Here is a 93,718-nt window from a genome sequence, read left to right on the forward strand (position 1 = left end):
CTTCTTCAGTGGAAACGCAACATCGTCGCGCGACATCGGCATCGATGTCGGCGGGACCGGCGTCACCGCTTCGCTGGAAGGCGGCTATCCCATCGCGCTGGGGCAAGGCTGGACGCTTGAACCGCAGGCGCAACTGGTCTGGCAGCAACTGTCGCTCGACGATGCGTTGGACCGCTTTGCTTCGGTTTCCTTTGATACGGACGGCAGCGTGACCGGCCGGCTCGGCGCACGGCTGCAAGGCGAAACAACGATCAATGGCATGGCGCTGCAGCCGTACCTCAAGGCCAACATCTGGCACGATTTCGGCGGCACGAGCCATGTCAATTTCGACACCACCGATATCTCCACCGAGGGCAGATCGACCTCGTTCGAATTCGGTGGCGGTGTGATCGCCAAAGTGACGGACAAGGTCAGCATCTTCGCCACCGGCGACTACACCACCAATCTCGGCGGCGACGAGCGTCGGATCCTCGAAGGCAATCTGGGGTTCAGCGTCAAATGGTAAGGCCGGTCATGACCCCGAAAAACAGTTTCGGGGTCATGGTCAGACAGAGAGCCTAATTGCTGGAACGCATCGCCACGGTGGCGATGCCGGCGCCGACCAGCAGTGTGCCGCCGGTGCGGTTGAAGATGCGGATCGCCTTGGGATTGCGCACCACGTTGCGTGCGCGTGAGGCGATCAGCGCATAGCCGAAAGCGTTGGCGAAGGCGAGCGCCAGGAAGGTCGTCTCGAAGATCAGCATCTGCGTCCAGAAATCGGCGTGCCGGTCGAGGAACTGCGGCAGGAAGGCGACGAAGAAGGTGATGCTTTTCGGGTTGAGCGCGGTGACCAGCCAGGCATGCGCCATCATCTTGGCCGAGGAGACCGCGTCGGTGCGCGGTTCGGCCTTCAGCGCGCCGCCGGCGCGAAACAGTTTCACGCCGAGATAGATCAGATAGCCGGCGCCGATCAGCTTCAGGATGGTGAAGACGGTCGCCGAAGCCGCCAGCAGCGCGCCGATGCCCAGCATCGACAAGGTCATCGCGGTGAAGTCGCCCAGCGCCACGCCGACGGCCATCGGCAGCGCGGTGCGCCAACCCTGGCCCAGCGCATAGGACACGACGAGAAGGATGGTCGGTCCCGGAATGATGAGAAGGATCGTCGATGCAGCGCCGAAGGCGGCCCAGTTTTCGAAGGACATGCTCGTCTCCTTTGAGCTTAAAGAAGAGGATAAATCCTTAGGCCCGGGAGAATGTAAAGAGGCGATTGACCTGACTGCGCCAGCGGCGGATCGGTGTCAGTTCGCGCCGCTCAGCGTGCTCACGATATCGGCCAGGCTGACATTGGCACCGAGAACAGTTGCCGCCGCGACAATGGCAGCGGCAAAAAGCTTGATGTCGGTTTTTAAGGTCTTGCACATGGAGGGCCCTCGCTGATGGTTCGAGGAGTAGGAAACGCCGGCGCCGGGAATATGACCCGGCCGAGGTCTTTTTGTGCAGCAGCCTTCGTTCAAGCTCAGGCAAGAAGGTCGAACATCGTCAAGGCCATGCGCAAATGCAGGCTGTGCAAGGTCTTCACGCTTTATCAACCATGAATGATGAAAATGCCCGCTATCCGGCCGGACCGTGCTTCCCGCCGACAGCGTAGGGTCTGGGTATATGCGTGAGTTGCCGGAAGGTCTGACGCCGCCGCGAAATGGCGACGCAATCGAAACCGATCATCATCTTTCCCGCCGTGCCATCCTGTCCGGGGCAGGGGCGCTCGCGCTGCTGAGCGCCGCCGGTTGCTCGACCTCGGGCTTGGGTCTGCCGGCGCTCGAGCTCGACGACGTCACCACGGGTTCCGTGCGGCCGATCCGGCCAAGCATCAGCGTCGACAAGAACATCACCAGCCCCGGCGTGATGTATGCCGCGATGACGGATGGTGGCTTCAACGTGCCGGAAGTGCCGTATCTGAAGGTCAAGCCGGAATTCCGCCGCCAGATTGTCGTCGACACGACAGGCGAGGCGCCCGGCACCATCGTCGTCCATCTCAAGGAGCGCATGCTCTATCTCGTCCAGCCGGGTGGCGACGCCATTCGCTACGGCGTCGGCATCGGCAAGGATGGTTTCCGCTGGTCGGGTCGCGCCAACATCCAGTACGGCAGGGAATGGCCGACCTGGACGCCGCCGCCGGAGATGATTGCCCGCAAGCCTGAACTGGTGAAATGGCAAGCCGGACAGCCCGGCGGCCTCACCAATCCGCTCGGCGCGCGTGCCCTCTACATCTACCAGGACGGCAAGGACACCGGCTATCGCATCCACGGCTCGCCCGAATGGTGGAGCATCGGCCAGGCGATGTCGTCGGGCTGCGTGCGCCTGATCAACCAGGACATCATCGACCTCTACAGCCGCGTCTCCAAGAAAAATCCGGTCGTCGTCGTCTGACGCTTATGCGGCGTGTTGGCGCCGCTCGAAACTCCCGTTGCGCGATGCGGCAAGACAGGCCAAGGTGCCTTGAAAACCATCGCGCCGGGAGAAATCAAGCATGGCTGGAACGTTTGTCATCGCGCAGGGCGGCGGCCCAACCGCCGTCATCAACCAGACGGTTGTCGGAGCGACGCTAGAGATCCGCAAGCGGCATCCCGGTGCCAAGGTGCTGGGCTCCATCCATGGTGTGCGCGGCATCCGTGACGGCAATTATGTCGACCTTTCCGCCATCCCCGAGGACCGGCTGCGGCTGATTGCCGGCACGCCGAGCGCCGCCCTCGGCTCGACCCGCGACAAGCCCGATGCCGCCTATTGCGACGTCATCCTCGACGGCCTGAAGAAGACCGGCGCAGACGCCTTCATCTATATCGGCGGCAACGACACGTCTGGTACGCAGCAGATCCTGACCGATGCCGCCGGCGGCAAGATCGCCTTCGTCCATGCGCCAAAAACCATCGACAATGATCTCGAGGAAAACGACCACACGCCGGGCTTCATTTCGGCGGCCGAGTTCGTCGCTGGCGCCTTCCTCTCCGTCGATCTCGATTTCCGTGCGCTGCCCGGCATCTATGTCGGCATCGTCATGGGCCGGCATGCCGGCTTCCTGACCGCGGCCGCCGCTGCCTGGCAACTCGACGCCGACAGCGGCCCGCACCTCGTCTACGTGCCCGAGCGCCCATTCTCAGCCGCCGGCTTCATCGACGACGTCCGTGCCACGCTCGATCGCCACAAGCGCTGCATCGTCGCCGTTTCGGAAGGGGTCAGCACCGCCGACGGCAAGGCCCTGGTCGAAAGCCTGGTGCCGCCGGACAAGCTTGAGCGCGACGCGCACGGCAACGTCAAGCTGTCGGGCAGCGACCTGCCGGCCGCACTCGAGCGCGCGTTGGCCGAAGGCCTGCCGGGCAAGCGGGCCCGCGTCGATGCGCTCGGCTACATGCCGCGCGGCTATATCGGCGCCATCAGCGCGGTCGACGCGCAGGAGGCTTTCGATGCCGGCGCTTTCGCCGTCACCGTCGCCGAACAGGGCGGCGGCTCGGTGGCGCTTCAATATGACGTCACCAGAACGGTGCTGAAAAAGGTGCCGCTCAAGAACGTCGCCGGCAAGACCCGCCACATGCCGGATGACTTCATGAAGCCCGACGTCAATCAGCTGTCGGATGCCGGCATGGCCTATCTCAAGCGGCTGGTGCCGGAAAAGTACAAGGTCGGGAAGCCCTTCGTCTGATGCCCGGCTCAAATTTGATGTCAGGCTCACGCTTGATGCCAGTGATGCCGGGCTGGTTCAGCAGGAGCGTCGTCGACGACAAGACGACGATGCTGACCGAGCCCTTCGTGCATGCCTATGTTCGGGCCAATATCTGGCATCTGCGCGGTCGCGATGCCGACCTGCTCGTCGACACCGGCATGGGCATCTGTCCGCTGGCGCCGCAGATCGAGCCGGCGGACGGCAAGCCGCTGCTGGTCGTCGGCACCCACATCCATCTCGACCATGTCGGCTCGCTGCATGAATTCCCGTTGCGGGCCGGGCCAAGGATGAGCGCGGAACAATTCGAGAGCATGGATGAGGCGGCGACCTACGCCTACATGTTTCATGACCTCGAGGGTGCCGTCTCGAAACTGCCGGCGCCCGGATGGAAGTCGGCCGACTACAGGATCCCGCCCGCGCCCTTGACGCGAACCCTGGACGAGGGCGATGTCGTCGATCTTGGCGACTGGCAATTTCGCGTGCTGCATTTGCCGGGCCATTCACCGGATTCGATCGCGCTGTTCGACGAGGTCGACGGCCTGTTCTTCAGCGGCGATGCCATCTACGACGCCATGCTGATCGACGACCTGCCGGATTCCGACCGAGCCGCCTATGTCAGCACGATGCAGCGCCTGCTCGACTTGCCGATCCGCATCGGTCACGGAGGACACGGACCGAGCTTCGACGGCAAGCGCATGCGCGAGATTGCCACGGCCTATCTCGAGCGAACCGCCGGTGGCTGAGGCTCCAGCGAGGCAGCAAGGCGGGGCCCGACGACTTTGCGACGCTGCCGCCGTGCGGATATTAAATCTTCGTAAGGTCGCCCTAAAACCCTAAATCGGGCGAATCCGCGCCCTAGATGCAAGGCCGTCGATCCGGTTGGCTGCCATGTAGGCGAGACGGGCAATTGCGACCTCGACACGCCGATGACCGATTTTCCCCGCACGGGAGAGGCCACGGCGCTGGATCAACTCTCGCCCGGACAAACGACCATGTCAGATATCCTTCGTAGGCATCGCGTCGCGGCCTTGCTGGGCGCTGCGCTGATCATATCCCCCTTCGTCATGTCTTTCGCCCAAGGCGAGGGCAACACTATTCCGACGACCCAGACGCCTGTCGCCGGCATCACCGCGCCCAATGGCTCGTTCGCACCCATCGTTGCCGCCGACAAGCCGGCGGTGGTGACGGTCACCACCGTCATGAAGGCACAGCCTGAAACGATGAGCGATGCCTCTCCTTTCGACGGCGGCTCGCCTTTCGATGACTATTTCCGCCAGTTCTTCGGTGACCAGGGCATGCCGACGCCCAAGACGCCGCCACAACAGCAACCGCAGCGCGCCGAGGCGCTGGGTTCCGGCTTCATCGTCGGCGCGGATGGTACCATCGTCACCAACAATCACGTCATCGATGGCGCCTCTTCGATCAAGGTTACGCTCGACGACGGCACCGAACTTCCGGCCAAGCTTGTCGGCCGCGATGCCAAGAACGATCTCGCCGTACTCAAGATCAAGTCGGACAAACCCCTGCCGACAGTCAAATGGGGCGATTCCGACAAGCTCATGCCAGGCGACCAGGTGCTGGCCTTCGGCAACCCGTTCGGCATCGGCACCACCGTCACGGCAGGCATCGTCTCGGCGCGCGGCCGTGACCTGCATAGTGGGCCTTTCGACGATTTCATCCAGATCGACGCGCCGATCAACCACGGCAATTCCGGCGGCCCGCTGGTGGATGTCGCCGGCAATGTCGTCGGCATCAACACGGCGATCTATTCACCCAATGGCGGCAGCGTCGGCGTCGGTTTTGCCATTCCGTCGGGCCAGGCCCAGAAGGTGGTCGCCAAGCTGATGAAGGGCGGCTCCATCCAGTACGGCTATATCGGCGTTCAGATCCAGGAGGTGACGCCGGATGTCGCGAGCGCCATCGGGCTCGACCATTCCGGCGGTGCGCTGGTTTCAGAGGTCAACGACGGTTCGCCGGCGGCCAAGGCCGGCATCGAGACGGGTGACGTCATCACCAGCTTTGCCGGGCAGGACGTGAAGGATCCCAAGGACCTGTCGCGGGCGGTCGCAGATGTCGCGCCGGGCGCCCGGGAAACGGTCGATGTCTGGCGCAAAGGCAAGCCGATTCGGATTTCCGTCGATGTCGGCCAAAACAGCGCCGATGCGAGGACCGCGTCGCTGGACGACGGGTCCGACGCGCCGAGCGCCGGGCGCGCTCCGGCGATAGGGCTCGGCTTGATGGATATAACACCCGACATTCGCCAGCAGATGAACCTTGCCGGCAAGCAGCACGGCGCGGTGGTTGCCAGCGTCAACCCCGACAAAGCGGCCGCCGCTTCCGGAATACAGGCCGGCGACATCATCGTTGCCGTCAATCAGGTGCCGGTCAAGAATGCCAGGCAGGTAACCCAGGCGATCGCCTTGGCCGGCAAGTCCGGCAGGAAATCGGTGCTGTTGCTGGTCGAGCGTGGCGACGCTCAAATGTACATCGCGGTGCCTTTCGCCAATGGCTGAGAAATGGCGTTGACGTGCACGCGGAGCGGCAGGTCCATCGGTGACGGTCCCGCCGGTCTCCGCCCGTCAAGATTTAGGTTGCCCGTCACGACATCTTCGAGAACATTGCGTCAGGCCGATAGTGGCCTGATCGCATGGGGATTGCCGCTATGGTCACCCGAGGTTTCTCTTCAGGACGGCGCCTGCCAACCGATGGCGATGCCCGCATCCCGCCAGGCCAGTATCTAGAACAGGGTTTCCCGGTGCTGTCGGCCGGTCCGACGCCGCGCGTGCGTACCGAGGATTGGTCTTTCACGCTGAAACACGGGCCACGCCCGATCAAGAAATGGAACTGGACCGAGTTCAACGCGCTGCCGATGACCAAAATGACACGCGATATCCATTGCGTGACAGCATGGACCAAATTCGACACGCCGTGGCAGGGTGTGCTGGTCGACGATATCCTTGCCGATGCGGGGGTCGAGCCGCCGACCGGCTTCACGTTGGCGCACGCGTTCGACGGCTACACCACCAACGTGCCGGTCACGGATCTCACCGCCGGCAAGGCCATGGTGGCGCTGCTCTACGAAGGCAAGCCGATCACACCGGACCATGGCGGCCCGGCAAGGCTGCTGGTGCCGCATCTTTATTTCTGGAAATCGGCCAAATGGTTGAACGGCCTGCAATTCACCACGCGCGACGAGCCCGGTTTCTGGGAATTGCGCGGCTACCACATCTATGGCGACCCATGGCGCGAGCAGCGCTACACGGATGATCCATGAGCGATGCGGCAGCAGTGCAGTCGCCCTGGCAAACAGCCAGCATCGTCCGCATCGAAAAGCGCACGCCGCGTGTCACCAGCTTCTTTTTCCAGCCGTCTCGGCCCTTCGCCTATCGCGCAGGGCAGCATGTCGACGTCAGGCTAACGGCGCCGGACGGCTATCAGGCGCGCCGCTCCTATTCCATCGCCTCCGCGCCCGAAACGCATGGCGTAATTGAACTGGCGATCGAAAAACTCGACGATGGCGAGGTCTCGCCCTTCTTTCACGAGGTCGCGGCAGTGGGCGATGAAATCGAACTGCGCGGGCCGCTTGGCGGGCATTTCGTCTGGCCGGAGGATGAGAGTGGGCCGCTTGTTCTGGTCGGCGGCGGTTCGGGCGTCGTGCCCTTGATGTCGATGCTCCGCCACCGCGCCGCACGTAATTCAGCGGTGCCCGTCGTCCTGGTCTTTTCGGTCCGGGTCTGGGACGAAGTGATCTTTCGTGACGAGCTGATCGTTCTCGACGAGCGCCAGGACGGCTTCGACCTGGTGCTGACACTGACCCGCGAAGCCGCACGCCGTCCAGCCGACTATGCGCGGCGGGTGGACGTTGCGATGATGGTTCAAGCATTGGCGCGGCTGCCGGAGCCGCCTGGCATCGCCTTCGTCTGCGGCTCCAATGCCTTCGTTTCCGCGGCCGCCCAGGCGCTGATCGATGCCGGCGTTGCAGCCGAAATCATTCGCACCGAACGCTACGGAGTGTGAACCGACGCCGCCTTTCGAGAAAGGTTCGTCGGATTCGCCTTTAGCCAACCGGCGAGAAATCCGCCGACAGCAGCTCGAAGGGCAAGGCGCCATAAGCAGCCACTGTGGCTTCGTCGTTCCATTCACGAAACTGCCGCGACGGTCGCGCCTCTAGCGTCCAGGCAGCTCGCGCGCCGTCGAGCGTCACCTTGCCGCGAAAATGCAGCACGCGTTCCCTGCCGGATCGGCTGATGGCCATGGCGCGCAGGCGGGCGACATGGTCGTCGCCGGCATTGATCTCCATTTCGATGCGGCGCCGGACCGGCGGAACGCCGATCCTGACGGTGATATCGAGCATCATGTCGCCGGTCGTTTGCGGACAGGCGATGGCCTGCGAAAACACCAATAGCGCCGGTACGGCCTGCGGCTTGCGCGCGGCCGGTTTGCCGCGCCAAGGTTTGGCGGGTGGCTCCTGTTGCAACCGGCCCTTCTTCCGCTTCAGGCGCAACTGCTTGGCAAGCCCGCGCGACAGCCAGACCAGGCCGCCGAAATCCGTGCGCGGCTTGGCTTGCAGAACCGACGACCAACGCGACAGGCCAGCTCCGTCGGCCATCTCCAAGATTCTGACCATTGTCGGTTCCGGCACCGGAATGCCGATCTCGAACGCCAGATAGGATAGCGCCACCGCCGCTGGAACCGCCAGGCCGCGTCTGCCGACGATGTCGAGGAACATGTCCCAATCGACGTCTTCGCCATGGATGGCGACCGCGCAGTCGACAAGCCAGTCGCTGTGGGTGTGGGCGTCGAGGCCGCCATGGGCGATGGCCAGGGCCATGCGATCGGCCGGCGACGGCACGAAGACCGCGACGCCGCTGAATTCGGCTGGGACCGCCCGTTGCCAGATCGCCAGGTCGTCTTCCGCGCTCGTCTGCGACCCGTCATAGCCGAGCTGGTGCAGGTCGATGTCACCGAAACGGCCCTTGAAGAAGTTCATCGACCGCAGCGACGCCAACCGGGTTCGCAGATATTGCGCGCTGACGCCCGAGGCGATCTGCCAGTCGCGATCGCGCAAGATGTCGAAGACGGCAGCCATGTCGCGCGGGCGCACCAGTATGTCGATGTCGTGCGCCACCCGGCCACGCTGCGCCGACGCGTTCAAGGCAATGCGGCTGGCGCCCTTTATCAGCATGATGTCGGCGCCGCCGTCTGCCATCGCCTTCAGCGCCGGTTCGGCCTCGCGCATCGCCATGCGCGACTTCGTCCACAGCATCTTCTGCAGGCCGACGAGGCGCGGGTGCGCGGTATGCCCGGCCAGCTTCCTGCCGAACCTGTCGGAGATGGCGGCGAGCAGGCGATGTTCTCGAAACGAGACGAGATCGATGTCGTTCTCGTCCAGCCAGCGCGCGGCGCAGCCGGCGGCTGCGTCCTCGTCGGAGAGCAGCGCCGCCTTTAGCAACAGGTCCAGCTGGCCGGTGGGCCACGACCAGCCATAGTCCGGGAAGCGGCGGCCGATGCGGCGAACGGGCCTGGCGTTCAATTGGAGCCTGCCTTGTTCCGGGCTCGCCGCTGCATGGCGAGCCTTGCGACCTGGAGATAGCCCCGGTCGCGTGCCGGATCGCGGCCGTAGGAAAGGCTGCCCGGACGGATGCGGCGCAATGCAAGCACGTCGTCGAGCATGGCAAGGGCAAGGCCTGCCTCACGAACCCGGGCGATCCAGTCGATCATCTCGCCGCGACCGCCTGGTGGGTCGATGATGGGACCGATGCGCGGCACCACCTCCTGGCGGATCATCATCGTCGTGCGCGACCAGCCAGCTCCACTGGTCGCATCGGGCAAATCGGGGCTGTCGCCGCGAAACGTCCGCCAATGCGTAAAGACGCCCGCTGTCCCGGGATGACGGTCGAGATAGGCCAGCTGCTTTTCGATCTTGTCCGCCAGCCACAAATCGTCGGCATCGAGCGTCGCGATGAGCGGCGTCGAGAGTGCCGCAATGCCACGGGTCGTTGCGCTGCCAGGTCCGGCATTGTCCTGTCGCAGCACCGTCACCGGCAGGTTCATCGCATCGATCACCGCAACCGTATCGTCGGTCGAACCGTCATCGACCACGACGATGGTCTCCGCCCTTGCCGTCTGGGCCAGAACGGAGTTCAGGGCGGCGCCGATGGTGGCGGCCGCGTTGAAAGCCGGAATGACGACGCCGTAGCCTGCCATCAAAGGAATCGCCACTGCGCGAGATCCTTGAAGTCGAAGATCCCCTCCACCCGGCGCAAGCTGGGGTCGGCCTTGCGACGCTTCATCGACTTGTGAATGGCGCGCATGAACTCGCGAAAGGGCACATCGGCTTCCTTGGTCATGTTGCCGGGATGACGCCTGTAATAGAGAGCCACCGTATCGGGCATAATGTATTTTGCCTGGCTCTCAAAGATACGCAACAGATAGTCGGTGTCCTCGGCCTGTTTGAAATCCTCGTCGAAACCACCGGTGCGCTCGATGAGGTCTCGCGCAAAGATCCCGGCGGACAGGTGGATCCCTCGCACGGTGATGGAGTGGCTGTCAGCGGCTGGTTCCAGCGTCTCGCCATCTATCTTGTCTATCAGCGTCATGCGCGAATAGGTCAGATCGAGGCCCGGATCCTCTTCGAAGCAGGCGAGATCCGCCTTGAAACGCCCTGTCGGGGAGATGTCGTCCGAATCGAGAAACGACACCAGACGAGTCTGCGGCAGCAACTGCCTCAGCCCGGCATTGCGCGCCTTGGTGACCCCGCCATTGACCTGCTGGAAAAGACGAATGCACGGGGCCTCGTCGATCAACGACCGTACGACGGCTGCCGAGCCATCGGTCGACCCATCGTCGATGACGATGATGTCAAGATCGATGTCTTCGCGCTGCCTGAGCAGCGAGCGTAGCGCCAGGCCAACGAATTGTTCGCGATTGTAAACCGGCATGATGACGCTCAGCCTCATCGGCGTCTCCAGCAGCGTTCCGGGCTTGGCTGATCCGACCCGATTGTGTCGAGCATCATAGCATCCGCCAATCGGTGGGACTCTTCAATTCGAAGATGCCCTGGACCTCACGCCGTGACGGATCGGCCTTGCGCCGCCGCATCGACTTGTGGATCGCGCGCAAGTGGTTGCGGACCCTGCCGCTATGTTCCTTGGTGACATTTCCGGCGTGGCGTCGGTAGTAGATCGCGACGGCGTCCAACAATTCGTAGTTCGGTCCCGCCTCGAAAACGCGCAGCAGATAGTCGGTATCCTCAGCCTGCTCGAAATCCTCATCGAACTCGCCCGTCCGGTCGACAAGCCCTCTGCTGAACACGGCGGCGCTCAGCGAAATTCCCCGAAGCGTCATCGTGCGGCTGTCGACTGCCGGTTTCAGCCGCTCATCGTCGATCCGGTCGACCAGCGTCATCAGCGAATAGGTCAGCTCAAGCCCGGGGGTAGCCTCGAAGCGGGCGAGATCGGCCTTGAACCGTCCGGCCAGCGAGATGTCGTCCGAATCCAGGAATGACACGAACTCCGCATCCGGCGGCAGTTGCCGCAGCCCGGCGTTGCGCGCCCTGGCTACGCCCATGTTGGATTGCTGGAACAGTCGGATGCAGGGGTTTTCGCGCATCATCGAGCGCACGGCCTCAGTAGAGCCGTCGGTCGAGCCGTCGTCGATGACGATGATGTCGAGATCGGCGGCGTCCCGCTGCCGCACCAGCGAGCGCAATGCCGAAACGACATAGCGCTCACGATTGTAGACGGGCATTATCACGCTCAGTTTCACGAATCGCCCCGCGCGAGAAAGTCGGCAATCGTGCCGGCTATCTCCTGTGGCTGCGTCCCCAGCGACAGACGATAGCACGGCAGCAGGCGGGTCAGGTCGCTGAAGAAGCGAAAGCCGCTCTCCCGCTCGCCCGGCATCTGCGCTATGCCCGACGGGGCCAAGGCGATCATGGCATCCCTGCGCGACACCGGCACGATCGAACTTGCCCCACGACCGCTGATATGTGGTGCCAACAGCGCGACGATGTCGAGAGTTTCAGGCACCGGCCGGGGAGCGATGTCATCAATGTGAAAGGCATGCTTGCCTTGCCAGTTGAGCGGACCATGCGCCTTCAGCCGGTGCTCCAGCCCAAGCCGCGCGAACCCCTGGGGATCCTGCTTGAGTGTTGAAAACAACGGGCGGGCAGTCACGCCGTTGGAGAGGTCGACCAGCACATAGTCGTCGCCGACGCTGTCCAGCCCGTGGAGAAGGCCGGCGGCGACGGTCCCGGATTTCCCGGCGCCGCCCGCGCCGGCCAGCAGCACGCCCTTGCCATTGGTGCCGAGCGTGCCGGCATGGGCAAGGCGCATGCCGCGCGCCGCATATTCCCAATGCAGGAAAGCCCGCAGCGGCGCTCCCGGCTCCCACGGCGGAAAGGCGTCGGCCGAAGCCATCAATTGCACGCCAACGCGACGTTGCGGATCATAGAACTGCCAGAAATCCAGGTCGTGGAAATGGTTGCCGCGCAATCCTGCTTCCGCCAGTTGGGTGGCGAAGCCATGCTGCGTGAAGGGTCCCTGGCCCCAACTGGCCGGTACCGCGATGCCGTCAATACCGGGATGTGCGACGAAGACGCGGCAGATGTCGGCAGGCGTTCGGCTGCCCGGAGCCGTGACAAAGCCATGAGCGAAGGCATCCGCCAACGCGCCGGCGCTGACATGCGCGGTCAGATCCAGATGCGGCAAGCTCGCCTTGCGGGTCAGTGGATAATGCGCGGCGCTGCTCTCTGCTTGCGCCAGGACATGACGTGCGTAGTCAGCCAGGTTTTCGAGAGTGATGTTCGGCATGGGTTTGCCTGTTCCGGAGCTGTCCGGCAACGAGAACCTGATGGGCGCTTCAGTTGGCTTGCTTCACCGCGGGCCAGCCGAGGGGCTCCTCGACCTCGTGGATGGGATCGACGACAATGAGATCGGCGAGATCGTCATGGATGTCGACCTTGAGGGGCTCTCTGGCAGCGGCGAGCTGAGCCAGCAATTCGCTTGGAACCGGTCTTGCCATGCCATCGGTTACGGCCGCCAGCAAACCGAATTCGAGCAATTGTGAAACAAAGCCGTCAATCGCGGCGGCATCGAGGGCGCCAATTCCGGTCGCGGCGCCGACCAGTTCGGAGGCAGGCACGCCGGACGACAGTGCATCCCAAAGTCTGCTGCCTGAATCAGAGAAGCCGAAATATTTGCCCGTGGTCAGGTCAAGAACGACGGCTTCGCCGTCGAAGGATTCAAAGACGATATCCTTGCTGGCAATGGCATAGATGCCGGATTGTCGCATGTTTGCTCCCCCGCCGAGCAGGCCGCGGAGATGATCTTCGGGCCTTACGGTCAACCCCACCGTTGCAGGCGTCTAACCATTTGCAGGGTTTTTGGCAAGATGGCGCAGACTCGGGCGAGCGCAGCCGGTCACGCTTCGATTTCAAGCGCAGAAAGCGGCTTCGAGCAACAGGCGAGGATAAAGCCGTCCTCGATTTCGTGATCGAGGATGCCGCCATTGTGACTCATCTCGACGTCGCCCGCGACCTTCCTCACCTTGCAGGTGCCGCACAGGCCGAACTCGCAGGCGGCGGGAATCCGCACCCCAGAGGCGCGTGCCGTCTGCAGCACGGTCTGGCCGGCGACGCATTCGGCATCGACATCGGAAAGCGAAAACCGGATCGGCGTCACGGCCTCGACGGCAACGGCGGCGCCGTCTTCCGGCAGTGGCGAGAACGGCGCCTGGATCTCCTCCACGGCAGGCGCCGCAAAGCTTTCCTGATGGTATTTCGCCATGTCGAAGCCGGCGGCGTTCAGCATGCCGCGCACGGCGCGCATGAAGGGATCGGGGCCGCAGCAGAAGATCTCGCGCTCACGGAAATCGGGCGCCAGCAATGGCAGCCGGATCGCGTCGATGCGGCCTATATGGCCGAACCAGCCCTCGCGGCTCGACCGCTCCTCGATCATGAAGCCGAGCGACAGGCCGGGCATGCGGCTGCCGAGCAGCTCGAGTTCCTTGCGGAAAATGATCTCTTCCGGGCGGCGCGCACAGTTGACGAAGCCGACATCTGTCCATGGCGCACAGTCGTTCAGCCAGCGCAGCATCGACATCATCGGCGTCACGCCGGAGCCGGCCGAAATGAACAGATATTTGGCCGCCGGGTGGCTGTGTAGCGAGAAGTCGCCGGTCGGCCCATAGGCCTTGACGTGCGAGCCCGGCGTCAGATGGTCGAACATCCAGCGCGTACCGGTGCTGCCCGCCTGCGCCTTGACCGTCACCGCGATTGAGAACGGCCGCGACGGCGAGGACGACAGCGTGTAGGTGCGCATCAGCGGCCCGTCCGATGTCGGTAATTCCAGCGTCACGAACTGGCCCGGTTTGTAGCGGAACCAGGTCTGGTTGTCGGAGCGGAAGGTGAAGGTCTTCACGTCAGGCGCTTCGTCACTGACGCCGATCACTTCCAGCACCTGCAGCCTGTCGTTCCAGGGCGTCATCTGGTCGAGATGGCGATAGAGGCCAAGGTCCGTCATCGCATTCATCCTCTTGTCCCCTGGGCTAGGCGACGCTGCGCAGGGCCGGCCGGTCGCCTTCTGCAAGGCGCGGTCCGATGAACGACGCGTACCACTCGACGAACTGGATCACGCCGCCCTCATGCAGCTCCGAATAGGGGCCTGGTTCGTAGGCCGGCGACAAGATGCCGAAGGCGTTTTCCTCGACGATGCGACGGTCCTGGTCGTTGGTCTCGGTCCAGACATGGGTGAGCTCAGCGAGATCGTAGTCGACGCCTTCGACCGCATCCTTGTGGACGAGCCATTTTGTCGTCACCGCGGTTTCCGTGGCACTGATCGGCAGCACGCGGAAGGTGACGGCATGGTCGCCGAGGATATGGTTCCAGGTTGTCGGATAATGATAAAGCAGCAAGGAGCCGATGCGGTCGGTTGGAACGCTCTCGGACAGGTTCTTCTGGACCGCCCGTTTTCCCGTCATGGTGTAGCTGACGGCATCGCGCAGCAGCGGCGCGCGGGTGGCGCGGTACTGCCCTGCCGGATCGATGCGGAATTTGCTCGGCAGGCCTGATGCCTCGCATTTGGCCCAGTGCGCGACCATTTCAGGGTCGCTGTCGGCGCCATTGACGCCGGTCACGGTCGGAGCCTCGGGGAAGGTCTTGCACAGCTCAGGATGATTGGTGGCGCAGTGATAGCACTCGCGGTTGTTTTCCCAGACCAGCTTCCAGTTGCCCTTCTCGACGATCGTGCTCTCGAAGGCGATCTTTGCTTCACGCAACCGGTGCGGCAAAAGATAGGGTTCGATCATCGCCCGCATCGGCGCGAAATCCGCCGGCTCCTTGGCCAGACAGATGAAGATGTAGCCGCCGACGCTCTCGCAGGCGACCGGCTTCAGGCCGAAATCACTCTTGTCGAAACCGTCGGCCATCTGGCGGGCAAACAGCAGGCGGCCGTCCAGCTCATAGGTCCACTGATGATACGGGCAGACGAGCTTTGCCGCCGTACCCTTTTCCGCGTTGCACACGCGGCTGCCGCGATGGCGGCAGGAATTGTGGAAGGCGTTGATCTTGCCGTGCTGGTCGCGGACAAGGACGACCGGGTAGTCGCCGATCTGCACGGTGATGTAGCTGCCCGGCTTCGGCAGTTCGCAATCATGGCCGATGAACAGCCAGTCGCGATACCAGATCAACTCCATGTCGAGCTTGAAGTAGTCTGGATCGGTGTAGAAGGGCTGCTCCAGTGAAAAGCCTTGCCGGCGGCTGTTCAATAGCCTCAGCATGTCGTTGCGGGTATCCATGTCCTGTCCTCGTTTCTAAGGACTGAACTGGTGGTGATGGAGGAAGGATTGAAACGCAGACCGGCTAGGTGCCAGACATGCGCTATCCACCTCTTGACCGCCCACCGCGATCAGTCGAGTCTAACAATCTCGGGCTGGTTTCCGGGCTCTGGAGTTGTCCTTGCGGACCATCGCGACACCTTCCCAGGCAGTTGCCCAGTGGTCTCCCGTTGCGACTTGAACTCCACCACCGTTGCGGGGGCAGCGCCGGATTCTGACCGGCTTCCCAATTCTCCGCCTCGTCGTCACGAAGCGGCACCTGAGATGGTATGATCTAACCACGATCGGGGGCGCGCCGTCGGCATGAAAACGACATCGTATCCATGCGGCGCGACACGGCATGCGAACGTTCCCGCAGACCGTCGCGGGCTGAAATCCACCTCCCGGATGGCCATTTTGCCGGCTGCGATATCCCCGAATCGGATCCCTTGGCGGGGTCAAAAAAGGTTAACGGTTTCGAAAAGTGACTATTAGCTCGACCTAAAATCGAACCGAACGGTTCGTTTCTGTTGACGGTGCGTGCAGGACGGTGTGAACGCTGGGCCTCTGAAACAGTCGGTGATCCATCCAGCGGTTACATCTAACATGCTGATATAAAGAAGAAAAATATACCCGTAGATTCCCTTGGCACAATTTCAAGGTGTGGATTCATGGTCCACACGGAACAACTTCGTGATTGGAAAAGGCGGGGTTGCCCTCCCACATCGGGGCTGTCCGAACGACGCGATTTCATTTCCAAGACACCCCGCTAGACGGACGGAAAAAGACGATACTGGAGTACAAAAATGAAAAAGATCATTCTCACTGCCGCAGCCCTTCTGGCCATTTCCGGCAGCGCCTTCGCTGGTAGCGACCACTACGGTTCGAACGCCGCGGCAGCCACTGCTGTCGACAGCTCGTACACCGCTTCGACCAAGAAGTCGGAACCGGCTGCTCAGGCGCCTGCCCAGGGTGCTGACCGCAACCTCTTCGGCAACAACTAACAGCCGATTCCCAGTCGACGGCGGGCGCGCCCGCCGCCCTGGCGAAATTCAGACATTCAGGAGTATTTAAGATGAACAAGATCCTCATTGCTGCCGCCGCCGTTCTGGCCATCTCCGGCAGCGCTTTCGCCGGCAGCGACAACTACGGTTCGAACGGCTCCAACCAGCCTGCCGCCGCAGTGGACCAGTCGTACACGGCTTCCACCAAGACCTCGGAACCGGCTGCCCAGACGCCCGCTCAGGGCAGCGACCGTAACCTCTTCGGTCGCTAACAGCCAATTTCGCAAGCGACGGCAGCTGTGTCTGCCGTCCTGGCGAAATCCAGAATTCAGGAGATTAAAATGAACAAGATCCTTATTGCTGCCGCCGCCGTTCTGGCCATCACCGGCAGCGCGTTCGCCGGCAGCGACAACTTTGGCTCCAACGGCGCCAATCAGCCTGCGGTTACTTCGGTTGACAGCGCGCATACGAGCTCGGTCCGCAACAGCGGTGGCCTCGTCGAGAAGCTGCTCAATTCGTCGGGCGACGTAGAGAAGTCCGCCCCTCAGGGCAGCGACCGGAATCTCTTCGGCCGCTAACGCCGAAGCTGATCTTCAAAACAGGGCGGTGGGCCAAGCCCGCCGCCCTGTTTGCATCCGAGATTTGGTCCCGACTCAGGCCGCTTTCGCTTCCGCTTCATGAAGGGCAAACGACCGCCCATCGGTGTCGAAGATATGCAGGTCCTCGCCATTGGCGCTCAGCCGCAATGTCGAACCACGCTTGACCTCGACATTGCCGGGCAGCTTGGTCACCAGCGGCAGGTCGGCGCGGCCGATGTCGACATAGACAAGCTGCACCTCGCCGAGTTGCTCGACATAGTCGACCGTCCCCTCGAACAGATAGTCCGCGCCGCTGGCGATGATCAGGTCCTCCGGCCGCACGCCGAAACTAACCGCAGCGCCCTTTGCCGAAGCAGGCGTTGCGATCGGCACGGTTGCCTTGCGTCCGCCGACATGGCTGACGACGGTCGAATTGCCTGACTTGTCGATGGTCGCGGGCAGGATGTTCATGGCCGGCGAGCCGATGAATTGCGCAACGAACAGATTGCCGGGCTTCTTGTAGAGATCCATCGGCGTGCCGACCTGCTCGATGTGGCCGTCCTTGAGCACCACGATGCGGTCGGCGAGCGTCATCGCCTCGACCTGATCGTGGGTGACGTAGATCATGGTCGTGTTGGGCATCGATTCCTTGAGCTTGGCGATTTCGATGCGGGTGGCGACGCGTAGCGCGGCGTCGAGGTTCGAAAGCGGCTCGTCGAACAGGAACACCTTCGGATTGCGCACGATGGCGCGGCCGATGGCGACGCGCTGGCGCTGGCCGCCTGACATCGCCTTGGGCAGGCGGTCGAGATATTTGGTCAGCTGCAGGATCTCGGCGGCTTGGCGCACGCGGCGGTCGATCTCGGCCTTGTTCTCTTTGCCGATCTTCATCGAGAACGCCATGTTGTCGTAGACGGTCATGTGCGGGTAGAGCGCGTAGGACTGGAACACCATGGCGATGCCGCGCTTCGACGGCGGCACGTCGTTCACCACTTCGCCGGCTATTCTAAGCTCGCCGGAGGTGATTTCCTCGAGCCCGGCGATCGATCTCAGCAATGTCGACTTGCCGCAGCCCGACGGGCCGACGAAGACGATGAACTCGCCCGACTTAATATCGAGGTCGATGCCGTGGAGAATGTTCAGATTGCCGTAGGATTTCTTCACTTGTCTTAGCGTGACATCGGCCATTGGTTTCCTCCAGTGATTGGAAATTCAGTCGAGACGCCCGAACCAGGCGCCGTAGTCGCCAAGCTCGATGGAACCGCTGTTCGCCTGCCCCGAAAATCCGTGCCCGGGCAGAGGTTGGAGCGATCGGCCGCCAAGGTCAACCTTAGCCGGCCCGGCTCCCAGATTGAAGACGCAGACGATCTGCTCGTTGCCTGCGCGGCGCGTGAAGGCGACGGTATCTCCCTCACTTTCGATGAAGGTGATGTCGCCCTTGGCGAGCGCCGGATGGGCACGCCGGAAGCTGAGAAAGCGCCGGTAGTGCTCGAGCAGCGAAGCCTCGTCGCCCTGCTGGACATTGACCGCTTGCGCCAGATGCTTGGCCGGCACCGGCAGCCAGGGCTTTGCTGGGGAGAAGCCGCCATTCTTGGCGCCGCCATCCCACACCATCGGTGTGCGGCAGCCGTCGCGGCCCTTGAATTCCGGCCAGAAGCGGATGCCGTAGGGATCCTGCAAATCCTCGAACCGCAGCTCTGCTTCACCGAGCCCAAGCTCCTCGCCCTGATAGATGCAGACCGAACCGCGCAGGGACATCAGCAGCGCCGAGATGACCTTGAGGTAGGCGATCGGGTCGGCCTCATTGGCCGCCCAGCGCGAGGCCGGGCGCATCACATCATGGTTGGAAAAGGCCCAGCACGACCAGCCGTCGCTGGCGACCTTGCTGAAGGATTCCAGCACCGAGCGGACCTTGCCCGCGCTGATCTTTTCCGGCGCCAGAAAATCGAAGGAGTAGCACATGTGCACGCGCTTGCCGCCGGCGGTGTAGGCGGCAACCACTTCAAGCCCGCGCTGCGAATCGCCGACCTCGCCGACCGCTGCGGTTGCCGGATATTCATCGAGCAGGGCGCGGAACCGTTCGAGGAAGCCGAGGTTCTCGGGCCGGCTCTTGTCGTAGAGATGGTCCTGGTAGTTGTAGGGGTTGACCGCCGGCGCGGTCTGGTCGTTGCGCTCTTCCGGCGGCAGCGGCGGATTGTTTTCCAGACCCTGGCTGTGGAAGTAGAAATTGATGGTATCGAGCCGGAAACCATCGACGCCGCGTTCCAGCCAGAAGCGGGTGACGTCGAGCAATGCGTCCTGGACTTCGCGGTTGTGAAAGTTGAGGTCGGGCTGTTCGGCCAGGAAATTGTGCATGTAATATTGCTGGCGGCTGGTGTCCCATTGCCACGCCGAGCCACCGAAGATCGACAGCCAGTTGTTGGGCGGCGTGCCGTCCGGCCTGGCGTCTGCCCAGACATACCAGTCGGCCTTCGGGTTGGTGCGGCTCGACCGGCTTTCCTTGAACCAGGGATGATTGTCCGCCGTATGCGACAGCACCTCGTCGATCATCACCTTCAAGCCCAGCCTGTGTGCCTCGGCGGTCAGCGCGTCGAAGTCGGCCAGCGTGCCGAACATCGGATCGACGTCGCAGTAATCTGACACGTCGTAGCCGAAATCCTTCATCGGCGACTTGAAGAACGGTGAAATCCAGATGGCGTCCGCCCCTAGCGCCGCGATGTAGGGAAGCCGCCCGATGATGCCCTTGAGGTCGCCGATGCCGTCGCCGTTCGAGTCCTGGTAGCTGCGCGGATAGATCTGGTAGATCACCGCACCTCGCCACCAGTCGCGATCGATGGCGAGATCCGGCTTCGAGCTGGCCTTCAAAGCAGATTGCATCGTCTCAGCCTCCTTTCACCGAGCCGGCAAGCAGCCCGCGGACAAAATAGCGTTGCAGCGAGAAGAAGACGATCAGCGGCACGATGATGGTCACGAAAGCCGATGTCGTCAGAATCTCCCAGTCGCCGCCGCGTGAGCCCAACAGCGCGTTGAGCTTGGCGGTCAGCACGATCTGGTCTGCCTCTGTACCGAGGAAAACCATCGCCACCAGCAGATCGTTCCATACCCACAGGAATTGGAAGATGGCAAACGAAGCCAGCACCGGGAACGACAACGGCAAGACGATCTTGACGAAGATCTCGAAATCGCTGGCGCCGTCGATGCGCGCCGATTCCATGATCTCGCGCGGCAGACCGGCAATATAGCTGCGCAGCAGGTAGATGGCGAAGGGCAGGCCGAAGCCGGTATGCGCCAGCCAGATGCCGAGATAGGTTTTCGACGGCATGCCGAAGAAAGCGCCGACGCCGTTGTAGAGTTTCAAAAGCGGGATCAGCGACATCTGCAATGGCACCACCAGCAGGCCGATGATAACCGCGATCAGCAGCGCCCGGCCGGGAAACCGCATCCAGGCCAGCGCATAAGCGGCAAAGGCGGCGATCAGGATCGGAATGACGGTAGCCGGAATGGTGACGGTCAGAGAATTCATGAATGACCGTCCGATGCCTTCGGAGAACAGCACGGTTCTGTAGTTGTCGGTGGTGAATTTCGGCGGCGCCGACGAAGCATAATAGACACGCTGGCCGCGATCGCTTTCGAACGCTTTCGGGGACTGCATGATGAAGCTGCCGTCGGCATTGAGCTGCAAGGTCACGCCGTCGCCGAGATCGGCTGTCGTGCCGGAGGTATACTGCGTCGGTGCCGCCGATTTGACTCCGAAGGCGCTGATGTCGCGCTTGGCGCCGTCCCCGAAGATATTGCCTTCGAGGACGAACTTGCCGTCCTTCTCGACTTGCGCCGAGGCGGGCGGCAGCCGGCCGGCTTCCGTCTGGGTGGAACTGGCGAACGAGTTCCACCAGCCCGAGGCGATGATCTGGTTCTTGTCGCGCAGCGACGAGACCAGGATGCCGAGTGTCGGTATGGTCCAGATCGCGACGAAGATGAGCACGGCGATGTGGACGCCAAAGCGGCTGGCGAAGGAATTTCCGGTCGCGACGGCCATCTCAATGTCCTCCCGTCTCTTTGTTCGCCTGGCGGATGTTCCAGACCATGATCGGAATGACCGCGATCATGATGATGATGGCAATGGTGGCGCCGCGGCCGAAATCGCCGCCGCCGCGGAACATCCAGTCGAACATCAGATTGGCCAGCACCTGGCTGTTCCACTGGCCGTTGGTCATGGTCAGCACGATGTCGAACACTTTGAGCACCAGAATGGTGATCGTGGTCCAGACCACGGCGATGGTGCCCCAGATCTGCGGCACCATGATCTTCCAGAAGATCTGGAACGGATTGGCGCCGTCGATGACGGCGGCTTCCAGCGTTTCCTCGGGGATGCCGCGCAGGGCGGAAGACAGGATGACCATGGCAAAGCCGGTCTGGATCCAGATCAGGATGATCATCAGGAAGAAATTGTTCCAGAACGGCAGCGATATCCAGACCTGCGGCTGGCCGCCGAAATGCTGAATGATGGCGTTGAGGATGCCGATCTGCGTCTGGCCTTCGCCGCGATATTCGTAGATGAATTTCCAGATCACGCTGGCGCCGACGAAGGAGATCGCCAGCGGCAGGAAGATCAGGCTCTTGGCGATCGTGCCCCACCAGATCTTGTCCGTAAGCACGGCGATGATCAGCCCAAGGAAGGTGCAGGCGGCCGGCACCACCGCCAGCCAGATGATGTTGTTGAGGATCGAGTTGCGGAACTCGCGATCGCCGAACGCCCATTCATAGTTCGCCAGGCCGACGAAATTGATGCCGCTGCGATCGAGGAACGACAGCCGCAGCGTCTCGACCACCGGATAGATCAGGTAAATGGTGAGGATGATCATCGCCGGACCGACGAACAGCCATGGCCGGACCAGCCCTTGCCGGCGCAGATTGTCGATGGCCGCGGCACCGGCGACGCCGCGTGACGGGAATATCAGGTCGACCAGTTTGTTGGCGCCCCAGAAATAGGCGACGCAACCGCCGACCCCGATGATGATGACTGTTATGGCCGAGAAAATCTGAGCCGCCATGGGTCCCTCTCCCCCTGCGCATGATCCGACAAGGAATGACCTTGGTGACGGGGACCAGGCGCCGATTCAGTTGTTTGGAGCGCGTCATCGGCGGCTTGCGCACATTGCCGATCGCGCTTCATGTCAATGCGCTCATGACGAAAGGCTGCGGCACGGGCCGCCGTCGGATCCGGGCCAGTAGGGCCCGGATCCAGTGCGAGAATGGTTGGTCGCTTACGTGCCGGCCGCTACTTGATCGCGTCCCAGCTCTTCTGGATGTCGGTGGCGACGTCCTGCGCCGACTTGCCGCCGACCAGGTCGATCATGCCGGTCCAGAAGGCGCCGGCGCCGATCTTGCCCGGCATCAGGTCGGAACCGTCGAAGCGGAAAGTCGAGGCATTGGCGAGGATTTCGCCCTGCTTCTTCAGCGCGTCGCTGGCATAGGCATCCTTGTTGACCGACTTGAGCGGCGTCACGAAACCGCCTTCGGCCATCCAGATCTCATGAGCGAGCGGCATCTTCAGGAATTCGATGAACGCGCGCGCGCTCTTGCTGTCCTTGGTGATCATCGCCAGCGTACCGGCGCCGAGCACGGGCGTGCCCAGTTCAGGCTTGGAGGCATAGGGCGGGAAGTAGAAGAAGTCCGCGTCCTGGCCGACCTTGGTGCCTTCCGGGAAGAAGGTCGGGATGAACGATGCCTGGTGGTGCAGGTAGCATTTCGGCGGCACCGAAAAGAGGCCCTTCGGGCTGTCGCGGAAATCGGTCGCCGCAACCGCCTTGGCGCCGCCGTCGACCATCTTGTCGTCGGTCGCGATCTTGCCGAAAATGTCGATGGCGTTGACCACCGCGGGGTCGTTGAACGGGATCTCGTTCTTCACCCATTTGTCGTAGACCTCCGGAGGCTGGGTGCGCAGCATCAGGTCTTCGACCCAGTCGGTCGCCGGCCAGCCGGTGGCGCCGCCGGAGCCGAGGCCGATGCACCACGGCTTGCCGCCATCGGCGATGATCTTCTTTTCGAGATCGGCGAGTTCTTCCTGCGTCTTCGGCACCTTGTAGCCGGCTTCCTCGAAATTATCCGGCGAATACCAGACCAGCGACTTCACATCGGCCTTGTAAGGGAAGGCGAAGAAGCCCGGCTTGCCGTCCTTGTCCTTGAAGGTGCCGAGATCGACCCATGACTGGCCGGCACCGTAATTGTCCTTGACCCATTTGGCGGTGTCGTCACCGAGCGGCGTCAAAAGGCCCTTCGACGCCAGGTCCTGAATGAGGCCCGGCTGCGGCAGCACGGCGATGTTCGGCGGGCTGCCGGCCTGCGTGTCGATGACGATCTGTTGCTCGTAATTCTCTGAGGAGGAGTATTTGATCTCGACGCCGGTGGCTTCCGAGAAATAGTCGAGAACGCCGCGCACCAGGCCTTCGTCCTCGCCGCGCCACGGTCCGAAGATCGACAGCGTCTCACCCTTGAGGTCGACTTTCTTGAGCTCTTCGTAGTTCGCCCAGTTGAAGCGCTTGTCTTCGCCGGGCTTGAACTTCAGTTCGGCCTGCGCGGGCGCGTTCAGGGCGAACGTGGCAAACGCAGCACCCAGCAAAAGCATTTTCTTCATCGGTATTCCTCCCAGTGGGTCTCACACACCGGACGGAACCTCCATTCCGCCCGCCGACGCCGCAGGACTGTGACTCAGTCGGAAAGGAACCGCAACCTTTCGAAGAGTCTTCCAAAGCGCTTTGGCATTTTCGATCACGCCATCGAATTGCCAGGAAGTCAAGAGGCCGGCGGATTAATCGATTTAGGTTCGCGCATTTGCACCCTAAAAGTGCGCTGCAACATACTATTATGGCGATGCAGCAGCAGTTTTTGTTTCAAACACGCCCGAACCGCGTCTATGGTTCGGCTTGGTATGGCTCGGCCCCGCTGGCACTTGGGTCGATTCAATTTAAAAGCGCTTTGAGGGAATGGAGACCTTTCGTGAACCTCAAGCAGCTCGCCCATATGCTGGCACTTTCGCAAACGACGGTAAGCCGTGCGCTGAACGGCTATCCCGAGGTCAACGAGGAGACGCGCAGGCGTGTCATGGATGCCGCCAAGCGCCATGGCTATCGTCCCAATCCGAGCGCGCGCCGGCTGGCGACCGGTAAGACCGGCATGATCGGCTATGTCCTGCCGACCGGTGCGTCCGTCGACATCGATCCGCATTTCGTCGAGTTCCTGTCCGGCCTTGGTGACTACGCCCGCTCGCACGAGCTCGACCTTGTGCTGTCGCCGGCCGACGCCGACGACCAGGAGACGACCTACCGGCGCATCGTCGCCAACCGGCAGGTCGACGCTGTCTACATCTCCTCGCCGCGGCCCGTTGACCGGCGCGTGGCGCTTGTCAACACGCTCGGCATTCCCTTCATCGTCCATGGCCGCAGTGAGGGCTTCGACTTCGACTATGCTTTTACCGACATCGACAATGAGGGCGCCTTCCACGAAGCGGCCAGGCTGCTGATCCAGCTCGGTCATCGGCGGCTGGCGCTGATCAACGGTGACGACCGCGAGACCTTCGCTATCCATCGAGAACGCGGCGTGCGCCGGGCGCTCGCCGCGAGCGGACTGACATTGAGCGAACGCCATGTCTGCTCGGTCGATATGACCGAGGAGAACGGCTATCGCGCCACCAGGCGCTTGCTGGAAGAGGACGACGCGCCGACCGCGATCGCCTGCTCCAGCCTGATCATGGCGCTGGGCGTCGTGCGTGCGGTGCGCGACCTCGGCCTGAGCATTCCGGGCGACGTGTCGCTGATCGCCCATGACGATGTCTTCCCCTGGCTGAGGCCGGAGAATTTTTCGGTGCCGCTGTCAACGACGCGTTCATCGATCCGTCTGGCCGGCGCCCGTGTCGCCGAGCGGCTGGCGGCACGGATTTCCGGCCTGGAGGAGGGCGCTCGCGGCGAGGTCTGGCCGGTCGACCTGGTGGTCAGGGGATCGGTCGCCGGCGCGCCGGCGTAGGGAAAGCTCAATCATTTTGGAACGAGCGAGGTCGACTCATTGCAGACCTTGCAAACTTGTCAGGCAAGCGCCCTTTGCTGCAAAAATCGGCTACAAGCTGTCGCTCTAAGCGGGTTTTTCGCTTAACACTACTGGGAACAAAAATGGCAGGACCTCGAATGCTCAAAGAAGAAATCGATGAAGCAAAGCGTGCTGTAAATACGGATACCGTTCAGATTACAATCGGGGAGGTGGGTAACATGTACACTTCCAAGGAATTAAATATTCTTCCGGACTTCCAGCGGTTGTTCCGATGGACAAACGAGAGAAAGTCAAATTTTGTCGAGTCTATACTAATAGGAATTCCAGTCCCTCCGGTATTTGTGTACGAAAATGGAGACGGAACCTGGGAGTTGATCGACGGCCTGCAGCGAATATCCACACTGCTCGAGTTCATGGGCGTGTTGAAGGACGTCGACTCCGGCGAAAATCGTCGGTCTCAACTTCAAAAGACCAAGTATCTACCATCACTTCAAGGTATGGTTTGGGAGCAAAAGGCAGCTGTCGAGGTGCCGCTCGACAAAGCCCTGCAACTGTTTTTCCGCAGGGCGCGGGTGGACTTCCAGATTCTTAAGCACCCCAGCGACCCCAAGACCAAGTTCGATCTCTTCCAGCGCCTCAACCGAGGCGGTGCCTACGCCAACGAGCAGGAGGTGAGGACCTGCTCCATGGTTTTGGCGAACGCCGAGTTCACTCAGGCGATACGTCAATTCGCGCAGCGAGACGACGTTAAGGGCATTTTTCAGATCACGAATGAGCAGAAGGGCACTCAGCGAGATGTGGAATACATCGTTCGGCTAATCGTACACACGTTTGCCGACTACGACCGCAGCTTGGACGTACAAGAATTCCTTGATGCCACAGTTGTCGACATCCTGGCCGGGAAAGACCGTGCAGAAGTGATGCAAACTATCACTTGGACGGTGGAGACTCTTCATAGAGTGCTCGGCAACGGAGCGTTGATCCCACCGCAGGATGCCGGCGAAGGCATCGCAAATCGATTTTCCTTGCGGGCGCTTGAAGCCATTGCTGTGGGGATCGGGCGGAACAAGGCCGCGATCATGGCTCACGTAAACCCAGATCAATTTGTCGCTGAAAGGATCCAGACCTTCTGGCAACAGCCCCAGGTCGCTGACATGAGCGCATCCGGATTACGTGGCACCGTAAGATTGCAACGGACCATTCCGTTTGGGGAGCGGTGGTTCAACCCCGATGCCTAAACTGGATGACTTCTTTGATGAGATCGACACCGCAAGGGTGCGCCGCGCGAAGGAGCTTTCCGAAGTTAAGAGGTCATTTGGCCAACTCACCAGCGGTGACGTTTATGGCGTTGCGTCGAAGGCGGTTGTCGTGCTCGCCTACGCCAATTGGGAGGGCTTCTACAATGAGTGCGTTCGCGCTTACCTGAGATTCTTGGTTGAGAAAGGCGGCAAGGTTCGTGACAAAGACTGGATGCTTTTGGTCAGCGCGTTTCATGCGGATTTCGAAAGCATGCGAGACCGAAACCATTCGTTCGATTCGCGCCAGGCGTTCGTAAAGAAGCTGCAGGCTCGGATCGACTGCGGATTCGATGCGGTTGATGGGAAACTTGTCGAAGCTCGTTCTAACCTGGACTTTGCAAGGCTATCAGAGAACTATGGCCTTCTCAATTTTGATCTATCTACAATGCAAAAGGTCCGAAATCGATTAGACAAGGAACTGGTCGGTTGGCGACATGCGGTCGCTCATGGCGACTCTCCCGACCTGACAACGATGGATGTCGAGGCGCACATCAGTTTCACGTCTTCACTCTTGATACTGATTGCGGACCGATTTCAGTTTGCGATGCTGGCAAGGATTTAGTCGAATTTGAGAACTCGTCGCCGTCGGCCACCGCTTCGGCGGCCCATTGTCAATAAAGGGCGGCACATAGTGCATTTCCGCTCGGCACCCATTTCGGCATTCGCGGCAAGCTACACCGGTTATGGAATGATGAGGTGCATAGACCGCAGGAGCACTCTACTCCTTCGCAGCCCCTGCCGCCTTGATGTCCAGCAGCCCGTAGCCGAAATCATTGTCGCGTCCCTTTGGGCCGAGATCCCTGGCCGTCGCCGCGAGCGCTTTCTCGATGTCGTCGGCCGAACGATCAGGCGCGGCATGGATGAGATTGGCGATGGCGCCACTCACGATCGCCGCCGCAAACGAGGTGCCTGTGACCACGTCCGAACCGCCGCCGCTCGGCGCCACCATCTCGACGCCGGGCGCCGAGATGAAGACATAGGCGCCGCGATTGGCCTGCGGCATCAGCCCATCCTTGGCGTCGGTGGCGGTGACTGCGATGACACCATCGAAGGCCGCCGGATAGCCATAGGGCGCCTTCGGCCCGTTGTTGCCGGCTGCGGCGACCAGCACCATGCCGAGTGCGCGGGCATTGCGGCAGGCGACGCCGAGCAAATCGTTCTTCGGCCCGACGAAGCTCATATTGATGATGCGCACGTCCTGTTCCGCCGCCCAGTCGAGCGCCGACAGGATGACGTCCATGGTCGACTTGCCGCCCTCGAAGGCGCGGGCGTGATAGATTTTTGCGCCCGGCGCCATGCCTTCCAGCACGCCGACGCCGGCGATCAGCCCGTCGATCGACGTGCCGTGATCGCGCTTTTCGATCGGCACGTCGGGCATGGCGTCGAACTGCCCGGCAATGACGCCCGACAGCGCCGGGTTGGTGTCGTCGATGCCGGTGTCGATCACCGCGATGCGAACGTTTTCGCCGCTGGCCTGTTTGGAATCGAGCGCGATATGATCGAACGCATAGTTGACGATGCCGGCGGCCTGCTGCAGCGAATACACATGATTGGGCTCGCGCCGCTGTGTGCGGCCGTCGGCGGCCAGTTGCGCCAGCACGACGCCGACGGGCCGGCCGTCGGGAATGCCGAAGCGCACCAGCGTGGTGCCAAGCAGCCGCGACTGGCGCTGCGAGCGCACCTGCAGGCCGAAGGAGGCGGCGATCTGCTGCACGGCACCGGCATCGCCGTCGACGGTCACCAGCACCTCGTCGGGCACGAAATCGCCGACCACGGCGCGCCGCGGCTGAACGGCGATGAGATCGGTCGGCGAGACGATCGGGCCGCCAGGCGGGGGGCCGGCTTGAGTATCGGCAGGCAGCGTCGCGGGTGCCGGCCGTGGCGTCGGCACAGGGGTCGGAGGCGCCTCCGGGTTGGGAAACAGGTCGACGATCAGCGCCGGCAGGAAGACGGCGCCGGATTGGCCTGCGTCCGATCCGCCCTTTGTGTCATTGCCGTTCTTGGCGCAGTCGGCTCCCGCCGCATTGGTCCCGTCGCGGCAGTCGATTTTGGTCTGGTCTGGATTGGGGTCGTTGGTCTGCGCCGACGCGGGCACGGCGACGATTGTCATCGCCGCCGCAAGCATTGCCGCAAATCGAATGACTGCCTCAGCCGCCATCAACCGGTTTCCTTCCCTCGATCACAGTTTCCGTGAAAGCCTGGGCGGCAACAAGGCCGATTTGCTTGTTGTAGTCGGCAGCGGTCGGGGCCGGAATGCCAAGCCGGAACACGCCGTCGGCGGTCGGTCCGCCGATGATCTTCAGCCCGTTGCTGCCGAGGAAGGCGGATATGTCCGACATGTTGGCATCCGGCTTGAACTTGACCAGGGCGAACGGCATTTTCGCCGGATCGTTTTCCGCGCCGGCAATCTCGAAATCATTGCCTTTGCCGCCTGGTTCGACAAACGACTGCACCATGACCAGGGCCAGCAGAACCGCGGCTGCCGCCCAGGCGACACCGACCGGCACCGCCATGAAGCGGCCCCAGGCCTGCGCCAGCCAGGACGATCCTGCCGGCTTGCGCGCAGGCCCGGCCTCGGCGTCGAGTGCCTTGGCAAAGCGGCTGAGCGCATCGGCCGGCGGCCGGATTGCTTCGTTGGCGGCCGTGGCGCCGGAGAATTCGGCTTCAGCCTCACCAAGGGCGGCAAGTGCGGCCGGATCGCTGGCCAGCCATTCCTCGACCGCTTCCAGATCGGAACCTTCCAGCGAGCCGTTCAGGTAGAACGGCAGCAGCGTTTCCATTTCGTCGCGGCGCGACATCTTTTCAGCGGCGCTCATGGCCACCCCCTGTCGTAACCGGCGGCCTTGAGGGCCTCTCCGAGTTTCTTGCGGGCGTAGAACATCCGGGTCTTGACGGTGGCGACCGGAATGTCGAGCACCTCGCCGATCTCGCTCACCGACTGTCCGTGATAATAGGCAAGATCGATGACGACGCGATGCTCTTCGGGCAAGGTGTCGACGAAGCGCCGCAGGGCGGCGGCCTTGTCTTCCTTCATGGTGACGACTTCCGGCGTGTCGGCGCCGTCGGGCACCGCGGCGGCGGCCTCGTCGTCGATCCAGTCTTCCTTCTTCTTGCGCAGAAAGGACAGCGCCTTGAAACGGGCGATGCCGAGCAGCCATGTCGAGACTTCGGAGCGCCCTTCGAAGCCCGGCGCCTGGCGCCACAGCTCGAGGAAGACTTCGTTGGCGATATCGTCGGCCATCATTTCCGATCCCGTCTGGCGCGTCACGAAGCGGTAGACCCGCGCATGGTGACGCATGAACAGGAGCCGCACGGCGGCACGGTCGCCCTTCGCGACCCGGTCGACGAGAGCGCGATCGGTCTCCGTCGCTGCCGTCATGGCCGGTCGAGCCGCCTGGCTCCTGTCTGCTCTGTCGCTGATCGGTCCAAAAAGGTTCATCCTCCGCCAAGGAATTTTTAGGAGGCTAACCGAAGAGCGGGGCGGTTGCCAGAGCATCCCTTCTCCCCCGTCACTATACGGGGAGAAGGTGCCGGCAGGCGGATGAGGGGCGGCGCCGGCGTTCGCTGTTCATATGCCATGTTGGCGCTGCCCTCATCCTTACCCTCTTCCCGTAAAGGACGGGGAGAGGGGGACGCCAACGGAGCGCTTGTCACCCCAAAAACGGCTTCGCCTTCATCGTCTCCGGTATTGCCACACCCAGCCGGCTCAGCACTGTCGGCGCCAGCTGCAGCTGGTCGAGCAGCGTGTCGGCCTGCGGACCCTTATCTTGTCCAAAATAGTACAGCGCGAAATCCTGCATCTCGTCGTCATGGCCGCCATGATGGCCACGATCGGTCTGGCCGTGATCGGCGGTGACGATCACCTCATAGCCGGCTTCGATCCAGCGCGGCAGGAAGGCCGCCAGCATGCCGTCCATCGCATAGACAGCGTGGTCCATCTCATGGCAGTCGTGGCCGAAGCGGTGCCCCATCGAATCCAGCGTGCAGGTGTGCAGGATGCCGTAGTCGATGCCATGGCGTTTCGTCAGCATCGTCAGTGTCGCGAACAGGTCGACATCGCTCGGCGTCATCTGGTTGCGAAGATTGTAACCGGTCATGGTGTGGAAGCGGCCATGCGTGATCGGCCCGCTTGGCTCGTCGAATTCCATGTCCTCGACCAGGTCGAACGGATAGGCGCGGAAGAACTCCGACCAGTAGGAATGGGTCACCGCCCCCGTCTTGCCGCCTGCCTTGCTGACCTCGGAGAAGATATCGGGCTGCTCGACGCGGAACCGGTTCTCGTTGGAGAGAATCCCGTGCACCTGCGGTGAGACCCCGGTGTGGATCGACGCATAGCAGCAGGCCGAGGTCGACGGCAGCACCGAGCGCATCTTCCAGACGCGCGCCTCGCCCGATTGCACCCAACCTTCGAGATTGCCCATCAGCCGGCGCCAGTTCCGGTAGGGCACGCCATCGAGGATGATCAGCAGAAGCTTGGATTTGAGCGCCATGAGCTGCTCCATGCGGTTGGCGGTTGAAACGGGAACGCCGTGTGCCGTCCCGGGCACACGGCGTTCTTGATAGATGAAATCGGACGATCAGAGTCCGCTCAAGCGTTGAGCCAGCACTCGGCAAGCGCGTAGCCGTCCATCATTTCGCCGATAGGGCTCTTGGCATAGCCGCCGATCTTGTTGGTGGCGGCCGCGTCGATGAACTGGTTGAAGAAGGGCACGATCAGCCCGCCTTCGTCACGCATCATCACTGCCATATCGTGGTAGATCGCCTGGCGCTTGGCCTGGTCGAGCTCGCCGCGCGCGGTAAACAGCATCTTGTCGAATTCCGGCCGCTTGAAGCGCGTGTCGTTCCAGTCGGCGGTCGAGACATAGCCGGTGGAATACATCTGGTCCTGCGTGGCGCGTCCGCCCCAGTAGGAGAGCGAGAAAGGCTGCTTGTTCCAGACCTCAGACCAGTAGCCGTCGCCGGGTTCGCGCTTGATCTCGATCTTGATGCCGGCTTTGGCGCAGGACTGCTGATAGAGCTGTGCGGCATCGACGGCGCCCGGAAAAGCGACGTCCGAGGTGCGCAGCACGATCGAGCCGCTGTGGCCGGATTTCTTGTAGGCTGCCGCTGCCTTTTCCGGGTCGAACTTGCGCTGTTCGATGTCGGCGGAAAACAGCGGATAGGCCTCGTTGATCGGGAAGTCGTTACCCACCGAGCCATAGCCGCGCAGGATCTTTTCCAGCATCTCGTCGCGGTCCATGGCTAGCTTCAGCGCCATGCGCAGGTCGTTGCTGTCGAAAGGTGCGGTGTCGCAGAACATGTTGAACGGATAGTAGCCTTTGCCCGAGACGTTCTCGATGGAAACGCCGGCGATGCGCTTGACCAGATCGACGACCTTGGGTTCGACGCGGTTGATCATGTGCACCTGGCCGCCCTGCAAGGCTGCAAGCCGTGCGGTCGCATCATTGATGACGATGATCTCGACCTGGTCGGCATGGCCGGCCTTGTCGCGCAGCCAGTAATTGGCGAAACGCTCGCCGCCATGGCGCACGCCGGGCTGGTTGACGCTAACTTTATAGGGACCGGCGCTGATGCCGGCGTTCGGATCGTCCTTGCCGCCATTCGGCTGGATGGTGAGATGATAGTCGGCCATCAGATAGGGGAAGTCGGCATCGGCGTCGCCGAGCGTGACGATGACCTCCTTGCCGCTCGCCTTGATCCCCTTGATGTTCTTGAGGATGCCGAGTGCTCCGGACTTGGACTTCTCATCCGCATGTCGCTCGATGGTGGCGGCAACATCCTCCGCGCCGACCGTCTTGCCATTGTGGAACTCGATGCCGTCGCGGATCTTGATTGTCCATGTCTTGGCGTCGGCCGAGGCGCCAATCTCCTCGGCAATCAGGTTGACCAGCTTGTTGTCCGGTGTGAGGCGCACGAGATACTCGCCCCAAAGCTTGCCGAAGCTGAAGGTAACCTGGCTGAGGTTCAACGCCGGATCGAGACTGTTGGTGGATTCACCGCCCTGCAGGCCGGCCTTGATGATACCGCCCTTCACCGCCGTCTGGGCAAATGCCTTGCCGGCCAGCGCCGGCATCAGGGCCGCCGATACGCCGAGCGCGGCGGCGCGCCCGAGAAAGGCGCGACGCGATATCCGGCCTTGACCGGCGAGTTCAGCGAGATAATCGAATTCAGTCTTCATGTCCTACCCCTGTTTAAAAGTCGTGCGAGCGGCGCTTGTCCCGAAGGACGTGTGGCGTTCTAGTGTTGCATCCGGATGACGGTCGCCGGCGCCCCGATGTGGCGGCTTGATCTGACGCGATTTCCAGGGAAGCGCCCTGCATTTCTTCCGGGAGTACTGGTCTCCAGTTTTCCCGGAATTGCTTTAGTTCCCCGCGCTGGCCATGCGCCGTCCCTTGATTGCCTTTTCCAGCCAGCCGATTTCCATCTCTGGAACCGAGGAGAGCAGCAGGTCGGTGTAGGCGTCGAAGGGCGGGCTCAGCACCTTGCTCTTGGGGCCGTAGCGCACCACCTCGCCGCGATACATCACCGCGATCGAATCGGCGATCGACTTCACAGTGGCGAGGTCATGCGTGATGAACAGATAGGCGACGTTCTCTTCCTTCTGCAGCTCGAGCAGCAGCTCGAGAATGCCGTGTGCCACCAGCGGATCGAGTGCCGAGGTGACCTCGTCGCAGATAATCAACTTGGGCTTGGCGGCAAGCGACCGGGCAATGCAGACGCGCTGCTTCTGGCCGCCGGAAAGCTCGGCCGGGTAGCGGTCGGAAAAGCCCTTGCCCATCTCGATCTTGTCGAGCAGTTCGGTAACGCGCCTGTCACGCTCGCGGCCGCGCATGCCGAAATAGAACTCCAGCGGCCGGCCGATGATGGTGGCGACGGTCTGGCGGGGATTCATCGCCACGTCGGCCATCTGATAGATCATCTGCAGCTGGCGCAAATCCTCCTTCGGCCGGTCGGCCAGCCGGTTCGCCAGCGGGCGCCCGTCGAAGGTGACGGTGCCCTGTTCGGGCGGCAGCAGACCGGTGATGGCGCGCGCCAGCGTCGACTTGCCAGAGCCGGACTCGCCGACCACGGCAAGCGTCTGTCCCGGATAGATGTCGACGGAGACGTTTTTCAGCACCTTGATATGGCTGCCGCCATAGGCGGCGGTGATGTTCTTCACCGACAGGAACGGTGCCGTGCCGGGCTTCTGCTCCTGGTGTTCGATCTCATGCACCGAGACAAGCGCGTTGGTGTATTCCTGACGCGGCTCCTTGATGATCTGCCGCGTGCCGCCCCATTCGACCAGCCTTCCATGGCGCAGCACCATGATCTCGTCGGAGACCTGGGCGACGACGGCAAGGTCGTGCGTGATGTAGAGCGCAGCGACATGGGTGTCGCGGATGGCGTCCTTTATCGCCGCCAGCACGTCGATCTGCGTCGTCACATCGAGCGCCGTTGTGGGCTCGTCGAAGACGATCAGGTCCGGCTCGGAGCAGAGCGCCATCGCCGTCATCACACGCTGCAACTGGCCGCCCGAAACCTGGTGCGGAAAACGCTCGCCGATGGTTTCGGGGTTGGGCAGGCTGAGCTTCTTGAACAGCGCAACCGCGCGCTTCTCGGCCTCGGCTCGTGTCGCGGTGCCGTGCAGCAGCGTGGCTTCCACCACCTGGTCCATCAGTCTGTGCGCCGGATTGAAGGCCGCTGCCGCCGACTGCGCGACATAGCAGACTTCGCGGCCGCGTAATTTGCGGAAGCCATCCTTGCCGCCCTTGAGGATGTCGCGGCCGTTCAGGATGACCTCGCCGCCGGTGATGCGTACGCCGCCGCGGCCATAGCCCATCGACGACAGACCGATGGTCGACTTGCCGGCCCCGGATTCGCCGATCAGGCCGAGCACCTTGCCCTTCTCGAGCGTCAGCGAGACATCGTGCACCAGCACGATGTTCTTCGGCGGCTCTCCGGGCGGGAAGACGGTGGCCTCGATGCGCAGATTGCGGATGTCGAGCAACAAGCCAGGTTTCGCTTTGGTGTCGGCCATCACCCGCGTCCTCCCTTGAGGCTTGTCGTCCGGTTGAGCACCCAGTCGGCAACCAGGTTGACGGAAATCGCCAGCAAGGCGATCGCCGCCGCCGGGATGAGTGCGGCCGCGATGCCGAAGACGATGCCGTCCTTGTTTTCCTTGACCATGCCGCCCCAGTCGGCGTCCGGTGGCTGCACGCCAAGGCCGAGGAACGACAGCGTCGACAGGAACAGCACCGCGTAGATGAAGCGCAGACCGAGTTCGGAAACCAGCGGCGACAATGCGTTGGGCAGGATCTCGCGGAAGATGATCCAGCCGCTGCCCTCACCACGCAGTTTCGCCGCCTCGACATAGTCCATGACGTTGATGTCGACGGCGACCGCGCGCGACAGGCGATAGACGCGGGTCGAGTCCAGAATGCCCATCACCAGGATCAGCGTCACCAGATTGGTAGGCAGCACGGACAGCACGACGAGACCCATGATCAGCGTCGGGATAGACATCAAGAGATCGACGAGGCGCGACAGCAGCGTATCGAACCAGCCGCCGAACACCGCCGCCGAGAAGCCGAGGATGGCGCCGAGCGAGAATGACAGCGCGGTGGCCAGCACCGCGATGAACAAAGTGATGCGGGCACCGTAGATCATGCGCGAAAGCAGGTCGCGGCCGAGATTGTCGGTGCCCAGCAAATGGGCAGCCGACATCGGTTCCCAGACATCGCCGACGATTTCGCCATTGCCGTGCGGTGCGATCCACGGTGCGAAGACCGCCGCCAGCACGAACAGCGTCGTCAGGATAATGCCGATCAGCGCGGGGATGGGGATGCGTTTGATATCGAGCATATCCGCCCCCTATTTCGGGTGTCTGAGACGCGGATTGGCGACGATAGCCCCGATGTCCGCAATGATGTTCAGGCTGATGTAGACGGCGGCGAAGATCAGGCCGACCGCCTGCACCACCGGCACGTCGCGTTTGGTGACGTGGTCGACGAGATACTGCCCCATGCCCGGATAGACGAAGATCACCTCGACCACGACGACGCCGACGATCAGATAGGCGAGGTTGAGCATGACGACGTTGACGATCGGCGCGATGGCATTGGGGAAGGCGTGCTTGCGGATGACGTTGAAGGCCGACAGGCCTTTCAGTTCCGCCGTCTCGACATAGGCCGACTGCATGACATTGAGGATCGCCGCGCGTGTCATGCGCATCATGTGGGCGAGCACGACCAGCGTCAGCGCTGCCGCCGGCAGGGCGATCGCCTGCATGCGCTCGCCAAAAGGCATGCCGTCATAGACGGTCGAGATGCCGGGGAAGATTTGCCATTTCACGGCGAAGAAATAGACCAGCACGTAGCCGATGAAGAACTCGGGAAAGGAGGTCGAGGCCAGCGCCAGCCCGGAGATCAGCTTGTCGACCCAGCCATTGCGATAGCGTACCGCGATCAGGCCGAGGATGATCGCCAGCGGCACGGCGACGATCGCTGCCCAGAAGGCGAGGAACAGCGTGTTCCACAGCCGTCCCTTGATCGACGTGGCGATATCCTGCCCGCTCGACATGGCCGTGCCGAGATCGCCGGTCAGCACGCCGCCCAGCCAATGAAAATACCTGAGATAGGCTGGCTGGTTGAGCCCGAGTTGCTCGCGCAGATTGGCGAGCGACTCCGGTGTCGCCGATTGTCCGAGAATGGCTTGCGCGACGTCGCCGGGCAAGATCTGGGTGCCGGCGAAGATCAGGACCGAAACGGCCAACAAGAGGAGAATGCCCAGCGCAACGCGCTGGGCCACCAGTTTCAAGATGGGTGAGGACATATCCGCAAGGCCAAGCTCAGGCTTCGAGCCAGCACTTCGCCAGCGCGTAACCGTTCATCAGCTCCTGATGTGGATCGTCGACCCAGCCGTCGACCTTGGCGCCGGTAGCGTCGATGAACTGGTTGAACATCGGCAAGATCAGGCCACCTTCGTCGCGGACCAGGACAGCCATGTCATGGTACATCTGCTTGCGCTTGGTCTCGTCTAGCTCGGCGCGCGCGGCCAGCACCATTTTGTCGAAGTCCGGGCGCTTGAAACGCGTGTCGTTCCAGTCGGCGGTCGACAGATAAGCGGTGGAGTACATCTGGTCCTGGGTCGAGCGGCCACCCCAGTAGGAAGCGCAGAAGGGCTGCTTGTTCCAGACCTCGTTCCAATAGCCGTCACCGGGCTCACGCTTGAGCTCGATCTTGATGCCGGCCTTGGCAGCGCTCTGCTGGAAGAGCTGGGAAGCGTCGACGGCGCCCGGGAAAGCGACGTCCGAAGTCCGCAGCAGCACGGCGCCGTCATGGCCCGACTTCTTGAAGTGGAACTTGGCCTTGTCGGGATCGTACTTGCGCTGCTCGATATCAGTGAACAGCGGGTAGGAAGCGTTGATCGGGAAATCGTTGCCGATCGAACCGTAGCCACGCAGGATCTTGTCGAGCATTTCTTCGCGGTCGATGGCCAGCTTCAGGGCCATGCGCAGATCGTTGTTGTCGAAGGGGGCGGTGTTGCAATGCGCGATGAAGACATAGTGGCCAGGACCCGCATGGTTGCGGATGGTCACGCCAGGCAGGCGCTTGATCAGGTCGACGATCTTCGGCTCGACGCGGTTGATCATGTTGACCTGGCCGCCTTGCAGGGCGGCGGTGCGCGCCGTCGCATCGTTGATGACGATGATCTCGATCTGGTCGGCATGGCCCATCTTGTCGCCCTGCCAATAATTGGCGAAACGCTCGCCGCCATGGCGCACGCCGGGCTCATTGGTCGTGACCTTGTAAGGACCGGCCGAGATGCCTGCGTCGGCCTTATCCTTGCCGCCATTCGGTTGGACGATCAGGTGATAGTCGCTGAGCAAATAGGGCAGATCGGCATTGGCTTCCTTCAGGGTCAGCACGACTTCCTTGCCGCTGGCCTTGATGGTCTCGATGCCCTTCATGTAGCCGAGCGCGCCGGATTTCGACTTCTCGTCGGAATGGCGCTCAAGTGTGGCGGCCACGTCCTCGGCGGTCACCGTCTTGCCGTTGTGGAATTCGACGCCGTCGCGGATCTTCAGCGTCCATACCTTGGCGTCGTCCGACGAGCCGATCTCCTCGGCGATGCGGTTCTCGAGCTTGCCTTCCGGCGAAAGCTCGACGATCAATTCGCCCCACATCTTGCCGAAGGCGAACGGCACCTGAGTCATGAACAGTGCCGGATCAAGGCTGTTGGTGGACTCGCCGCCGACAAGTCCGGCCTTCAGAGTGCCGCCTTTGACCGGACCTGCCGCGCGTGCCGCGCTTGAAAGCAGCGAGTTGGCGAAGGGCGCGGAGATACCGAGCGCCGCCGCCCGGCCGAGAAAATCACGACGGCTCAGTTTGCCCGACGCGACACGCCGGCTAAGAAATTCCAGTTCGTTCGACATTTTGAGTTCCTCACTCTGTTGGTTCGACTCTGCGGTCGTTTTACTTGTTTCTTGTGAGGAGAATAATGACCGCAAGGGAAAGCGGTAAGCAAGACCGAATGCGACATGCCGTGGCGTAAATCGTACGTCGCAATTGGACCAATGAACTCGGTGCTCAAAGAAGCGCGCGCGGCACCTTCTCCTCGAAATTACGCTCGAAGACGAGCGTTTCGTCCTCATAGGCCTCGATTCTGGCGCTGACGATGAAGTTTTGCGCGTCCGATCGCATTTCGGCTGTCGTTTCGGTGCGTACCGACCATCCGTTTCGCGACAGGGTCTGCGTCCAGTGCGTCTTCCCCGAGGCCGACAGCGGGTCGTCGGGATGGATCGTCCAGGTCTCGCGGGCGATGCTGCCATTGGCGAGGCCATGAGCGAGATCGCGCACCTCGCCGAAATCATCAACGATGGAAAGCGTCACGATTCCCGTCTTTTCGTCACGATCGATATGGCGCTCGGAATTGCTGGCGCGGATCGTCTCCGTTGCCCAGGGAGTGGCACCTTCCGGCTCGGCGAACGCCGCTTCATCGTCTGTCGCCAACGGCCGCAGCGGCAAGCGGAGCGTCGCCGCCGATAAGGTCAGCCGGACCGGCTCCGGCGACGGCCAGATGGCAGGCCAATAGGCGTTCGAAACGGCAACACGCAGGTGGTGGCCGGGCGGAACGCGATAGCCGCATTGATCGAGCACGACGCGTACTGAGATGGTTTCGCCCGGCACCAGGGCTTCCGGGAACTCGTGCGAGTTGCGATGCGTCAGGTTGAGCACGCCGTAGGAAATCAGCTCCGACGCGCCATCGGGATGCACGTCACAGAGTCGGATCGCGATGTTGGCCTGCGGACGGTCGGAGGACAGCCGCAATTCGACTTCCGCGGTGCCGACGATGTCGATGGCCTGACTGAGTTCCGTCTGGTCGAAACACACCGACAGCGCATCGTCGGGGCGCTGATCGCCTGGCAGTTCGGGGCCGAAGGTGAAGGGAAAATACTCGCCGCCAGCCAAGCCGCAGCTTTGCGGCGAGGCAACGATGGCGGGTTTTTCCGTTGCGGGGATCAGATCGACCGCCTGCGTCTTGATGGTTGGCGAGGGCCATTGCTGCTCGGCAATCCAGCGGCCGGGACGCTCGGGGTGCCAGCGCGCCGGACGCACGCTGTCCATGACATAGGCGCGGTAGGCCGGGTCGGACTCGACACCGGTTTCGACACTCTTGAGCCAGCGGTCCCACCAGCGCAAGGCCTCTTGCAGGAAGCCGATGGCGGGTTTTGGTCCTGCGTAATGCGGGTATTTATGGATCCATGGCCCGATAATGCCCTTGACCGGGGCTTCGATGTTGCTGGCCAGATGCGAGACGGTGTTGCGGTAGCCGTCATGCCAGCCGCCGATCGACAGAACCGCGGCTTTGACGGCGGAAAAATCCTCACAGATCGAGCCGCGCTTCCAGTAGGCATCACGGTGCTGGTGCTTCAGCCACAGCGGCGCCAGGAAGGATTGGTTCTCCAGCCGGGTCAGCCACAGATCGCGCCATCTGTTGTCGCCGGCCAGCAGCGGGTCCGGCGGCCGCGATGAGTAGGACAGCATGGTCGAGGCCCAGCCGAAGTTCTCGATCAGCAGGCAGCCGCCCTTGTAGTGAATGTCGTCGGCGTAGCGGTCGACGGTCGAGCACAAGCTGATCACCGCTTTGAGCGCCGGCGGCTGCTTGGCCGCCACCTGCAGGCAGTTGAAGCCGCCCCAGGAAATGCCCATCATGCCGACATTGCCGTTGCACCAGGGCTGGCTTGCCGCCCAGGCGATGATGTCGCAGGCGTCCTGCAATTCCTGCTCGGAATATTCGTCGTCCATCAGCCCTTCGGAATCGCCATTGCCGCGCATATCGACCCGGATCGAGGCGTAGCCGTGGCCGGCGAAATAGGGATGCGTCAGCTGATCGCGAAAGATGGTGCCGTCGCGCTTGCGGTAGGGCAGATGCTCCAGGATCGCCGGCACTGGATCGTCGCCGGCATCCTCCGGCATCCAGACCCGCGCCGACAGCCGGCAGCCATCCGGCATGACGATGCCCATATCCGGGAACTCGACGACCTTGCGGGGAAATTCGGTGACTGTTTTCATGGCCCGCATAACGCCCCGCGGCGCGACGACTTTCAATCACCATTCGCGACTGGAGCAGCGAAAAATGCGACCTGTGCCGCTACCGCAATTCATCCAGCAGTTCGGGATGTTTTTCCAGCAGCGTCATCAATTGAATGGTCGGGCCACTCGGCTCGATCAGGCCCCTTTCATACTTGTCGAAAGCATTCTCGCCGACCTTGAACAGGGATCCTGCCTCGCGCTGCGACAGATTGAGCTTTGTGCGCATGCGGCGGATGGTTGCCGGGGCCGGCACGCCATCGATCCTCTCCTTGAGGGCGCGTAGTGCGGCATCGACGGCAGCCATGTCGCCTCCGATATGCACACCCTCGTCACCGGATGCTGGATAGTAACCCGGAAGGTCGACAATTATGCTCTCGCCCTTGTACGCCACTGTGAATGGACGCACGTCACGCGTGAGCGTTTCCCCGGTTTCGGGGGAAATCATGGTCCGATTTTCTTCTCTTGTCGCCATGGTCATTTCTCCTTGAACGACATGACCGTGAACTCGGTCACGACATCCGCTTGGAATTTCACGTAGAGGATCAGGTCGCGCACGGGCACGTGATAGGCATCCTGCCAGACCCGGTGATCCGCAAAGGTCGTCATGGATTTCACGAACATTTTCCTCGTCATGCCGCCGATTACCTCGACGACGCCGGCACGGTCGAAGCCAAGGCCTGTGGCATCCCGCAGAGCGGACGTCGTGATCGCCAGCGTATCGACAGACCCGAACGTCGTCTTGATGGCATCAAGATCGTAGGTGGGCCTTCGTTTCTCCATGACGCAATATGCCACCATAAAGGTGGCAATTCAAGGGTGCCCCCCGGTAGGCCGAGAGCCCTAATTCAGCGGGATGTCGTTATCGTCCTTGTTCGCCTGATAGACGCCGGACAGATCATCGTAGCGCGCCGAAATCGCGCCGATGCGTATTTCCAGCCGTTGCCGCTCTACCTCGGGCAACGCTCGCACCAGCCTGCGGATAGAAAAGCTCTTCCAGTAGGCATTCTCGGCATTGTAGCCGCCGGGGTCGAGGGTGAAGACCTCTTTCAGGATCTTCAGATCGTGCGGGATGGCAAAACTGTCGCGCGAATCCTCGTGGCTGAACAGATAGTAGAAATTGTCGAAGCCAGTCCAGGTGATCGCCGACAGGCAGAGCGAGCAGGGCTCATGCGTGGCGAGGAAAATGGCGTCTCTTGTATCGACGCGCTCCGCCTTCGGCATTTCGTAGAAACGTTTCAGGCAGTGCACCTCGCCATGCCAGAGCGGGTTTTCCCTCTCGTTGTTGGTCTCGGCCAGCACCAGCGAACGGTCGTCCTTGCGCAGGATCGCCGCGCCGAACAGCTTGTTGCCATGGACAACACCGTCGGCCGTCTTCGGCACGATGTCGTGTTCGATCACGTCGAGCAGGCGGTCGATCAAAGAAATGTCGGTCATTTCAGGCTCTCCTGCTGCATGTCGCCCAAAAGTGCCCCGGTTTTGGGGTAACGACATGCACAAAAAATTAAGGGAGATGGATCTCGTAAGCATGCGAGAAATGGAATTCTTCGAGATTGGAGCCGTCGCCGCCCCGGTCGACGATCAGGAAGTCCTGAGGCTCGCCGAGCGGCGTCAGCACGCCATGCCAGAGATTGCGGGAATAGTTGATACCTTGTCCGGGTGCGGTGGTGAAGGCATGCGGCTCGCCCGGCCCCTCATCGCCATCATGGCAGACGACGACCAGGAATGGGCGCGGCGACAGCGGGATGAAGGCCTGGCTGCCGAAGGGGTGGCGCTCGACCATGCTCAGCTTCAGCGGCAGTTCGTAAGGCGTGCCGCGCACCATCGAGATCAGCACGCGGGCATTCGGTCCGATCGCCTCGGCGGTCGCCAGATCGTGATAGCGTTCCGCGCGGCCGCCATTGATCGGGTAGTGGTTGTCGCCGCCCATATCGATGACGTCGCCGAACGGAGCAAAGCTCTCGCGGGTCAGTGGCCGCGCAATGATCCGCGTCACGGCGTCCGCCCGGGGACACCGGCGCCGCCGAGCTTGGCGTGCCGGTTCACGTCCTTGTAGAGCAGATAGCGGAATTTTCCCGGGCCGCCCGCGTAGCAGGCCTGCGGACAGAAGGCGCGCAGCCACATATAGTCGCCGGCCTCGACCTCGACCCAGTCCTGGTTGAGGCGATAGACCGCTTTGCCCTCCAGCACATAGAGCCCATGCTCCATGACATGGGTCTCGGCGAAGGGAATGACCGCGCCGGGTTCCAGCGTGACAATGGTCATGTGCATGTCGTGGCGCAAATCGGCCGGATCGACGAACCGCGTCGTCGCCCAGCGGCCTTCGGTGCCGGGCATAGGGGTTGGCGCGATCTCCTGCTCGTTGGTGAAGAAGGCTTCCGGCACATCGAGACCGTCAACCACCTCGTAAGCCTTGCGAATCCAGTGGAAGCGCACGTCGGCCTTGCTTTCGTTGCGAACCGTCCAGCCGCTGGCCGGCGGCAGGAAGGCAAAGCCGCCGGGCCGCAAGACATGCTTCTTGCCGGCAAGCAGAACCGTCAACTCGCCCTCGACCACGAACAGGGCGCCCTCGGCGCCGGCATCGGGTTCCGGCCGCTCGCTGCCGCCGCTCGGCGCGACCTCGACAATGTATTGCGAGAACGTCTCGGCAAAACCGGATAGCGGTCGCGACAAGATCCAGGCGCGGGTCTTGTCCCAGAACGGCAACGCACTGGTCACGATGTCCTGCATCACACCCCGGGGAATGACGGCATAGGCCTCGGTGAAGACGGCGCGGCCGGTCAGAAGCTCGCTCTGGCCGGGGTGGCCGCCATGTGGTGCGTAATAGGTTCGCTCGGGCATCCTGATCGTATCCATGGGTTCAAACCTATTGCGGAAGCATGTCTTTGAGGCGGAGCAGCGCGATGCGCTCGACCTGTTTGCAGGCGGTTTCGAATTCGACGCCGCGGCTGTTGCCGATGCGCGCCTCGAATTCCGCCAGAATCTCTTGCCTCGTCTTGCCCTTCACCGCGATGATGAAGGGGAAACCGAAAGTGGTGACGTAGGCGGCGTTGAGCTTGGAAAACAGTTCGCGCTCCTTGTCGGTCAGCGCGTCGAGGCCGGCCGAAGCCTGTTCCCTGGTCGATTCCGCCGTCAGCCGTTTGGCCTTGGCAAGTTTGCCGGCAAGGTCGGGATGAGCGTTGAGCACGGAAAGCCGCTCGGTTTCGCTGGCGGACCGGAAGACACGGCAAAGCGCATTGTGCAGGCCGCCTGAAGTGTCATGCGCCGGGCCCAGTTCCAGTTCGTAGGCGCGTTCGGCGATCCAGGGCGAATGCTCGAACACGCCGCCGAAAGTGTGGACGAAGGTCTCGAATTCCATCTTCGAGGGGCGGAGTGCCGCCGGTTGATAAGGATTGACCTCTTGCCAGTGGCGGGCGATGTCGATGCGCCGCGCCAGCCAGACCCTGTCGTGCGACTTCACATAGTCGACGAAGCGCTTCAGCGCCGCCACCCGGCCCGGCCGCCCGACGAGGCGGCAGTGCAGGCCGATGTTCATCATGCGTGGCCGGCCTGCCTTGCCCTCGGCATAGAGCGTGTCGAAGCTGTCCTTCAAATAGGCAAAGAACTGGTCGCCGGAGTTGAAGCCCTGCGGCGTTGCGAACCGCATGTCGTTGGCGTCGAGCGTATAGGGAATGATGAGCTGCGCGCCGCCATCATGCTCGAACCAGTAGGGCAGCTCGTCGTCATAGGTGTCCGACACATAGTCGAAACCGCCTTCTTCCGCCACAATCCGCACTGTGTTGATCGATGTGCGACCCGTATACCAGCCGGTCGGGCGCGCGCCGGTCACTTCGTAGTGCAGCTTGATCGCCGCCTCGAGGTCGCGGCGCTCATCCTCGGCGCTGTGGTCGCGGTAGTCGATCCATCTCAACCCGTGCGAGGCGATCTCCCAGCCGGCTTCCTGCATGGCCGTGACTTGATCCGGCGAACGGGCGAGCGCGGTGGCGACGCCATAGCAGGTGATCGGCACCTCGGCCTCGCTGAACAGCCGCAGCAACCGCCAGAAACCGGCGCGGGCACCGTATTCGTAGATGGATTCCATGTTCCAGTGGCGCTGGCCCACCCAGGGTGCCGCGCCGACGATTTCCGACAGGAAGGCTTCGGACGCCTTGTCGCCATGCAGCACGCAGTTCTCGCCGCCTTCCTCGTAGTTGACGACGAACTGCACGGCGACATGCGCGCCGCCAGGCCATTTCGGGTCCGGCGGATTGACTCCGTAGCCGCGCATGTCTCTGCTGTAACGCATCGTCCCTCCCGCCGGGCATGGCCCGAAGTATGATCAGAATATCGAAAGGGTGCTTCTCGCATTCCCCCGAAAATTTTTGAAAGTGTTTTTGTCGCACTCCGCTCGACCGGGACTTATGCATCGCCTTTAATTGGCGCACAATTCACTGTTGATACTTGATCGTACCGGGCCAATTCGCTCGTACCGGAAATGGGAGGCGGCCAATGGCAGAAACGTCGAATGCCGATGGCGGGCGTCTGACGACCCATGTCCTCGACACGGCGACAGGCAAGCCGGCGGCGGGATTGTCGATCGCGCTTTATCACCTCGAGGGCAAGGCGCGGACACATTTGAAGACCGTTGTCACCAATGCCGACGGCCGTTGTGACAAGCCGCTGCTCGCCGGCGCGGAGTTCCGCCCCGGAGAATACGAACTGGTCTTCGCCGCAGGCGACTATTTGCGCCAGCAGGGGTCGAGCCTGCCGAACCCCGCCTTTCTCGATGTGATACCGATCCGCTTCGGCATGGCCGAACCGCTGCACTACCATGTGCCGCTGCTCGTCTCGCCCTATGGCTATTCGACCTACAGGGGGAGCTGAGGCATGGCCAAAATTAGCATCCGCAATGAAATCCGCTTCATCCTCAACGGCAGGGACGTCGCGCTTTCGTCGGTGGCACCCGACGCGACCCTGCTCGACTGGCTGCGGCTCGACCGGTCGCTGCGCGGCACCAAGGAAGGCTGCGCCGAGGGCGATTGCGGCGCCTGCACCGTGTTGGTCGGCAAGCTCTCGGCCGGCGGGCTGGTCTATGAAAGCGTCAATGCCTGCATCCGTTTCCTCGGCTCGTTGGACGCCACCCATGTCGTGACCGTCGAGCATCTGCGCGGCGTATCAGGCCAACTGCATCCGGTGCAGCAGGCGATGGTCGATTTCCACGGCTCGCAATGCGGCTTCTGCACACCGGGCTTCGTCATGTCGCTCTATGGCCTGTGGATGAAGTCGTCGAATCCGTCGAACGCGGATATCGAAAAGGCCTTGCAAGGCAATCTCTGCCGCTGCACCGGCTACGAGGCGATCATGCGCGCTGCGCATGCCATCTCCAGCTACGGCAAGGCGGTAAAGGATCCGCTGGCCACGGAGCGCAAGGCGATCACCGCGAGGCTCGAGGCCATGCATGACGGCGCCCGGATTGAGATCGGTTCGGCCAAGACGCGGCTGGTCGTGCCGGCCGATGTCGATGATTTCGCCGCCGTGCTGGACAAGGAACCCGGCGCCACCATCGTTGCCGGCTCGACCGATGTCGGCCTCTGGGTGACCAAGCACATGCGCGATATTTCGCCGGCCATTTTCATCGGCAATCTCGACGGACTTTGCACCATCTCGGAAGACAACGGCATCATTTCGATCGGCGCGGGCGTCACCTACACTGATGCCTTCGCGATATTGGCGAAGCGTATCCCGGCGCTGGGGCCGTTGTTCGATCGCATCGGCGGCGAACAGGTGCGCAACATGGGGACGATCGGCGGCAATATCGCCAACGGCTCGCCGATCGGCGACACGCCGCCGCCCTTGATCGCTCTTGGCGCAAGTCTCACCCTGCGCAAGGGCAAGAAGCGGCGCTCGATTCCACTGGAAACCTTCTTCATTGCCTATGGCAAACAGGACCGGCAGCCGGGCGAATTCGTCGAGGCCGTGCACGTTCCGGTTCCGGTCAAGGGCACGAAATTCGCCGTCCACAAAATCACCAAGCGCCGCGATGAGGACATCACCGCGGCCCTCGGCGCCTTCTTCCTGACGCTGGCCAGCGATGGCACGGTCGCGGAGGTGCGCATTGCCTATGGCGGCATGGCGGCGACGCCGAAGCGGGCGTCTTCTGTCGAAAAAGCGCTGCTCGGCAAGCCATGGACGGAGACCACGGTTGACGCGGCGATGGTCGAATATGCCAGGGATTTCACCCCGCTCACCGACATGCGGGCCTCGGCCGAGTATCGTGCGCTCGCGGCGCGCAATCTCTTGCTGCGCTTCTTCGCCGAGACCAGCGGTACCAGGGAGCCGATCCAGGTTTCGAGGCACGAGGCGGCATGATGAACAAGCACGCTCCCCCCAATCTGAAGGCTGAAAAGATCGCCGGCGGCGTTGCCACCGATCAACGCCATGACTCCGCCCACAAGCATGTCAGCGGCACGGCCGTCTATATCGACGACATGCCGGAACCGGCCGGCACGCTGCATGGCTGCCTCGGGCTTTCTGCCGCCACGCATGCCACGATTACCAGCATGGATCTCTCGGCGGTGCGTACAGCGCCCGGTGTTGTCGACGTGCTGACGGCCAAGGATGTGCCGGGCGAGAACGACATTTCGCCGACAGGCCGCCACGACGAGCCGGTGCTGGCCGACGGCAAGGTGCAATTCTATGGCCAGCCAATCTTTTGCGTCATTGCGCAGACGCGCGAGCAGGCGCGTCGCGCCACCAGATTGGCCAAGGTCGAATACAAGGAATTGCCCTTCGTCACCGACATTGGCGCGCTCGATCCGAAGAAGGACAAGGTCGTCACGCCGCCACTGACGCTGAAGCGCGGCGATGCCGCTACAGCGATCCGTCAGGCGCCGCGCCGGCTAAAGGGAAAAATGCGCATCGGCGGCCAGGAACACTTCTATCTCGAAGGCCATATCGCCATGGCCATTCCGGGCGAGGATCAGGACGTCACCATCTATTCCTCGACCCAGCATCCGAGCGAAGTCCAGCACATGGTGAGCCATGCACTCGGCGTGCCGAGCAATGCCATCACGGTGGAGATCCGCCGGATGGGCGGCGGCTTCGGCGGCAAGGAGACGCAAGGCAACCAGTTTGCCGCATTGGCGGCGATCGCCGCGAAGAAACACCATCGCGCCGTGAAGATCCGGCCCGACCGCGACGACGACATGATCGCCACCGGCAAGCGTCACGATTTCCTCGTCGACTACGAAGTCGGCTTCGATGACGAGGGCAACATCCTCGGCGTCGATTTCATGTTCGCGGCGCGCTGCGGTTTTTCGTCGGACCTTTCCGGCCCGGTGACCGATCGCGCACTGTTCCACTGCGACAACACCTATTTCTGGCCGGCGGTGCATGCGCAATCGGCGCCGCTCTACACCAACACCGTGTCGAACACCGCCTTTCGTGGTTTCGGCGGCCCGCAAGGCATGGTCGGCGCCGAGCGCGTCATCGACGAGGTGGCCTTCGCCGTCGGCAAGGATCCACTCGAAATCCGCAAGAAGAATTTTTATGGTACGTCAGACCGCAACATCACGCCCTACCACCAGACGGTCGAGGATAACATCATCCAGCGCATCGTCGCCGAGCTCGAGCAAAGCGCCAGCTATGCGCGGCGCCGGCGTGAGATATCGGCCTTCAACGCCAACAGCCGTTTCATCAAGCGCGGCCTGGCGCTGACGCCGGTCAAGTTCGGCATCTCGTTCACCGCCACGCATTATAACCAGGCCGGCGCGCTGGTGCATGTCTATACCGACGGTTCGGTGCATCTGAACCATGGCGGCACCGAGATGGGGCAGGGCCTCTACGTCAAGGTTGCGCAAGTGGTGGCGGAAGAGTTCCAGATCGACCTCGACCAGGTCAAGATCACCGCGACCACGACCGGCAAGGTGCCGAACACTTCGGCCACGGCAGCGTCGTCCGGCTCCGATCTCAACGGCATGGCGGCGCAAAATGGCGCTCGCCAGATCAAGGACCGGCTGATCGATTTCGCCGCTGAAAAATATCAGGTGCCGCGCGATCAGGTGCTGTTCCTGCCCAACCGGGTGCGCATCGGCAACCAGGAAATCGCCTTCGCCGACCTCATCAAGCAGGCCTATATGGCTCGCATCCAGCTGTCGGCGGCGGGTTTCTACAAGACGCCGAAAATCCACTGGAACCGCGACAAGGGCGAGGGCCGCCCCTTCTATTATTTCGCCTATGGCGCGTCGTGCTCGGAGGTCTCGGTCGACACGCTGACCGGCGAATACATGGTCGAGCGCACCGATATTCTGCATGACTGCGGCCGATCTCTGAATAGCGCCATCGACATCGGCCAGATCGAGGGCGGCTTCATCCAAGGCATGGGCTGGCTGACGACGGAAGAACTGTGGTGGGACGCCAAGGGCCGGCTGCGCACGCACGCGCCATCGACCTACAAGATCCCGCTCGCCTCCGACCGGCCGAAGATATTCAACATCACCTTGGCCGACTGGCCGGAAGCGAGCGAGCCGACCATCCACCGCTCCAAGGCAGTCGGCGAGCCGCCGTTCCCGCTCGGCATGTCGGTGCTGCACGCCCTGTCGGATGCAGTGGCCAGCGTCGCCGACCACAAGATCTGTCCGCGCCTCGATGCTCCTGCAACGCCGGAGCGGGTGCTGATGGCGATCGAGAGGCTGAAGAAAGAGACGAAGGCCGGCGCCTGAATCTGGCAGAATGTGCAATCTGGGCCGAAAAACCTATATTTCCCATTCGGGAATGTGAACCATGAACTCGAAAGTGCAAAGCCTGAAAGCCTTTCTCACCAGCGCCGGCCAGGTTGCCCTGGTCGAAGTGACCGGAACAAAAGGCTCGACGCCACGCGAGAAGGGCGCCTTCATGCTCGTCTCGCAGGCGGCGATCTTTGGCACCATCGGCGGCGGTCAACTCGAATACATGGCGATCGACAAAGCCCGGCAGATGCTTTTCTCCCCCTCAAGGGGGGAGAGAACCCGCGCCGATCCGATCTTACCCGGCGGCTTCGCCGCCACCCTCCCCTCAAGGGGCAGGGAAAGCCGCGCGACCCTCGATGTGCCGCTAGGCCCGGAAATCGGCCAATGCTGCGGCGGGCGCGTCGAAGTGCTGATCCGGCTCGTCGATGCAGCCCTTGCCGCCGATCTGGTTGCGGCTGCGGAAGCCGAGGAGGCGCACCTGCCGCGTGTCTACATCTTCGGCGGCGGCCATGTCGGCCAGGCGCTGGCGTCGACGATCGCACTTCTTCCCGTGCACGGCATCGTCATCGAGACGCGGGCCGAAGCACTGGAAGGCATGCCGGAATCCGTCGAGACCAGGCTGACAGCTATGCCGGAAGCGATGGTGCGAAACGCTCCCGCTGGCGCCGCCTTCGCCATCCTGACCCACGATCATGCGCTGGATTTCCTGATCGTCGCCGAGGCGCTGAAACGCGGCGATGCCGCCTATGTCGGCATGATCGGGTCCAAGACCAAGAAAGCGACGTTCAAGAACTGGTTCCTGAAATCGGCGGACGGCAGCGAGGCGGAATTTGCCCGCCTCGTCTCGCCGATCGGCGGCGCTGCCGTCAAGGACAAGCGCCCGCAAGTCATTGCAGCGCTCGCGGCCGCCGAAATCATGACGGCGCTGGTCATGCACGCCACAGCATCAAATGCCGACCATCAGGTCCCGCACGACAAGGTGATGGTCGGCTAAGCTTGCGCCTCAACGCATCTCATGCCGGCCGCTTCAAGCCCAGATGCTCGCGCAAGGTGCGGCCTTCATAGTCCCTGCGGAACAGGCCGCGCCGCTGCAGTTCCGGCACGACCAGCGTCGCAAAGGCATCAAGTTCGCCGGGGAAATATGACGGCATGACGTTAAAACCGTCGGCCGCGCCACCCTCGAACCGAGCCTGCAGTTCGTCGGCGACTTGGGCCGCAGTGCCGACGATGCGCCAATGGCCACGCGCGCCGGCGAAATGCCGGGCAAGCTGGCGGATGGAGAGGCCGTCGCGGCGCGATTGCTCGATGACCAGCGCCTGCCGGCTTTTCATCCCCTCGCTCTCCGGCAGATCCGGCAGCGGCCCGTCGATCGGGTAGCGCCACAGATCGGAGATGCTGAGATAGCTGGACAGAAGCGCAACGCCGACGTCGTCGGGTATCAGGTCCTGCAATTCCTCGTATTTCTCGCGGGCCTCAGCCTCGGTTTCCGCCACCACTGGCGCGACGCCCGGCATGATCTTGATGTCGTCCGGCTCACGCCCATAAGCGGCCATACGCCCCTTGAGATCGTCGTAGAAGGCCTTCCCTTCCTCGAAGGTCTGCGCCGCCGTGAACACCACATCGGCGGTGCGGGCGGCAAGGTCGCGGCCGACATCCGAGGCGCCGGCCTGGACCATCACCGGCGCGCCCTGCGGCGAACGCGGCAGATCGAGCGGGTCGCGAACCGAAAAGCTCTGGCCGTCGTGGCCGGAGGCGCCGAGCTTGCCGTTCCAGAGCCCGGTGACGACTTCGGCGAATTCACGCGCGCGCTCATAGCGATCGGCATGGGGCTTGAGGCCGGTCGAGCCGAAATTGGCGGCCTCGATGGGGCTGGCCGAGGTGACCAGGTTCCAGCCGGCGCGACCGCCGCTCAGATGGTCGAGCGACAGGAAGGTTCGTGCCAGCCCATAGGGCTCGTTGTAGCTTGTCGAAGCGGTGGAGACGAGACCGATGCGGCTGGTCTGGACGGCAAGCGCCGACAGCAGGCTGATCGGTTCGAAACCGATCGAACGCGAGGTCTGGCTGGCGATGCCGACATTGGCCTCACGCAGGCCGGCGGCGTCCTCGCAGAACACCATGTCGAACTTAGCCGCTTCCGCCGCGCGGGCCAGCTGGATGTAATGGTCGATGTCGATGCCGGCCCTCACATGCGCTTGTGGGTGGCGCCAAGCGGCAATGTGGTGGCCTGTCGCCCAAAGGAAGGCGCCGAGCTTCATCTGGCGGGTCATTGATCACCTCCGCCGGTGAGTCCGAGATGCGAGCGCAACGTTGCGCCGCGATAGCTCTCTCGAAACAGGCCGCGCCGCCTCATCTCCGGCAAAACCAGATCGACGAGATCCTCGAGCGCGGAGAGTTGTGCCGGCATCTGGATGTTGAACCCGTCGCAGCTTTTCGCTCGGAAACCTTTTTCCATGCTGTCGGCAATGGTCGGCTTGGCGGTACCATCGGCGACGAGCGAGATATTCGTCAGAAGCCTCACAGCATTAGGCTCGCGTCCGCAGGTGGCAACGCGGCGCTTCAGCTCCTCATAACGCGCTTTCGCGCCATCGATCGGTCCGTCGTCCAGCAGGATGACATCGGCGGTGCGGGCGGCAATATCCAGGTCTGATACCGACAGGCCCGACAAGACGAGCACCGGTGTGTCCTGCGGCGACCGCGCGATGTTCAGCGGTCCGCGCACGGAGAAGAACTCGCCCTTGTGGTCGAGCAGGTGCATCTTTCCGGGGTCGTGGAAGCGGCCGCCGCTCTGGTCGAACAGCAGCGCGTCCGCATCCCAGCCCTGCCACAGACCTTGCACGATGCCGATATATTCCTCACTGCGACGGCGGAAATCGTCAGGCGAAAATCCTTCGGGCCGGCTGAAATTGGCTGTTTCCCGTGGCGCCTGCGCCATGGTCGCGTTCCAGCCACTGCGGCCATGGCTGATGATGTCGAGCGAAGCGAAACGGCGCGCCAGATTGTAGGGTTGGTGGGCAATTGTCGAGGCAGCGGCAACCAGGCCGATCCTGCTTGTGACAGTTGCCAATGCGGCCAGCAAAGTGGTCGCTTCGAAGGGCATCGGACTGTTCGCGGCACCGCCGCCGGAAGCCGGCGCTGAATCGGCAAGCAGCACCATGTCCAGGCCCGCCGCTTCGGCCTTTTGCACTAAACCGGCCAGGCGGCTGAATTCCCGCCCCGGTGATGGATCGATGGTTCCCGGAAACAGCAAAACGGCAAGATGCATTGTGGCGCCGTTGTCCATCGATGGTCCCTGCGAGACGAAATACCACCCGAACTATGTTCGCCACATCCAGGGATGGCAACCGCTGGCGCTGGGCCAAGCGCCGGTCACGTGCCGGCCAGCATTATTTCCCAGCTAGCAGATCGTTGATCAGTCGCTGGCAGCGCTCGGCCATGAAGTCGAGCAGCAGCCGTACTTTTGGATCCTGCAGCTTCTTGTGCGGATAGACGGCGGCGAACTGCACCGGTGTCGGTGGCGTGCTGCTCAGGATCACCTTCAGCCGCCGGTCGCGGATGAATGGCTCGACCTCGAAGCGCGGCTTGTTGATGATGCCGCGCCCCGAAAGCGCCCAGCCGGTCAGCACGTCGCCATCGTCGGTGTCGTAGGGCCCGTGCACTTCGAATTTCTGCGGGCCTGTGGGGGTCTGCAGCGTCCACACATATTCGCGCGCGCCGGAATAACGCAGCATCAGGCAGTCGTGCTTCTTGCCGATCAGCTCCTGCGGCTCCAACGGTTCGCCGCGGGCCTCGAGATATTTCGGCGCCGCCACCAGCACGCGCTCGCATTCCATGATGCCGCGCATCCTGAGGCTGGAATCTTCGATGATGCCGAGCCGGAAGGCGACATCGATGCCTTCCTTCATGATGTCGACATTGTGGTCCGAAAGCCTCAGCCTCACCTCGATGTCTGGGTATTTGTCGTGAAAATCGGGAATGCCCGAGGCGACCAGCCGGCGGCCGAGGCCCAAGGGTGCCGTAACGCGGATGGTGCCGCGCGGCTGGCCGGAAAGCGCCGAGACCGCGGCTTCCGCCTCGGTGATCGCCTCCAAGACCTGCTTGGCGCCCCCGTAAAAAACCGTGCCATGCTCGGTCGGCATCAATTGCCGCGTCGTGCGGTTGAACAGACGCACGCCCAGGTGCTTCTCCAACTCCTTGATGCGGTTGGAGGCGACCGCCGGCGAAATCCGCATGTCGCGACCGGCCGCCGACAGATTGCCGAGTTCGACCACGCGAACGAAGACGGCAATGTTGTCCAGATAGGCCATGCGGTTTCGTGGCTTTCCTGAGGCCGCCTTCGGGCGGCTCCCATCCTGCTGCGTGTGACTACCCTAGTATTTTCCATTTTTTTTTGAAAGTCATCGTGCGCCTCGCCTCTTTCCGTTTGCGCTCCAACCCGTAAAGTCGCCCAATCGGCAGGGACGATTTCAATGATGGATTTCGCGATTTTCTGGGACTGGCTAAGTTTTGCCGTGCGCTGGCTGCACGTCATCACCGGCATCGCCTGGATCGGCTCGTCCTTCTACTTCGTCGCGCTCGACCTCGGCCTGCGCCAGCGTCCCGGCATGCCCGTCGGCGCCTTCGGCGAGGAATGGCAGGTGCATGGCGGCGGCTTTTACCACATCCAGAAATATCTGGTGGCGCCGGCCGAAATGCCCGAGCATCTGACCTGGTTCAAATGGGAATCCTACGCCACCTGGCTGTCCGGCTTCGCCATGCTGTGCGTCGTCTATTATGCCGGGGCCGATCTGTTCCTGATCGATCCCAACGTGCTCCCAATGTCCGTCCCGGTCGGCATCCTGCTGTCGTTGGCAACGATCGGCGTCGGCTGGGTGGTCTATGATCTGCTGTGCCGCTCGCCGCTCGGCAAAAGCGACACCGGCCTGATGCTGGTGCTCTACTGTGTGCTGGTGTTCATCGCCTGGGGGCTGACGCATCTCTTCACCGGCCGCGCCGCCTTCCTGCATCTGGGCGCCATCACCGCCACGATCATGTCGGCCAACGTCTTCATGGTTATCATCCCCAACCAGAAGATCGTTGTCGCCGACCTCATCGCTGGCCGCAAGCCCGATCCGAAATACGGCAAGATCGCCAAGCAGCGCTCGCTGCACAACAACTATTTGACGCTGCCGGTGCTGTTTCTGATGCTGTCGAACCATTATCCCCTGGCGTTCGGCACTGAGTTCAACTGGGTCATCGCCTCGCTGGTGTTCATCATCGGCGTGCTGATCCGGCACTATTTCAACTCGATCCATGCCCGCAAAGGCAATCCGACCTGGACCTGGATGGCGGCACTCGTCCTGTTCATCGTCATCATCTGGCTGTCGACTGCGCCGAAAGTGCTGACCGGCGAACCCAAGGAATCCGCGTCGGCGCAAATCTATGTCGCTTCAGCGCATTTCCCGGCCGTGCGCGACACCGTGCTCGGCCGCTGCTCGATGTGCCATGCGGCGGAGCCGGTCTATGAGGGCATCTATCATGCACCGAAGGGCGTGATGCTCGACACCGATGCGGATATCGCCAACCACGCCCGCGAGATCTATCTGCAGGCCGGTCGCAGCCACGCCATGCCGCCCGCCAACGTCTCACAGATCACCGACAAGGAACGGGCGCTGCTGGTGGCCTGGTTCGAAGGCGCAGGGAAATAGCATGACCTCGACACTTCTGCGCGGCCGCACGCTGTCCTTCGTGCGCTGGCCGCAAACCATCGACGACCATTCCGCCTGGCGCTACGAAGAGGATGGCGGCCTGCTGATCCGCGACGGCAGGATCGTCGCCGCCGGCGCCTATGCCGAGGTTGAAAAGCAGGCCGGCGAAACGGTGAAGAGAATCGACCATCGGCCGCATCTGCTGCTGCCCGGCTTTATAGATGCCCATGTGCATTTTCCGCAGATGCAGGTCATCGCCTCCTATGGCGCAGAACTGCTCGACTGGTTGAAAACCTACACTTTTCCGGAGGAAACGAAGTTCGCCAACGCCCAGCACGGCCGCCGCATCGCGCGGCTGTTCCTCGACGAAATGGTGCGCCACGGTACAACAACGGTCGCCGCCTACTGCTCGGTGCACAAGGCTTCAGCCGAAGCCTTTTTCGCCGAGTCGCATGACCGCAACATGCTCAACATTGCCGGCAAGGTGATGATGGATCGCAATGCTCCCGACGGCGTGCTCGACACACCGCAATCCGGTTACGACGACACGAAGGCGCTGATCAAGGAATGGCATGGCAAGGGACGGCAGCACTACGCCATCACGCCGCGCTTCGCCATCACCTCGTCGCCGGAGCAGATGGAGATGGCGGGCGCGCTGTGTCTGGAATATCCCGACCTGCACATGCAGACGCATCTGTCGGAAAACCACGCCGAAATCGCTTTCACGCAGGAACTCTACCCGTGGTCGCGCGACTATACCGACGTTTACGAGCACTACGGGCTGTTGGGCAAAAAGAGCCTGTTTGGACATTGCATCCATCTGTCGGAGCGCGAAGCGGATGCGCTTTCGGACTCGGGCTCGGTAGCGGTGTTCTGCCCGACCTCCAACCTGTTCCTCGGTTCCGGCCTGTTCGACTACCAGCGCTTCCGGCGCCGCGGCAAGCCGGTCCGGATCGCCGCTGCCACCGATGTCGGCGGCGGCACCAACTACTCCATGCTGCGTACCATGGACGAGGGCTACAAGGTGATCGCGCTGAACGGAGAGAAGCTCAACCCGCTCCAGTCCTTCTGGCAGATGACGCGCGGCAATGCCGAGGCGCTGTCGGTGGCTGACAAGATCGGCACGCTGGATGAAGGCAGCGATGCCGACATCGTCGTGCTGGACGCCAGGGCAACGCCGGCGATGCGGCTCAGGATGGAAACGGTCGAGACGCTGGCGCAGGAACTGTTCCTGCTGCAGACGCTGGGTGACGACCGCACTGTCCGCGAGGTTTATGTGGCGGGGCGGCCAGCCAAGGCGGATATGATCGCGGGGTAAGAACCCTCACCCGGATTGCCAACCGAATTGCAAGGGCAATTCGGGGCAATCCGACCTCTCCCCGAGGGGAGAGGAGATCGCCAGTGCCGACGCTTCCTCTTCTCCCCACCGGGGAGAAGGTGGCCGCGAAGCGGCCGGATGAGGGGGCCGCTCCACGGAAGCTTGACCGAGCGGAGCTTGTCGTACACACGACGTGTGACGATTTCGGAGAAAGAAAATGGCCGTTGCTGACGACATCGCTCTGATCAAGAGACAGGAAGAGACCCTTGTCTTCGCCACCTTCGACGAGGCCGTCGCTTTCAAAATCGGCTCCGCCATTCGCGATCGTGCAATTGCCGAGAAACTGCCCATCATTGTCGACGTCAGGCTGTGGGATCGGCCGCTGTTCTACGCCGCGATGCCGGGTTCGAACGCCTCGAACCCCGACTGGGCGCGACGCAAGACCAATGTGGTCAAGCGGTTCCTGAGAAGCACCTACCACATGGTGCTGGAACAGCAGCGCCCGGACCGCAGCTTCAAGATCGGCGAAGGGCTGGATATTGCCGACTACGTGCTGGCCGGCGGTGGCTTTCCGGTGACCGTCACGGGCGCCGGCGTCATTGGTGTGATCGCCGTCTCCGGACTGCCGGAGCGGGAGGATCATGGCCTCGTCGTCGATGCGCTGTGCGATCATTTGGGCGTCGACAAGCGCGGCTTGGCATTGCCTCGGGACGCCGAATGACCGTGCTCGATCCCAAGGCCTTCCTGACCTCCATCTTCAACGCCGCCGTTGCCGCCGCCGATCCGGAACGAACCATCCGGGATCATCTGCCGGCCAAGCCAAAGGGCCGTACCATCGTCATCGGCGCGGGCAAAGGCTCGGCGCAGATGGCGGCAGCGTTCGAGAAAGTGTGGGCCGGCCCGATCGAAGGGCTGGTCGTCACCCGCTATGGCTATGGCGCGACCTGCGAGCGCATCGAGATCATCGAGGCGGCTCATCCGGTGCCGGACGCTGCCGGTCTGGAAGCCTCGCGGCGCCTGCTCGCCAAGGTCCAGGGTCTGACTGAGGATGACCTAGTGGTGGCGCTGATTTCCGGCGGCGGATCGGCGCTGTTGCCGTCGCCCGCTGGCGGCTTGACGTTGGCCGACGAGATCGCCGTCAATGAGGCGCTGCTCGCCTCGGGTGCGCCGATCGCGGCGATGAACACCATCCGCAAGCACCTTTCCACCATCAAGGGCGGCAGGCTGGCAGCGGCCGCATGGCCGGCCAGGGTGGTGTCGCTGATCGTCTCCGATATTCCCGGCGACAATCCGGCAATGGTCGCCTCCGGCCCAACCGTACCGGATACAGGCAGCCGCGCAGACGCGCTGGCCTCGATATCGGCCTATGGCATGAAACTGCCGGCCTCGGTGATGGCGCATATCAATTCGCCGGCCGCCGATGCGCCAAGCCCGGATGACGAGCGCTTTTCGCGCAACGAGGTGCATTTGATCGCTTCGGCCGGGGTGTCGCTCGAAGCGGCTGTTGCGGAAGCGAAACGGCAAGGCGTTGAAGCCATCATCCTCTCCGATGCGATCGAGGGCGAAGCGCGCGAAGTCGGCGGCGTCCATGCCGCGATCGCGCGCGAAGTGGCGACGCGCAACCGGCCATTTCAAAAGCCGGTGCTGATCCTGTCGGGCGGCGAGACAACCGTGACGCTGCGCGCAAAAGGCAAGGGCGGCCGCAATTCGGAATTCCTGCTGGCCTTCGCCATCGGCATCAATGGCGTCGACGGCATTCACGCGCTGGCCGCCGACACCGACGGCATCGACGGTTCGGAAGACAATGCCGGCGCCTTCGCCGATGGCTCGACCGTATCGCGCATGCGCGCAGCCGGGGTGGACGCCAAGGCTATGCTTGCCGGCAACAATGCCTGGACGGCCTTCAACGCGGTTGGCGATCTTTTCGTACCCGGCCCGACCGGTACGAATGTCAACGATCTCAGGGCAATTCTGATCAGGTAGCTGAAGCAATTCCAGGAAGTGTGAAGCGGTTTTCCGTCTGGAATCGCGCAAAAACAAAACTGATCAGGCGGCCATCAGCCGCTTCACCAGCTTCATATCCTGCAGGAACCGTTCGCGTTCGGCTTCCTTGTCCGCCCGATCGTGGATGCGCAGGATGAAGGAGGGATGGATGGTGATGAACACGCGCAATCCGTCCTCGCGCTCGATCACTTGTCCGCGCATCTTTGTCACCGGGATCGCCTTGCCGAGCAGCGACATCGCCGCTGTCGCGCCGAGTGCCACGGCGAGGTTAGGCTTGATCAGCTCGAATTCTTGGTCGATCCACCAGCGGCAGGCCTGAATCTCACCGGAATTCGGCTTGGAGTGGATGCGGCGCTTGCCGCGCGGCTCGAACTTGAAGTGCTTGACTGCGTTGGTGACATAGACCTTTTGCCGATCGACACCGGCATCGTCCAGGATCGCATCGAACACCTTGCCGGCCGGACCAACGAAAGGTTTGCCGGCGAGATCCTCCTGATCCCCCGGCTGTTCGCCGACGAAGATCACTTTGGCATTGTCGGGGCCCTCACCGAAGACGGTCTGCGTCGCGTCGCGCCAAAGCGGGCAGCGACGGCAGCCTTTCGCTACCTCACGCAACTCGGAAATCGTGCTTGCGGCATCGTCCTCCGCCGTCTCGGCAGGCTGTTGCTTCGGCCAATGCCGTGCCTGCACCTTTGCGTGGTGCGGCGCGGGTGTTGTCGGCATCTTCGCAATCATGTCCTTGGCGGCCTTGTCCGCTCCTGCGATCATGTCTGGAATGAGCGAGGCCTCGGGAAGGTTCCGCCAATATTTCTTTGGCATCTCCCTTTGCATCGCCTTCACCTTCAGCCGCGCCGGGTTGAAGATGTTCTCGAAATAAGTCCGCCAGAGCGCCTCGGTGTCGTCTTGATCAGGCGCATCGCCCTTGGCAGCACCCGGCCCCATCGCCAGCCTTTCGCCATCCCAATCGGCGGAGGCATAGGGCGTCAGGATCGTCCAGCGCATGCCGGTGAAACGCCTGACGAAGAAATCGGCGTTGCGCTCGACGATGAAATGATCCGGCTCGAACCAGGCGACATAGCGCTCATCGGCACCGTCGCCGATTTTTCGGAAGCGCACGAAGGCGTGCATCTTGTGGCTGTCGCGCCGCACCGCCTTTTCCATGGTCTCAAGCCGCCTGGTGTCGGGATCCGACGCGATTTCCAGCAGTTTAGGCTCGTCGCGCAATCGCCAAAGCACTCTGTAGATAAAGGCAAACCGGCCGGAATCGGAATGGCAGAACGCCGTTTCGGCATGCCCGATGAAGTCGCGCGGCACGACGAGCTGCGCGCCCGCAGGCACTTCAGGCAATTCTGCCTGATCAGAGCCCGGCGCGACATGCCAGCCGACGTCCTCGGGCCTGACCTCATTCAGGGCGAGCCGCCGTGCCGCGTCACGCCAGCCGGCAAAATCCGTCTCGCTGTCGAGCCGAACTCTGTATCTGGCGAGATCGAGTTGCGCCGGCCGCATGATCAAAACAACGATAATTGTTCGCAGGAGTAGGCGATCCTGTCGCGCAGGCCGGCCTTGTCGGTCAGCGCACCAGGTGACCAGCCTTCGGCGATGATGAAGGGCCTGAGCTTGGCGACCGACTGGCAGATCCGTCCGACGTCCTCGAGCCGCATGCGCCGGTGCCGGCGCGTCTCCAAAATCTTCGCCACCACCTTGGTGCCGAGACCCGGCACCCGCAGCAGCGCTTCGCGGTCGGCGCGGTTGATGTCGACCGGAAACTGTCCCCGGTTGCGCAGCGCCCAGGCGAGCTTCGGGTCTATGGCGAGATCGAGCATGCCGTCGCTGCTCCCGGCAAGGATTTCCGGCTGTGAAAACCCATAGAACCGCATCAGCCAGTCGGCCTGATAGAGCCGGTGCTCGCGCATCAGCGGTGGTTTCAGCAAGGGCAGCGACGATGACGAATCCGGAATGGGGCTGAAAGCCGAGTAATAGACGCGCCGCAGATGATAGCTGCCATAGAGCCGCGCGCTGGTGTGAAGGATGCCGTCGTCGGATGTCTTGTCGGCGCCGATGATCATCTGCGTCGACTGACCGCCCGGCACAAAGCGTTCGCGCTTCTTGGTCTTCAAAGTCGGCTCAGCCTTCTCCTCCATCTTCTGGCGCAGCCTGGCCATGGAAAGCCGGATTGTCTCCGGCTTCTTCTCGGGCGCCAGCCGCTTCACGCCCTCATCGGTCGGCAATTCAACGTTGATCGACAGCCGGTCGGCATAAAGCCCTGCCTTCTCGACCAGTTCCGCCGAACTTTCCGGGATCGTCTTCAGATGGATGTAGCCGGAGAACTTCTCCTCCAAGCGCAGCCGGCGTGCCACCTCGACCATCTCGCCCATGGTCTCGTCCGGTGAGCGGACGACGCCGGAGGACAGGAACAGGCCTTCGATATAGTTGCGCCTGTAGAAATCCATGGTCAGTTTCACCACCTCTTCGATGGTGAAACGGGCGCGCCGCACATTGGACGACGAGCGGTTGATGCAATAGCTGCAATCGTAGATGCAGAAATTGGTCAGCAGGATCTTGAGAAGGGAAATGCAGCGGCCATCCGGCGCGTAGGAATGACAGATGCCCATGCCTTCGGTGGAGCCGATGCCGCCGGATTTCAAGGAATCCTTTTTTGCAGCACCGGAAGAGGCGCAGGAGGCATCGTATTTGGCGGCGTCGGAGAGGATCGCCAGCTTTTCACGGACGGTAAGTGCGCTCATATGTTCATGATATGTTCTGAACAGGAGATCCGCTACCTCATTTGATGGAGGCGGCGAAAAAGTGATCGCCGCCCATCATGAATCCATCAAACCTCGTGCAGATAGAGGTGGTAATCCAGTTCGCTGACCGTGCGTGCCACCCGCAGATACTCGGACTGTTTGATCGCCACGAACGTCCGGTGCAGGTCCTCGCCGAGCGCGTTCTTCAGGAAGCTGGACGTCCGCGCCGCTTCGATCGCGGCGCGCCAGTCGACAGGCATGGTCGTGCGCGTGACCGCTGCCTCATAGCCGTTGCCGGTCGTTTCGGGGCCCGGATCGAGGCCTTCATCCATGCCCTTGATGATGCCGGCGAGCACGGTCGCGGCGATCAGATAAGGGTTGGCGTCGACGCCGGACGGGCGGTGCTCGATGCGCCGGTTCTTCGCGTCGCCTGCCGGCACGCGTAGCGCCACCGAGCGGTTGTTGACGCCCCAGGTCGGCGCCACCGGCGCATAGGATTGCGAGACGAAACGCCGCCAGGAATTGGCGTGCGGCGCAAACACCAGCATCGATTCCGCCATCGTCTGGATGAGGCCACCAAGCCCCTGCAGCAGCGGCAGCGACCAGCTCTCGCCGCCGGCTTCGGCAAAGACGTTTCGGCCGGCCTTGTCCTGCAGCGAGACGTGGAAATGCATGCCCGAGCCGGCATATTTCTCGATCGGCTTGGCCATGAAACAGGCGGTGACGCCATGGCGGCGCGCCTGCGCCCGCACCAGCCGCTTCAGCATGACCAGGTCGTCGGCCGCCCGCATCACGTCCTTGCGGTAGTTCAGCGTCAGTTCGTACTGGCCGGGCGCATATTCGGAAATCACCGTCTCGGCCGGAATGCCTTGCGCCTTGGCCGCTGCATAGATGTCGGAAAACAGCGGCTCCATGCCGTGCAGATGATCGACGGAATAGACTTCGGTCTTGCCCGAGACGCGGCCATCGAGCACGGCGCGCGCCGGCTGCACCTTGCCGTCAGCGTCGCGCTCATTGGCCAGCAGGAAGAATTCGAGTTCGAAGGCGCCGGCGGGATAGAGACCCTTGGCCGCCAGGATCTCCACCTGCCGAGCCAGTGCCAGCCGCGGATCCGACGACATCGGCCGGCCGTCGAGCATGTACATCGCCATCAGCAACTGGCCGCGCGGCGGGCTCGTGCCATAGAGCGGCACCAGCGTGCCGGGGATCGGCCAGGCCCTGAGGTCGCCGTCGCCGGTGGTCCAGATCAGCCCGGTCTCGTGTACATCCTCGCCGGTGATGTCGAGGCCGAGGATTGAGATCGGCATGTGGCGGCCGCCCTCGAAGATGCTCTTCAGCTCATGCCGGCGCACGATCTTGCCACGGCCGACGCCATTGGCATCGGTCAGCACGATATCGAAGGCCTCGATCTCGGGATGGGCGTCGAGAAAGGCGTGCGCCTCGGCAGGTGTCGAGCCCGAAGGTGAGGTCATCATGGCGTTGGGGTGGTCCATCGCCGCTTGTCTCATGCCGCAAGCTTTGCCGCAACCGCGCCGAAGGCGGTGATCAGCCGGTTGACCTGGGCAGCCGAGGTCGCCGGCGAGATCAGCATCATGTTGTGGAAGGGTGCGATCAGCACGCCGCGATTGACCAGCGCGACATGGATGGCGGCCTCCAGTTCCGGTGCATGCGCCATTTCCGCCTCGGCGCCATTGCGCAGCGGACCGGGCGCACAGATGAACTCGACACGAGCGCCGACACGGGAAACATGCCAGGGCAGACGATAGCGGTCGATCACGCCGGTCAGCCCGGCATCGAGCCGCCGCGCCAGATGATCCATCCGGTCGTAATTTTCCTGCGTCATCACCTCTTCGAGCGTGGCGCGCATCGCCGCGAACTGCAGCGGGTTGGCCGAGAGCGTCGTGCCCATGCCGGAATAGCCCGGCTCCTTGGTCCTGTTGTAGTCGGCGTAGCGTGAGGCAACGTCGTCGCTCATGCCCCACACACTTGCCGGCACACCGCCGGCAATAGGCTTGCCCAGGACGAAGAAGTCCGGGTCGAGGCCATATTCCATCGTGTAGCCGCCGGGGCCGGTCGAGATCGTGTGCGTCTCGTCGATCAGAAGCAGCGTGCCGGTTTGGCGCGTCAGTTTGCGCAGGGCGTCATGGTAGCCCGGATCGGCCAGCACCATGCAGGAATTGGTCAGCACCGGCTCGGCGATGACGCAGGCGACGTCCTTATCCCTGAGCGCGGCTTCGAGTGCTGAGATATCGTTGAACTCGATGACCTTGGCCGTGCGGGTCAAGTCGCGGAACTCGCCCGCCAATCCTGGCCGGTTGACGGGCTTGCCGTCGATCAGCCGCACCATCGTTTCGTCGACCGAGCCATGATAGCAGCCGTTGAAGACCAGGATTTTTTCGCGGCCGGTGACGGCACGGGCAACACGCAGCGCAAAGCGGTTGGCGTCGGTCGCCGTCGTCGCGATCTGCCAGAATGGCATGCCGAAGCGCTGCTGCAGCAGCGGCCCTATGGCCAGCGCATCTTCCGAAGGCAGCATATAGGTCAGGCCGCGTCCGGCCTGGCGGCGGATGGCGCGTGCCACCGGCGGCGGCGAATGGCCGAACATCGAGCCGGTGTCGCCAAGGCAGAAATCATCGAGCCGGTTGCCATCGATGTCGATGATCGTTGCACCCCTGGCGCTGTCGACCAGGATCGGAAATGGCGTCGGCCAGTCGTTCATCCAGTGCATCGGCACGCCGCCGAAGAAGCCGGGCAGGCCGTTGCCGATCTTGGCTTGCGATTTTGGCCGCGCCTTGCGGAAGGCTGCCCCCTCGGTTTCGCGCAAATCGGCAATGCGGTCGCGGCCGATGCCGCCGATGGACGTGTTGGACGTGTCGCTGTGCATGAAAACCCCTCTGGTCGATCCCTCTTAGCCAATCCGTGTCCGCATCCGCAATTGGCCGCGCATCTGCCCTGCGTTGGCTCAGCCTTTGGCGGCGGCGCTTGACCGTGCTGCCGAAGTCAGCGCCAATATGAGCGGGAATTGAGGTGGAGGGGTAAAATGCGAACGATCATGTGTGTGGCAATGCTTCTGTCGTCGGCTGGCGCTGCCTTCGCGTCGGGTGGCATCTGGTGCTCCACCGAGGACACGGCGGCGACATTCGAGGTCGAGGCAGGCGTCACCAGAGGCATGGGCGGGCCGACCTTCAACTTTCGCGGCAACCTCGAAATTCTGAGCCGGCCTGCCGGCGACAGCCTGCGGAAGACCGTGTTCGAGGATTCCAACCTGACGCAGTACTGGCTCGACGGCAAGGAATTGCGGCTGAACATCTATCGTGAGCACGAGGCCGCGCAAAAGATCAACTCGGTCGAACTGACGATCCTGACCAAGACCAGCGACGAAGGCGTCTATGACGGGAACTATACGCTCGCCATCTACGACGCCGCGGCGGATACGGACCAGGACGGCAAACCGGTTGAAATCAGCGGCAAAGTGTCGTGCGGAGCGGAGTGAGCGGGGTCAGGCCGTGATGTCGATGACGCCGCAGTCGCCGGCGGCACTGCCGAAGGCGACACGGCGTTCTTCCTTGTCCCACATCATCGAGGTGATGGCGCCCTTGCCCGGCCGTCGCAACAGCACTTCCTTCGCGTCGGCAAAACGCACCGCCATCACCATGCCGTCATCATAGCCGACGGCGACGACATCCTGGCTCGGGTGGCAGGCGACAGCCGTCACCATGGCGTTGCCGCGCGTGCCGAGCTCCAGCGGTGCCTTGCCCATGGGACCATCCTTGCCTGAAAACGGCCAGACGATCGCCGCCGGCGCGCCGGAACTCGCCAGCCACTTGCCCTTCACGCTCCACGACAGGCTTTTGACCTTGCCGGGATAGCCGGTCATGCGCATGTGTTTGCCGTCGGCGAGCTTCCAGCCGTGCAACGCGTTTTCCTGCATGGTGGTGACGAGGAAGGCGCCATCCGGCGAGAAGGTGATGCCGGTATGGGCGCCGGCCCATTCGAGTTCCACCGGCTTGCCCTCTGCGGCCGGGAAATGCAGCGTCGCGCCATTGTAGCGGGCGACGCCGAAGCGCATGCCTTTGGGCGAGAAGGCCAGCCCCTCGACCGAACGCGGATGGACGAATTCCCTGGTCTTGCCGTCGGCGAAGCGCACGAAGGCGGTCTTGCCTGAGGCATAGGCGATGGCGCCTTGCGGCCCGGCGGCAACGCTGGTGATCCACTTCTTGGCCGCGCTTGCCAATTCGGTGACCTCGCCGCCCGCCTTCACGGCAAACACCTTGCCGTCCTCGCCGCCGGTGATCAGCCGGTCATTGGCTGCATCATGGAAGGCGGCAAGCACCCCGTCATTGGCCTGAACTGTCTTGTGGCCATGGTCGAGCCGATGGACGGCGCCGTCGGCCATCGCAAAATGCGGCACGTCGCCGAGAAAGACGGCGGCGATGCAATGTCCCTGGAGATCAAGCGGGGCGACGGTTGGCATGGTTATCTTTATTCACCTGGACGAGATTGCAGAGACAACCCGGCGGCTTACTCGACGTTTGCGGTTCCGGCAACCATAAGGGTTGCCATCGAAGGATGTTCGATCGCGCTGTTTCGCGATCGACTCCTCGCGTTAAGCGGGTGCCGTTACAGTGTGTTTGGCAACGCCGCTATCACTTTGCGTAGCTTGGCGTTGGGCTTCGGCGGGCGTTCCAGCAGATCGAGGATACGCACGAAATCGGTGGCGGACACCCTCACTACCTCGGCGGCATCGATCGCGGGCTGGGCTTCATGCTCAGTCATGCTATCGGTCGATCTAGGCATCACTTGTTCCTACCCGAGCAAAATTACGCCTGGCAGGCGTCAAAGCTCTTCCTCAGCCGTTCGGCGTCGAGTTCGCGGCCGATGAACACCAGCCGGCTCTCATGCTTCTCGCCGTCCTTCCAGGCGCGCTGGTGGTCGCCCTCGATGATCATGTGCACGCCTTGGATGACATAGCGCTCATCATCGCCCTTGAGCGCGATGATGCCCTTCAGCCGCAGGATGTTGGGGCCTTCCATCTGGGTGATCTTCTCGATCCACGGGAAGAATTTCTTCGGGTCCATCTCGCCGCCGCGCAACGACACCGACTGCACGGTCACATCATGGATGTCGGACGCATGTGCGTGATGGTGGTGCCCGTCATGATCATGATGGTGATGATCGTGGCCGTCATGATCGTGGTCGTGGTCATGATGATCGTGATCGTCATGTGCCTCGAGGAAGTGCGGGTCGTTTTCCAGCGCCCTCGACAGGTCGAAGGCGCCTCGGTCGAGCACTTCGGACAGGTCGACGCCGGCTCGCGTCGTGCGATGGATCTTTGCGGCCGGATTGATGGCGCGGATCGTCGCCTCGACCTTGGCGAGCTCTTCTGATGTGACGAGGTCGGTCTTGTTGAGCACGACGACGTCGGCAAAAGCGATCTGGTCCTCGGCTTCCCTGGAATCCTTGAGCCGCAGCGGCAGATGCTTGGCGTCGACCAGCGCCACCACCGCATCGAGCCTGGTCTTGGAGCGCACGTCGTCGTCCATGAAGAAGGTCTGCGCCACCGGCACCGGATCGGCCAGCCCGGTGGTCTCGACGACGATGGCATCAAAGCGGCCGGGGCGGCGCATCAGGCCCTCGACGACACGGATCAGGTCGCCACGCACCGTGCAGCAGACGCAGCCATTGTTCATCTCGTAGATTTCCTCGTCGGATTCCACGATCAGATCGTTGTCGATGCCGATTTCACCGAACTCGTTGACGATGACGGCGTAGCGCTTGCCGTGGTTTTCCGACAGGATGCGGTTGAGCAGCGTCGTCTTGCCGGCGCCGAGATAGCCGGTGAGAACGGTTACGGGGATCTGCGTCTGTACGTCGCTCATGGCTTGCCTCGAAAGTGCTGGGCCGCGAAAATTCGGCCTAAGAAATAGGATTGTCGGTTCCATATAGGATGTGCGCCGGGCTTTTGCACGGGGCAAACCGATGGGCCAAACCGGCTTGCTGCATTGCCGGATTTTGACTGGCGAGAGCCGCTGTGATTGCCTAGTCATGATGCGGAAGGCCAATTCGAGAGGCAAGATATGTCCGGCAAGCCATCCTCTTTCTCATTGAGCCGGCGCCAGGCGCTCGGATTGATCGCGGTCACCGCCGGAGGTGGTGCCTTCCTGCCGGCCTCGGCGATAGCCGCCCAACCTTCGGCTACCCAGGCCTCGTTTTATGCCGGACTGGCTCTGTTCGAAAACGGCGCCGGTGTCTGCACCATTACGCCTGAAGTGACCGAGGGACCGTTCTATTTCGACCCGAAACTCGAACGTGCGGACGTCACCGAAGGCAAGAAGGGCATAGCCCTTGGCGTTCGGCTGCAGGTTGTCGACGCGGACTGCCGCCCACTTGCCGGCGCCCGCGTCGACATCTGGCATTGCGACGCGCAAGGCGCCTATTCCGGCTATCCCAGACAGGGTGACGACCGCGACGTCGACACGTCGGGCCGGACCTTCCTGCGTGGTTGGCAAAGGACCGACGCGAGCGGCATCGTTTCCTTCGCCACCATCTATCCCGGCTGGTATCGCGGCCGCACCACCCATATCCATTTCAAGATCTTCCCTAACGACAGTTCGGTGATGACCGGACAGTGTTCTTCCCCGACAGCCTCAGCGAGCAGATTTTCACCACGGTCGCACCCTACAACGACCGGCCGGGCAAGCGCGACACCTCGAATGCCGCGGACGGCATAGCCAGGCAGGCCGGACCGCAATCGCAGGCCGCGCTGCGCGAGCTGGAGGATGCCTATCAGGCGCTGATGATCGTAGCGGTGAAGCCTGGCTGAGCGGCGGTCACGCCACCACCCTGCTGGCGACGAAAACTCCGACGGGGAATTCGTTTGTCATCTAACTGAAATAAACATCTGGCATTAGCCACGGCGGACCACAATGCTTGCCGGCAAAGCTGTTTGAAGCACCGGAATCTTTTTGATCGTCGATTGCCAACCGGCCGGCTGCCTCTATGCTGCCCGCACCGGTACGGCCGAAGAGGGAAGACCATGGCCAAGGCGGACAAGACTGCGACAATGAGCCGGCTGCATTCGGCGGCAAGGCTGGCAAGAACGGCGCTGGCGGCGCGGCTTCTGGCGCACGGCTTCTATGCCGGCCAGGACCAGATCATGCTGTCGCTCGACCGTGAGGACGGCCAGACGCCTGGCAATCTGGCCGGACGCCTCGGCGTGCGCCCGCCGACCATCACCAAGACTATCAACCGGCTGCAGGCGCAGGGTTTTCTGGAGAAGCGCGCTTCGTCGGCCGATGCCCGTCAGGCGCATATCTTCCTCACCGACACCGGTCGCGACATCATCCACGCCATCGAGAAATCGGTGAAGAAGACCGAAAAGCAGGCGCTGAAGGGCCTCGACAAGAAGGACCAGAAGTCGCTGTTCAAACTGCTTGCCCGCATCGAGGCCAACCTCTCGAACGAGGAACTGGTGCTCATCGACGACGACGCCGAATCGGACGGCTGACCGGCGGATTGTCGCGGCAGGCGATCAGGCCGCCGCGGCAGAGCCCTGGATCAGCGACGACCAGCGTCCCGGTGTCATGCCGAACGCCTTCTTGAATTGCCTGATGAAATGGCTCTGGTCGCTGAAGCCGGCTTCGACCGCGATCTGTGCTAATGGTTCGCCGGCGGCGATCATCCGCCGCGCGCGCTGAAGCCGGCGCATCACCAGGAAGCGATGTGGACTGGTGGAGAAAGCGGCACGGAAATGCCGTGACAAGGCATAGCGATCAAGCCCGGTTACCGCTTCCAGTTCACCGGAGCGCACCGGCCGGTTCAGGTTTTCCGTGAGATAGTCGCGTGCTAGCGCAGCCGCCCGCCACGCCGTCCTGGTCATCGGCTTCGCCGACTGGCCGCCATGCCGGATCAGGCTTTGCATCAGTTGCGTCAGGAAGTCGTCGACGAACAACTCGTCGAGTTCCTGCTCCAGCGGCCCCAGCGCCGAAAGCAGCGTTGCGCAAAAGGCGGCGTCCGTCACCACGCCATCCCTGACAAAAGGCAGCGAAGCGCCGCCAAGACAGGCGAGCATCAGCGACGGCTCCAGATAGAGCATTCGGTAGCGCAGGCCGTCCTCGGTGCCGGCGCCGCCGTCATGCAACTCGTCGGGATGCAGAACGATGATCTGTCCCGGAAGGCTGTGGCGCGCAGCGCCGAGATAGCGAAACGTCTGCACACCGTGCAGCGTCACCCCGATCGCATAGGTGTCGTGGCGATGCAGGTCGAACGCGCTGCCACGGAAGCGCGCCTCGATCCGCTCCATGCCTGCGGGATCGGGGGCGGAGATGATACGGTTTTCCGCCGCATCGACGCACAAACGTCCAAGACCCTTGAAAGCCTGGCTGTCTAGATCGTGCGACATCGTCTCCTTCAGCCTCGCATTGGGGCACAACCGAATGGCCTATGTTCTCATGTTCGATACGAAATTTGCAATCGTGCTCCGGGAGGATCTGCCGGTCTGGCAGAAACTCAACGTCACCGCTTTCCTGACCAGCGGCATCGTCGCCCAGTTTCCCGATATCATCGGTGAGCCCTATCACGACCGCGCCGGCAATCTCTACAACCCGCTGTCGATCCAGCCGGTCATCGTTTTGTCCGCCGACCAGACGACGCTGGGCACGATCCACCGGCGCACGCTGGAGCGCGGCGTGACGACCTCGCTCTATGTCGAGGAGATGTTTTCGACCGGCTTTGACGCGGCCAACCGCGCCGTCTTCGCCGAATTCGCGCCTGAAGACGCCAAGGTGGTCGGGATCGCGCTTCGCGCCGACAAGAAGCTGGTCGACAAGATCACCAAGGGCGCCCGCATGCACGCCTAGCCAAGGCACTACGCCTGCCGGCGGCTCTTGTTGTGCCAGCAGGCTTTCATGTCGCGGCTGGCGACAATTGGCTTGCCGGGAGCCGGCAATTCCCGCAAAGGTGGGCTCCAGCCCAGCTTCCCACCCGGCCTGCAAGTGAGTGCTCCCCAAAGATATGTAGAAAGCGCAACGCCCCCGGTGGCGATCCTGTGCATGCTTTCCACCTATGTCTGCTTCACCTTCCTCGACACATCAAGCAAATACCTCGTCCTTGCCGGCGTTTCCGTGCTGGTCGTTGCCTGGGTGCGCTTTGCCGTGCATGTGGTGCTGGTCGGCGCGCTGCTGCGCGGCTGGCGCGAACCGGTGCGGTTTCGTCCGGTCAACCTGCCGGCGCATATCTTGCGTGGCGCGTTCCTGTTCGGATCGACCATATTCAATGTCCTGGCGCTCAAATCCCTGCAACTGGCCGAGACAACCTCGATCTATTTCTTCGGGCCGATGGTGATCACGGCACTGGCCGGTCCGCTGCTTGGCGAGTGGGCCGGCTGGCGGCGCTGGCTGGCGATCCTGGCGGCCTTTGCCGGCGTCCTCATCATCACCCGGCCGGGCGTCGGCGTTTTCGGCATCGGACATCTCTTCGCGCTCGGCTCGATGCTGTCGAACTGCTTCTACGTCATCATGACGCGCCGCATGTCGGCGACCGAGACATCGGAGAGCCTCATCCTGTTTTCGGCGCTGGCGCCGGCGCTGCTGCTGTTGCCCCTGCTGCCGTTTTCGTTTTCCCTGCCGCATGATGGCTGGCACTGGTTCGTGCTGCTGATGCTCGGCGTGTTCGGCGGCGTCGGTCACTGGCTGCTGGTCCAGGCCTACCGGCTGGCGACAACCACGGCTTTGGCGCCCTATCCCTATTCGCAGATGGTGTGGATGATCATTTCCGGCTGGATCGTCTTCAAGCAGTTTCCCGACCGCTGGACATTGGTCGGCGCCGCCATCATCGTCGCCAGCGGTCTCTACATCGTCCATCGCGAGCATAGGCTTCGGCTGCGGAGCCGCGCGGCCTCGGATGTCGAGGCCGAAGCGTTGGCAAAAAAACTTTGATTTGCCCCCGATCGGTGGCATAACGCCGCCTTTAAACAGTTTAGGTCTGGAAGTTCAGGTCCGGGGAGCACACGTCGCTGGCACAAAAAATCAAGCTTTCGACGATCGCGGATGCGCTCGGCGTGTCCACGGCCACGGTCTCGCTGGCGCTGCGCGACAGCCCTCTGGTTGCCGGGACCACCCGTGACCGCATCAAGGAACATGCCCGCGCCATCGGCTATATCTACAACCGACGCGCCGCCAGCCTGCGCACCTCGCGTTCCGGCATTGTCGGCGTCGTCGTCCACGACATCATGAACCCATTCTTCGCCGAGATCCTGCGCTCGATCGAAAGCGAGCTCGACCGCAGCCGGCAGACCTTCATCCTGTCCAATCATTATGATCAGCTCGAAAAGCAGCGCACCTTTATCGATACGCTTTTGCAGCTCGGCGCCGACGGCGTCATCATGTCGCCGGCGATAGGCACTCCGGCTTCCGACATCCTGATGGCCGAGGAGAACGGCCTCCCCGCTGTGCTGATCGCGCGCACCGTCGAGGGTGCCGACGTGCCGGTGTTTCGCGGCGACGACTCTTACGGGACAGGTCTCGCCACCAACCACCTGATCTCGCTCGGCCACAAGCGCATCGCCATGATCGGCGGCACCGACCAGACCTCGACCGGCCGTGACCGCTACCAGGGCTATGTCAATGCGATGGAGGCGGCCGGGCTGGAAGTCAGGTCGTCATGGCGCATCGCCGGGCCGCGCACCAAGCAGGCCGGCTTCGAGGCCGCCGGACAGTTCCTGGCGCTGAAGGACAGGCCGACGGCTGCCTGCTGCTGGAACGACCTTGTCGCCATCGGCCTCATGAACGGCATTGCCCGTGCCGGCCTTGTGCCCGGCGTCGACATCTCCGTTACCGGCTATGATGACCTTGAGGAAGCGGCGATCGCGACGCCGGCGCTGACCACTGTCTGGAACGGCCAGCGCGAGGTTGGCCGCCGCGCCGCCAGCGCGCTGCTCGACAAGCTCAACGGCCAGACGGTGCGGCCCTCGCAGGAATTGATCAAGCCGGAACTGCATGTGCGTCAGTCGACCGGCAAGCCGGTGGAGCGTGTATGACCAAGGCCGAACAGCTGCAATCCGTCGCCATCCTGGTGCCGGGCGATTTCAACGACCATGCGGTCGACCGCATCAACCGCACGTTCAGGCGTGTCAGAATCGAACGCGCCGATCCGGCGCTCGTCACCGACGAGATGCGCAGTGATGTGCGCGGCATCGCTTCGTTTGCCGGCATCGACGCGGCGATGATGGATGCATTGCCCAACCTCGAGCTCATCGCCTCCTTTGGCGTCGGCTATGATTCGGTCGATGTCGGCCATGCCCGAGCGAAGAACATCATGGTTACCAACACGCCCGACGTGTTGACCGAGGAGGTCGCCGATACCACGATCGGGCTGTTGATCAACACCATCCGCGACCTGCCGCGCGCCGAAACCTGGCTGCGCGACGGCAGCTGGGTGCGCAACGGCAACTATCCGCTGAGCCGGCTGACCTTGCGCGGGCGCAGTGTGGGTATTTTCGGCATGGGCCGCATTGGGCAGGCCATCGCCCGGCGTCTGGAAGCTTTTGGCTTGCCGGTCGCCTACCACAACCGGCGCCGTGTCGAAGGTCTTCCATACCAGTACCATGCGACCCTGAAAGGACTTGCCGAAGCCGTCGATACGCTGATTTCGGTCGTGCCGGGGGGCGACTCGACGGAGAAGGCGGTCAATGCCGAGATACTGTCGGCGCTTGGCGCCAACGGCGTCTTCGTCAACATCGGTCGCGGCAGCACGGTTGACGAGGCGGCGCTTGCGGCAGCCCTTGTCACCGGCACCATCGCCGCCGCCGGCCTCGACGTCTTTGCCTACGAACCGAACGTGCCCAAGGCGCTGCTCGATGCGCCCAACACCTCGCTACTGCCGCATGTCGGCTCGGCCTCGGACCATACCCGCCGCGCCATGGCGGATCTCTGCGTCGACAATCTGGTCTCCTGGTTCACCGAGCGCCGTCCGCTGACCCCGGTGCCCGAGACGGCGGAAGTCAAGGCGCGAGCTTGAGGCTGCCTCACTTATTAACGTCAGCTTAACCCTTTGGAATCATTCTTCAACCTATCCGTGTACGTGGATGAAGAATGATGAAAGCACTTTCCGCATTGATCGCTGCCGCAGCGCTGTTTGGTGGCATTCAGCTGTTTCATGGCGGCAGCGTGGAAAGCGTGGCCAACGAGGCCGCCCTGTCCAACAGCTACAGGCTGGTCGCCAATGGCGATGAGGCGGTCTGTGCAGTCAGCCGCGGGGCTGAAATTTCGGACGGTTTGTCGCTGCTCACCGTTGCTCCGAAATGCCGCCGGCTCTTGCCGGGCATAGAGCAGGCGAAGTTCTGGCGCGAGCAAAACGACGGCACGGTCGCCTTCAGCGCCAACGGCGTCGATCCGATCGTCACCTTCGCGACTGCCGACGGCGACGGCTACGAATCCTATGCCCCGGCGCTGCCGCTGCTGTCGCTGGCGGCCATAGGCGATAAGAAATCTGGCGACTGATTATTCCGCTGCGGCCCGTGCGCCAGCCTTCGCTGCGGCGTGCAGCCGAACCGCATCGCCGAAGGCACGGAATATCTTCACCGAATTGCTGTCCGACTTGACCCAGTATTCCGGATGCCATTGCACGCCGACGGCGAAGGCGCGGGCGTCGCGCACCGAAACCGCCTCGACTGTGCCGTCGCTGGCGACGGCCTCTATCTGCAGCTTCGAGCCGAGCCGGTCGATCGCCTGGCGGTGCAACGAATTGACCTTGATGTCGCCGGCACCGAACACACCGGCCAGGCAACTGTCGGGTTTGATAGAAATGGTCTGGTGGATGGCGAAGCGTTCGTCCTGCTTGTCGCTCACCGGTGCGCGGTGGTCGAGCGAACCCTCGCGCTCCTGGATCTCGGTGCCGAGCGTGCCGCCCAGCGCCACGTTCAATTCCTGGATGCCGCGGCAGATGGCGAGCAGCGGCACGCCGCGTTCGATCGCCCGCCGGATGAGCGGCAGCGTCGTGGCGTCGCGCGCCGGATCATAGGGGCCATTGGCTTCGCTGGCGTCGCCGCCATAAAGCGAGGGGTGCACATTGGATTTCGAGCCGGTGACCATGACGCCGTCGACCGACGACAGAAGTTCGTCGAAATCGAGCCGGTCGCCGAACGATGGCACCAGCACCGGAAACACGCCGGCGCCGGTGATCGCCGCTTCCAGATATTGTTGTGGGGCTGCATGCCAGGTGTAGTTGTCGAACTGACGGACGTCGGTCGATATGGCGACGAGCGGCTGGTGCATTTTGGCTCTATGTTCCATCTGGGCAAGGATGTCCTGCCTGCAAAATAGGCCATCGCCGGGCATTTTTCCATGCCAAGTTTCAACGTGTCGCATGGGCCACGAAATGGCCTGTTAGACTATAGTTGCAGGGTAGCTGGGCTTCGCCGTCAAATCGGGTCGGCCTGCTGGACTCGACTTCTTGCCCGTGTATTGTCTCGAACGAACCGACAGGGAAACCGAGGATTTCCTGACGTCGGCCTGTTGATCCAAAAGGGAGGAAGTTCATGGATCGTCGTTCATTCATTCGCAAGGCCGGTGTCACCGGCGTCGGTGCCGCGGCGGCGGCGGCCACGCTGGCGGCGCCTGCCATCGCCCAGTCCAATCCCAAGGTGACATGGCGGCTGGCATCGTCCTTCCCGAAGTCGCTCGATACCATCTATGGCGGCGCCGAGGTGTTCTCGAAGATGCTGTCGGAAGCCACCGACGGCAATTTCCAGATCCAGGTTTTTGCTGCCGGCGAGCTGGTGCCTGGCCTGCAGGCCGCCGACGCCACCACCGCCGGCACGGTCGAGGCCTGCCATACGGTGGCATATTATTACTGGGGCAAGGACCCGACATGGGCGCTCGGTGCGGCGGTTCCCTTTTCGCTCAACGCACGCGGCATGAATGCCTGGCATTACCATGGCGGCGGCATCGACCTGTTCAACGAGTTTCTCGCCACGCAGGGCCTTTTCGGCCTGCCGGGCGGCAACACCGGCGTCCAGATGGGTGGCTGGTTCCGCAAGGAAATCAACACGGTGGCCGACCTTTCCGGCCTCAAGATGCGAATCGGCGGTTTTGCCGGCAAGGTGGTGCAGAAACTCGGCGTCGTGCCGCAGCAGATCGCCGGCGGTGATATCTATCCCGCGCTGGAGAAAGGCACCATCGACGCGGCCGAATGGGTTGGTCCCTATGATGACGAGAAGCTCGGCTTCTACAAGGTCGCGCCCTATTATTATTATCCCGGCTGGTGGGAGGGCGGCCCGACCGTCCACCTGATGTTCAACAAGGCGAAGTACGAAGAACTTTCGCCGACGTACAAGTCGCTGCTGCACACTGCCGCGCAGGCGGCCGACGCCAACATGCTGCAGAAATACGATTATCTGAACCCTGCGGCGGTGAAGCGACTGGTGGCCGGCGGCGCGAAACTGCGCCCGTTCAGCCAGGAGATCATGGCTGCCTGTTTCGAAAAGGCCAACGAGGTCTATACCGAAATGGAAGCCTCCAACGCCCCGTTCAAGAAGATCTGGGAATCGATCAAGGGCTTCCGCAAGGAGCACTATCTCTGGGCGCAGGTGGCCGAATACAATTACGACACCTTCATGATGGTCCAGCAGCGCAACGGCAAGCTGTAGTCGGCCGGACTTCTGCTCAAAAGCTCTCTGGGCGGAACCTGCTCAGGGAGCTTTTCTGTATATCCCGGGAGGCGAAGCCGGCGGTTCAGCCTCGGCGCGGGACCACCAGAACCTTGACCTCGCCGGGGGCCGGCGGATTGGCGATCACCGCTGGCGCTTCTTCAAGCGACACCTGCCTGGAGATCAGCCTGTCGATCTCTATCGCACCGGAAGCGATGAGTTCGGCGGCGCGGCGATGGGTGTAGGGATTGAGGAAGGAACCGAGCACCTTCAGTTCCCGGAACAGCAGGTCGAACGGCTCGAATTCAGCTTTCACGCCTTGCGGCGTCACGCCGACGATGACGACCGTGCCACCGGCGCGGGCCAGCCGCATCGACTGCTCGACGGTCTCTCGCACGCCCGCGCATTCGAACACCACGTCGGCTCCGCCCGGCGCCAGGCCGGCTGGCCCGGCGATGGCGTCGACGACATCGGCGGCAGTCGGATCGACCGTCGCTGTCGCGCCGAAATCCCTGGCGAGCGCGCGCCGCGAAGCTTGCCTGGTCGACAGAATGATGGTCGTGGCTCCCGCCAATCTTGCCAGCTGCACGGTGAGCAGGCCGATCACGCCGCCGCCAAGCACGACCACCGAGCTGCCCGGTTTGATCCCGGCAAGGTCGACGCCATGCAGGCAACAGCCGAGCGGCTCGCAGAAGGCACCGTGCATGGGATCGAGGCCCGCAGGCAGGACGAAAGCCTGCTTCTGCGGCAAGGCAAGATATTCGGCAAAGCCGCCGTCGCGATGAATGCCGATGGCGCGCAGATTGCTGCAGAGGTTGACCCGCCCGGCATGACAATGCACGCAACGCCCGCAGGCGATGTTGGGATCGCCGGTGACGCGGTCGCCGACGGCAAAGCCGGAGACGGATTTTCCGACCGCCTCGACGATGCCGGAGAATTCATGGCCGGGCGTCACCGGCGGCGTGCACGGAAACTCGCCGTGAAACAGATGCCGATCCGTGCCGCAGACGCCGCAGGCTTCGATGCGCACCAGTAGCTCATCCGCACCGATGTCAGGCATGTCGACGTCGCGCAGCGTGATGCCGCCCACTGCTTCCAGCCGCACCGCTTTCATGGTTTTGACCATGCCGGTTCAGTTGAAGCTTGGCGGTTGCGACAGGTCAGGCTGTGGCGCTGCCGGCTTTGCCGGTGTCGGATCGCCGAAACTGGGCGGTTGCGAAAGGTCGGGAGCTGCCGGCGCCGTGCCGCCACCAGCGGGCGCCGCTCCATCCGCCGGCGGCGTGCCGAGCGGCGACAGGCCGGGCACCTCCGGTACCTTGTAGTCGATGGTGCCCGGATCGACGGTCGTTCCCTTGTAGTGCATCACCATTTGCGGGAAGGCGATGGTCAAGCCGATCATGATCACCTGGATGCAGACAAAGGGCACCGCGCCCCAATAGATCTGTCCGGTGGTCACCGGCGCGATTTGTTTGCCGGTGAGACGATCGAGATAGGGCACGCGCGCGGCCACCGAACGCAGGTAGAACAGCGCGAAGCCGAAGGGCGGGTGCATGAAGCTGGTCTGCATGTTGACGCCCAGGAGCACGCCGAACCAGATCAGGTCGATGCCGAGCTTGTCGGCGGCGGGCGCCAGCAGTGGTACGATGATGAACGCCAATTCGAAGAAGTCGAGGAAGAAGGCGAGGAAGAAGACGAGCATGTTGACGCCGATCAGGAAGCCGACCTCGCCGCCCGGCAGCGACGTCAAAAGGTGCTCGACCCAGATATGGCCGTTGACGCCGTAAAAGGTCAGTGAGAACACCCGTGCGCCGATCAGGATGAACAGCACGAAGGACGACAGCCTTGTCGTCGAGGCCAGCGCCTGCTTGACGACGTCAAGCGACAAGCGCCCCTTGGCCGCCGCCATGAACAAGGCGCCGACCGAGCCCATGGCGCCGCCTTCCGTCGGCGTGGCGATGCCCAGGAAGATGGTGCCCAGCACCAGAAAGATCAGCGCCAGTGGCGGGATCAGCACGATGATCACCTGCTGCGCGAGCCTGGACATCATGTTGAAGTTCAGGCGTTTGTCGGCAATGGCGACGATGTAGATGAACAGCACTCCGGCCGTCGCGCCGAGAATGTCGGCATTGTCGCCATGCGCCGGCGCCAGATAACGATACGCCGCGTAGGAAACCGCTGATGTGACCAGCAAAGCCACCAGCAGCGACATCACGCCATGGCCGAGTGTACGAGCCTCGAGCGGCAGCGCCGGCATCGAGTTCGGCCGGATGATCGACATGATCAGGATGTAGGACATATAGAGGCCGGTGAGCACGAGGCCCGGGATCAACGCGCCCGCGTACATATCGCCGACCGAGCGGCCGAGCTGGTCGGCAAGCACGATCAGCACCAGCGACGGCGGGATGATCTGGGCAAGCGTGCCGGAGGCGGCGATGACACCGGATGCGAGCCGGCGGTCATAGCCATAGCGCAGCATGATCGGCAGCGAGATCAAGCCCATGGCGATGACGGAAGCCGCCACCACGCCGGTGGTCGCCGCCAGAAGCGCGCCGACGAAGATCACCGCATAGGCGAGGCCGCCACGGATGGGCCCGAACAGCTGGCCGATCGTGTCGAGCAGGTCTTCGGCCATACCCGACCGCTCGAGCACGATGCCCATGAAGGTAAAGAACGGGATGGCCAGCAGCGTGTCGTTCGACATCACCCGGCTGCCGTAGAAATTATCCGGCAATGCGTGCAGGAGCGGCCAGGCGAGGTTGATCGATCCTCCGGAATAGGGGGATAGCAGCACGCCGATGAAGAAGAACATCAAGCCGTTGGCGGCCAGCGAAAAGGCGACGGGGTAGCCGATCAGCAGGAAGATGATCAGCGAGGCGAACATGATCGGCGCCATGTTCTGCGCGATGAACTCCATCACGAGCGCACCTCGTCGGCCAGCGCCTTGGCTTCGAGTTCGGCCTGCTCATGCACCGATATGAAGGGATTGGGGTCGTCCATGTCTCCGCGCATGATGGCGATCTTCTTGATGATTTCGGAGATGCCCTGCAGCGCGAGCAGGAAAAAACCGATGAGCAGGATGGCCTTGGCCGGCCAGATGATCAGCCCGCCGGAATTGTTGGACATCTCGCCGCTGCGAAACGACAGCGACACATAGGGCACGAAATAGATCACCATCAGCGTCACGAACGGCATCAGGAAGAAGAGATGCCCGAGCAGGTCGATCCAGTGCTGTACGCGGCGTGAAAACAGGCCGTAGACGATGTCGATGCGGATATGTTCGTTCTGCTTCAGCGTATAGGCGGCGGCTAACATGAAGGCGGCGCCGAACAGGTACCATTGCAGCTCGAGCCAGGCGTTCGAGGATATGTCGAACACCTTGCGGATAATGGCGTTGGCGGCGCTCACCAGGATCGCCAGCAGGATCAGCCACGATATCCATTTGCCGATGAATTCGTTGGCGCGATCAATAGTCCTGGATAGAGCAAGAAGCCCTGCCATGCATTTCCTCCCTTGTACCGGAGGCGTGCCGGCTCCCCCCTTTTTTGTCCGTCACGCCGCGTGGTCCAACGGTATGCCGCGCGTGGACTGACGGGTCAACAAGCATAGAGGCAGCAAATATCATCGCATGGCAGACAGTGCCCGATACCGGCGATCTGCCCTCGCGTCATGCAACCAAAGTCTGACCTTTTCAGGCGATTTTGCCGGTGTCGCGGCCGGCGCCGATCAGGATCAGCGTCGTGACCAGGAACAGATACATCCACGCGTCGCGCCACTCGACCGGGAAATAGCCGGCCCACAGCGATTCGGCCATACCGAAGGCGGCCGCGCCGAGTGCTGCGCGCGGTGGCGAGAGATAGCCGCCGACCGCCGTCACGAACAGGATCTTCAACCCGTAGACGAGGCCCGAGCCGAAGCTGACATTGCCGTAATAGAGCCCGGCCATGACACCGGCCAGCGCGGCGCAGAAGCCGCCGAACAGCACCGCGTGCCGAAACACCGCGCGCACGTCGACGCCGCACATCGCGGCTGCCTTGGGGTCGTCGGAGACGGCGCGCCAGCGCCGTCCGAAGCTCGACCGGGCAAAAGCCCGGCTGGCCAGCGCGATTGCCGCCACCACCACGGCGCAGTCGATGAGCTGGATGAGCGTCAGCGTCGCCTTGAAGGTCGCGCCCTGCGCGAAAACGATGGGCTGCGCCAGCATCGGCGGGAGCCACAGATCATGCGTGTCGGCGGCGATGCGGCTCGCTTCGGACAGCAGCAGCAGGATGCCGAGTGTCGTCACCACGATTGCATTGGGCGTGCGGTTGGCCAAAGGTTCGAAGACACTGCGCGACAGCACGTGGCTGATCAGCGCGGCATAGAGGAACGCAGCGACGACGCCGAGCGCCACCGACGCCAGCAGCGTCAGCCACAAAACCTGATAGCCGAAGGCCGCGGTCAGGATCATCGTCTGGCCGCAAAAGGCGAACAACGCGCCATAGGCGAGATTGGTGCGGTGCAGGATGCCGTTGGTCAGCACATAGCCAAAGGCGAGCAGCGCATAGAGCGCGCCCGAGTGCAGCCCGTTCAACACCTGCTGGAAGAAATAGAGCATGCAAAACCTCGAAGCATGCCGCCAAAAGTGCGAAGCGGTCTTGGCCAACGACATGCTCAAAAGGCTGCGGAGACCGCCGCATCCCGGAGTGAGGTTGCATCGTTGAATCTAACTTGTCAAACGCGATTTATCGGTTAGATTCTAGGCATGACGGTATCCTGGACCCCGCACCGCTTCACCGGCGGCTTGCTTGCGCTCGACACGGCGAACACCGTCGTGCTGCGCGGCGATCCGGAGCGGACGTTCGATCGCTTCGACGACCCGGCCGAGATTGCCCGCTTCGCCGATGCGGCGAGCCGCTTTCGCGCCGCCGAACTTGGCGAAAGGCCGCTGGCGGTATCCTCGGCGGTGGCGATCGCGCCCGTCGTGCTGTCGATCCGCGAGGCGACGGACCGGCTGTTTCGTGATGCGGCGTCGAAGGGCGCGGTTGCCACCACTGATCTGCCCGGATTCCTGAGAGCCTGCGGCGATGGCCTTGCCGGCAGCCGGACCGAGATCGGTGCGCCGGGGAGGCCCTTCGGTGATCCCCTGACTCCGATCGCCTTCGAGGCGGCACTGGCGGTTTCGGCGCTGTCCCTTCTGCGCGACGACACCGTCGCGAGGCTCAGGATCTGTCCCAACTGCACCTGGCTGTTCGTCGACAGAAGCCGCAATTCCAGCCGCCTTTGGTGCGACATGGCGGTGTGCGGCAACAGGCAGAAGGCAAGCCGTCACTATCGTCGCCGTCGCATGGCGGAAAATGAGGTCAAGAATGCGTAGCGGCCTTTCCCATTCGATCCTTGTCGGCGCGGCACTCATCGCGGCCGTTGCGCTCGGCGCCTGCCGCGATACCGGCAATGACGAAGGGAAGCTGTTCGAGATTTCCGGCAAGATATTCGTCTTCAACTACCGCCTCGCAAGGGCGACTTATGTCGTGACGCTGCGGCCGCTGAAGCCGATGGGAGAGGGCCAGGTCGCGGTCGCCAGCTTCCAGGATCCCGCCGGCGGCGTGCCTCTGGTGGTCGAGCAGAAGGTCTGGCCGAAGCTCGACAAGGTGACGCTGGAGAGCCCGGCACTGACCTGCGTCGTCAAGAACAAGCCCTATGCGATTGCCATCAGCATCAAGGGCGCCGACGGCGCGGTCCTGCAGAAGATCGATACCACGCTGATGTCGACGGAAGACCAGTCGATTCTGCCCGACCGGCCGCTGGTCATCGATCAGCTCTACACCGCCAATCCCGATCTCGTCGGCCATCCCGACGGCAAGCTGCCGGGCGAACCGAAGCCGGATTGCTCGAAGGGCAGCTGACGCGTCGCGGCCATCCGGGCCGCAGCTGAAATTTTCGTGCGCCGGGCAATGTCCGCGGATCGTTTCATACCCTATTCAGGATGGCCGCGGACTGTTCGTTGCGCGTTGCCTGGCATCTGCGATTTTGTTTGACCTGCCTTGCAAGGGGAGAAAGGATGCGTCATCCGACCCCGACGTTGGCTGCCTGCCCCGCGTGGCCTCCGCAGAGGAAATGCCTGATGACGCTGCACGACGTCGCGCTCGACGACAAGTTCGATCTCGCAAAGGAGCGCATCTTCCTGTCCGGCGCGCAGGCGGTCATCCGCATGCTGCTGATGCAGCGCGAGCGCGATCGCCGCGCCGGCTTGAACACGGCCGGCTTCGTCTCCGGCTATCGCGGTTCGCCGCTCGGCGGCCTCGACATGCAGCTGTGGAAGGCGAAGAAACAGCTCGCCCAGGCTGACATCGTCTTCCAGCCGGGTCTCAACGAGGAGCTTGCCGCCACCGCTTGCTGGGGCGCGCAGCAGACGGAACTGCTGGGCGAGGGCACCCATGACGGTGTCTTTTCGGTCTGGTACGGCAAGGGGCCGGGCGTTGACCGCTCAGGCGACGTGTTCCGCCATGCCAATCTCGCCGGCTCGTCGAAGCATGGCGGCGTGCTCGCTCTGATGGGCGACGACCATATGGCCGAATCCTCGACCAATGCGCACGCCACCGAATTCCTGTTCGTCGACACGATGGTGCCGATCCTCAACCCGGCCGGCGTCCAGGAGATCATCGACTACGGGCTCTACGGCTTCGCCATGTCGCGCTTTGCCGGCACGTGGGCGGCGATCAAATGCGTCAAGGACAACATCGAATCGACCGCCTCGGTCGATGCCGCGCTCGAGCGGCTGAACATTGTGGTGCCGGACTTCGACATGCCGCCTGGCGGTCTCAACATCCGCCACGAGATCGACATGCTCGGCCAGGAGGAGCGGCTGCATGAGCACAAGCGCGCCGCGGCCTCCGCCTTCATCCTTGCCAACGGGCTGAACCGCATCGTCTATTCGGGCGGCCGCAACCCGAAGATCGGCATCATCACGCTCGGCAAGAGCTACCTCGATGTCCGCCAGGCGCTGGACGACATCGGCATCGACGAGGCGGCCGCCAACCGCATCGGGGTGCGGCTGTTCAAGGTAGGCTGCCCCTGGCCGCTCGACCTGCATCACATCGCCGATTTCGCCCAAGGCCTCGACACCATTGTCGTCGTCGAGGAGAAGCGCTCGCTGATCGAGGTGCAGTTGCGCGAAAGCCTTTATGGCACTGCCACCCAACCAGTCATTATCGGCAAGAAGGACGAGCGCGGCGACTGGCTGTTTCCGGCCAAGGGCGCGCTCGATCCCAACGAGATCGCCATCGCGCTTGGCGAGAGGATCGTCAGGACCATCGGCCCGTCCGAAGAGATTTCGGCGCGGGTGGCAAAACTGCGCCAGTTCCAGGCAATGCTCACCGAGGCCACCGACATCGGCTCGCGCACGCCGTTCTTTTGCTCCGGTTGCCCGCACAATTCGTCCACCAAGGTGCCGGACGGCTCTATCGCCGCGGCCGGCATCGGTTGTCACTTCATGGCGCTGTGGATGGACCGCAACACCGTCGGCTTCACGGCCATGGGCGGCGAGGGCGCGCAATGGGTCGGCCAGGCGCCGTTCTCCAAGCGCGAGCACATCTTCCAGAATCTTGGCGACGGCACCTACAACCATTCCGGTACGCTGGCGATCCGCTTCGCGCTGTCGAGCGACGCCAACATCACCTACAAGATCCTCTACAACGACGCCGTCGCCATGACCGGCGGCCAGCCGCACGAAGGCGGCCTGACCGTCGACATGATCGCCAGGCAGGTGCGCGCCGAAGGCGTCGACCGCATCGCCATCGTCACCGATGAGCCCGGCAAATATGCCGGCAAGGCCGAATTCCCGGCCGGCGCCACCATCCATCACCGCGACGACCTCGATCTCGTCCAGCGCGAGCTGCGCGAGGTCAAGGGCGTTTCGGTGCTGCTCTACGACCAGACCTGCGCCGCCGAAAAGCGCCGTCGCCGCAAGCGCGGCACCTTCCCCGATCCCGACAAGCGGGTCTTCATCAACGAACTGGTCTGCGAAGGCTGCGGCGATTGCGGCGTGCAGTCGAACTGCGTCTCGATCCAGCCGGTCGAGACCGAATTTGGCCGCAAGCGCAAGATCGACCAGTCGAGCTGCAACAAGGATTTCTCCTGCGTCAACGGCTTCTGCCCGTCCTTCGTCACCGTGCACGGCGCTAAGATCCGCAAGGCCGAGGGCCTTGCCGGCAAGGCCGATCCGCTGGAAGGCGTGCCCGTGCCGGCGCAATTCCCGCTTGGCGAGCAGGGCTGGGCGGCGATCATCGATGGCGTCGGCGGCACCGGCGTCGTCACCGTCGGTGCGGTGCTTGGCATGGCGGCGCATCTCGAGGACAAGGGCTGCGGCATGATCGACATGGCCGGCCTCGCCCAGAAGGGTGGCTCGGTGTTCACGCATGTCCGCATCGCCCGCACCCCGGACGACATCCATGCCATCCGCGTTTCGGCCGGCAAGGCCGATCTGGTGCTTGGCTGCGATCTCGTCGTGTCGGGCGCCAAGAAGGTGCTGACCGCTGTGCGCGAGGGCCACACCATCTTCGTCGCCAACACCGCCGAGATCATGCCCGGCGAATTCGCCCGCTCGGCCGATTTTTCGTTGCCGACAGAGCGGCTGAAAAAGGCGATCCGCGCGGCAGCGGGCGACGACAAGGCGCATTTCTTCGACGCCACCCGCACCGCCACGGCACTTTTCGGCAATTCGCTCGGCGCCAACATGTTCATGCTCGGCTTTGCCTTCCAGCACGGCGGCCTGCCATTGTCGGCCGAGGCCGTCGAAAAGGCGATCGAGCTCAACGGCGAAGCCGTGGCGATGAACATCGCCGCTTTCCGCTGGGGACGTCGTGCTGCCTATCAGCCGGATTTCGTGCGCCGGCTCGTTGCCCAGCCGGGTCCGGCCGTGGCTGGAAAGGCCGACCAGGCCACGGATATCGCCGAGACGCTGGACGACATCATTGCCCGCCGCGTCGCCTTCCTAACCGCCTATCAGAATACGGCCTACGGCAAGCGTTATGCCGAAAAGCTGGCCGTTTTGCGCGCCGCCGAAGCGAAGGCCGTGCCGGGTTCGACTGCGGTGGCGCAGGCAGCCGCCAGGAACCTGTTCAAGCTGATGGCGATCAAGGACGAATACGAGGTGGCGCGTCTTTACACGGACGGCTCTTTCGTCGCCGAACTTGGAAAACAGTTCCAGAGCTATGAAAAGCTCGAATTCCACCTCGCTCCGCCGATCATGGGCCGTCGTGGCAATGACGGCAGCCCGAGGAAATCAAGCTTCGGTCCGTGGATGATGAAGGGCTTTCGGGTTCTGGCGGCGATGAAGGGCCTGCGCGGCACCGCCTTCGACCTGTTCGGCTACACCGCCGAACGGCGCATGGAGCGGCAGCTACTGGCGCGGTACGAGGCGGATCTGGAGCTCATCGCCGGATCGCTGGCCCCGGCCAGGGTCGATGCGGCGGCTGCATTGGCTTCGGTGCCTGCCCTCATTCGCGGCTACGGCCACGTCCGTCGAGCCAGCGCCGACAAGGCTTCGAGCGAACGCCAAAGGCTGCTCGAACGCCTGTCGAGTACGCCGGCGCGGCCCGAACTTCAGGCCGCCGAATGATCGATACGCCTTGTTTACCTGAACGACAGTTTCCTTGCTTTCCGTTACGTCACTCGGCTTGACGGCAGGAGCGCGGGGGTCTCTCTAAATCTTTCTTAAGGCGGATGTGGCACTGCTTGGCTCCCCAGGGTTGGGATTCAGGCGTTGAATCTGAGAAAAAAGAACGAGATTCCGGTCGACGTCTACATTCCGTTCGTGGAAACCTTGTTTCGCGACGGGCTGACGCTTTCGATCGGCATTCTCGCGCAGACTTTCCTGATCGGCCTTGTCTGGTGGAAGAACGGCGATCCGCGGTATTTGCTGGTCGCGATCTCGATGGTTCTCGTCGGTGTGTTCCGCATGAGAAACTTTCGAAAATACAACAGCATGCCTTCGCCGACGACCTGGGAAGAAGCGCACAAGCGTGAGAATGACTACATTCTCTATGGCTCCCTGCATGGCTTGACGCTTGGCGCCTTCTGCCTGCTCGGCATCTATTTCGCGCGCGACGGTTTCGCCGAAATCGCCTCCGTTTGCCTGACGCTGGCGACGGCGACCTCCATCGCCGGCCGCAACTACGGCTCGCCACGCATGGTCACCATCCTGACCATTGCCTTGACCTGGCCGATCTCGCTGGGCTTCCTGCTGCGCGGCGACATCTACCATGTCCTCCTCGGGCTCCTGTCGGCGCCGTTCCTGTTCGCCATCCGGAAATTCGCCAACACCGTACGCGATGTGCTTTTTGCGGCCGTCTCGGAAGAAAAGAAGGCCAACCGCATCGCCCAGCGCTTCAACCGGGCGCTCAACACCATGTCGCACGGCCTTGTCATGCTCGGCCCGGACGGCCGCGTCGCGGTGGCCAATGCCGAGGCCGCGCATCTGATGTCGCTCAAGTCGCCCGATGCGCTGCTCGGCCGGTCGATCCATGGTCTGTTGATGCGCGGTGTCGCCGGCGGCATGCTGGCGCCCAAGGATTGCCGCTACATCGAGGCGCAGCTGACGCGTGCCCTGCGCGAGGGCCGCGACCGCAAGGTGCTGGTTTCCCTCGCCAACGGCCAGCATTATGAGTTCTCGGCTCGCGAAGGCAGCCAGGAACTGGGCGTCATCACCTTCGAGGACGTCACCGCCCGTGTCGAGGCGGAAGACAAGATACGCTTCATGGCACGTTACGACAACCTCACCGGCCTGCCCAACCGCGCCTATTTCCATGAACTGGTCGGCGAGGCCATGGTATCAGGCGATCGCGATCGTCTCTGCGGCCTGGCGGTGCTCGACCTCGACGATTTCAAGAGCGTCAACGACACGCTTGGCCATCCTATCGGCGACGGCTTGATCTATGCCGTTGCCGAGCGGCTTGCCGCCATTGCCAGGCAAGATATCACGGTCAGCCGTTTCGGTGGCGACGAGTTCATGATCTTCTTCGACCGCGTCGAGGATGAGAGCCATCTGACCAGCCAGCTCGACGAGATTTTCGCCGGCCTGCAAGGGGAAGTCGACGTTGCCGGTCACGGGCTGCGCATCCAGGCCAGCGGCGGCGCGGTACTGTCGCGGGTCAAGGATACCGATGTCGACGCCATGATCGTCAAGGCGGACCTGGCGCTCTACAAGGCCAAGGAGCTCGGCAAGAACAGCTGGCGGCTGTTCGAAGCCTCGATGGATGCCGCTTTCCGTAACCGTCAGCTGATGAAGGCGGATCTGCGCACAGCCGTGGAAAGCAAGAGCCTGCGGGTGGTCTATCAGCCGATCGTGGCGATGAGCACCATGCGCATCGCCAGCTGCGAGGCGCTGTGCCGGTGGGATCATCCCGATCTCGGGCCGATCTCGCCCAGCATCTTCATTCCACTGGCCGAGGAAATGGGCATCATTTCCGAGATCAGCACCTTCGTGCTGCAGGCAGCCTGCGCCGAATGCGCCAAATGGCCCGACCAGACCAGCGTCTCGGTCAATCTCTCCGCCAAGGATTTCCGCAGCCGCGATGTCATCCAGAAGGTTCGCGATGCGTTGGCCGGCACCGGCCTCGCCGCCTCCCGGCTCGAGATCGAGGTCACCGAAACGGCGCTGCTCGACGACAAGTCGCTGACGCGCCAGTATATCGAGGAGCTGAAGCAACTTGGCGTGCGCATCGCGCTCGACGATTTCGGCACCGGCTATTCGAGCCTGAGCTACCTGCACAAGCTGCCGCTCGACAAGATCAAGATCGACCGCTCGTTCCTGATGGACGTTACCCAGAATCCCCGTTCGCTCGAGCTGCTCAAGGGCATCGTCAACCTGTCGCGGCCGCTGGGGCTTTCGGTGACCGTCGAAGGGGTCGAGACCTTCGAGCAGCTCAAGATCCTGGCGCTGCAGGTCAAGCCTGATCTTGTCCAGGGGTTCCTGTTCGGTTCGGCGCTCAGCGCTTCCGGCATCGAGACGATGTCGAACACCGTATGGCCCTTCGCCAAGGATATCAGGACCGCCAAAAAGGCGGTACGTCGCTGATTTGCGGCGTATGGCGCATGGTGCCCAGGCACCGAGAGCCCATCCCTGTTTCCTTCAAGAGGCTCGAGGTTTCCCTGCACGTCGCGGGCCATGCCAAAATTTCCGCCGCTTCCCGTCATGTCCGAGATATGCTCTTTCCCCGTCGCGACGCAGAAAATCAAGAAAAGCACTATTTTAGTCTTATTTTAGCAATCGTTAACCTTAACGACTGGTAAACGGGCTGCTTCCCATTTTCATCTTTTACATCCCAGGACCCTGTCGTAGTGTCGGATCGCGGCGGCAACGTACGGGGATTGAGTTGATGATTGTGCAGTTGAGTTCGCTTCGTCCCGTGACGGGCGAGGACGGCAAGGACGCCGCCGACACCATGTCCAGCTTCGCCCGCAACGTCTCGGCGATGCTTGAGCGGACAGAGTACCGCCGCTGCGACAAGGGCGAAGATCTCGAGGACATCTACCGCCTGCGCTACAAGTCATATCGCTCGAACGATATGGTTCCCGACAACGAAAACCATACCATTCACGATGAGCTCGACGAGGCACCGAATGTCTACCGCTTCGGGGTCTATATCGACCAGGAACTCGTCAGCACGCTGCGTATCCATCACGTCACCTTGGCAACGCCGATGTCGCCTTCCACCAAGGCCTTTGGCGACATCGTCATGCCGATGCTTCGTGACGGGCTGAGCTTCATCTGCCCCAGCCGTTTTGCGTCCGATCCCGAATGGTCGCGCGTCTACCCGCAGATTCCTTACCTGACCCTGCGGCTGGCCGGCATGGCGTGCTTCCATTTCAACGCGCCCTACTGCCTGTCGACCATTCGTGAGGATCACGCCGGCTTCTACAAGCGTATCTACTACTCGGAGAAGATCAGCGAGTCGCGCGCCTATCCGGGCGTTTTCAACAAGGTCGTGCTCTACCGCGCCGACGTCAACGCCATCCGCGAGCGGTCCTTCTCACGGTTCCCGTTCTTCCGCTCGACGCCAATGGAACAGCGCATGCTGTTCGATACGCCGCATGTCGGAGAACTCGCGCCGCTGACCATCCTGCCCACGGCAAAGTACTATCACGAAGCCGCCTGATACGGCAGGATTCACACGATTTTGCAGGGCCGACAGGGAGCCTTTTGGCGACTTCGGCGTTCTGGGTGCGGCCACGAGCAGCGCTCCGGGTCGATTCTGAAGTTTTTGAGGGAACCCGTCATGACCATTTCCACACTTGCGCTCACCCCGCTCATCTCGCTGATCGCCGGCGTGCTGATCCTGGTCATGCCAAGGCTGTTGAACTACATCGTCGCGCTTTATCTGATCGTCGTCGGGTTGCTCGGGCTATTTCCGCATCTAGCCGGCTGAGGCGCCGGCTGCACGCAGGCGTCCGCTTTCGGAGCATCTTTCCGCATCAAGCACCGGATCCAGCGATTGGACTCCGTCGCGCGTCGGCAGCCGGCTTCAACCTTTCTTTGAGGCAGTTGTCGGTTGTTGTGCGGCAATAGCGCCATTGCTCTCGGCCCGGCTTTTCGCTATGTGCCTGAAAGATGTCTTCGAAGGGGTATTCCTATGGCTGATCACTCGCCGACCGGTCCTGTCGAACTGGGCGCGAAGATGGACTATGCCGAGCATGACCGCACCTATGCGGGCTTCCTCGCGCTGGCCAAGTACGGCTCGCTGTTTTGCGGAGCCCTGCTTCTGGCGATGGCCTTCGGCTTCTTCGCGGGCGGCTTCTTCTCGGCGACCATTCTGTTCGTGCTGATTCTGGCTGTCGGCGCCTTTATCCTCCGATAGATTTTTCCGACACCTTGTCCATGGCGCCGCCGCGAGGCCGGCCGGCGTCTTGCGGGAAATAGCTTCCGGCCGAAAGGATCATGCGGTGGGACAGACGGTTTTCATCCCTCGTGAACTCGATGCCAACGAGCCGCGCGTCGCGGCCTCGCCCGATACGGTGAAACGGCTGGCGGCGTTGGGCTTCGACGTCGTCGTCGAGGCCGGTGCCGGTCTGAATTCGCGCATCCTCGATGCCGACTATGCGAGCGCCGGCGCCGCCATAGGCAAGGCTTCCGATGTCGCCAAGGCCGATGTCGTGCTGAAGGTGCGTCGGCCCGGCGATGCCGAACTGAAGAGCTACAAACCCGGTACAGCGGTCATTGCCATCATGGATCCCTATGGCAACGATGCCGCCGTGGCAGCCTTTGCCAAGGCCGGCGTCACCGCTTTCTCGATGGAATTCATGCCGCGCATCACCCGCGCGCAGTCGATGGACGTCTTGTCCTCGCAGGCCAATTTGGCCGGCTATCAGGCGGTGATCGACGGGGCTTCGGAATATGATCGCGCGCTGCCGATGATGATGACGGCTGCCGGCACGGTGCCGGCGGCGAAGGTCTTCATCATGGGCGTCGGCGTTGCCGGCCTGCAGGCGATCGCCACCGCGCGGCGTCTGGGTGCGGTCGTCACCGCCACCGACGTTCGCCCCGCCGCCAAGGAACAGGTCGCCTCGCTCGGCGCCAAGTTCCTCGCGGTCGAGGACGAGGAATTCAAGGCTGCGGAAACGGCCGGCGGCTACGCCAAGGAAATGTCGAAGGAATATCAGGCCAAGCAGGCGGCACTCACATCAGAGCACATCGCCAAGCAGGATATCGTCATCACCACGGCGCTTATTCCCGGCCGGCCGGCGCCAAAGCTGGTGTCGGCGGCGATGGTCGCCTCGATGAAGCCGGGCTCGGTGCTCGTCGATCTGGCGGTCGAGCGCGGCGGCAATGTCGAGGGCGCTGTACCGGGCCAGGTGGTGACAACGGCCAATGGGGTGAAAATCGTCGGCCATCTCAATATGCCCGGCCGCATCGCGGCGTCGGCATCGCTGCTCTACGCCCGGAACCTGTTTGCCTTCGTTGAGACGCTGGTCGACAAGACGACCAAGACGCTTGCCATCAATCGCGACGACGATCTGGTCAAGGCGACGATGCTGACCGATGGCGGCAAGATCGTGCATCCGGCTTTCATAAAGGCCGACCAGCAGCCCCATGTCGAGCCGGCCGCAATCCCGGCCAAGACCATGGTCGCCGACGCTTCGCCCAAGAAAGCCGCGCCCAAGAAGGCGGCCGCCTCCAAGTCGCCCTCGTCGAAGCCGAAAGGGATCGCGTGATGGACCAGACCCTGCAGAAAGCCCTGGACCAGCTCGACCAGGCTTCCGCCGCCGTCCGGCTGGCGGTGCAAAACATGGCGACCGCGCCTGGTGGTGCCGACGCTGCGGGTGATGCTGCGCATGCGCTCTCCGGGGGCGCCATCGATCCCTTCGTCTTCCGCTTCGCCATCTTCGTCCTGGCGATCTTCGTCGGCTACTACGTCGTCTGGTCGGTGACCCCCGCACTGCACACGCCGCTGATGGCCGTCACCAACGCCATCTCCTCGGTCATCGTAGTCGGCGCGCTGCTTGCCGTCGGCATCGCCGCCTCCGGCATTGCCGCGGGCTTCGGCTTCGTCGCGCTGATGCTGGTCTCGGTCAACATCTTCGGCGGCTTCCTCGTCACCCAGCGCATGCTGGCCATGTACAAGAAGAAGGACAAGTAGAGCGCCATGAACGCCAACTTCGCGTCCTTCCTCTATCTGGTCTCCGGCGTTCTGTTCATCATGGCGCTGCGCGGCCTGTCGCATCCGACCACCAGTCGCCAGGGCAATCTCTATGGCATGATCGGCATGGGCATCGCCATCGCCACCACGCTGGCGCTGGCAACCCCGTCAGCGGGCCGCTTCGGCCTCATCGTGCTCGGCCTTGCCATTGGCGGCGGCGTCGGCGCCGTCACCGCGCGGCGCATCGCCATGACCTCGATGCCGCAACTGGTCGCCGCCTTCCACTCGCTGGTCGGCCTCGCCGCCGTCATGGTGGCGGCCGCCGCCATCTATGCGCCGGAAAGTTTTGGCATCGGCACGGATGGTGACATCCACGCCCAGGCGCTGATCGAGATGAGCCTTGGCGTCGCCATCGGCGCTATCACCTTCACCGGCTCGGTCATCGCCTTCCTCAAGCTCGATGGCCGCATGTCGGGCAAGCCGATCATGATCGGCGGACGCCACTTCATCAACGCGGCACTTGCCATCGCGCTCGTCGTGCTGATCGTGCTGCTGGTCACCACGGAATCGAAGCTGGTCTTCTGGCTGATCGTTGCCGCCTCGCTGGTGCTCGGTATCCTGCTGATCATTCCGATCGGCGGCGCCGACATGCCGGTCGTCGTCTCGATGCTCAACTCCTATTCGGGCTGGGCAGCTGCCGCCCTCGGCTTCACGCTCGGCAATCTGGCGCTGATCATCACCGGCGCGCTGGTCGGCTCATCCGGCGCGATCCTGTCCTACATCATGTGCAAGGGCATGAACCGAAGCTTCATCTCCGTCATTCTCGGCGGCTTCGGCGGCGAGACGGCAGCTCAGGCCGACGACGGCATCGAACGCACGGTCAAGCAGGGCTCGGCCGACGACGCCGCCTATCTGATGATGAACGCCCAGAAAGTCATCATCGTGCCGGGCTACGGCATGGCGGTTGCCCAGGCGCAGCACGCGCTGCGCGAAATGGCCGACAAGCTCAAGGCCAATGGCGTCGACGTGAAGTACGCCATTCACCCGGTCGCCGGCCGCATGCCCGGCCACATGAACGTGCTGCTCGCCGAAGCCAATGTGCCCTACGACGAAGTGTTCGAGCTCGAGGACATCAACTCCGAGTTCGCGCAGGCCGACGTTGCCTATGTCATCGGCGCCAACGACGTCACCAACCCGTCCGCGCGCGACGACAAGTCCTCACCCATCTACGGCATGCCGATCCTCGATGTCGACAAGGCCCGCACCTGCCTGTTCGTCAAGCGCTCGCTCGGCTCCGGCTATGCCGGCATCGACAACACGCTGTTCTACAAGGACGGCACCATGATGTTGCTCGGCGATGCCAAGAAAATGACCGAAGAGATCGTCAAGGCGATGGACCACTGATCGGCGATCACTTGAGACACGCCAAGGAACGCCCGGCTCGCGTCGGGCTTTTTCTTGGCTTGATGGCGATTTCCAGGCTACGATGAAGAATTCCCGTCTCGCTGGCGGGATTGTTGTCAACGGAGACGTTGGTGCCCGACCCCATCATCGCACCGCCGCCCGTCGGAAAACCGCCGCGCAAGCCTGGCCAGGCGGTGGTGATCGTGCATGGCATGGGCGAACAGCGGCCGATGGATACGCTGCGCGGCTTTGTCAGCGCCGTCTGGAGCCATGACCCCAGTCGCGCGCCGTTTTATGCCCATGTCGCCGATCCGGCCGACCCCGCCGGCGCGAAGATCAACCAGAGCTGGATCACACCCGACAGCCGGACCAATTCATACGAACTTCGCCGGATCACCACGCCTTACGATGTCGATGGCCGCCGCACCGATTTCTACGAGCTCTACTGGGCCGACATCACGCAGGGCACGACGCGGGGCCGACTTGCCGCCTGGGTGACAAACCTGCTGTGGCGCAAGCCCGCCGACATACCACCCGACGCCCGAAAGCTCTATCTGGTCACGCTTCTGGCCGTCATCATCGTTCTGGTCGCGGCTCTCGCGCTTGCGACGTCGGTTTGGCAGCAGCAAATTTCGTGGACCGTCGGCGCGCTCGTCACCATCCTGGCCTCGTTCGTCATCTGGTCAGTGGATCGTTTTGGCCTTCCCTATTTCGGCGATGTCGCGGCCTATGTGCGCGCTGAAGCTGCAACCGTCGAGAAGCGGGCTCTGATCCGCAGCCGTGGTCTGAAGCTGCTGAAGTGTCTGATGATGGACGATACCTACGATCGCATCGTGCTGGTCTCGCACAGCCTCGGGTCGATGATCGCCTATGACCTGCTGCAGATCTTGTGGGCCGATTTCAGGCCCCGAAAACTGGAGGCCATCCGCGACAAGGCGAAACTGAAGGCGATCCACGCCATCGACAAGGCGACGCTCGTCGCCGGCTCGGCATGGCCCGGCAGCCTGGACGATCTTGCCGGCTTCAGGCGCCATCAGTGGGAACTCTATCGCCAACTGCGCACCAAGGACGACAACGATGGGCCTTGGAAGATCAGCGATTTCGTCACGCTTGGCAGCCCGCTGACCCACAGCGAATTTCTGGTGACGCACAATCTCGCCGAATTCAGACGCGGCATCGCCGAGCGTCTGTTCTCGGCATGTCCGCCGGTCGCCGAGGGAGCGGCGGCCGGTGGCACATTGCTTTATCAGGAAGGGCGCAACCGTTCTTCGGGCAAGCCGCAGCGCGCGGTGCATCATGGCGCGGTGTTTGCTGCGACGCGCTGGACCAATATCTTCGACCGCGGCAACGGTTGGCTGACGGGGGATCCGATCTCCGGGCCGATGGCGGAGAATTTCGGCCCGGGCGTGGAGAACATCCAGGTCGAGCTACGCGGTTGCCTCGGCCGTGTCTTCACCCACACGCTGTACTGGTCGTTGACGGCGACCGGTGTCGAGGTCGGCGATCGGCCGCGCTCGCATCTAGAGCGATTCCTATTTTGAGAGAATCGTAGGATTCCCAAAGCCGGATGTTTGTGATTCAAGATGCTGGCTGGATTGGAGGCCA

At 62.7% G+C, this 93,718-nt stretch carries 88 protein-coding genes and 1 riboswitch (1 of these 89 running past the window's edge); of the genes, 41 read left to right on the plus strand and 47 right to left on the minus strand.

Annotation, left to right across the window (positions count from 1 at the left end; all coding sequences use genetic code 11):
• Nucleotides 1–505, plus strand: partial view of an autotransporter family protein gene (locus tag NKJ37_RS11795; RefSeq protein WP_352773869.1) — the 3' end only. Its footprint begins 2,285 nt before the window's first position; 505 of the gene's 2,790 nt are visible here — the last part of the coding sequence; the start codon falls outside the window, past its left edge; the stop codon is at nucleotides 503–505.
• A 52-nt stretch (nucleotides 506–557) separates the two neighbouring features.
• Here the strand turns inward: NKJ37_RS11795 and NKJ37_RS11800 are convergent, their stop codons facing one another.
• Both NKJ37_RS11800 and NKJ37_RS11805 read right to left on the minus strand, forming a co-directional pair.
• The gene (locus NKJ37_RS11800) at nucleotides 558–1,181 is read right to left on the minus strand and encodes a LysE family translocator (protein WP_352554613.1); all 624 of its coding nucleotides are present in this window, start codon (nucleotides 1,179–1,181) and stop codon (nucleotides 558–560) included.
• 96 nt (nucleotides 1,182–1,277) lie between these two features.
• Nucleotides 1,278–1,400 carry a hypothetical protein gene (locus NKJ37_RS11805; RefSeq protein WP_013528283.1) on the minus strand — a complete coding sequence of 41 codons (123 nt, stop codon included), beginning with the start codon at nucleotides 1,398–1,400 and terminating at the stop codon, nucleotides 1,278–1,280.
• A gap of 238 nt (nucleotides 1,401–1,638) precedes the next feature.
• On the opposite strand from NKJ37_RS11805, the gene NKJ37_RS11810 reads away from it, so the two are divergent.
• The 6 genes from NKJ37_RS11810 (at nucleotide 1,639) to NKJ37_RS11835 (ending at nucleotide 7,711) form a co-directional block, all read left to right on the plus strand.
• Nucleotides 1,639–2,406 carry a L,D-transpeptidase gene (locus NKJ37_RS11810; protein ID WP_128302753.1) on the plus strand — a complete coding sequence of 256 codons (768 nt, stop codon included), beginning with the start codon at nucleotides 1,639–1,641 and terminating at the stop codon, nucleotides 2,404–2,406.
• 100 nt (nucleotides 2,407–2,506) lie between these two features.
• On the plus strand, nucleotides 2,507–3,673 hold the full coding sequence (locus NKJ37_RS11815) for a diphosphate--fructose-6-phosphate 1-phosphotransferase (protein WP_352773870.1): 1,167 nt from the start codon (nucleotides 2,507–2,509) through the stop codon (nucleotides 3,671–3,673).
• Between the two features lie 44 nt (nucleotides 3,674–3,717).
• Nucleotides 3,718–4,437 (plus strand): MBL fold metallo-hydrolase, encoded by a 720-nt coding sequence (locus NKJ37_RS11820; protein WP_352773896.1) that lies wholly within the window; start codon nucleotides 3,718–3,720, stop codon nucleotides 4,435–4,437.
• 249 nt (nucleotides 4,438–4,686) lie between these two features.
• Nucleotides 4,687–6,207, plus strand: coding sequence for a DegQ family serine endoprotease (locus tag NKJ37_RS11825; RefSeq protein WP_023813664.1), 1,521 nt, complete (start codon nucleotides 4,687–4,689; stop codon nucleotides 6,205–6,207).
• Nucleotides 6,208–6,356: 149 nt separating this feature from the next.
• Nucleotides 6,357–6,968 (plus strand): sulfite oxidase-like oxidoreductase, encoded by a 612-nt coding sequence (locus NKJ37_RS11830; protein WP_352629908.1) that lies wholly within the window; start codon nucleotides 6,357–6,359, stop codon nucleotides 6,966–6,968.
• Nucleotides 6,965–7,711, plus strand: coding sequence for an FAD-binding oxidoreductase (locus NKJ37_RS11835; RefSeq protein WP_352629906.1), 747 nt, complete (start codon nucleotides 6,965–6,967; stop codon nucleotides 7,709–7,711). The genes NKJ37_RS11830 and NKJ37_RS11835 overlap by 4 nt, the downstream gene beginning before the upstream one ends.
• A 40-nt stretch (nucleotides 7,712–7,751) precedes the next feature.
• Here NKJ37_RS11835 and NKJ37_RS11840 read toward each other — a convergent pair whose 3' ends face one another.
• The 8 genes from NKJ37_RS11840 to NKJ37_RS11875 form a co-directional block, all read right to left on the minus strand.
• Nucleotides 7,752–9,227 (minus strand): nucleotidyltransferase family protein, encoded by a 1,476-nt coding sequence (locus tag NKJ37_RS11840; RefSeq protein WP_352629904.1) that lies wholly within the window; start codon nucleotides 9,225–9,227, stop codon nucleotides 7,752–7,754.
• Nucleotides 9,224–9,901, minus strand: a complete 678-nt coding sequence (locus NKJ37_RS11845) for a glycosyltransferase family 2 protein (protein ID WP_352629902.1) — start codon at nucleotides 9,899–9,901, stop codon at nucleotides 9,224–9,226. Before NKJ37_RS11845 ends, NKJ37_RS11840 begins: the two co-directional genes overlap by 4 nt.
• Nucleotides 9,901–10,653, minus strand: coding sequence for a glycosyltransferase family 2 protein (locus tag NKJ37_RS11850; protein WP_352773871.1), 753 nt, complete (start codon nucleotides 10,651–10,653; stop codon nucleotides 9,901–9,903). The genes NKJ37_RS11845 and NKJ37_RS11850 overlap by 1 nt, the downstream gene beginning before the upstream one ends.
• Nucleotides 10,654–10,708: 55 nt before the next feature.
• Nucleotides 10,709–11,443, minus strand: a complete 735-nt coding sequence (locus NKJ37_RS11855) for a glycosyltransferase family 2 protein (RefSeq protein ID WP_352773872.1) — start codon at nucleotides 11,441–11,443, stop codon at nucleotides 10,709–10,711.
• A 14-nt stretch (nucleotides 11,444–11,457) separates the two neighbouring features.
• Nucleotides 11,458–12,507 carry a serine kinase gene (locus tag NKJ37_RS11860; protein ID WP_352773873.1) on the minus strand — a complete coding sequence of 350 codons (1,050 nt, stop codon included), beginning with the start codon at nucleotides 12,505–12,507 and terminating at the stop codon, nucleotides 11,458–11,460.
• A 49-nt stretch (nucleotides 12,508–12,556) separates the two neighbouring features.
• On the minus strand, nucleotides 12,557–12,988 hold the full coding sequence (locus NKJ37_RS11865) for a PqqD family protein (protein ID WP_127289668.1): 432 nt from the start codon (nucleotides 12,986–12,988) through the stop codon (nucleotides 12,557–12,559).
• Nucleotides 12,989–13,116: 128 nt separating this feature from the next.
• Nucleotides 13,117–14,217, minus strand: coding sequence for an FAD-binding oxidoreductase (locus NKJ37_RS11870; RefSeq protein WP_352773874.1), 1,101 nt, complete (start codon nucleotides 14,215–14,217; stop codon nucleotides 13,117–13,119).
• A gap of 25 nt (nucleotides 14,218–14,242) precedes the next feature.
• Nucleotides 14,243–15,490 (minus strand): aromatic ring-hydroxylating oxygenase subunit alpha, encoded by a 1,248-nt coding sequence (locus NKJ37_RS11875; protein WP_352773875.1) that lies wholly within the window; start codon nucleotides 15,488–15,490, stop codon nucleotides 14,243–14,245.
• A gap of 115 nt (nucleotides 15,491–15,605) precedes the next feature.
• A riboswitch (cobalamin riboswitch) is annotated at nucleotides 15,606–15,807 on the minus strand.
• 507 nt (nucleotides 15,808–16,314) lie between these two features.
• On the opposite strand from NKJ37_RS11875, the gene NKJ37_RS11880 reads away from it, so the two are divergent.
• From NKJ37_RS11880 to NKJ37_RS11890, 3 genes are all read left to right on the plus strand, one after another.
• Nucleotides 16,315–16,512, plus strand: a complete 198-nt coding sequence (locus NKJ37_RS11880) for a DUF680 domain-containing protein (protein WP_013528268.1) — start codon at nucleotides 16,315–16,317, stop codon at nucleotides 16,510–16,512.
• A 71-nt stretch (nucleotides 16,513–16,583) separates the two neighbouring features.
• Nucleotides 16,584–16,784, plus strand: coding sequence for a DUF680 domain-containing protein (locus tag NKJ37_RS11885; protein WP_023813653.1), 201 nt, complete (start codon nucleotides 16,584–16,586; stop codon nucleotides 16,782–16,784).
• 69 nt (nucleotides 16,785–16,853) lie between these two features.
• Nucleotides 16,854–17,090: a DUF680 domain-containing protein gene (locus tag NKJ37_RS11890; RefSeq protein ID WP_023813652.1), complete on the plus strand. Its 237-nt coding sequence runs from the start codon at nucleotides 16,854–16,856 to the stop codon at nucleotides 17,088–17,090.
• Between the two features lie 75 nt (nucleotides 17,091–17,165).
• On the opposite strand, the gene NKJ37_RS11895 is transcribed toward NKJ37_RS11890, so the two are convergent.
• The 5 genes from NKJ37_RS11895 to NKJ37_RS11915 form a co-directional block, all read right to left on the minus strand.
• Complete coding sequence (locus NKJ37_RS11895; protein WP_352773876.1) at nucleotides 17,166–18,278, minus strand: ABC transporter ATP-binding protein; 1,113 nt, start codon at nucleotides 18,276–18,278, stop codon at nucleotides 17,166–17,168.
• A 24-nt stretch (nucleotides 18,279–18,302) separates the two neighbouring features.
• Complete coding sequence (bglA, locus tag NKJ37_RS11900) at nucleotides 18,303–19,967, minus strand: beta-galactosidase BglA (RefSeq protein WP_352773877.1); 1,665 nt, start codon at nucleotides 19,965–19,967, stop codon at nucleotides 18,303–18,305.
• Between the two features lie 4 nt (nucleotides 19,968–19,971).
• Nucleotides 19,972–21,126: a carbohydrate ABC transporter permease gene (locus NKJ37_RS11905; RefSeq protein ID WP_352773878.1), complete on the minus strand. Its 1,155-nt coding sequence runs from the start codon at nucleotides 21,124–21,126 to the stop codon at nucleotides 19,972–19,974.
• A gap of 1 nt (nucleotide 21,127) precedes the next feature.
• Nucleotides 21,128–22,141: a carbohydrate ABC transporter permease gene (locus NKJ37_RS11910; RefSeq protein WP_352773879.1), complete on the minus strand. Its 1,014-nt coding sequence runs from the start codon at nucleotides 22,139–22,141 to the stop codon at nucleotides 21,128–21,130.
• Between the two features lie 227 nt (nucleotides 22,142–22,368).
• On the minus strand, nucleotides 22,369–23,724 hold the full coding sequence (locus NKJ37_RS11915; RefSeq protein ID WP_127267791.1) for an ABC transporter substrate-binding protein: 1,356 nt from the start codon (nucleotides 23,722–23,724) through the stop codon (nucleotides 22,369–22,371).
• Between the two features lie 362 nt (nucleotides 23,725–24,086).
• Here NKJ37_RS11915 and NKJ37_RS11920 point away from each other — a divergent pair, with 362 nt between their 5' ends.
• The 3 genes from NKJ37_RS11920 to NKJ37_RS11930 all read left to right on the plus strand — a co-directional run bounded on the left by NKJ37_RS11920 (nucleotide 24,087) and on the right by NKJ37_RS11930 (nucleotide 26,990).
• A complete protein-coding gene (locus tag NKJ37_RS11920) occupies nucleotides 24,087–25,109 on the plus strand; it encodes a LacI family DNA-binding transcriptional regulator (RefSeq protein WP_352773880.1) in 1,023 nt (340 codons plus the stop codon).
• A gap of 158 nt (nucleotides 25,110–25,267) precedes the next feature.
• On the plus strand, nucleotides 25,268–26,368 hold the full coding sequence (locus NKJ37_RS11925; RefSeq protein ID WP_352773881.1) for a DUF262 domain-containing protein: 1,101 nt from the start codon (nucleotides 25,268–25,270) through the stop codon (nucleotides 26,366–26,368).
• Complete coding sequence (locus NKJ37_RS11930; RefSeq protein WP_352773882.1) at nucleotides 26,361–26,990, plus strand: MAE_28990/MAE_18760 family HEPN-like nuclease; 630 nt, start codon at nucleotides 26,361–26,363, stop codon at nucleotides 26,988–26,990. Before NKJ37_RS11925 ends, NKJ37_RS11930 begins: the two co-directional genes overlap by 8 nt.
• A 156-nt stretch (nucleotides 26,991–27,146) precedes the next feature.
• Here the strand turns inward: NKJ37_RS11930 and NKJ37_RS11935 are convergent, their stop codons facing one another.
• From NKJ37_RS11935 to puuE, 16 genes are all read right to left on the minus strand, one after another.
• Nucleotides 27,147–28,586, minus strand: coding sequence for a S8 family serine peptidase (locus NKJ37_RS11935; RefSeq protein ID WP_352773883.1), 1,440 nt, complete (start codon nucleotides 28,584–28,586; stop codon nucleotides 27,147–27,149).
• Nucleotides 28,576–29,244, minus strand: coding sequence for a hypothetical protein (locus NKJ37_RS11940; RefSeq protein ID WP_023813645.1), 669 nt, complete (start codon nucleotides 29,242–29,244; stop codon nucleotides 28,576–28,578). The genes NKJ37_RS11935 and NKJ37_RS11940 overlap by 11 nt, the downstream gene beginning before the upstream one ends.
• On the minus strand, nucleotides 29,241–29,807 hold the full coding sequence (locus NKJ37_RS11945; protein WP_352773884.1) for a sigma-70 family RNA polymerase sigma factor: 567 nt from the start codon (nucleotides 29,805–29,807) through the stop codon (nucleotides 29,241–29,243). Before NKJ37_RS11945 ends, NKJ37_RS11940 begins: the two co-directional genes overlap by 4 nt.
• Before the next feature lie 271 nt (nucleotides 29,808–30,078).
• On the minus strand, nucleotides 30,079–30,918 hold the full coding sequence (locus NKJ37_RS11950) for an alkaline phosphatase family protein (protein WP_023813643.1): 840 nt from the start codon (nucleotides 30,916–30,918) through the stop codon (nucleotides 30,079–30,081).
• Nucleotides 30,919–31,016: 98 nt separating this feature from the next.
• Complete coding sequence (locus NKJ37_RS11955) at nucleotides 31,017–32,606, minus strand: ABC transporter substrate-binding protein (RefSeq protein ID WP_352629893.1); 1,590 nt, start codon at nucleotides 32,604–32,606, stop codon at nucleotides 31,017–31,019.
• 183 nt (nucleotides 32,607–32,789) lie between these two features.
• The gene (locus NKJ37_RS11960) at nucleotides 32,790–34,445 is read right to left on the minus strand and encodes an ABC transporter ATP-binding protein (protein WP_352672745.1); all 1,656 of its coding nucleotides are present in this window, start codon (nucleotides 34,443–34,445) and stop codon (nucleotides 32,790–32,792) included.
• The gene (locus NKJ37_RS11965) at nucleotides 34,445–35,269 is read right to left on the minus strand and encodes an ABC transporter permease (protein WP_027039888.1); all 825 of its coding nucleotides are present in this window, start codon (nucleotides 35,267–35,269) and stop codon (nucleotides 34,445–34,447) included. The genes NKJ37_RS11960 and NKJ37_RS11965 overlap by 1 nt, the downstream gene beginning before the upstream one ends.
• A gap of 9 nt (nucleotides 35,270–35,278) precedes the next feature.
• On the minus strand, nucleotides 35,279–36,238 hold the full coding sequence (locus NKJ37_RS11970; RefSeq protein WP_352773885.1) for an ABC transporter permease: 960 nt from the start codon (nucleotides 36,236–36,238) through the stop codon (nucleotides 35,279–35,281).
• A 16-nt stretch (nucleotides 36,239–36,254) separates the two neighbouring features.
• Complete coding sequence (locus NKJ37_RS11975) at nucleotides 36,255–37,841, minus strand: ABC transporter substrate-binding protein (protein ID WP_023813638.1); 1,587 nt, start codon at nucleotides 37,839–37,841, stop codon at nucleotides 36,255–36,257.
• Nucleotides 37,842–37,995: 154 nt separating this feature from the next.
• Nucleotides 37,996–39,981: a CocE/NonD family hydrolase gene (locus NKJ37_RS11980; protein ID WP_128302767.1), complete on the minus strand. Its 1,986-nt coding sequence runs from the start codon at nucleotides 39,979–39,981 to the stop codon at nucleotides 37,996–37,998.
• A gap of 79 nt (nucleotides 39,982–40,060) precedes the next feature.
• On the minus strand, nucleotides 40,061–40,480 hold the full coding sequence (locus tag NKJ37_RS11985) for a type II toxin-antitoxin system MqsA family antitoxin (RefSeq protein ID WP_050592750.1): 420 nt from the start codon (nucleotides 40,478–40,480) through the stop codon (nucleotides 40,061–40,063).
• The gene (locus NKJ37_RS11990) at nucleotides 40,477–40,782 is read right to left on the minus strand and encodes a type II toxin-antitoxin system MqsR family toxin (protein ID WP_128302768.1); all 306 of its coding nucleotides are present in this window, start codon (nucleotides 40,780–40,782) and stop codon (nucleotides 40,477–40,479) included. Before NKJ37_RS11990 ends, NKJ37_RS11985 begins: the two co-directional genes overlap by 4 nt.
• A gap of 60 nt (nucleotides 40,783–40,842) precedes the next feature.
• Nucleotides 40,843–41,436, minus strand: a complete 594-nt coding sequence (locus NKJ37_RS11995) for a nucleoside deaminase (protein ID WP_128302769.1) — start codon at nucleotides 41,434–41,436, stop codon at nucleotides 40,843–40,845.
• A gap of 67 nt (nucleotides 41,437–41,503) precedes the next feature.
• Nucleotides 41,504–41,995 carry an ureidoglycolate lyase gene (locus NKJ37_RS12000; protein WP_128302770.1) on the minus strand — a complete coding sequence of 164 codons (492 nt, stop codon included), beginning with the start codon at nucleotides 41,993–41,995 and terminating at the stop codon, nucleotides 41,504–41,506.
• Nucleotides 41,992–42,855 carry a bifunctional allantoicase/(S)-ureidoglycine aminohydrolase gene (locus NKJ37_RS12005; protein ID WP_128302771.1) on the minus strand — a complete coding sequence of 288 codons (864 nt, stop codon included), beginning with the start codon at nucleotides 42,853–42,855 and terminating at the stop codon, nucleotides 41,992–41,994. The genes NKJ37_RS12000 and NKJ37_RS12005 overlap by 4 nt, the downstream gene beginning before the upstream one ends.
• A gap of 10 nt (nucleotides 42,856–42,865) precedes the next feature.
• On the minus strand, nucleotides 42,866–44,284 hold the full coding sequence (gene puuE, locus NKJ37_RS12010) for an allantoinase PuuE (RefSeq protein ID WP_023813631.1): 1,419 nt from the start codon (nucleotides 44,282–44,284) through the stop codon (nucleotides 42,866–42,868).
• Nucleotides 44,285–44,487: 203 nt separating this feature from the next.
• Here puuE and uraH point away from each other — a divergent pair, with 203 nt between their 5' ends.
• The 4 genes from uraH (at nucleotide 44,488) to xdhC (ending at nucleotide 49,698) form a co-directional block, all read left to right on the plus strand.
• A complete protein-coding gene (uraH, locus tag NKJ37_RS12015; RefSeq protein ID WP_023813630.1) occupies nucleotides 44,488–44,862 on the plus strand; it encodes a hydroxyisourate hydrolase in 375 nt (124 codons plus the stop codon).
• Between the two features lie 3 nt (nucleotides 44,863–44,865).
• Nucleotides 44,866–46,347, plus strand: coding sequence for a xanthine dehydrogenase small subunit (gene xdhA, locus NKJ37_RS12020; RefSeq protein WP_023813629.1), 1,482 nt, complete (start codon nucleotides 44,866–44,868; stop codon nucleotides 46,345–46,347).
• Entirely contained in the window at nucleotides 46,347–48,698 is a 2,352-nt protein-coding gene (gene xdhB / locus NKJ37_RS12025) for a xanthine dehydrogenase molybdopterin binding subunit (RefSeq protein WP_023813628.1), read from the plus strand. The genes xdhA and xdhB overlap by 1 nt, the downstream gene beginning before the upstream one ends.
• A gap of 61 nt (nucleotides 48,699–48,759) precedes the next feature.
• Nucleotides 48,760–49,698: a xanthine dehydrogenase accessory protein XdhC gene (gene xdhC / locus NKJ37_RS12030; RefSeq protein WP_023813627.1), complete on the plus strand. Its 939-nt coding sequence runs from the start codon at nucleotides 48,760–48,762 to the stop codon at nucleotides 49,696–49,698.
• Between the two features lie 19 nt (nucleotides 49,699–49,717).
• Here xdhC and NKJ37_RS12035 read toward each other — a convergent pair whose 3' ends face one another.
• The 3 genes from NKJ37_RS12035 to NKJ37_RS12045 form a co-directional block, all read right to left on the minus strand.
• A complete protein-coding gene (locus NKJ37_RS12035) occupies nucleotides 49,718–50,971 on the minus strand; it encodes an LLM class flavin-dependent oxidoreductase (protein ID WP_023813626.1) in 1,254 nt (417 codons plus the stop codon).
• The gene (locus tag NKJ37_RS12040) at nucleotides 50,968–51,984 is read right to left on the minus strand and encodes an LLM class flavin-dependent oxidoreductase (RefSeq protein WP_352773886.1); all 1,017 of its coding nucleotides are present in this window, start codon (nucleotides 51,982–51,984) and stop codon (nucleotides 50,968–50,970) included. Before NKJ37_RS12040 ends, NKJ37_RS12035 begins: the two co-directional genes overlap by 4 nt.
• A gap of 103 nt (nucleotides 51,985–52,087) precedes the next feature.
• Entirely contained in the window at nucleotides 52,088–53,008 is a 921-nt protein-coding gene (locus NKJ37_RS12045; protein WP_128302775.1) for a LysR family transcriptional regulator, read from the minus strand.
• A gap of 162 nt (nucleotides 53,009–53,170) precedes the next feature.
• Between NKJ37_RS12045 and NKJ37_RS12050 the strand changes: the two genes are divergently transcribed.
• The 4 genes from NKJ37_RS12050 (at nucleotide 53,171) to NKJ37_RS12065 (ending at nucleotide 57,689) form a co-directional block, all read left to right on the plus strand.
• Nucleotides 53,171–54,388 (plus strand): urate hydroxylase PuuD, encoded by a 1,218-nt coding sequence (locus tag NKJ37_RS12050; RefSeq protein ID WP_352442653.1) that lies wholly within the window; start codon nucleotides 53,171–53,173, stop codon nucleotides 54,386–54,388.
• A 1-nt stretch (nucleotide 54,389) separates the two neighbouring features.
• Nucleotides 54,390–55,706, plus strand: coding sequence for a guanine deaminase (gene guaD, locus NKJ37_RS12055; protein ID WP_128302777.1), 1,317 nt, complete (start codon nucleotides 54,390–54,392; stop codon nucleotides 55,704–55,706).
• Nucleotides 55,707–55,923: 217 nt separating this feature from the next.
• Nucleotides 55,924–56,427, plus strand: coding sequence for a heme-degrading domain-containing protein (locus NKJ37_RS12060; protein WP_128302778.1), 504 nt, complete (start codon nucleotides 55,924–55,926; stop codon nucleotides 56,425–56,427).
• Nucleotides 56,424–57,689: a glycerate kinase type-2 family protein gene (locus NKJ37_RS12065; protein ID WP_352442654.1), complete on the plus strand. Its 1,266-nt coding sequence runs from the start codon at nucleotides 56,424–56,426 to the stop codon at nucleotides 57,687–57,689. Before NKJ37_RS12060 ends, NKJ37_RS12065 begins: the two co-directional genes overlap by 4 nt.
• Before the next feature lie 63 nt (nucleotides 57,690–57,752).
• On the opposite strand, the gene NKJ37_RS12070 is transcribed toward NKJ37_RS12065, so the two are convergent.
• From NKJ37_RS12070 to NKJ37_RS12085, 4 genes are all read right to left on the minus strand, one after another.
• The gene (locus tag NKJ37_RS12070; RefSeq protein ID WP_352442655.1) at nucleotides 57,753–59,216 is read right to left on the minus strand and encodes a UdgX family uracil-DNA binding protein; all 1,464 of its coding nucleotides are present in this window, start codon (nucleotides 59,214–59,216) and stop codon (nucleotides 57,753–57,755) included.
• A gap of 2 nt (nucleotides 59,217–59,218) precedes the next feature.
• Entirely contained in the window at nucleotides 59,219–60,454 is a 1,236-nt protein-coding gene (locus NKJ37_RS12075; RefSeq protein WP_023813618.1) for a putative DNA modification/repair radical SAM protein, read from the minus strand.
• A gap of 86 nt (nucleotides 60,455–60,540) precedes the next feature.
• A complete protein-coding gene (locus tag NKJ37_RS12080; protein ID WP_502901994.1) occupies nucleotides 60,541–61,926 on the minus strand; it encodes a glutamine synthetase family protein in 1,386 nt (461 codons plus the stop codon).
• A gap of 32 nt (nucleotides 61,927–61,958) precedes the next feature.
• The gene (locus NKJ37_RS12085) at nucleotides 61,959–63,338 is read right to left on the minus strand and encodes an aspartate aminotransferase family protein (RefSeq protein WP_352773887.1); all 1,380 of its coding nucleotides are present in this window, start codon (nucleotides 63,336–63,338) and stop codon (nucleotides 61,959–61,961) included.
• A 156-nt stretch (nucleotides 63,339–63,494) separates the two neighbouring features.
• On the opposite strand from NKJ37_RS12085, the gene NKJ37_RS12090 reads away from it, so the two are divergent.
• Nucleotides 63,495–63,947: a hypothetical protein gene (locus NKJ37_RS12090; protein ID WP_027039865.1), complete on the plus strand. Its 453-nt coding sequence runs from the start codon at nucleotides 63,495–63,497 to the stop codon at nucleotides 63,945–63,947.
• 6 nt (nucleotides 63,948–63,953) lie between these two features.
• Here NKJ37_RS12090 and NKJ37_RS12095 read toward each other — a convergent pair whose 3' ends face one another.
• The 3 genes from NKJ37_RS12095 to NKJ37_RS12105 all read right to left on the minus strand — a co-directional run bounded on the left by NKJ37_RS12095 (nucleotide 63,954) and on the right by NKJ37_RS12105 (nucleotide 66,333).
• Entirely contained in the window at nucleotides 63,954–64,928 is a 975-nt protein-coding gene (locus NKJ37_RS12095; RefSeq protein WP_352551279.1) for a WD40 repeat domain-containing protein, read from the minus strand.
• Nucleotides 64,929–65,074: 146 nt separating this feature from the next.
• On the minus strand, nucleotides 65,075–65,230 hold the full coding sequence (locus NKJ37_RS12100) for a type II toxin -antitoxin system TacA 1-like antitoxin (RefSeq protein WP_502895800.1): 156 nt from the start codon (nucleotides 65,228–65,230) through the stop codon (nucleotides 65,075–65,077).
• A gap of 44 nt (nucleotides 65,231–65,274) precedes the next feature.
• A complete protein-coding gene (locus NKJ37_RS12105) occupies nucleotides 65,275–66,333 on the minus strand; it encodes a CobW family GTP-binding protein (RefSeq protein ID WP_352551278.1) in 1,059 nt (352 codons plus the stop codon).
• A 198-nt stretch (nucleotides 66,334–66,531) separates the two neighbouring features.
• On the opposite strand from NKJ37_RS12105, the gene NKJ37_RS12110 reads away from it, so the two are divergent.
• Both NKJ37_RS12110 and NKJ37_RS12115 read left to right on the plus strand, forming a co-directional pair.
• Nucleotides 66,532–67,185: a dioxygenase family protein gene (locus NKJ37_RS12110; protein WP_352773888.1), complete on the plus strand. Its 654-nt coding sequence runs from the start codon at nucleotides 66,532–66,534 to the stop codon at nucleotides 67,183–67,185.
• A 305-nt stretch (nucleotides 67,186–67,490) separates the two neighbouring features.
• Nucleotides 67,491–67,961 (plus strand): MarR family winged helix-turn-helix transcriptional regulator, encoded by a 471-nt coding sequence (locus NKJ37_RS12115; protein WP_352442660.1) that lies wholly within the window; start codon nucleotides 67,491–67,493, stop codon nucleotides 67,959–67,961.
• Nucleotides 67,962–67,985: 24 nt separating this feature from the next.
• On the opposite strand, the gene NKJ37_RS12120 is transcribed toward NKJ37_RS12115, so the two are convergent.
• A complete protein-coding gene (locus tag NKJ37_RS12120; RefSeq protein WP_352442661.1) occupies nucleotides 67,986–68,855 on the minus strand; it encodes an AraC family transcriptional regulator in 870 nt (289 codons plus the stop codon).
• A 49-nt stretch (nucleotides 68,856–68,904) separates the two neighbouring features.
• Between NKJ37_RS12120 and NKJ37_RS12125 the strand changes: the two genes are divergently transcribed.
• From NKJ37_RS12125 to NKJ37_RS12145, 5 genes are all read left to right on the plus strand, one after another.
• The gene (locus NKJ37_RS12125) at nucleotides 68,905–69,312 is read left to right on the plus strand and encodes a DUF2000 family protein (protein WP_352773898.1); all 408 of its coding nucleotides are present in this window, start codon (nucleotides 68,905–68,907) and stop codon (nucleotides 69,310–69,312) included.
• A 192-nt stretch (nucleotides 69,313–69,504) separates the two neighbouring features.
• A complete protein-coding gene (locus NKJ37_RS12130) occupies nucleotides 69,505–70,389 on the plus strand; it encodes a DMT family transporter (RefSeq protein ID WP_032909476.1) in 885 nt (294 codons plus the stop codon).
• A 77-nt stretch (nucleotides 70,390–70,466) separates the two neighbouring features.
• On the plus strand, nucleotides 70,467–71,489 hold the full coding sequence (locus NKJ37_RS12135; protein WP_352673202.1) for a LacI family DNA-binding transcriptional regulator: 1,023 nt from the start codon (nucleotides 70,467–70,469) through the stop codon (nucleotides 71,487–71,489).
• Complete coding sequence (locus NKJ37_RS12140; protein WP_352442664.1) at nucleotides 71,486–72,469, plus strand: 2-hydroxyacid dehydrogenase; 984 nt, start codon at nucleotides 71,486–71,488, stop codon at nucleotides 72,467–72,469. Before NKJ37_RS12135 ends, NKJ37_RS12140 begins: the two co-directional genes overlap by 4 nt.
• A gap of 77 nt (nucleotides 72,470–72,546) precedes the next feature.
• Nucleotides 72,547–72,951 (plus strand): hypothetical protein, encoded by a 405-nt coding sequence (locus NKJ37_RS12145; protein WP_032909483.1) that lies wholly within the window; start codon nucleotides 72,547–72,549, stop codon nucleotides 72,949–72,951.
• On the opposite strand, the gene NKJ37_RS12150 is transcribed toward NKJ37_RS12145, so the two are convergent.
• A complete protein-coding gene (locus tag NKJ37_RS12150; protein ID WP_023813605.1) occupies nucleotides 72,952–73,725 on the minus strand; it encodes a gamma-glutamyl-gamma-aminobutyrate hydrolase family protein in 774 nt (257 codons plus the stop codon).
• 263 nt (nucleotides 73,726–73,988) lie between these two features.
• Between NKJ37_RS12150 and NKJ37_RS12155 the strand changes: the two genes are divergently transcribed.
• Nucleotides 73,989–75,098, plus strand: a complete 1,110-nt coding sequence (locus NKJ37_RS12155) for a TRAP transporter substrate-binding protein (protein WP_013528215.1) — start codon at nucleotides 73,989–73,991, stop codon at nucleotides 75,096–75,098.
• Nucleotides 75,099–75,183: 85 nt separating this feature from the next.
• Here the strand turns inward: NKJ37_RS12155 and NKJ37_RS12160 are convergent, their stop codons facing one another.
• From NKJ37_RS12160 to NKJ37_RS12175, 4 genes are all read right to left on the minus strand, one after another.
• Nucleotides 75,184–76,212 carry a zinc-dependent alcohol dehydrogenase family protein gene (locus NKJ37_RS12160; protein WP_352673199.1) on the minus strand — a complete coding sequence of 343 codons (1,029 nt, stop codon included), beginning with the start codon at nucleotides 76,210–76,212 and terminating at the stop codon, nucleotides 75,184–75,186.
• A gap of 18 nt (nucleotides 76,213–76,230) precedes the next feature.
• Nucleotides 76,231–78,012 carry a TRAP transporter large permease gene (locus NKJ37_RS12165; RefSeq protein ID WP_128302891.1) on the minus strand — a complete coding sequence of 594 codons (1,782 nt, stop codon included), beginning with the start codon at nucleotides 78,010–78,012 and terminating at the stop codon, nucleotides 76,231–76,233.
• On the minus strand, nucleotides 78,012–78,596 hold the full coding sequence (locus tag NKJ37_RS12170) for a TRAP transporter small permease subunit (RefSeq protein ID WP_127412900.1): 585 nt from the start codon (nucleotides 78,594–78,596) through the stop codon (nucleotides 78,012–78,014). Before NKJ37_RS12170 ends, NKJ37_RS12165 begins: the two co-directional genes overlap by 1 nt.
• 190 nt (nucleotides 78,597–78,786) lie before the next feature.
• Nucleotides 78,787–79,692 carry a branched-chain amino acid ABC transporter permease gene (locus NKJ37_RS12175; protein ID WP_352722529.1) on the minus strand — a complete coding sequence of 302 codons (906 nt, stop codon included), beginning with the start codon at nucleotides 79,690–79,692 and terminating at the stop codon, nucleotides 78,787–78,789.
• Between the two features lie 147 nt (nucleotides 79,693–79,839).
• Between NKJ37_RS12175 and NKJ37_RS12180 the strand changes: the two genes are divergently transcribed.
• The 11 genes from NKJ37_RS12180 (at nucleotide 79,840) to NKJ37_RS12230 (ending at nucleotide 93,654) form a co-directional block, all read left to right on the plus strand.
• On the plus strand, nucleotides 79,840–80,451 hold the full coding sequence (locus NKJ37_RS12180; protein WP_128302790.1) for a CGNR zinc finger domain-containing protein: 612 nt from the start codon (nucleotides 79,840–79,842) through the stop codon (nucleotides 80,449–80,451).
• Nucleotides 80,444–80,980 (plus strand): hypothetical protein, encoded by a 537-nt coding sequence (locus NKJ37_RS12185; RefSeq protein WP_352773889.1) that lies wholly within the window; start codon nucleotides 80,444–80,446, stop codon nucleotides 80,978–80,980. Before NKJ37_RS12180 ends, NKJ37_RS12185 begins: the two co-directional genes overlap by 8 nt.
• Nucleotides 80,981–81,198: 218 nt before the next feature.
• Nucleotides 81,199–84,693 (plus strand): indolepyruvate ferredoxin oxidoreductase family protein, encoded by a 3,495-nt coding sequence (locus NKJ37_RS12190; RefSeq protein WP_352773890.1) that lies wholly within the window; start codon nucleotides 81,199–81,201, stop codon nucleotides 84,691–84,693.
• A gap of 144 nt (nucleotides 84,694–84,837) precedes the next feature.
• Nucleotides 84,838–87,150 (plus strand): putative bifunctional diguanylate cyclase/phosphodiesterase, encoded by a 2,313-nt coding sequence (locus NKJ37_RS12195; RefSeq protein WP_023813597.1) that lies wholly within the window; start codon nucleotides 84,838–84,840, stop codon nucleotides 87,148–87,150.
• Between the two features lie 301 nt (nucleotides 87,151–87,451).
• Entirely contained in the window at nucleotides 87,452–88,231 is a 780-nt protein-coding gene (locus tag NKJ37_RS12200; protein WP_013528206.1) for an N-acyl amino acid synthase FeeM domain-containing protein, read from the plus strand.
• A 120-nt stretch (nucleotides 88,232–88,351) separates the two neighbouring features.
• On the plus strand, nucleotides 88,352–88,501 hold the full coding sequence (locus NKJ37_RS12205; RefSeq protein WP_013528205.1) for a DUF3096 domain-containing protein: 150 nt from the start codon (nucleotides 88,352–88,354) through the stop codon (nucleotides 88,499–88,501).
• Between the two features lie 204 nt (nucleotides 88,502–88,705).
• On the plus strand, nucleotides 88,706–88,930 hold the full coding sequence (locus tag NKJ37_RS12210; protein WP_013528204.1) for an aa3-type cytochrome c oxidase subunit IV: 225 nt from the start codon (nucleotides 88,706–88,708) through the stop codon (nucleotides 88,928–88,930).
• An 85-nt stretch (nucleotides 88,931–89,015) separates the two neighbouring features.
• Nucleotides 89,016–90,284, plus strand: coding sequence for a Re/Si-specific NAD(P)(+) transhydrogenase subunit alpha (locus tag NKJ37_RS12215; RefSeq protein ID WP_352773891.1), 1,269 nt, complete (start codon nucleotides 89,016–89,018; stop codon nucleotides 90,282–90,284).
• Nucleotides 90,284–90,709 (plus strand): proton-translocating transhydrogenase family protein, encoded by a 426-nt coding sequence (locus NKJ37_RS12220; protein WP_006339983.1) that lies wholly within the window; start codon nucleotides 90,284–90,286, stop codon nucleotides 90,707–90,709. Before NKJ37_RS12215 ends, NKJ37_RS12220 begins: the two co-directional genes overlap by 1 nt.
• Before the next feature lie 6 nt (nucleotides 90,710–90,715).
• On the plus strand, nucleotides 90,716–92,113 hold the full coding sequence (locus NKJ37_RS12225; RefSeq protein ID WP_352611587.1) for an NAD(P)(+) transhydrogenase (Re/Si-specific) subunit beta: 1,398 nt from the start codon (nucleotides 90,716–90,718) through the stop codon (nucleotides 92,111–92,113).
• A 131-nt stretch (nucleotides 92,114–92,244) separates the two neighbouring features.
• On the plus strand, nucleotides 92,245–93,654 hold the full coding sequence (locus tag NKJ37_RS12230; protein ID WP_352773892.1) for a hypothetical protein: 1,410 nt from the start codon (nucleotides 92,245–92,247) through the stop codon (nucleotides 93,652–93,654).
• Nucleotides 93,655–93,718: the final 64 nt, after the last annotated feature.

This window comes from Mesorhizobium sp. M0140, from assembly GCF_040322475.1.
Lineage (GTDB): Bacteria > Pseudomonadota > Alphaproteobacteria > Rhizobiales > Rhizobiaceae > Mesorhizobium.

What these genes read in the sequence shown, in the direction of transcription:
- NKJ37_RS11800 (WP_352554613.1), bottom strand. Translation starts at nt 1,181, where the DNA reads ATGTCCTTCGAAAACTGGGCCGCCTTCGGCGCTGCATCGACGATCCTT.
- NKJ37_RS11805 (WP_013528283.1), bottom strand. Translation starts at nt 1,400, where the DNA reads ATGTGCAAGACCTTAAAAACCGACATCAAGCTTTTTGCCGCTGCCATT.
- NKJ37_RS11810 (WP_128302753.1), top strand. Translation starts at nt 1,639, where the DNA reads ATGCGTGAGTTGCCGGAAGGTCTGACGCCGCCGCGAAATGGCGACGCA.
- NKJ37_RS11815 (WP_352773870.1), top strand. Translation starts at nt 2,507, where the DNA reads ATGGCTGGAACGTTTGTCATCGCGCAGGGCGGCGGCCCAACCGCCGTC.
- NKJ37_RS11820 (WP_352773896.1), top strand. Translation starts at nt 3,718, where the DNA reads ATGCCGGGCTGGTTCAGCAGGAGCGTCGTCGACGACAAGACGACGATG.
- NKJ37_RS11825 (WP_023813664.1), top strand. Translation starts at nt 4,687, where the DNA reads ATGTCAGATATCCTTCGTAGGCATCGCGTCGCGGCCTTGCTGGGCGCT.
- NKJ37_RS11830 (WP_352629908.1), top strand. Translation starts at nt 6,357, where the DNA reads ATGGTCACCCGAGGTTTCTCTTCAGGACGGCGCCTGCCAACCGATGGC.
- NKJ37_RS11835 (WP_352629906.1), top strand. Translation starts at nt 6,965, where the DNA reads ATGAGCGATGCGGCAGCAGTGCAGTCGCCCTGGCAAACAGCCAGCATC.
- NKJ37_RS11845 (WP_352629902.1), bottom strand. Translation starts at nt 9,901, where the DNA reads ATGGCAGGCTACGGCGTCGTCATTCCGGCTTTCAACGCGGCCGCCACC.
- NKJ37_RS11850 (WP_352773871.1), bottom strand. Translation starts at nt 10,653, where the DNA reads ATGAGGCTGAGCGTCATCATGCCGGTTTACAATCGCGAACAATTCGTT.
- NKJ37_RS11855 (WP_352773872.1), bottom strand. Translation starts at nt 11,443, where the DNA reads ATGCCCGTCTACAATCGTGAGCGCTATGTCGTTTCGGCATTGCGCTCG.
- NKJ37_RS11860 (WP_352773873.1), bottom strand. Translation starts at nt 12,507, where the DNA reads ATGCCGAACATCACTCTCGAAAACCTGGCTGACTACGCACGTCATGTC.
- NKJ37_RS11865 (WP_127289668.1), bottom strand. Translation starts at nt 12,988, where the DNA reads ATGCGACAATCCGGCATCTATGCCATTGCCAGCAAGGATATCGTCTTT.
- NKJ37_RS11870 (WP_352773874.1), bottom strand. Translation starts at nt 14,217, where the DNA reads ATGACGGACCTTGGCCTCTATCGCCATCTCGACCAGATGACGCCCTGG.
- NKJ37_RS11875 (WP_352773875.1), bottom strand. Translation starts at nt 15,490, where the DNA reads ATGGATACCCGCAACGACATGCTGAGGCTATTGAACAGCCGCCGGCAA.
- NKJ37_RS11880 (WP_013528268.1), top strand. Translation starts at nt 16,315, where the DNA reads ATGAAAAAGATCATTCTCACTGCCGCAGCCCTTCTGGCCATTTCCGGC.
- NKJ37_RS11885 (WP_023813653.1), top strand. Translation starts at nt 16,584, where the DNA reads ATGAACAAGATCCTCATTGCTGCCGCCGCCGTTCTGGCCATCTCCGGC.
- NKJ37_RS11890 (WP_023813652.1), top strand. Translation starts at nt 16,854, where the DNA reads ATGAACAAGATCCTTATTGCTGCCGCCGCCGTTCTGGCCATCACCGGC.
- NKJ37_RS11895 (WP_352773876.1), bottom strand. Translation starts at nt 18,278, where the DNA reads ATGGCCGATGTCACGCTAAGACAAGTGAAGAAATCCTACGGCAATCTG.
- bglA (WP_352773877.1), bottom strand. Translation starts at nt 19,967, where the DNA reads ATGCAATCTGCTTTGAAGGCCAGCTCGAAGCCGGATCTCGCCATCGAT.
- NKJ37_RS11905 (WP_352773878.1), bottom strand. Translation starts at nt 21,126, where the DNA reads ATGGCCGTCGCGACCGGAAATTCCTTCGCCAGCCGCTTTGGCGTCCAC.
- NKJ37_RS11910 (WP_352773879.1), bottom strand. Translation starts at nt 22,141, where the DNA reads ATGGCGGCTCAGATTTTCTCGGCCATAACAGTCATCATCATCGGGGTC.
- NKJ37_RS11915 (WP_127267791.1), bottom strand. Translation starts at nt 23,724, where the DNA reads ATGAAGAAAATGCTTTTGCTGGGTGCTGCGTTTGCCACGTTCGCCCTG.
- NKJ37_RS11925 (WP_352773881.1), top strand. Translation starts at nt 25,268, where the DNA reads ATGCTCAAAGAAGAAATCGATGAAGCAAAGCGTGCTGTAAATACGGAT.
- NKJ37_RS11930 (WP_352773882.1), top strand. Translation starts at nt 26,361, where the DNA reads ATGCCTAAACTGGATGACTTCTTTGATGAGATCGACACCGCAAGGGTG.
- NKJ37_RS11935 (WP_352773883.1), bottom strand. Translation starts at nt 28,586, where the DNA reads ATGGCGGCTGAGGCAGTCATTCGATTTGCGGCAATGCTTGCGGCGGCG.
- NKJ37_RS11940 (WP_023813645.1), bottom strand. Translation starts at nt 29,244, where the DNA reads ATGAGCGCCGCTGAAAAGATGTCGCGCCGCGACGAAATGGAAACGCTG.
- NKJ37_RS11945 (WP_352773884.1), bottom strand. Translation starts at nt 29,807, where the DNA reads ATGACGGCAGCGACGGAGACCGATCGCGCTCTCGTCGACCGGGTCGCG.
- NKJ37_RS11950 (WP_023813643.1), bottom strand. Translation starts at nt 30,918, where the DNA reads ATGGCGCTCAAATCCAAGCTTCTGCTGATCATCCTCGATGGCGTGCCC.
- NKJ37_RS11955 (WP_352629893.1), bottom strand. Translation starts at nt 32,606, where the DNA reads ATGAAGACTGAATTCGATTATCTCGCTGAACTCGCCGGTCAAGGCCGG.
- NKJ37_RS11960 (WP_352672745.1), bottom strand. Translation starts at nt 34,445, where the DNA reads ATGGCCGACACCAAAGCGAAACCTGGCTTGTTGCTCGACATCCGCAAT.
- NKJ37_RS11965 (WP_027039888.1), bottom strand. Translation starts at nt 35,269, where the DNA reads ATGCTCGATATCAAACGCATCCCCATCCCCGCGCTGATCGGCATTATC.
- NKJ37_RS11970 (WP_352773885.1), bottom strand. Translation starts at nt 36,238, where the DNA reads ATGTCCTCACCCATCTTGAAACTGGTGGCCCAGCGCGTTGCGCTGGGC.
- NKJ37_RS11975 (WP_023813638.1), bottom strand. Translation starts at nt 37,841, where the DNA reads ATGTCGAACGAACTGGAATTTCTTAGCCGGCGTGTCGCGTCGGGCAAA.
- NKJ37_RS11980 (WP_128302767.1), bottom strand. Translation starts at nt 39,981, where the DNA reads ATGAAAACAGTCACCGAATTTCCCCGCAAGGTCGTCGAGTTCCCGGAT.
- NKJ37_RS11985 (WP_050592750.1), bottom strand. Translation starts at nt 40,480, where the DNA reads ATGACCATGGCGACAAGAGAAGAAAATCGGACCATGATTTCCCCCGAA.
- NKJ37_RS11990 (WP_128302768.1), bottom strand. Translation starts at nt 40,782, where the DNA reads ATGGAGAAACGAAGGCCCACCTACGATCTTGATGCCATCAAGACGACG.
- NKJ37_RS11995 (WP_128302769.1), bottom strand. Translation starts at nt 41,436, where the DNA reads ATGACCGACATTTCTTTGATCGACCGCCTGCTCGACGTGATCGAACAC.
- NKJ37_RS12005 (WP_128302771.1), bottom strand. Translation starts at nt 42,855, where the DNA reads ATGGATACGATCAGGATGCCCGAGCGAACCTATTACGCACCACATGGC.
- puuE (WP_023813631.1), bottom strand. Translation starts at nt 44,284, where the DNA reads ATGCGTTACAGCAGAGACATGCGCGGCTACGGAGTCAATCCGCCGGAC.
- uraH (WP_023813630.1), top strand. Translation starts at nt 44,488, where the DNA reads ATGGCAGAAACGTCGAATGCCGATGGCGGGCGTCTGACGACCCATGTC.
- xdhA (WP_023813629.1), top strand. Translation starts at nt 44,866, where the DNA reads ATGGCCAAAATTAGCATCCGCAATGAAATCCGCTTCATCCTCAACGGC.
- xdhB (WP_023813628.1), top strand. Translation starts at nt 46,347, where the DNA reads ATGAACAAGCACGCTCCCCCCAATCTGAAGGCTGAAAAGATCGCCGGC.
- xdhC (WP_023813627.1), top strand. Translation starts at nt 48,760, where the DNA reads ATGAACTCGAAAGTGCAAAGCCTGAAAGCCTTTCTCACCAGCGCCGGC.
- NKJ37_RS12035 (WP_023813626.1), bottom strand. Translation starts at nt 50,971, where the DNA reads ATGACCCGCCAGATGAAGCTCGGCGCCTTCCTTTGGGCGACAGGCCAC.
- NKJ37_RS12040 (WP_352773886.1), bottom strand. Translation starts at nt 51,984, where the DNA reads ATGGACAACGGCGCCACAATGCATCTTGCCGTTTTGCTGTTTCCGGGA.
- NKJ37_RS12045 (WP_128302775.1), bottom strand. Translation starts at nt 53,008, where the DNA reads ATGGCCTATCTGGACAACATTGCCGTCTTCGTTCGCGTGGTCGAACTC.
- NKJ37_RS12050 (WP_352442653.1), top strand. Translation starts at nt 53,171, where the DNA reads ATGATGGATTTCGCGATTTTCTGGGACTGGCTAAGTTTTGCCGTGCGC.
- guaD (WP_128302777.1), top strand. Translation starts at nt 54,390, where the DNA reads ATGACCTCGACACTTCTGCGCGGCCGCACGCTGTCCTTCGTGCGCTGG.
- NKJ37_RS12060 (WP_128302778.1), top strand. Translation starts at nt 55,924, where the DNA reads ATGGCCGTTGCTGACGACATCGCTCTGATCAAGAGACAGGAAGAGACC.
- NKJ37_RS12065 (WP_352442654.1), top strand. Translation starts at nt 56,424, where the DNA reads ATGACCGTGCTCGATCCCAAGGCCTTCCTGACCTCCATCTTCAACGCC.
- NKJ37_RS12070 (WP_352442655.1), bottom strand. Translation starts at nt 59,216, where the DNA reads ATGCGGCCGGCGCAACTCGATCTCGCCAGATACAGAGTTCGGCTCGAC.
- NKJ37_RS12075 (WP_023813618.1), bottom strand. Translation starts at nt 60,454, where the DNA reads ATGAGCGCACTTACCGTCCGTGAAAAGCTGGCGATCCTCTCCGACGCC.
- NKJ37_RS12080 (WP_502901994.1), bottom strand. Translation starts at nt 61,926, where the DNA reads ATGACCTCACCTTCGGGCTCGACACCTGCCGAGGCGCACGCCTTTCTC.
- NKJ37_RS12085 (WP_352773887.1), bottom strand. Translation starts at nt 63,338, where the DNA reads ATGCACAGCGACACGTCCAACACGTCCATCGGCGGCATCGGCCGCGAC.
- NKJ37_RS12090 (WP_027039865.1), top strand. Translation starts at nt 63,495, where the DNA reads ATGCGAACGATCATGTGTGTGGCAATGCTTCTGTCGTCGGCTGGCGCT.
- NKJ37_RS12095 (WP_352551279.1), bottom strand. Translation starts at nt 64,928, where the DNA reads ATGCCAACCGTCGCCCCGCTTGATCTCCAGGGACATTGCATCGCCGCC.
- NKJ37_RS12100 (WP_502895800.1), bottom strand. Translation starts at nt 65,230, where the DNA reads ATGACTGAGCATGAAGCCCAGCCCGCGATCGATGCCGCCGAGGTAGTG.
- NKJ37_RS12105 (WP_352551278.1), bottom strand. Translation starts at nt 66,333, where the DNA reads ATGAGCGACGTACAGACGCAGATCCCCGTAACCGTTCTCACCGGCTAT.
- NKJ37_RS12110 (WP_352773888.1), top strand. Translation starts at nt 66,532, where the DNA reads ATGTCCGGCAAGCCATCCTCTTTCTCATTGAGCCGGCGCCAGGCGCTC.
- NKJ37_RS12115 (WP_352442660.1), top strand. Translation starts at nt 67,491, where the DNA reads ATGGCCAAGGCGGACAAGACTGCGACAATGAGCCGGCTGCATTCGGCG.
- NKJ37_RS12120 (WP_352442661.1), bottom strand. Translation starts at nt 68,855, where the DNA reads ATGTCGCACGATCTAGACAGCCAGGCTTTCAAGGGTCTTGGACGTTTG.
- NKJ37_RS12125 (WP_352773898.1), top strand. Translation starts at nt 68,905, where the DNA reads ATGTTCGATACGAAATTTGCAATCGTGCTCCGGGAGGATCTGCCGGTC.
- NKJ37_RS12130 (WP_032909476.1), top strand. Translation starts at nt 69,505, where the DNA reads ATGCTTTCCACCTATGTCTGCTTCACCTTCCTCGACACATCAAGCAAA.
- NKJ37_RS12140 (WP_352442664.1), top strand. Translation starts at nt 71,486, where the DNA reads ATGACCAAGGCCGAACAGCTGCAATCCGTCGCCATCCTGGTGCCGGGC.
- NKJ37_RS12145 (WP_032909483.1), top strand. Translation starts at nt 72,547, where the DNA reads ATGAAAGCACTTTCCGCATTGATCGCTGCCGCAGCGCTGTTTGGTGGC.
- NKJ37_RS12150 (WP_023813605.1), bottom strand. Translation starts at nt 73,725, where the DNA reads ATGCACCAGCCGCTCGTCGCCATATCGACCGACGTCCGTCAGTTCGAC.
- NKJ37_RS12155 (WP_013528215.1), top strand. Translation starts at nt 73,989, where the DNA reads ATGGATCGTCGTTCATTCATTCGCAAGGCCGGTGTCACCGGCGTCGGT.
- NKJ37_RS12160 (WP_352673199.1), bottom strand. Translation starts at nt 76,212, where the DNA reads ATGAAAGCGGTGCGGCTGGAAGCAGTGGGCGGCATCACGCTGCGCGAC.
- NKJ37_RS12165 (WP_128302891.1), bottom strand. Translation starts at nt 78,012, where the DNA reads ATGGAGTTCATCGCGCAGAACATGGCGCCGATCATGTTCGCCTCGCTG.
- NKJ37_RS12170 (WP_127412900.1), bottom strand. Translation starts at nt 78,596, where the DNA reads ATGGCAGGGCTTCTTGCTCTATCCAGGACTATTGATCGCGCCAACGAA.
- NKJ37_RS12175 (WP_352722529.1), bottom strand. Translation starts at nt 79,692, where the DNA reads ATGCTCTATTTCTTCCAGCAGGTGTTGAACGGGCTGCACTCGGGCGCG.
- NKJ37_RS12180 (WP_128302790.1), top strand. Translation starts at nt 79,840, where the DNA reads ATGACGGTATCCTGGACCCCGCACCGCTTCACCGGCGGCTTGCTTGCG.
- NKJ37_RS12185 (WP_352773889.1), top strand. Translation starts at nt 80,444, where the DNA reads ATGCGTAGCGGCCTTTCCCATTCGATCCTTGTCGGCGCGGCACTCATC.
- NKJ37_RS12190 (WP_352773890.1), top strand. Translation starts at nt 81,199, where the DNA reads ATGACGCTGCACGACGTCGCGCTCGACGACAAGTTCGATCTCGCAAAG.
- NKJ37_RS12200 (WP_013528206.1), top strand. Translation starts at nt 87,452, where the DNA reads ATGATTGTGCAGTTGAGTTCGCTTCGTCCCGTGACGGGCGAGGACGGC.
- NKJ37_RS12205 (WP_013528205.1), top strand. Translation starts at nt 88,352, where the DNA reads ATGACCATTTCCACACTTGCGCTCACCCCGCTCATCTCGCTGATCGCC.
- NKJ37_RS12210 (WP_013528204.1), top strand. Translation starts at nt 88,706, where the DNA reads ATGGCTGATCACTCGCCGACCGGTCCTGTCGAACTGGGCGCGAAGATG.
- NKJ37_RS12220 (WP_006339983.1), top strand. Translation starts at nt 90,284, where the DNA reads ATGGACCAGACCCTGCAGAAAGCCCTGGACCAGCTCGACCAGGCTTCC.
- NKJ37_RS12225 (WP_352611587.1), top strand. Translation starts at nt 90,716, where the DNA reads ATGAACGCCAACTTCGCGTCCTTCCTCTATCTGGTCTCCGGCGTTCTG.